The organism is Winogradskyella epiphytica (genome assembly GCF_003217215.1).
GTDB classification, from domain to species: domain Bacteria; phylum Bacteroidota; class Bacteroidia; order Flavobacteriales; family Flavobacteriaceae; genus Winogradskyella; species Winogradskyella epiphytica.
The window spans coordinates 115,344-230,686 of record NZ_QJTD01000003.1 but is presented as its reverse complement, the minus strand read 5'-3'; the positions used below and the strand labels follow the sequence as shown (position 1 = coordinate 230,686).

Sequence of the window (115,343 nt, the reverse complement as noted above, 5' to 3'; positions counted from 1 at the left end):
CGACAATATTATTCCTGGACGAGATATCAATGATTTTGTTTGGAAAGGCATGAATGCCGTTTATCTCTACAAATCTGAAATTCCTAATTTAGATGATGGTCGATTTTCTTCTAATGAAGAGTACGTGAATTATTTAAATGACTATAGTACTCCTGAGGAACTGTTTGAATCTTTGAAATATTCACCTTCTACAGTAGATAGATTTAGTAGGATTTACAGTAATTATTTTGATTTACAAAACCAACAAGCAGGAACCACATTAACAGATGGACTTGAGTATAATCTGTATTTGGTACCTGGTAGTTCTACTGAGGTTTTCGGTGCTATTACTTTAGTCTTAGAAAATAGTACGGCTGACAATTTAGGTTTGCAACGTGGTGAAATATTTAGAGCGGTTGACGGCATAGAGCTTACAGTAGATAACAGAATTGAACTTCTCAATCAAAACTCGTATACTTTGAATTTTGCGGATTATAACGATAATGATACAACTACTCCAATAGATGATACCATCACTTTAAATGGAAATAGTGCTTCGATATCTAAAGTGGCTTATACAGAAAATCCAATTCATATTGCCGAAGTTATAAATGTAGATAATCTAAATATTGGCTACTTAATGTATAATGGCTTTAATGCCAACTTCGATACTTCATTAAATGATGCCTTTGCTCAGTTTAATGCGGCTGGCGTATCAGAATTAGTGTTAGATTTACGCTATAATGGTGGTGGTTCTGTACAAACTGCAGCTTATTTAGGAAGTATGGTTACCGGACAGTATACAGGAGAGGTGTTTTCTAAACTGTTTTTTAATGACAATTTAAGCAGTAATAATAACACCTATACATTTACAAATTCTATACCGAATGGAGGAGCTATTAACAGTTTGAATCTAAATAAAGTATATGTTTTAACTTCAAATAAAAGAACCGCTTCTGCGAGTGAATTAATTATTAATAGTTTGAAGCCTTATATAGAAGTGATTGTTGTGGGCGAAAATACTGTTGGAAAAACTCAAGCCTCACGTGTCATTTATGACTCACCTGACTTATCAAATAATAATGTCAATCCATCACATACATACGCCATGCAACCTTTAATTGCAAACTCTACGAATGTTAATGATGAACTCGTGCCTTCAACGGGAATGATTCCAGATATTGAAATTTCAGAAAGACCTCATACCTTAGGTACACTTGGAGACCTTAACGAACCTTTATTAGAAGCTGCATTGGCTCATATGACAGGCTCTGGTCGTCCTGCGGATTCAGAATTTGAAACCTATAAGTATATTGATATAAACATGCCAATTCCTGCTATAGAGCAAGATATGTATGTTGAATAATTTTTAGTCCTAAAGCCTATAGTTTTAGATGTTCAATTCAAAAAGCCGCTTTTACAGATAATTGTAAAAGCGGCTTTTTCGTTTTAGGTATATTGAGCAACACTCGGATTCGAGTTATGACTTCTATTTAATTGAAGTAAATCTTAGAAGCTCCTAAACCAACACTAAAACTATTAATTAGAGTTCCTGACGTTAAATCATACACCAATAGTGTACTGCTTTCCGTGAAGCTTGCATCAGTTACAAAAAGTTGATTGCCTTTAACTGACATACCGTAAGTGTAGCTTGTCTCAATACTAAACATAGGAGAGTTCGGTAAGGTTGTTGCTGAATCTGTTAATTCAAACACTTGATTGTCTAAAATATAATAAGCTCGACCATTGTCGTAAGCCATTAACCCAGGATGTTGACCAAACGGAAATTCCATGTTCGAAATAATCGAATTATCACTTATGTCAATTCTTGTAATTGAAGCCTCAGTTTCAACAGGTGGGTTTAACCACGATTGATTAGCTCCAGCATTTAAAACTAATAAATGACCATTAGCGTCAATAAACATTTCATCAGGAACATCGTTCACCGTAATGGTCTCAAGTGAATTATCTGATGTATTAATTACAGAAACTTCATTATTCACATTATAACCTCCTTTGTGAGATACATAAACTTTACTTGAATTCACTAAAACTTGCTCAGGCCCTTCCGAAACAGGAATTGAAGAAATTACCGCATTAGAAGTTAAGTCAATAACGGCTATAAAATCGTCTGTAGTGTCATAAGGATCTGCCCAATCCGATACGTATGCTGTATTACCGTCAAAAGCGATAAATCTAGGTGTTGTTAAACCTGTTGAAATCGTACCTAATTTTTCAAAAGTATAACGGTTTACAATTGTAATTGTTCCATTATCCACAACAATGTAAGCTTTATCATCATTAAAACCTACGGATTGTAAATACACGCCTAATTCTTCATTATTTACATTGTAATAAACTTGGTTTTGAGTTGTAGAAAAATCATCAGAAATAAAAGAAATTGAAGATGGTCCTCCTTCCGCACTTACTAGAATTCCATGTTCATAAGCACCTAACGGCGCCGTTGGTATAACATCATCATTATCGTCAGAACACGAAACAATAAATAATGACATTGCAAAAATTGATAAGATTACTTTTTTCATTGTACTTGTTTTAAAAATTATATTGTATTTGAAAGTTAAAATTACGATCTGGCATTGGTCTGAATGCCACGTTCTCGTATGCTGTATTAAATAAGTTGAATACTTTTAGACTCATATCTATGTGTTGTGAATGCGTTTTAAAAAGTTGATAATTAATTCCGAAGTTATTCACGTGATAAGCCTCAACGCTATAAAACCTGCCTGACAGATTCTCTTTAGTCGTATAAACTTCACCATTAAATAAATGCTGAAAAAATACCGACAAACGTTTATAATTATAAGCTAAATTGGCATTCGCCTTATGATAGGGTACATAAATCAGCTGCTTTTTTGTTTCTAAATCTTCTGAAACCGTATAGGCATAGTTCAGCTGTAAGGAAAAATTATGATCCTTAGTTGTTTTAGTTATATCTAAACCTACTTCTGCGCCATAATTTTGAGTCTTCGCTACATTTTCAGGACTCCAAAACCCGGAGTTACCTGGAACCCATTGGATAAGATCATTAGTTTTAATGTAGTATGTGTTTAACTTTAAGCTCGACTTATTAAGTCTTAGTTCTTGTCCGAAGTCAACTTGATACGATGTTTCTGGTGATAGATTTAGGTTGCCTCCTGGCTGCCAATAGAGGTCATTAAATGTTGGAACTCTGTGATTTTTAGAGCCATTAAGTTTTAAGGTATAATGTGGCGAAACCTCAAAAACCATGTCAAAAGCCATTAACATAGGACTTTTAAAGCTAGAGGTTATATCTTGCCTCAGGTTTAAACCATATTGCCAGGAGTTATTGGGTTTGTATTGAAGCAATGCCGTCGTTGAAAGTTCTGTTCTATTCGGATTTGCAAAACTACTTCCAGAACCTTCATAATAATTATATGCTATGATGGGTTTCAACTTTAGAAATGGGTTCAAATCAATATCGGACGTGTAATTTATTAGATAAGTATTCACTTTTCCAAATGTAAAATTCTTCGTGTTTTTATTCCCGAAGTATTTAAAATGCTCTTGTAAATGCGCTACTTTAAATTTAGAATCCACCTTTTCTCCATGTCGCTCCCATTCTATCATGGTTCTAAAATTTTGATCTTTATATTTGGCTAATGACGGCGAATTTATAGTTCCCGAAAATTCACGATCTCCAATAAAAGATTGGTGATACAATTTTAATACATCTGTATCAGACAACACATAACCTAAAGTCACATTAACACTAGCGTTATTATATGCACCGTTTGTATTGCGTTTTGCTGAGTTTAAATATTTATAGTCGTTCTCTGAATCTATATACTGTAATCCCAAATTGATGGAGAACTTTCCATTCGCATATGACGATAAATAACTCGCCTTTTTAGAATCATAGCTACCATAAGACAATGTCGCCGTATTTTCAAAATGCGCATTGAATTTCAGTGAATTATTTAAATGAATACTACCGCCAATAGCACCACTACCATATTGTACAGACCCTCCACCAGAACGAATCACTACACTACTAAAATTTGTAACATTAACTGTGTTAAAATCAGTTTGCCCTGTAAGTTGAGAGTTTATTGAAATACCATTCCATATGACAGCTGTTTGTGAAGCATTGGTACCACGAAATGATGGTGAGGAAACCATTCCATAACCATTTTCTTTAAAGTAAATAATTGAATTAAATCGTAATAAATCCGTAAAAGAACCTCCATTTCTCTGAAGTACAGAATCGTTAAGAACGCTCACTTTATATCCCTTAGAATGGCGTTTTAACTTAACATCGCTCAAAACCACCTCATCAAGCCTCTGAATAGAGTCAGTGGCTATTTGTGCCTCGGCAACGCTATAAAAAAATAGCAATAATAAGAGTATTACATCTTTCATTTAACGATCACTTTTATCCCGAAAGTTTGACTACTATGTTGAAATTGGCAGGTCTCCTGACTTACGTCTCGCTATTTGCCTTCCCATTCTTTTGTGAACAGTGACTTGAAGTGTAATAGCAAGCATCACTTTTGTGACTAAGCTTACAGTTGCGGGAACAGTTCTGGAATTGATTTAAAAATCTCACCAGATTCCCTTTTAATCGATTTATATGATTAAATCGAACCTAATTTCGCGTGCAAAAATACTACTTTAAAGTAACCTTAGTTATACAAATCGTTACTTTTTATAATTCATTTTATAGTTGTGATAAATGCATGCCATTAAAAAATAGCTAATAATAATTCTATCAACAATATATAATGTTAAATTTGAATCGCCTCATAAGGTGTCGTTTTTATAGTCTAATTTACGCCTTTAACATTAAAGAAAAAGCTACAGATATAACTTATGAAATTCTTTAAAATTCTTATTCTATCGCTTCTTGTATGCGCTTGTAAAAATGAGCCAAAACAAGAGACCATCCCCTCTCAAAAAACTGAACAACTTGAGCTAAAATATGCTAAAGGATTTAAAGTAGATTACCATGAAAACTTCACGGTATTAAGTATTACAAACCCATGGCCAAAATCTGAAAAAACTTTTCGATATGTGCTTATTTCGCAAGAAAACATGGCTAAAACCGCCTTTGCTAAAGATGCGTATGATGGTATTATTGTCAACCCTATTGAACGTATTGTGGTCACTTCAACCACGCATATACCTGCTTTAGAATTATTAAATGTTGAAGAAGCTTTAATCGGATTTCCTGAAACTAATTATATTTCCTCTGAAAAAACCCGAATACGGATCGACAATGGAGCGGTAAGAGAATTAGGGAAAAATGAAGGCCTAAATACTGAGGTTTTATTAGATATTAATCCAAATGTGGTGATTGGTCATGGTTTAGACGGTACCAACAAAACCTTTGAAACGATTAAAAAAGTAGGTATTCCTGTAATTTACAATGGAGATTGGGTTGAAGGTTCTGCCTTAGCTAAAGCCGAATGGATTAAATTTTTTGCTGTCTTATTCCAAAAAGAAAAAGAAGCTGATTCTATATTTAATCAGATTGAAACGGATTATTTAAAAGCAAAAGCTATGGCTCAAAATGCAAAAAACAGACCTACCGTTTTAAGTGGTGCTATGCATAAAGATGTTTGGTATTTACCCAATGGTTCAAGTCCTGAAGCGCAATTCTTAAAAGATGCTAACCTCGATTATCTATGGAGTGAAACGACAGGAAACGGAAGTCTAGCTTTGAGTTTTGAAACCGTTTTAACCAAAGCTAAAGCAGCCGATGTATGGATTAGTCCCTCTTATTATACAAGTTTTGAGAAGTTAGAAAAAGCCAACACACTTTATACAAACTTTGATGCCTTTAAAAATAAAAACATCTATACATTTGCCAATACAACAGGTGAAACAGGAGGTGTATTGTATTATGAGTTAGGCACAGCACGTCCCGACTTGGTCTTAAAAGATTTAATAAAAATTGCACATCCAGAACTATTGGAAGGTTATGAACCTTATTTTTTTGAAAAACTAAATTAGACGAATTGTATGCCTAGCACAATGACGAATCTCTTTAAAATGAATTCATTTAAGTAATCGGAGACTCTTCATTCCTAGGTATGACAAAATAAAACATTGAAAACTAATCATACATATTCATTTATAAGTCTTACAGTCATCTTACTGTTCTGCTTTGTGCTTAATATCAGTTTAGGTTCAGTAAGTATTCCATTAGGAGCAATTATCGAAAGTCTTTTTGGAACGGCAGAAAACACTACTTGGCAAGTCATTATAACAGATTTTAGATTACCAAAAGCCATCACCGCGATATTAGTTGGTTCCGGTTTAGGTATATCGGGATTATTGATGCAAACCCTATTTCGAAATCCACTTGCAGGACCGTTCGTTTTAGGTATCAGTTCAGGCGCAAGTTTGGGTGTTGCCTTGGTCATCCTTGGCTCAGGCTTATTTGGAGGTTTATTTGCGACGACTCTCATTTCAAAATGGAGCATTGTAATTGCAGCCAGCTTAGGGAGTTTCTTAGTGCTTTTAGCTGTATTAGCTGTATCAAGCAAGGTTAGAGACACTATGGCCATACTAATTATAGGATTAATGTTTGGAAGCATTACAGCTGCTGTAGTCAGCGTTCTCTCCTACTTCAGCTCCGCCGAACAATTACAACAATATATTTTTTGGGGCTTTGGAAGTTTGAGTAATTTATCTTGGGAAGAATTATTGATTTTCTTTGGAATATATGGCATTGGCATTCTCCTGAGTATCGCTTCTATCAAAGGATTAAACAGTCTGTTACTTGGAGATAATTACGCTAAAAGTTTAGGCTTAAATTTGAAACAAAGCAGATATATTATCATAATTGCCACCAGTTTAATCGCGGGTACTATTACAGCATTTGCTGGACCAATTGCATTTATAGGATTGGCAATACCGCATTTAACCCGTCAAATTTTTAAAACCTCAAACCATAAAATACTATTGCCAGCCGTTTTTCTTTTTGGTGCCATTGTCATGTTAATTTGCGATAGTATAGCACAAGTTCCTTCAAGTGATTATGTCTTACCAATTAATGCCATTACTGCTTTAGTAGGAGCGCCAGTGGTCATTTGGTTGTTGGTTAGACAACGTAAAATGATGTTTTAATGAATATGACAGCAGAACGCCAACATATCATCCTTAAAGCCGATCAGCTTTCTATTGGTTACAAAACCAAAAAGAAGGAAACTGTTGTGGCTTCAGATATCAATTTTGAATTACAAAAGGGACATTTAATAGGGTTGGTTGGTGCAAACGGTATTGGAAAATCTACCTTATTACGAACCTTAATTAAGGTGCAACCTGCTTTGTCTGGCAATATTTCCCTTAATGGGAAAAATATACAAACCACTACCAACTTAGAATTGGCAAAACATCTAAGCATTGTTTTAACCGAACCCTTAACTTCAAAAAATCTTACTGTTTTTGAATTAGTCGCTTTAGGAAGACATCCTTATACCAATTGGATTGGTAATTTAACCGAAGCTGATGACTCTATTATAAGTAACTCTTTAGAGTTAGTCAATATCACAGAATTAAAAGACAAAAGATGTTACGAGCTTAGTGACGGTCAATTACAAAAAGTGATGATAGCTCGTGCCTTAGCACAAGATACAGCCATTATTGTTTTAGATGAACCCACTACACATCTCGATATGTATCATAAGGCATACATTTTAAAACTGCTTCAAACATTAACTAAAGAAACAGGAAAAACGATTCTTTTTTCATCTCACGAAATTGATTTAGCCATTCAATTATGCGACACGATGATTGTTATGCAAAAGGATAAGATGGTTTTCGATCAACCTTGTAAATTAATATCTGAAGGTGTTTTTAATTCACTTTTCCCTAAAGATTTAATTGTTTTTGACGAGAAAATTGGAAGTTTTAGAGTAAATAAATAAGACTTTTTTATTCTTAAAATACGACGCCAACGCAATTTTACAGCGCTGATATTCAATATCTAAATTCATTTTTCACTATCTTTAACATAGTTTCCTATTAAAATATGGAGTTATAAGTTTCCTATTTTATACCTCCTCCTAAAGAACACAACTAATTATATCAGAGTCCTATAGAGCCATTGTCTGCTCTATAGTTGTGGTTGAACCTATATACATTAGTTACTATGACCAATTTAAGTACCGTTTTTAGATTAAGTTGTTTCGTTCTCATTTTTATATGTAGTAGTTGTAAGCAGAAAGCTTCTTCGCCGAATGCAGCATTAGCTTCTATCGACTTAAAACGCGAAGAACTGTTATTATGCAGCACAGAGCAGTTTGGGGATGTGAGTTTTGCTTTAGATTGCAATTATGAAGTTCGAGAAGTATTTGACTTAGCCCTATCATTGTTGCATTCCTTTGAATATGCTGAAGCAGAAAAAACCTTTGTAAAAGTTATTGATGCCGACCCGGAATGCGCTATGGCCTATTGGGGAGTTGCCATGAGTATTTACCATTCCTTATGGGCACCACCCAATGCTGATGATTTAAGAAAAGGGTCTAAATTAATTGACATCGCACAATCTTTAGATAAATCAGAAAAAGCAAAGCAATATATTGAAGCAATTGGAGCTTATTATAAAGATTGGGAACAGGTAGATCATCAAACAAGAGAAGTTCGGTACGCCAATAAGATGGAAGACATTTACTTAAGCGATAAGGACGATGCTGAGGCAACCGTGTTTTATGCTTTAGCCTTAACCTCATCTGCTGCCCCTAATGACAAAACCTTTTACAATCAGAGAAAAGCAGGCGCGCTTTTAGAAAAATTATTTGAAGAACGTCCAAATCATCCAGGCATTGCTCATTATATTATTCACTCTTACGATTATCCTGAATTGGCATCATTAGGATTAAACTCCGCTAGACGATATGCCGAAATTGCTCCAGGTTCCGCACACGCCCAACACATGCCTTCTCATATTTTCACGCGTTTAGGACTATGGCAGGAATCTATTGACACAAACATAAATTCGGCTTCTTCTGCTCAGTGTTATGCGCAAAGTGTAAATCCGAATGCCACATGGACCCAAGAAATACACGCAGTTGATTATTTAGTTTATGCCTATTTGCAACTTGGTGATAATGAAAAGGCTTTAGAATATATCAAGGAGATGAGAGGTGTAGATACCGTATTTCCAGCTAATGATTTAGCCTCTGCATATGCCTTAACCGCTATACCTATTAGAATGGCCTTAGAGAACAAAAATTGGGAAGACGCTGCCAATTTAGAGCTACCAAAAACCGAATTTGACTGGGAAAAATCACCTTGGCAAGAAGCCCTATTGCATTTTGGAAAAGCTTTAGGTTATGCGCATTTAGGTAAGATCAGTGCCGCTGAAAATGAATTAAAGACCTTGAAAGAATTACATCAACAGCTCGAAAACAGAGATAGCTATAAAGCAACTCAAGTTAAGATTCAGATACACGCTGCAGACGCATGGATTCAATTAGCCAAAGGTCATAATTCCGAAGCACTTTCACTTATGGAGTTAGCAGCGAAAATGGAAGCTAAAACCTCTAAACATCCTGTAACGCCAGGAGAAGTTTTACCTGCCGATGAACTTTTAGGCGATTTACTTTTAAAATTAAATAAGCCCACAGAAGCGTTGAAGGTCTACGAAGTTAATTTAGAAAGTCGTCCTAATAGATTTAATGGTCTTTATGGAGCTGCTGTTGCCGCAAAACAATCTGGAAATAATGATAAAGCCACCTTGTATTTTAATAAACTATTGGAATTAACCAAAAGTTCCAATGGCGAAAGACCTGAAATAACAGAAGCAAATCAATTTATTTCGAAACATCAAATCATATAAACCATGCGTTTGAATACCATTCTAGCATTTCTGTTTTTGGTTATCACTACCTCTTGTGCTAACGAAAAGAGGAAACCTCTACCCATTTATAATCCATCTAATTTTAATCCCAAATTAGTGGACAAAAGTCTTCATAATTCAAGTACACATCATACCGTTTTAGATTTTAAACTTATTAATCAGAACGGAGACACCATCACTCAGGACCATTACAAGGACAAGATTTATGTTACTGACTTCTTTTTTACACGCTGTGGAACTATATGTCCCATTATGTCTGATAATATGGCTAAAATTCAAAACGAATTTCTAAATGATGATGAGATTATGTTATTATCGCTTTCGGTCACTCCATATATAGATAGTGTTTCAGTATTACGTGAGTACGCTAATAGAAAAGGCGCCATCGATTCAAAATGGCATTTAACAACTGGACATAAAAAACACATTTATGACTTAGCACGAAAAAGTTACTTTGCTGTTGTAGAACAAGGTGATGGTGGATTACAAGATTTTATTCATACGCCTAATTTTATTTTAGTCGATAAAAAAAAGCAAATTCGAGGGATTTATGATGGTACTCAAGATGAAGACATTGAACAGTTAATAACCGATATAAGAACGCTAAAACATTAATTTTGGATTTCAATTTACTTTAATACGATATCGGTAATCTCTTTCATCTCCCATTTCCACATTATCGATTATATTTGATAAATTTCAATTTTTATCATGGATAACACTATTATTCTAATCATTGCCATTTTTGTTACAGCAGGAATTGGTGTCGTTATTAGGCAGAAGTTTGCACAGTTAAAAAGTAAAAGTGAGAAGAGCACATTAGAAGAACGAAATGCCAATCTTCAACAGCAATTCAATGAATTTAAACACTATGCCGAATCTGAAAATCAAAAGCAAAACCAATATTTTAATCAGCAATTATCTGATTTAAAAGAGACTATTTCTAAGGTTGAAATAGATCGTGAAGCGATTAGAAGAGAGAAAGATTTTTTAAATGCGGAGTTATCTAGACGTAATTCTGAATATGAAAGTCTTGAAAGAGAAAATAAAAACCGTGATGAAGAATTAGTGAAGCAGCAAGAGCAGTTACGTAAGGATTTTGAATTAATGGCTTCTAAAATTTTAGATGAAAAATCGGAAAAATTCACACTTCAAAACAGGGAGAATATTAAAAGTATATTAAACCCACTTGAAGAGAAAATTAAAACCTTCGAGAAAAAAGTTGAGGATACCCAAAAGGAAAGCATCAGCATGCATTCAGCATTAAAAGAGCAGCTTTTAGGTTTAAAGGACTTAAACCAAATTATGGCAAAAGAGGCGACCAATTTAACGAGAGCTTTAAAAGGTGATAGTAAAACTCAAGGTAATTGGGGCGAATTAGTCTTAGAACGTGTCTTAGAAAAATCAGGATTAGAGAAGAATCGTGAGTATTTTGTTCAGCAAAACTTCCAACGCGAAGATGGTAGTCGCGTTATGCCAGATGTTGTATTACATCTTCCGGATTCGAAGAAAATGATTATTGATTCTAAGGTTTCCTTAACCGATTATGAACGCTTAGTGAATGCAGATGACGACGAAAGACCAATGTATTTGAAAGCTCATGTCAACTCTATAAAACGCCATGTAGATCAACTCTCTGCAAAGAATTATCAAGACTTATATGATATAGAATCTCCTGATTTTGTATTGATGTTTATTCCTATTGAACCTGCTTTTGCTGTAGCCATTAATGAAGATAATTCACTTTATAATAAAGCCTTTGAACAAAATATTGTTATCGTTACCCCTTCCACCCTGTTAGCTACCCTTCGTACTATTGATAGTATGTGGAATAATGAAAAACAGCAGCAGAATGCGATGGAAATTGCCAAGCAAGCAGGTGCACTTTATGATAAGTTTGAAGGTTTAGTTACAGATTTAACAGGCGTTGGTAAAAAGATTGATTCGGCTAAAAGTGATTATTCTGCGGCCATGAATAAATTAGTGGATGGCAAAGGAAACCTAATTTCACGTGTTGAAAAACTCAAAAAGATGGGCGCCAAAGCAAAAAAATCACTTCCTGAAAATATCGTAAAACGGGCTACAGAGGACGAATACGACCAGTAGTGCCTGATCTCAGAGCCTTTTCTCTTCGCCTAGCCGTAAATTATCACCACAAAACAATATATTCTTGTTTATCACTTAAAAATGTGATATATTTGAATATCACCTATAATTGTGATATATGAAAACAAGTGTAATTACCGGCGACATCATTAAATCTAGAACTCAAGAAGACACAGAGATCTGGTTATCAACCTTAAAGAAGGCCTTATCTTACTTATGTTCGAATGAAGCTCATTGGGATATTTATCGAGGCGATAGTTTTCAGATAGAATTAAAAGATGTATTTTCAAGTTTTAGTGCGGCCGTTTACATCAAGGCCTGCATTAAAGTTATTCATGGTTTGGACGTAAGGTTGGCTATTGGAATAGGTCAAAAATCCTATAAAGGTAAAAGCGTAAGTGAATCAGGAGGTGATGCTTTTATCTATTCTGGAGAGACTTTAGAAAAATTAAAAAAAGAGAAAGTCAACCTACGCATAAAGTCTAATAACTCTCAAGTTGATAAAGAACTCAATCTCTATTTTAAACTTGCGCTCATTGCGATGGATAGATGGACCGTCAATTCAGCTGAAGTTGTAAAATTAAGTATTGAACACCCTAAAGCCTTGCAAGCTGAATTAGGACAGATTATTGGAATCAATCAGAATGCTATAAGTACAAGACAAAAACGTGCTTATTTAGATGAGATTTTAGAATTAGACAATCTGTATAGAGATAAAATTAAAAGCGCCGTATGATACTTATTTTAAAACTTTTATTAGCCCATCTTATTGGTGACTTCTTTTTGCAACCTCAAAAATGGGTGAAGCACAAGGAGAAACATAAGTTAAAATCGGTTTGGCTGTACGTTCATGTCGCAGTACATTTAGCCCTCATGTTTCTATTCATATGGGACTTGTCTTATACTCCCTTAATTTTAGGTATTGGTTTATTACACTTAATCATAGATAGTTTCAAACTCATATTACAACAAAAGAACAACAAGCGAATTTTCTTCTTTATAGATCAAATTCTTCATATTGCCACCATAATAGGTTTACCAGCTCTTTTCTATTCCAAGACTTATAATTTTGAATTTATACCTAACGATCAACTCCTGCTTTTAATCATCTGCATCGCGTTTTTAACAACACCTGCGTCCATCATCATGAAAATTATTTTTTCAAAATGGAACATTGCTAAGCTCACAAAAGATAACGAATCCTTAAAAGACGCCGGAAAATATATTGGTATTTTAGAACGCTTATTAGTTTTCACTTTTATTGTGGTTGGTCAATGGGAAGCTGTCGGTTTTTTAATTACCGCTAAATCTGTATTTAGATTTGGAGACCTTACGGCATCAAAAGAACGAAAATTAACAGAATACATTTTAATAGGTACTTTAATCAGTTTTGGTATTGCCATTGTGATTAGTTTACTTTACTTAAATTTTAGACTATATGTATAAAACTATTGAAGAATCAAGAATCTTAATTTCAGAACTCATGTTACCCTCTAACACTAATTTTGGTGGTAAAATTCATGGAGGATATATTTTAGGTTTAATGGATCAAGTGGCTTTTGCTTGCGCCTCTAAACACTGCGGAAGTTATTGCGTTACCGCCTCAGTGGATAAGGTAAATTTTATGCAATCTATTGAAGTTGGTGAGCTTGTAACCATGAAAGCTTCTATAAACTATGTAGGGAAATCTTCTATGGTAGTTGGTATACGAGTTGAAGCAGAAAACATTCGAACGGGTGCTAAAAAACATTGTAACTCTTCATATTTCACCATGGTGGCCTTAGATGATAACGGAAAAACCGCAACCGTCCCTGGTTTAAAGCTAACTACAAAGATGGATGCTAAACGTTTTATAAAAGCGATTAAGCGTCGTGAAATGGAGATTAGAAAAGATGATGAATTAAATCAAGTGTATAAAAACGTAGACAACTACCTTGAACAACTGAAGGATTATCGTGTTCAAATTGACTTTAAATAAAAAAAGCTGCTTCATTGTTGAAGCAGCTTTTTTCTTTGTATTATAATCTTTTATTGTTTGATAAATCGCTTAGTCTGTGATTCTATATCGTTAGAGACCTTTACAAGATATACGCCAGTTTTCCAACGAGATACATCGATAGTAGAATCTAAATTCGTAATCACACTTCTATGAACGCGCTTCCCTAAAACATCAAATACTTCAACCGTCATATTATCAAACGATTTTGGTAATTTAATATTCAATCTATTTTTTGATGGATTCGGTGAAATCTTAAACAGACCATCTTGAAACAAATTAAAATTCACTTCAAAACTTGTTCTGACTGGTAACTCATTCTCTTGGTGAGCATAGAAAAAATCAGAACTTAAATGGCCATAAAGCCCTTCCTCTTGTTGCCATGAGTTATCAGCACTCATAGAAGCAAAAGTGAAAATTGAAATAAGTCCGAGTAATATTTTTCTCATTAGTTATGTGCTCTACTAAAGCTAAGTTAGTAATTATTAACGAATAACGATATACCTTTTATCGAAAACTATGCCATTATTTACTCAAATACATTTTTCTTCTTGCGTAAAGATCGTAAAACTGATCGTCCTTTAAGCTATCTATAAATAAGATACTTTCCCCTGTACTTTTCATTTCAGGTCCTAGTTGCTTATTTACATTCGGGAACTTATTAAATGAGAACACAGGTTGCTTAATCGCGAAGCCTTCTAGTTGCGGATTGAAGTTGAAATCAGTTACTTTCTTCTCACCTAACATAACCTTCGTCGCATAGTTCACATAGGGTTCTTTATATGCTTTTGCTATGAACGGAACTGTACGGGAAGCTCTTGGATTCGCTTCAATAATATAAACGATGTCATCCTTGATAGCAAACTGTACGTTGATTAGACCTACTGTATTAAGCGCTAAGGCAATAGTTTTAGTATGATCTCTTATTTGTTGAATTACAAATTCACCTAAATTAAATGGTGGCAGTGTGGCGTTACTATCACCAGAGTGCACTCCACATGGCTCTATATGCTCCATGATTCCAATGATATACACATTCTCACCATCACAAATTGCATCTGCTTCAGCTTCGATTGCACCATCTAAATAATGGTCTAATAACAGTTTATTTCCTGGTATTGACTTTAATAGGTCAATCACATGATGTTCAAGCTCTTTCTTGTTAATCACAATTTTCATTCCCTGTCCACCAAGTACATAAGACGGTCTTACCAAAATTGGAAAGTTTAGTACATCTGCAATTGCCAAAGCTTCCTCTGCTGTTTCAGCAACATCGAATTCTGGATAAGGAATATTGTGCTCCTTTAAGATGTTAGAGAAACTACCTCTGTCTTCAGCTAAATCTAAAGCTTGGTAACTTGTTCCCATAATCTTAATACCATATCGCTCTAATTTCTCGGCTAATTTTAAAGCGGTTTGTCCTCCTAATTGAACAATAACACCTTCTGGTTTTTCATGTTGAATGATGTCGTAAATATGTTCCCAAAATACAGGTTCAAAATATAACTTATCTGCAATATCGAAATCTGTAGAAACCGTTTCAGGATTACAGTTTATCATTATGGTTTCATAACCACATTCCGCAGCTGCTAAAACACCATGAACACAACAGTAGTCAAACTCAATACCTTGACCAATTCGGTTAGGACCAGATCCTAAAACAATAATTTTCTTTTTATCCGTTACAACACTCTCGTTATGAACATATGTCGTTCCATCCGGACGTTCAACTTCACTCTCAAAAGTTGAATAATAATAAGGGGTTTGCGCTTTAAATTCGGCAGCACAAGTATCCACTAATTTAAATACACGATTGACATTAAGCTCTTTACGTTTGTTATACACCTGACTCTCTAAACAATTTAGCATATGCGCTATTTGTCTATCTCCATAACCTTTTTGTTTGGCCTCGAGTAATAGGTCACGCTCAATTGTTTCTATTTTAAAAGTAGAAATCTCTTTTTCAAGTTGAAATAACTCTTCGTATTGTTTTAGGAACCACATATCTATTTTAGTGATTTCATGAATTCGGCTTAATGGGATTCCCATAGCAACCGCATCGTAAATAACAAATACGCGATCCCAACTTGCGTTAGTTAATTTTTCAATGATTGTATCATAATCTCTATAACTCTTCCCGTCTGCTCCTAAACCATTTCTCGAAATTTCTAAAGACTGCGTCGCCTTATGTAGCGCTTCTTGGAACGAACGTCCTATAGACATTACTTCTCCTACTGATTTCATTTGTAAGCCTAAAGTTCTATCAGAGCCTTCGAATTTATCAAAATTCCAACGTGGAATCTTTACAACTACATAATCTAAAGTTGGCTCAAATAAAGCTGAGGTCGATTTTGTAATTTGATTATCTAATTCATCTAAAGTGTAACCAATAGCCAATTTCGATGCGATTTTAGCAATAGGATAACCAGTCGCTTTACTCGCTAAGGCTGATGAACGTGATACACGAGGGTTGATTTCGATAGCAATGATTTCCTCTTCATCATCTGGACTCACCGCAAACTGTACATTACATCCTCCTGCGAAATCACCAATACTACGCATCATATGAATGGCCATATCACGCATTTTTTGATAGGTTTTATCAGAAAGCGTCATTGCTGGTGCCAATGTGATGGAATCACCTGTATGGATTCCCATTGGATCCATATTTTCAATGGTACAAATAATAACAACGTTATCATTCTTGTCACGCAAAAGCTCTAATTCATATTCTTTCCAGCCTATTAATGCCTTATCAATCATAACTTCGTGAATTGGAGAAATTTCCAAACCACGTTTTAATAATTCATCAAAATCTTCTTCTTTATATACAAATGAGGCTCCTGCTCCACCTAAAGTATAAGATGCTCTAATCACTAAAGGAAAACCAAATTCTTGAGCAATTTCTTTACCTTCTAAATAAGAAGTGGCAGTGGCTTGAGGCGCCATACCAACTCCTATTTTCAACATTAATTCTCTAAACTGCTCTCTATCTTCAGTAATATTAATAGCATCGATATCCACACCGATAATATCAACATTAAAGTCTTCCCAAATTCCCTTTTCATCCGCTTCAATACATAAATTTAATGCGGTTTGTCCTCCCATTGTTGGAAGAACAGCATCAATTTGTGGATGCTCTTTTAAAATTTGAATTAAAGATTTTGTAGTTAATGGTAAAAGGTACACATGGTCTGCCATTGTAGGATCTGTCATGATCGTGGCAGGGTTAGAATTTATTAAAATCGTTTCTATTCCATCCTCCCTTAGCGAACGCAAGGCTTGAGAACCAGAATAGTCAAATTCACAGGCTTGCCCTATGACAATAGGACCTGAACCGATAAGTAAAATAGACTTTATGTTGTTGTTTTTTGGCATGTGAGTGTATATTTATTACTGTGGAAAATATTTTTCTTTCTTTGGTTTTGCAAAAATACGCATCAATAGGATACAAAAAAAGGCGTTACACCTAAGTAACGCCCTAATATATTAACAATTGTTAATCATTATTTCTTATGTCTTGTATCAGAAGACACAGACAATCTTTTTCTACCTTTAGCTCTTCTACGTGCTAAAACTTTTCTTCCGTTAACAGAAGCCATTCTTTCTCTGAAACCGTGCTTGTTTCTTCTCTTTCTTTTTGACGGTTGAAACGTTCTTTTTGGCATTGTCTTATATTTTTAAAAACTAATATTCCTTTAAATGAGTTTGAGTCCTCTCTCAAAACTGCGTGCAAATATACAACAAGTTTTTACTTTAGCAAGAAGCAAAAGAAAAATTTTCAGAGATTTTTTCAACTCCATTTGTTGCGTCCACAAAACTACTATTTTACGCTTAATTTTCTGTCCTTATTTCTAGTTTATTTTTTATTTAATCAAAGTTTAAAAGGGTGTCAATCTGCTTTTTTTTAGTTCAATATTAAAAATGAAATTAAATTCTTTGTTTTTATTACCTTTGCGCTCTGTAAAAAAAACACATAGAACTATGTTCAATAAAAATATAAAATTAGTACTAGCCGCTTTAATCATTGGTTACGGTATATATGAGTTCACTCAAGGCGAAATTGGTAATGGTATAATGTACCTTTTATTGTCAACCATCTTTATTTTCTTATACTTTAAGAATGAAATGATTTTGTTAGCCTTTTTAAAATTAAGGAAGCAAGATTTTGAAGGTGCTAAAAAGTGGTTAGATAAAATTAAGAATCCTGAAGGCGCTTTAGTAAAAAAGCAACAAGGTTATTTAAATTACCTTAATGGTATCATGGTTTCTCAAACCAATATGAATGAAGCTGAAGCTTACTTTAAAAAAGCTGTGAACTTAGGGTTATCTATGGATCATGATATGGCTATGGCTAAATTAAACTTAGCTGGAATTGCGTTTTCTAAACGTAGAAAAGCAGAAGCTCAAAAACTTTTAGCTGAAGCAGAGAAATTAGATAAAAGAGATATGCTTGCTGAACAAATAAAAATGATGAAGCAACAAATGAAAAAGGCTATGATACCGAAACAACAATACGGTCAGCCAACCTCGCCAAGACAAAACAGAAGAAGTAGAAGGTAATAATTTATAAGAGTGGAGCCATTAAACGCGCAACAGCTTCGATAAGTTTTGTGCGTTTAGATCGCTTCTGCCATGATTCTAATTCTAGTTTTTCACAATCTTTTAAGTCGTCATTGAAGAATTCTGTTAACTGTCGACTTATGTCTTTATTATAAACTAAGGCATTAATTTCGAAATTTATATTGAAGCTTCTATAATCCATATTGGTTGTTCCTACGGTGCTAAATACCCCATCAACCACCATGGTTTTAGCGTGAATAAAGCCTTTTGTATAGCGGTAAACCTCTACTCCTGCTTCTAAGAGCAACTCCAAATACGAATTAGTAGCATATTCCGCAATCCATGAATCTGATTCTTTTGGAACAATTATTTTAACCTCTTTATTACTTCTAGCTATCACTTGAAGTGCCGTAACAATTTCAGGATTTGGAATAAAATATGGTGTGGTGATATACACATGATCCTCAGCATTGGTGATTCCTATAAATATGGCCTCCATAATATTAGACCAGTCTGTATCAGGACCACTAGCCGCTATTTGTATTGGCACATTTGCCTTACAGTCGTGTTCAGGAAAATAAGCTTTTGATATTTCTGATTGTCCTTCGCTTACAAAATCCCAAGTGGTAAAAAATAAAATTTGCAAGGGCTTAACCGCTTCACCAACTACTCGAAGATGCGTATCTCTCCAATACCTTTCATTATTGGCGTTCACATAACTATCAGAAATATTTACACCACCAATATATCCTATTTTTCCATCGATTACAATAATCTTTCGATGATCACGATAATTCATTTGGCCCGTAAACTTTGAAAATAATACCGGCATAAATGGGTACATTTCAATTCCGCTATCCTTGATTTTTCGCTTCATTTTTGAAGAAATAGAGCTACCTACGTCATCTATAGCGATTCTAATCTTTACCCCTTCTTCAGACTTTTTACATAATATATTAAGAAGTTCCGTTCCTATTTTATCATCTTTTATGATAAAATATTCAAGGTGAATATGGTGTTTTGCAGACGCTAGATCTTCAAACAATAATTCAAACTTATCATCTCCATTTTTAATAAGAGTAACTTCATTATTGATTGTCAACTTAGACTTTTCATTATTATAAAGTAACGGGATGAGTTTTGCTTTTTCATCCAATAAGTCATCTACCACATCAATTTCCTTAGTATCGAGTTCTAATTCTTGTTGAATCTTTTTTACAACCGTTTGATTTAAAACATTCTTTCTACTAAAAATTTTAGACTTTCGATATTCTTGCCCAAAGAGGTAATACACAATAATACCTAAAAATGGAAGCGCCAATAAACCAATAATATAGCTTAATGCTTTAGTAGGGTTCACCTTTTTAAGCAAAATAGTAGCTACTGCAGATAATGCAATTGTATAATTGAGAACAATTAGTATTTGCCAGATATGGTTTTTTACAAATTCCAAAAATTATAATTGGGTATTATAATAGCCTTTTTCAGGTATCTCGATAAGATATTTTTTTCTCGATTTATTGTTTAAGTGCGGTTCACGTAACCATGGGTTATGTAGTTTCAATATTTTATAGTTGATATCAAAACCTTTAGCAAATTGAGCAAAATCAGTTACAGCCGTATCTACTTCTACTTTGTAAGTAGGCACCTTTTTATATAGGTGTGTTTTATCAAAGTTGAAGCCATATTTCTTTGGATGAGAAAGGATTTCCTTTAAAGCCACAATTCTAAAAACATAGCGCCCCGTTTCTTCTCCTAGTAATAAATCATAATAGTCACTCACATCTTGCTCTTTTAGACGTCTTGATACGCCTGCATTACCTGCATTATAAGCCGCTGCAGCTTTAGTCCATGAGCCTAGGTTGGCCTTAGCCTTTTTCAAATAATCACAAGCCACTTCGGTTGCTTTTTCTAAGTTATAGCGTTCATCGACATTAGAGTTTACTTCTAGTCCATTTTCACGACCTGTAGCGGGCATAATTTGCCAAATCCCACTTGCACCTGCAGGTGATTTCGCCGTTTGAACCAAGCCACTTTCAATCACTGCCAAATATTTGAAATCATCAGGAACACCATTCTTTTTCAAAATCGGTTCTATAATTGGAAAATATTTTTGTGCACGTTTAAACATAAGGAGTCCATTAGATTGCCAATACGTATTCACTAACAATTCTCTATCCATGCGCTCATAAATATCAGGATCATTTACAGGAACCTTTTCACCTGCAAAATTTAAATCCTCAGGCATATCTATAGCATACACATTGTAGCTGTTTTCTTTTGAATCTTCTAGTTCTATAGAATAATCTGATGGGGACTTCTCATCAGGTGATTTTTGCATAGAGAAAATGAACAAGCCTGACACACAGACAACTCCAATTAACGCTAAACCATTCTTAATAATTTTCATAATTTTTCTTTTTTATAAATGTAAACAATCTTAGGACAGAATTCAAGTTCAGTCCTCTATAAGTTTTGGTAAATTTTCGTTAAACCATTTATATTTATTGATGATCATAATATGTGTACCTCCCTTGACCACAATACAATTTCCTCCGCAAGAATAAGGGAAGATAGCATCTTTATCTCCATGTATATAAATAGCTTCAGCATGAGCTTCTTCTTGTTCCCAACATACCATTTGCTTAATTGCCCAATCCAAATAAGTCTTATCGTTCACGGAGAGGTATTTTTTATATAAATCTACCCGCTTTTTAACGGTTTCTCCAAATGCGTATTTTGCTAATAAATCGATATTACCCACCAATTGTGTTGGTAGAATCTTATAAGCCTTAGTTATTTTAAGCAATTTTAGTCGTTTTGGCAACTCATAATGAGTTTTAACACTAGACACTACAAACAACTTTTTCACCTTGAGATACTTACTCATTTCCTGCACGAGAACACCACCAAATGAGACGCCTAATAAAACGATATTATCGTGCTTAATAAATTCGCACATGCGTTTGGCATAGTCCTCGAGTGTTTCGGTTTTATTGGGAATTTGCCATTCCAACCAATGAATTGCAAACTTATCTTCTGGCAATTTAATGTATTCAAAAATTGATGGATTTGCAGCCATTCCTGGCATTAAATAAACATGTGTCAAATCGGAATTCATAGGCTTTTTAATTCTTAAATAGGGCGAACTTCAAGTGTTACAAATTAAGGTTTCACATTGATTAAGTGAAACATACGTTGATTTTTTGTACCTTTGCACTGCAAAACTATATAAATTTATAGTTTCTACTCGCCAACCTCCGAATTTAATAAAAAGTAATTATGATGGAAACTGCTGAATTAATTGACAATGATTTTCTGCGTCAATTTGAATTAAATGTTGAAAACGAAATGGCAATTATCGAATACTCTTTACAAGAGCGAAAAATCTTCTTAACAAAAATGATTATTCCTGATGCTATTAGAACTGAACAGCTTGAACTAGATTTTATCGATTTAGTCTTTTCAAACATTAAAGAGCGCAATATAAGCGTGGTACCTACAAGTCCGGACATTGCAAAATTTGTAAGGCGAAACAGAAAATACCAACGAATGCTGCCAGTGGGAATCAGAATATAATTCTTATCCTTATTGAGAATAAAAAAATCCGAAATTGAAAAAGTTTCGGATTTTTTATATTTATTAAGCCGTCAAAGCTTCAACAACATCAAATCTAACTAAACCGTCTTCATCAATCTTTGTTAACCTGATTTTTTGAAGTGTATTTACTAATTCCGGATTCCAAGGCGCTTTTACTTTGACATAATTTTCAGTAAATCCGTGTATATAGCCTTCTTTATTTTCACCTTCAAACAAAACAGTACGTTCTGTATTTATTTGCTGCTCATAAAAGGCTCTACGTTTTTTTGCCGATAAGCCTCTTAGCATTTTACTGCGTTTTGCTCTTACTTTATTTGGAACGACATTACCCATTTCAGCGGCTTCCGTATTATCTCTCTCAGAATACGTAAAGACATGTAAATAGGATATATCTAGCTCATTTAAAAAGTTATAGGTCTCTAAAAATAATTCATCCGTCTCTCCTGGAAAACCTACAATTACATCGACACCAATACAAGCATGCGGCATCACTTCCTTTATTTTTGTCACGCGATCTACATAAAGTTCTTTCATGTAGCGACGTTTCATCTTCTTTAAAATGTCGTTGCTTCCACTTTGCAAAGGCACATGAAAATGAGGAACAAATGCTCTTGACTTAGAAACTAAATCTATGGTTTCGTTCTTTAATAGGTTAGGCTCAATCGAAGAAATCCTTAAACGCTCAATACCTTCTACCTTATCCAATTCCTTAACTAAGTCTAAAAAAGTATGTTCGTGTTTTTTGTTGCCGAATTCACCTTTCCCATAATCACCAATATTAACCCCAGTTAATACAATTTCTTTAATACCTTGTTCTGAAATTTCTTTAGCATTTTTTAGAACGTTTTCCATCGTATCGCTACGAGAAATACCTCTTGCTAACGGAATGGTACAGTAGGTACACTTATAATCACAACCATCTTGAACTTTTAGAAATGCTCTTGTTCTATCTCCAATGGAATAACTTCCAACGTAAAAATCGGCTTCTTCAATTTCACAAGAATGCACTTCACCAAAATCGTTTTTAGTCAGATCATTTAAGTAATCCGTGATCTTAAATTTCTCAGTCGCACCTAGCACTAAATCTACACCATTAACATCAGCCAATTCCTCAGGTTTTAGTTGTGCATAACAACCAATTGCGGCAACAAATGCATTAGGATTAGTTTTCTGCGCCTGCTTTACAATCGTTTTAAATCGCTTGTCTGCGTTTTCAGTTACAGAGCAGGTATTTATCACGTAGATATCTGCAGGTTCTTTAAAATCCACACGATCAAAACCTTCGTCTGAAAAGCTTCTCGCTATAGTAGATGTTTCAGAAAAATTAAGTTTACAACCAAGTGTGTAAAATGCGACTTTTTTTGTTGGATTCATTCTTGTACTTTTACCAAGTTGGCAAATTTACAACATATAAATTATATGCTAAAACTCACACCACTCTTATTCAGTCGAATACTTTGTTGTTCGTTGGTATTAACGATACTCTCTTGTACTTCAACAGAAAAAAACAACAAAGATCATCTCGTATTTAAGTATAATGAGCATAAAAACATTGGGTCTTTAGATCCGGCATTCTCAAAAGATTTAGCAGACATTTGGGCTACGCATCAGCTATTTAATGGCTTAGTTCAGATGGACGATGAGTTAAATGTGATTCCCGCTATTGCCAAGGAGTGGGCTGTTTCAGATAGTGCTACCCGCTACACCTTTCAACTGAGAAAAGATGTTCTCTTTCATAAACATCATTTATTTGGAGCTGATTCAACTCGCCCTGTGACGGCATCAGATTTTGAATATAGCTTCAATCGATTAATAGATAAAAATATTGCATCGCCTGGAAGTTGGGTTTTAAGTAAGGTCGAATCATTTTCAGCCCTTAACGATTCTACCTTTCAAATTAAATTAAAACAACCTTTCCCGGCGTTCTTAGGTTTGTTAACGATGAAATACTGTTCTGTAGTACCAAAAGAAATTGTTGAACATTATGGAACTGAATTTAGATCTCATCCTATTGGCACTGGACCGTTTAAATTTCAACGTTGGGAAGAAAACTTAAAATTAGTTTTTAGACGAAATAACCATTATTTTGAAACCGATTCAACAGGTAAATCTTTACCACACCTTGAAGCAGTCGCCATTACATTTTTACCAGATAAACAAAGTGAATTCCTCCAATTTGCTCAAGGAAAAATTGATTTTGTTTCGGGATTAGATGCCTCCTATAAGGATGAAATCTTAACCGCAGACGGACAGTTAAGAGCTATTTATAAAGAAGATGATGTGAAAATGATACGAGGCCCTTATCTCAACACAGAATATCTCGCTTTTTTCATGGAATCTGAGGTAAACACTATTCAATCCTTAAAATTAAGAAAGGCTATTAATCTAGGTTTCGACCGTAGTAAAATGATGACCTACTTACGAAATGGCATTGGAATTCCAGCACATGGTGGATTTATTCCCAAAGGACTTCCTGGATTTAACGAGTCTATCGGATATTCATACCAACCTGAATTAGCCAAACAACTAGTTGCAGAATATAAAGCTGAAACAGGAATAAGCACGCCTAAGATTACATTGACAACAACGAGTAATTATTTGAGCTTTTGCGAATTTATTCAACGTGAATTACAGAAAACAGGCTTAGAAGTTACGGTTGATGTGATTCCTCCTTCGAGTTTACAAGATGCAAAAGCCAACGGACAAATCGATTTCTTTAGAGCTAGTTGGATTGCCGATTATCCTGATGCTGAAAACTATCTTTCCCTATATTACAGTAAGAATTTTGCGCCAAACGGTCCAAATTATACCCATTATAATCATGTAGAATTCGACCAGATGTATGAGGCCGCTTATTTAGAAACAGACCCTGAATTGCGCGCACAACTCTATACTAAAATGGATTCATTGATTATGTCAAGTGCTCCAATTGTCCCTATGTTTTATGATGAAGTTGTTAGATTTACGCGCAAAAATGTGGAAGGCTTAGGTATTAATCCTACTAATTTATTAGAACTTAAATCAGTCCGTAAGATCCAATGATTTAAACCCTGTAAAGTAATATAAGTCATCACGTCCATTACCACGTAATCGTCTTGAAGACACGTAGCCACTATCTAAATCATCATTTAAATAAAATGAAAAGTCATCACCAATATTATTAATCGGTTCTGGCAACGAAATTGCGACTTGATCTTTATCGTCGGACTCTAAATCATATACGTAAATATCTATTCCACCTTTACCACCACGTCGATCTGATGCGAAATAAAGCTTATTATCTATACTCACAAATGGATAAGTTTCTGTTCGTGGCGAGTTAATACTATCATTTAACCTTTCCAATTCTCCATAACTTCTATGGTCAGTAACAGAAACTTTATATAAATCGGATTTCCCTTTAGTCCCTTCCACATCTGCTATAAAGTACAATGTTGAACCATCTGGACTTAAAGCTGGATGCGCAAAATTGAAATCTGGGTCGCAAAATGGCAAGGTTGTAAAATTAGTCCACCCCCTTCCTTCTACATATTCAGCTCTTTGGATTACAAGATTGAAGGTGTCGTAATCGGCAAGATTATTATAGCCTTTCACCGTATTGTTGGACGTATAATACATGTATTTCCCGTCATTAGAGAAAGCCGTCACCGACATATTAAACTTACTTGTATCGGTCCTATTTATAAGTTTAGCATCATAGATTTCGCCATGTTCATCAACTTTTGCTTCATAAACACCATAAAGTTCTTGTTGAAATCGGTCCCTAATAGGGTTTCCTCTCCGAGTTAATAAATTAGTACTAAAAAACACTATATCACCTACCTTCCTTACAGCAAAATGATCATATTTATCATTTATTTTTAGATTTCTGATTTCAAATTCTTGGCAGAATGAAAAAGCAGATAATAGTAAAAATGGTAGCACTAATTTCATTGGCTAAGATTTATTCTCTTCTATACTGTTTAGTTTCTTCAAAGACATGTTCCAAAATAGCCTTGTCCATATCTGTAAATTCTTCGTTACGTCTTCCCATGACAACTTCCGCTACTTCAAATGCTTTGTTGGTTTTATAAGTTACAAAACCACTACTTCCACCCCAAGAAAAACTAGGAACAAAATTTCGTGGAAAGCCGCTTCCAAAGATATTAGCACTTACGCCAACAACCGTACCTGTATTAAACATGGTATTAATTCCACATTTACTATGATCTCCCATCATCAAGCCACAAAATTGTAATCCTGTTTTGGCAAATCCTCCTGTTTCATAATCCCATAGTCTTACTTCAGCATAATTGTTTTTTAGATTACTATTATTAGTATCCGCACCCAAATTACACCATTCTCCCAAAACTGAATTTCCTAAAAACCCATCATGCCCTTTATTAGAGTAACCAAATATTACAGAATTATTAACCTCTCCTCCTACTTTACTATGCGGCCCTATTGTAGTTGGTCCATAGATTTTAGCACCTAATTTTAATGTTGAATGATCACAAAGTGCAAATGGACCTCTTACTAATGAGCCTTCCATAACTTCCGAATCTCTACCAATATAAATAGGCCCAGAACTCGCATTGAGTGTAGCAAAATTTAAGGTTGCCCCTTTTTCTATAAAGATATTTTCAGGATTCACTGTATTAACACTCGCTGGAATAGGTTCTGATGTTCTATCCTTTGTAATTAGATTAAAATCTTCGATAAGTGCTTCTCCATTTTTTGAGAATATATCCCAAGTATGTTCAATTTTTAGAACTTCACCCTCATACTCAATGGCTTCAAAATCCGAAAAATCCTCATGCTCCTCACCTTCTTTGGAAAAGAAAGCAATAACATCTTCCCCCTTAAAAAGTGCCTGATTTTGTTTTAAATTTTTAACATTCTCAACGACTTCCAAATTTGGTAAAAAAGAAGCATTGATCATGATATTCTCTTCCATTTCAACCATTGGAAATTTCTCAGACAGATAATCCTCCGTAATTGTGGTAGTGGTATAATCCAAATAAGACTCCCATTTTTGACGAATAGTTAAAATGCCCACTCTAATTTCTGCCACAGGACGTGTGTATGTAAAAGGTAAAAGATTATTATGGTAAGGACCATCAAAAAGTATATAGTTCATGTTGAAATTTAGAATTAGATATTGATTATTAGAAGGTTGCCTACAAACAACCTCATTTACTATGAGTATCAAAAGTAGTTTATTTGCTTAAAACAAAAAAGCCTTTCTGATAACAGAAAGGCTTTTTAATATGTTTACGTAAGCAAAGTTTATTTTTTAAACTTAGCGTATTTGTTTTTGAACTTGTCAATACGACCTGCTGTATCTACTAATTTAGATTTACCAGTGTAGTAAGGATGTGATGTTCTAGAAATCTCCAATTTAACTAATGGATATTCAACACCGTCAACTTCAATAGTTTCGTTTGTATCTGCTGTAGACTTAGTTAAGAAAACGTCTTCGTTAGACATATCTTTAAACGCTACAATTCTATAATTTTCTGGATGTATTCCTGCTTTCATCACTAAATGCTTTAAAATAATTCGATTTTTCGAGGTGCAAATTTAATCAATTTTTATAAATCTACAATCTTTTTGATAACTTTTATTTTACTAAAGTATGTAACATTTGCGTAACTTTGACTACTAACTATAAAATTAACATAAAAACCAACTCAATTATGGAAGACAAAGAACCTTCAATTAAACCTATAGCTTACACTTACGGCCTATATTCAGCCCTTATTAGTATTGGGATTTTAGTCATCATGTATGTGACTAATATGGATAAAAGCTGGACGGTATCAATCGTTAGCATTGTTTTAAGTATCGCTATCTATTTTTATGGCATAAAAGCGTTTAAAGAAGCCAATGGAAATTTATTATCAATTGGACAAGCCATAAAAGTTGGTTTAGCCATTGCCGTAATTGGAGGTCTTATTTCAGCAGTGTATTCTTATTTTCATTATGAATTTATTTATCCAGAATTCATAGATATGCAAAGAGAAACAGCGTATAAGCAAATGGTTGAAGCCAATCCTAATATGACGGCAGAACAAATTGAACAATCTTTAGGAATTACAAATATTTTTATGAATTCCACCTTCTTTAGTTTATCTTCAGTTATAGGTTCATTAATATTCGGATTGATTATTTCTGTGATCTTAGGATTATTTATGCGAAAAGACCGCTAAAAGGCTTAAATAAATTCTCTATTTTTGAAAATTAGAAATTTGATTACAACTCTATGGATATATCGGTAGTTATACCATTACTTAACGAAGAAGAATCTTTAAAAGAATTACACGATTGGATTGTATCTGTGATGCAGTCCAATTCGTTTTCTTATGAAATTCTATTTATTGACGATGGCAGTACTGATACTTCTTGGAACGTTATTTCTAATCTCTCAAAAAACAACCCTAATGTCAAAGGCATTCGTTTTCTAAAAAACTTTGGCAAATCTCAAGCGTTGCATGCTGGTTTTGCGCAAGCTGAAGGAGATGTTGTCATTACAATGGATGCGGATTTACAGGATAATCCTGAAGAAATCCCAGATCTATTTAAAATGATTAAAGAAGAAGGTCTTGATCTCGTATCTGGCTGGAAAAAGAAACGTTACGATTCTTATTTTTCTAAAAACTTACCGTCTAAACTTTTTAATTGGGCTGCACGACGAACTTCTGGAGTGAAGCTGAATGATTTTAACTGCGGTTTAAAAGCCTACAGTAATTCTGTTGTTAAGCATATTGATGTTTACGGCGAAATGCATCGCTACATTCCTGTGCTAGCAAAAAATGCAGGTTTTACTAAAATTGACGAAAAGATAGTACAGCATCAAGCTCGTAAATACGGGAAAACGAAATTTGGAATGAATCGCTTTATTAATGGTTTTTTAGATTTAATCACCATTTGGTTTGTTTCACGTTTTGGAAAAAGGCCTATGCACTTATTTGGTGCTTTAGGTGTACTTATGTTTATTATCGGATTTGGATTTGCCATTTATTTGGGCATCGACAAATTATTTATACATCCTACAGGTCGACTCATCACAGATCGTCCACAATTTTACATCTCTTTATCTACAATGATAATTGGATCACAATTCTTCATTGCAGGCTTTTTAGGGGAACTTATTTTACGTTCGAAAAAACAGCAACAACGTTATTTTATTAAAGATCAAATTAATATTAGTTCGTAATTGAATTTGAGTTGAAATAACGCACTTTCAAATTACCATACGAATTGTTTATTTTTGTGATTAAAATTTTCACTCATGATATACATTAAACCAGAAATATTAGAACGCGTTAATACGTGGTTAACCCCAACATTTGACGAAGAATCTCAAAAGCAAATCAAAGAAATGATTGCCTCTAATCCGAAAGAATTAGAAGAGAGTTTCTATAAAGATCTTGAATTTGGAACTGGTGGAATGCGTGGTATTATGGGCTTAGGAACTAATCGCATTAATAAATACACCTTAGGTAAAAATACTCAAGGCTTAAGTAATTATTTGCAGCAAACCTTTCCTAATGAAGATTTAAAAGTTGCCATCGCCTACGACTGTAGACATAATAGTAAAACCTTCGGAAAATTAGTTGCTGATGTATTTTCCGCTAATGGCATCAAGGTTTATCTTTTTGAAGATTTAAGACCAACGCCAGAATTGTCGTTCACTTTAAAGCATTTAAACTGCCATTGCGGAATTGTTTTAACGGCATCTCATAATCCACCAGAATACAATGGCTATAAAGTATATTGGCAAGATGGCGGACAATTAGTTCCACCACAAGATGCTGAAATAATTGCTGAAATAAATAGATTAAAATATTCTGAAATTAAGTTCGAAGCGAATGAGAGCTTAATTCAATACATAGGCAAAGATATCGATGATGTCTTTATCAACGCTTCCGTAAACAATGGAAGTTTTGACACCACTAAAGAAGCAAAAGAAAATTTAAATATTGTTTTCACTTCTTTACATGGAACGTCTATCATTGCAATTCCTGAAACCTTAAAGCGAGCAGGTTATACGAATGTAAATATAGTTGAAGAACAACGCGAGCCAGACGGTGATTTCCCAACCGTAGTATCTCCGAATCCTGAAGAACCAGAAGCTTTAAAAATGGCGATGGCATTGGCAGAAAAAGTCAATGGTGACATTGTTATAGGAACAGATCCTGATTGCGACCGGTTAGGTGTTGTAGTAAGAAATTTGGATAATGAATTGGTAATTCTTAACGGCAATCAAACTATGCTTTTAATGACCAATTTCTTATTGAAGCAATGGAAAAACGAAGGCAAAATAAAGGGTAATGAATTTATTGCTTCAACAATTGTTTCTACACCAATGATGTCGGTAATAGCTGATGCCTACGATGTGGAATGCAAAATTGGATTGACTGGTTTTAAATGGATTGCCAAAATGATTAAAGACTTCCCTAACCTTGATTTTATTGGTGGTGGAGAAGAAAGTTTTGGTTTTATGGTGGGGGATTTTGTACGGGATAAAGATGCGGTAACCTCTACCCTCTTGGCTTGCGAAATTGCAGCACAAGCGAAAGCTAAAGGCAAAACCATGTTTGAAGAATTAATCGACATTTATATAAAACACGGCTTTTATAAGGAACGCTTAGTGTCTTTAACTAAAAAAGGGATTGAAGGCGCTGAAGAAATCAAGCAAATGATGATTGATGCACGAAACAATCCATTAAAAGAAATCAATGGTGAGAAAGTGGTTTTAATAGAAGATTATCAAACCTCTATCGCCAAAAACCTTCAGTCACAAGAAGAAAGCACCTTAGATATTCCAAAATCTAATGTTCTTATCTATTATACCGAAAACGGCTCAAAAATCGCATTAAGGCCAAGTGGTACTGAGCCTAAAATAAAATTCTACATCAGCGTTAATACAGAGTTGGACAATTCGTCAGACTTTAAGAAAACGGAGCAATTGTTGGACGATAGAATTGATGCTATCCTAAAGGATATGAATTTATAATTAATGGATTATATAAAGAAGCTTTCCCGTTTTATTGTTCCTTACAAGCGTTATGCTATACTGAACATCATCTCTAATATTTTTTACGCCTTATTCAGTACATTGGCCATGGTATCATTGATGCCTATGATTAATGTATTATTTGGTGAAAGTAAAAAAATATACACCAAGCCTATTTACAATGGCTTAAGCGGAATCAAAGACTATACCTCTAATTATCTGAATTATATCGTTACAACCACTTCAGAAACTGATGGTCCTCAGAGAGCCTTGCTATATATGATTATTTTAATCATAAGTCTTTTCCTTCTTAAGAATTTGTTCAATTATTTAGCCCTGTTTTTTATCACTTTTCTAAGAAATGGTGTGCTTCGAGATTTAAGGGATGAGATTTATAATAAAGTGATTACTCTTCCCATTTCTTATTATTCAGAAAAAAAGAAAGGTGATATAATTGCGAGAATTTCTGGCGATGTCAATGAAGTTAAAAACTCAATGCTATCCGTTTTAGAACTGATTGTTAAAGAACCTTTAACCATTGCATTTGCTATTATTGCCATGTTTATGATTTCAGTTAAACTGACCATATTCGTGTTCATTTTTATTCCTGTTTCTGGCTTTATAATATCAAGAATTGGAAAAAGTTTAAAACGAAAATCAGACAAAGTACAAAGAGAGCAAGGTTTATTTCTTTCAACTTTAGAGGAAACTTTAGGTGGCCTTAAAGTGATAAAAGGTTTCAACGCTGAAAAACGATTCAATACAAAGTTTCAAGATTCTACAAATAGATTCTATCATTTTTCGAACACTTTAATGAATCGCCAAAATTTAGCATCACCTACAAGTGAATTCTTAGGAATCGCCACCATTGCTGCTTTACTTTGGTATGGTGGAAATATGGTGATGGTTGAACAAACAATTTCTGGAGGTTCGTTTATTGCCTATATGGCCCTGGCTTATCAAATTTTAACACCTGCAAAAGCCATTAGTAAAGCTAGCTATCAGGTAAAAGCTGGAAATGCAGCAGCTGAACGTGTATTAGAAATTTTAGACACGAAAAGCAGTTTAGAAGATCTTCCTAATGCCACTACAAAAACAAGTTTCGATAGTTCTATTGACATAAATAATATTTCCTTTAAATATGAAGATGACTTAGTTCTCAAAAACTTTTCACTCCATGTTCCTAAAGGAAAAAGCGTCGCTTTAGTTGGCCAATCCGGAAGTGGTAAATCAACCATAGCGAATCTAGTAACACGTTTTTATGATGTAAATGATGGTGATATTTCCATTGATGGCGAAAACATTAAAAACATCACTAAGCATTCATTAAGAAGTTTGATGGGATTAGTAACTCAAGACTCCATTTTGTTTAATGATACTATAAAAAGCAATATATTAATTGGTAAAGAAGACGCTACAGATGAAGAAATTATCGAAGCTTTAAAAATTGCCAACGCATGGGAGTTTGTAAAAGACTTGCCTAAGGGAATTGAAACCAATATTGGCGATTCTGGAAATAAATTATCTGGCGGTCAAAAACAACGTTTGAGTATTGCCAGAGCTGTTTTAAAGAACCCTCCAATTATGATTCTCGATGAAGCAACTTCCGCTTTAGATACAGAAAGCGAACGATTGGTGCAGGATGCTCTTGAAAAAATGATGAAAAACAGAACATCGATTGTTATTGCCCATAGACTTTCAACCATACAAAGTGCCGACCAAATTGTAGTAATGCAAAAAGGAGAAATCGCAGAACAAGGCTCACATGCCGAACTTATGACTAGAGATGGCGTTTACAGAAAGTTAGTAGAAATGCAAAGTTTTGAATAAACATACCTAAGCGATTTAAATCAACAAAAAAAGGATGTATCTGATTATACATCCTTTTTCATACAAGCTATCGGCTTTGGGGTAACCGACGAACTTTAATAGGTTAAGCTGGGACAAACTTAGATTAAAATTTTCTACCTTACAAGAAATATATACGCTTTACCGATATTTTTAGCTTTTTAACGAGTGTTTTCCTATGAAATTGTGATAATGGAATTGAATAACACCGATTTATTTTAATTTCAAGTGAATTAAACCTTTATTAATCCAACGAGTCTAAATACAAAAGTTAGTTATTTGAATAAGGAGTTAGAATTCATATTGCGATTACAAGATTCAAAGTCAAAAGATGAGGCCTTTAAAGAATTATTGCAACTCTATAAAGAACGTCTGTATTGGCATATTCGTAAAATAGTTATCAATCATGACGATGCTGACGATGTACTTCAAAATACATTTATCAAGGTTTATCGTGGAATAGATAAATTTAAAGGAGAAAGTAAACTCTTTTCTTGGCTATATAGAATTGCAACCAACGAATCGTATACACACCTAAGAAAAAATGCAAATCGGCTACAAATAACCGATGAAGAACATCAAAACAAAGCTATTAATAATTTAACTGCCGATGTTTATTTTGAAGGTGACGCTATTCAATTAAAATTGCAAAAGGCCATCGCCACATTACCCCAAAAGCAACAATTGGTATTTAACATGCGTTATTTTGATGATTTAAAATATAAAGACATGGCCGAAATTTTAGAAACAAGTGAAGGCGCCTTAAAAGCATCCTATCATATTGCAGCTAAAAAAATTGAAGCATTTTTAACTTCAGATTAAACCTATTAATGAATTTGAAGTCTAATTAATAAAGAACAAACTTGTTTCCAATTTATAGTAAAATGAATTTAGAAAAATTCCTTTCTTAAAAGATATAGATACTGAATCAAGTTCAGCATAAAATGAAAAAAGAAAACTTAAATAATATTACGTCACCTGGATTTAAAACACCAGACCAGTACTTTGAATCTTTTGAAGACAAGCTCTTTGCACGGTTATATAAAAAAGTATCGATGCACGGTGTAGAATCTTCAGGTTATACAGTACCTAAAGACTACTTTAATTCCGTTGAAGAAGCTGTTTTTAATAAAACAAAAACTGAAGATCGTCCTGTTATTCAATTAAAACAAAAAAAAATATTATACTATGTAGCTGGAATTGCAGCGAGTTTGGTACTATTTTTTAGTTTATTTTTTAATCAATCTAATGAATTCTCGATGGCATCTTTAGACTCTATCGACACCTCGAGTATAGAAAGCTACTTATATCAAGAAGAGTATTCTACTGATGAATTGGCAACTTTATTTAAATCAGGTGATATGTCTGTTTCCGATTTTATTGATGTCACGATTACAGAAGAAACGATTAATAACTATTTAGATAATTTAGATACTGAAGACCTTATTTTAGATTAAACTTTTATGTATTATCCACCTAAAAACGAAAAACTTCATATGAAAACCATAAACTCTGTGAGTAAAAAATTATACGTACTACTGTTGGTAGTATTTATCTCCGCAAATGTGTTCGCTCAACATCCGGATAGAGAAAAAATTAAAGCACTTAAAGTTGCTCATATTACGGAGCAGCTAGATTTAACGGAAGCTGAAGCACAAAAGTTTTGGCCTATTTATAATGCTAATAAGGAAGCTGAACATCAATTAAGAGAAGAATCCTCTAAGAGACGTAAAGAACAATCTCTTGACAAGCTTACCGAAAATGAGGCCAAAGCATTGCTTTTAGATATGGAAAAGACAGAAAAACAAAAAGTAGAATTACATTCTAAAATGCTGAATGATTTGTTAACTGTTCTTCCTGCAAAAAAGATAATTAAGCTCTATCAAGCAGAACGCTCGTTCCGTAAAAAAATGCTTGATGAATATCGTAAAAGACATGCCAACAAAAAAGGTGAACGTAAATAAAACATAAAGGAAGCCAAATAAGCTTCCTTTTTTTATTCCCTAAAAATCAATTTACTAATCCGACCCTTTCCTGCTGCATAAGCCACAGAATCGTTCAAAAACCGGATCGTATAAAACCCCTCGTCACTTACGTGCTTCCAGGAATCACCGCCATCATGGCTATAGTCAATGCCTTTAAAGCCCACCGCTACTAATTCTTTACCATCTGAATTCGGTATGTATTGCACACAACTTCTATAACCAGGTCCCATGCCATTAGCGACAACTTGCCAGGTTTTACCACCATCCTTAGTCCTGATTTTATTATTTAAAGTATCATTTGGCTTAGTATAATCACCTCCAATAGCAAAACCAGACTTTTCATCGTAAAAGTCAATAGAATAGATTCCGGTAGTTTGTGTCCCTTGTATTATTGGTGTTTCAAAAATCTCCCAGCTTTTTCCTTTGTCTGAAGAATATAGTATTCTACTCGCTTTTCCTCCAGTAGCTATCCAAGTATGATTACCTACAATAGAAATATTAGTATTACTAGCCGCAAAGGCCGCTTCACCTTCAGTAACATTTGGTAAATCTTCACAAGAAATTTTCGTCCAGGTGTTTCCCCCATCTCTAGTAATAATGATACTTATACAATTATCTGTTGGATCTCCCATGGCAATACCTTCTTGTTCATTCCAGAATTTCATAGAGTCATAGAATGCCTTTTCATGGGTTTCTTTATAAACTAAACTGTGATTTAGGTAGACTTTATTATTTACATGATAGTCTAATTTATAGATTAAAGCAGGTGATTCAATACTCAAATAAAATATGTTTTTACCATTAAAAGCTGATGCTCTAAATGAAGGCAGAATACTATCATATTTATACAAGTCAGTAACTCTGCTCCCATCATTTAAAAGAACTCCCGCTTTTCCTTCATGTGCTGCGTAATATATATTACCATCAATTTCTTCAAAGGTTCTAATACTCAAAGTAGAATCTTTCAGAATATCCTTTACCCAAATTCTCGATAATTCTCTTGAGCTAAGTATTTCTTCCTTCTTTTGTTGTTCGCAACTCAAAAAAGAGAGAATTATAAGTACCACAAACAAGTTTTTCATAACTAATATTTTTTCTAAAAATAGAAAAGCTTTATAAATTAACACTAAAGCAACACAACAAATAAACATTTGCTTACCTTTGTACGTTCTTTTTTGCAGAAAAATTAAACTGTATTGAAAGGACATATAACAGAATACCTAATATGAGATTACACAGAAATTTATGCTTTGCCGTTATCGACGGATTACACCTAATTTTTAACGAAGGCGAATATGCAGATAAAGTCATACAACAATTACTAAAACGTGATAAACGTTGGGGCGCACGCGATAGAGGATTCGTAGCCGAAACCGTATATACAATTGTACGCTACCAAAGACTTTATGCTGAAATCGCAGACGTTAAAGCCCCATATGATAGAGATAACCTTTGGCGTATTTTTGCGGTTTGGGCAACTTTAAAAGGCATAAAATTACCAGATTGGAAATACTTCACCGATACACCAACACGTAAAATTAAAGGTCGTTTTGACGAATTGTCAAAAATTAGAAAATACCGTGAGTCCATTCCAGATTGGATGGATGAATTAGGCGTTAAAGAATTAGGTGAAGCGGAATGGACCAAGGAAATTGCGATGCAAAATGAGCAAGCCGAAGTTATCCTTAGAGTAAATACCTTAAAAACTAACAAAGAAGATTTACAACTTAAATTGCAATCTGAAGATATAGAAACGGAATTTTTACCAGGTCATCCTTCAGCTTTAAAATTGAAAGAACGCGCCAACGTTTTTGTTACTGAAGCTTTTAAAGACGGTTGGTTCGAGGTTCAAGACGCTTCCTCTCAATTAGTTGCTGACTTTTTAGATGTACAACCTGGAATGAAAGTTGTAGATGTTTGCGCAGGAGCTGGTGGAAAAACCCTGCATCTAGCTTCATTAATGGAAAACAAAGGTCAGCTAATAGCTATGGATATTTACGAAAGTAAATTGAAAAAATTAAAGGTTAGGGCACGAAGAAATGGGGTTCATAATATTGAAATGAAAGTCATAGATTCTACGAAGCCTATAAAAAAGTTACATGGCAAAGCAGATCGTTTACTAATTGATGCACCCTGTTCTGGATTAGGAGTTTTAAGAAGAAACCCTGACGCTAAATGGAAATTGGAGCCTGAGTTTATTGAAAACATTAAAAAAACGCAAGCCGAATGTTTAGAACAATACTCTAAAATGGTAAAACCAGGTGGAAAAATGGTTTATGCCACATGTTCTGTTTTACCATCAGAAAATCAGAAGCAAGTTGAAAAATTTTTAACTTCAGAAGCTGGAAAAGATTTTAATATAATAAAAGATAAAAAAATATTAGCCTACAAATCTGGATTTGATGGATTTTACATGGCTTTATTAGAAAAGAAATAACCATATTCCCTATTACGAATGAAGTACTTTTACATTTTACTACTATGTATCTCGAGCATTGGATTTGCTCAAATTCCTGCTAACTACTATGATAGCGCAGAAGGCCTAACAGGCTACGCTTTGAAAACCGAATTAATGAATATTATTGCTAATGGTCATAATGACCAAGGTTATAATGCATTATACTATGGATACGAAACAACACATTCTGATAATATGAATGTTCCAGGTTATGAAAATGACAACACTGTATTATCCTATTATAATGAAAATCCTAATGGTCCAGATCCTTATAGTTATAATCACCACACCAATAAATGTGGAAATTACAACTCTGAAAACGATTGTTACAACCGAGAACATTTAGTTCCTCAATCGTCTTTTAACAGCGCTTCACCTATGAAGAACGATATTCATCATGTTGTACCAAGTGATGGTTATGTCAATGGTCAAAGAGGGAGTTTTCCTTTTGGAACTGTTGGTAATGCTACATGGACATCTTTAAATGGATCAAAAAAAGGCAGCAGTAATGTACCTGGTTACTCAGGAACCGTATTTGAACCTATAGATGAATTTAAAGGAGATATTGCTAGAGCCATTTTATATTTCGTTACACGCTACCAAAACAATGTCGATAACTATACTAGTTTTCAAATGTTTAATGGGACTAACGACCAAGCTCTAGAATCTTGGGCTGTAGATATGTTATTAGATTGGCATTATAATGTAGATCCAGTAGATGCTAGAGAAATAGCTAGAAACCATGCAGCGTATAATTTTCAAGGAAATGCAAATCCATTTGTAGATCATCCAGAATATGCTAATATGATTTGGAATCCAACTCCAGATACTGAAGCGCCATCTAATCCTACAAATTTAATAGCTTCTAACCCAACAGACAATAGCATCACTTTAAGTTGGACACCGTCTAATGATAACGTAGCTGTGGCGTCTTACGATGTTTTTAGAGATGGCGTATTTGCTTTTAGCACAAGTGAAAACTCAACCACTGCATACGGATTATCTGCAGAAACAGAGTATTGCTTTACGGTAAGAGCTAAAGATACATCTGGAAACACATCAGGGTTTAGTAATGAAGCCTGCGAAACTACTACTAACAATGGAAGTGTTGGTGGAGGAACTGAATGTATATCAGAATCCTTTGAAAATATACCTGACAATGCTAGTGGTTATAGTATCAGAACATGGACAGGTGACGACGGAGGAACCTGGACAGCAACAGATGCCAGAACAGATCAAACTTTAAGCAACAGAGCTATAACTATACGAGAAGGAGCATTAACGATGCCAACAACCACTGGAGGTATAGGTTCTTTAACCGTAACGACTTTACGCGTGTTTAGTGGCGGTAGTGGAACTTTCAATGTAAACGTTAATGGTGTATTAGTTGGAACTATTCCATTTAGTGGAAGCGAACAAACTACCACAATTTCAAATATTAATATAGAAAACAATGTTTCTGTTGTCATTGACGGTAACAGTAATGGAGACAGAGTAATATTTGACGATCTGTCGTATACATGCTACGCACCTATGAATGTTGAAGAATTTAATATTGAAACTGTAAAACTTCACCCAAATCCAACTAAAGGAAGTTTAACGATAGGTTTAAAATCTAGCAAGGATACTAATATTGAGATTTACGATATTCTTGGAAAGCCTGTGTTTAGAACCTTAATTTCTAAAACAAGCACCATCGACTTACAAAATTTAAAGTCAGGTATTTATATCGTTAAAATCACACAAAACAATTCAACTATAACGAAGAAACTTGTGAAACAATAATCGTCACAACTTAAATATTTTAAAAAGCAGCTTTCAAAAGGCTGCTTTTTTGTTTAAAACATGTTGAATACTTCACAATTTGCAATTTAATTATGACTAAGATTAGCGTAAAATGAATTAACTTTGCAGCATATTTTTCATCTCAAATAAACATATAAATGATTCATTTCTTCGGAAACCAAAACAGTAAAGTATTTGCTGTTCAAGCAACAAAAGAATTATCAACAGAAACCATTTCTAAATTGACATGGTTATTTGCCGACCAACCTAAATTAGAACAAGCATCTCTCGATGCTTTTTTTGTTGGGCCAAGAGCAGCAATGATAACACCTTGGAGTACAAACGCAGTTGAAATCACCCAAAACATGGGTATTGAAGGCATTCTTCGTATTGAAGAGTTCGAAGCAGTTTCAGAGAACTATAAGGATTTTGACCCAATGATTTCTGAAAAGTATCAAGGTTTAAATCAAGAGATTTTTACGATTGATATTCAACCAGAAGATATTATCAATATCGAAGATATCGCGGCTTACAATCAACAAGAAGGCTTATCCTTAAGCGACGAAGAAGTTGAATATTTAGAAGGCGTTTCAAAAAAAATAGGAAGACCATTAACAGATTCTGAAGTTTTTGGTTTCTCTCAAGTGAATTCAGAACACTGTCGTCATAAAATATTTAACGGAACATTTATTATTGATGGTGAAGAAAAAGACAGCTCTTTATTTCAAATGATTAAGGCAACGTCGAAACAAAACCCAAATACAATTGTTTCGGCCTACAAAGATAATGTGGCATTTATTGAAGGACCTGTAGTAGAGCAATTTGCTCCGAAGCGTGCAGATGTTCCTGATTATTATGCGACTAAAGATTTTGATTCGGTAATTTCATTAAAAGCCGAAACACATAACTTCCCAACAACCGTAGAACCTTTCAATGGTGCAGCTACAGGTTCTGGTGGAGAGATTAGAGATAGACTTGCAGGCGGAAAAGGATCTTTACCTTTAGCCGGAACTGCTGTTTATATGACTTCTTATTCAAGATTAAACGATGAACGTCCATGGGAAAAAGCATTCCCAGAACGTAAATGGTTGTACCAGACTCCAATGGATATCTTAATCAAAGCGAGTAATGGCGCTTCAGATTTTGGAAACAAATTTGGTCAACCTTTAATCTGTGGTTCAGTTTTAACCTTTGAACACGACGAAAATAATGATACTGCTTTCACTTCACTTGAAGGATCAAAACCTCGTAAATTAGGCTACGACAAAGTGATTATGCAAGCTGGTGGTATTGGATATGGTAAATTAGATCAAGCCATTAAAGAAGTACCGAAAGCTGGAGATAAAATTGTGGTTTTAGGTGGTGATAACTATAGAATTGGTATGGGAGGCGCTGCAGTTTCTTCTGCCGATACTGGGGAATTTGCTTCGGGTATTGAATTAAACGCCGTGCAACGTTCCAATCCTGAAATGCAAAAACGTGCCGCAAATGTTGTTCGTGGCATGGTAGAAAGTGATTCTAACGATATTATTTCTATTCACGATCATGGTGCTGGAGGTCATTTAAATTGTCTTTCAGAATTAATTGAAGATACTGGTGGTTGCATCGATTTAGACCAACTTCCTGTTGGAGATCCAACGCTTTCTGGAAAAGAAATTATTGGTAATGAATCTCAAGAACGAATGGGATTATTAATTGCCGAAAAGAACTTAGATCATATAAGCAAAATAGCAGAACGTGAGCGTTCGCCACTATATACCGTTGGTGAAGTTACCGATGACCAAAACTTCTGTTTCAAATCTAAAACCACAGGTGCTAAACCTATGGATTTAGCTTTAGAAGACATGTTTGGTAGTTCTCCAAAAACCGTAATGACTGATACTACCGTGGAAAAAGTTTACGGTGGCATTTCGTACGACACAAATAACTTTTATGACTATTTAGATCAACTTTTACAACTCGAAGCTGTAGCTTGTAAAGATTGGCTGACCAATAAAGTCGATCGTTGTGTTGGTGGTAGAGTAGCTAAACAACAATGTGTTGGTCCTTTACAAATTCCTTTAAACAACGTTGGTGTTATGGCACTCGACTTTAGAGGCAAAGAAGGTATTGCTACAAGTATTGGCCACTCTCCTATTTCGGGTTTAATTAACCCTGAAGCAGGAAGTAGAAACTCTATTACAGAAGCATTAACCAATATTATTTGGGCGCCTTTAAAAGATGGTTTACAAAGTGTCTCTTTATCCGCTAACTGGATGTGGCCTTGTAAAAATGAAGGTGAAGACGCAAGACTATACGAAGCGGTGAAGGCCGTTTCAGAATTTGCCATAGATCTTGGTATAAATGTCCCAACAGGAAAAGATTCCTTATCCATGAAACAGAAATATCCTGATGGAGATGTCATTTCTCCAGGAACAGTGATTATTTCTGCCGCTGCAAACTGTAACGATATCACTAAAGTTGTAGAGCCTGTTTTACAAAAAGGAAAAGGTTCTATCTACTATATCAACCTTTCACAAGATTCTTATGAATTAGGAGGAAGTTCTTTTGCGCAAATCAATAACAAAATAGGAAACACTACACCTAATATTAAAAGTGCTGCTTACGTTAAAAACGTATTCAATACAATTCAAGACTTAATAAAAGACAACCAAATTGTTGCTGGACATGATGTGGCTTCAGGTGGATTAATTACCACGCTTTTAGAAATGTGTTTTGCAGATAATAATTTAGGTGCTGAATTAGATATCACTTCTATTAACGAAAAAGACACATTCAAAGTTCTTTTTGCTGAAAATGCAGGACTTGTTTTTCAGTCTGTAGATGATTCTATTGAAGCTGGATTAACTAAAGCAAATATTGAATTCCACAAACTTGGTAAAGTAGTTGAAGAAGATGTTTTAGGCATTATCAACGACAACCAAGTCTATACAATGACAGTTTCTAGGTTAAGAGATATGTGGTATAAAACGTCTTTCTTACTAGATCAAAAACAAACAGCAAACGGATTAGCGCAAGATCGTTTTGATAATTATAAGAAGCAACCTTTAGAATTTAAATTCCCAAATCAGTTTACAGGGAAGCTAAATGATGTTTTAAGAAAAGATAATACTACTGTTCGCCCTAAAGCAGCTATTCTACGTGAAAAAGGATCGAATTCCGAGCGCGAAATGGCAAATGCTATGTATCTCGCAGGATTTGATGTTAAAGACGTTCATATGACAGATTTAATTTCTGGCAGAGAAACTCTTGAAGACATTCAGTTTTTAGGAGCTGTTGGTGGATTTAGTAATTCAGATGTGTTAGGTTCAGCAAAAGGATGGGCTGGCGCTATTAAATACAACGAAAAGGCCAATAAGGTGATTAAAGATTTCTTCCAACGTGAAGACACACTTTCAATTGGTATTTGTAATGGGGCTCAACTGATGATGGAACTAGATTTAGTTAATCCAGATCATGAAACTCATGGAAAACTGACTTATAACAATTCTAAAAAGCACGAAAGCGGATTTACTTCTGTTGAAATTCAAGAAAATAATTCAGTCATGCTTTCAAGTTTAGCTGGAACTAAATTAGGTGTTTGGATTTCTCATGGCGAAGGAAAATTCAAATTACCATATTCAGAAGATAGATATCATATTGTAGCTAAGTATGGTTATGCTGAATATCCTGCGAACCCTAATGGTTCTGACTTTAACACCGCAATGATGTGTGATAAATCAGGAAGACACCTAGCAACAATGCCTCATATTGAGCGTTCAATTTTCCAATGGAACTGGGCCAACTATCCAACAGATAGAAAAGACGAAGTTTCACCTTGGTTAGAAGCCTTTGTTAATGCTAGAAAGTGGTTAACCAAATAGGCCATTTAAATAACAACTCATTAAAAAAGCTTTCACATTTTGTGAGAGCTTTTTTATTTATAAGAACGACCCATGATTTGAGTTAAGTTACTTTTCTCAAAAAATGCTTACTATTTCATAGGTTTAATACAGGCAACATTGATTTTTTTTCGACCTACTTGACTAATTTAATTTTTTATAACTTTAAATTTTATATTTTCGTAACATCACTTACCAAATAAGCATTTAAAGATATGACTGAAGTTACAAGGCTTTTTGATTTTCCTTACTATCAATTAAAGCACAAACCTAACGCTAAAGCACTGGTTACTAAATACAATGGGAAATGGGAAGCTATTTCCACGCAAGAATATGTAGATAAATCAAATGCGATTAGTAGGGCTTTATTGCGTTTAGGGATTCAGAAGGATGATAAAATTGCTGTCATTTCAACGACGAATAGGACGGAATGGAACATTATGGATATCGGAATTCTTCAGCTTGGAGCACAAAACATTCCAATTTATCCAACTATAAGTGCTGAAGACTACGAATATGTTTTAAACCATAGTGAATCTATTTATTGTTTCGTTTCAGATTCAGATGTTTTAGAAAAAGTAAGAGCTGTACAAGCTAATACGAAGATTAAGGAAGTGTACTCTTTTGACCATATAGATGGCTGTAAACATTATTCGGAGTTATTTGAGCTTGGTAAAGATGAAAGCAATCAGCAAGAAGTTGAAGCGCGAAAAGATGCTGTAAAACCTCATGACTTAGCCACCATTATTTATACTTCAGGTACTACAGGAAAACCTAAAGGGGTTATGTTATCTCATTGGAATATTGCAAGTAATGCTTTAGATAGTAATAAGCGTGTTCCTTTAGTAGAGGGAGAAAACCGTATATTAAGTTTCTTACCTATTTGTCATATTTTTGAGCGTCTATTAATCTATGTCTATCAATATTCAGGTGCCTCTATTTATTATGCTGAAGCCATTGACAAAATCGGAGATAACGCTAAAGAAATAAACCCTCATTTAATGAGTGTAGTGCCACGTTTACTTGAGAAAGTATTCGATAAAATAATGCTTAAAGGTGAAGAATTATCAGGTATTAAAAAAGGACTATTCTTTTGGGCTGTTAGTTTAGGAGAAAAATGGGAGCCATATGGTGTAAATGGCGCATGGTATGAATTCCAACTTAAAATTGCACGTAAACTTATTTTCTCTAAATGGCGTGAAGCACTTGGAGGAGAATTACAAACTATGGTATCAGGTAGTGCTGCACTACAACCTCGATTAGCTCGTATGTTTGGCGCCGCGGGTATGCCAGTCATGGAAGGTTACGGATTAACAGAAACTTCTCCTGTAATATCTGTAGGCATTATGGAAGGTAACGGTTATAAAGTAGGCACTGTTGGTAAACCTATAGACAATGTAGAAGTAAAAATAGCAGATGATGGTGAAGTATTAGTAAAAGGTCCAAATGTTATGCTTGGCTACTACAAAGACCCACAAAAAACATCTGAAGTCATGTCTGGTGATTATTTCCATACTGGAGATAAAGGAGAACTTGATCATGAAGGTTTCTTAAAAATCACAGGGCGTAAAAAAGAAATGTTTAAAACATCAGGTGGAAAATATGTAATTCCTACCCTATTAGAAAACGACCTAAAACAATCTCTATTTATAGAGCAAGTTATGGTTGTGGGTGAAGGCGAAAAAATGCCTGCTGCTTTAATACAGCCAAATTTCGATTTTATACGCGATTGGATTGACCTTAAGAAACATAATGTTGGAAAGTCTAATGAAGAAATAGCCAGTTCAAAAATTGTCATTGACAGAATTCAGGAAGAAGTTGACAAATACAATAAACACTTCGGTAAGTGGGAACAGATTAAACGTTTTGAATTGACATCAGATGTTTGGTCTATTGAAGGTAAACACCTCACACCTACTTTAAAAATGAAACGTGCTATAATTAAAGGGCTTTATCAAGATCTTTATGATAAGATATATAGGTCATAAATTAATGAGTCCAGAATTTTTGAATTATTGTAAGGCGGACATCTAGGAAAGATATTATAGTTTTAAAAGTTTAACTTATATCTAAACGCTTCATCGTTATTAAGTACTTTATTAAAAAACATAAACTACATTAGTTAATAGTATTTAACTAACACTATATAATGAATATTAAAAGGTTTATAGTAGCAGGTGCCATTGGAGGTCTTATTCACTTTTTTCTAAGTTGGTTTTGTTATGGAATACTCCTAATAGATTATTTTCCACCTAAGAACGAAACCACGCGTACCATTATCCTAGTTTTTCTAGCCTTCTTTTCCGTAGGATTTTTTATATCATACTTTTTTAATCGTTGGGCACATATCACAACAGCATCAATGGGCTTAAGAGCTGGCATATTTTTCGGATTGTTTTTAGGTCTATTATCTGGCTTTTTTTACCTAGCTATTCAATATTTAGAATCTATAGAAGTATTCTTTCTACATCTTGCTGCATCTATAGTTACCGCTGCTTGCACAGGTGCCGTTGTTGGAGGCTTAAGCGGAAGAATTTCTTAGACAATCCCCAATTTTAAGTCTCAGTTGATAGCTGTTAGAACTCTTTTTCTAATAATTTAAGGACAAAACATTTTTTCACAATTTATTATGCACGCATAGTATTTTTTACTATATTTGGGTTTGAAACATTTTTAATGAAAGACAAAACCATTGACTACGTACTCAGAACCACTTGGTTAGCAGTCAACAAAATGTATAATGAAGAAGCCTCTCAATTTGGAACCACAATGGCCACCGGATTTGCTTTGCTTAGTATTGATCCTGAAAAAGGCACGCCTTCAACCTCTTTAGGACCAAAAATGGGTATGGAAGCGACAAGCCTTTCTAGAACTTTAAAAACCATGGAGGCGAATGGATTGATTGAACGCAAACCTAACCCTGAAGATGGACGAGGCGTATTAATTTACTTAACGGAGTTCGGTAGAGAGAAACGTAATTATTCTAAAGAAAAAGTATTAACGTTTAATGAGACTATTAAAAAGAATGTCTCGCCAGAAGAATTATCAAATTTTTACAAGGTTGCAGAAGTCATTAATAATATGATTTCCAACAAACAGATATATAATAAAAAAGACCACATTTTAAAGTAAGATGAGTAAACGAAGAATTAAAAAAATCGCGATTATTGGATCCGGAATTATGGGAAGCGGTATTGCTTGCCATTTCGCCAATATTGGTGTCGATGTGCTATTATTAGACATTGTACCAAGAGAATTAACTGACAAAGAGAAAGCTAAAGGTTTAACCTTAGAAGACAAGGTTGTTCGTAACCGTTTGGTGAACGACGCTTTAGCTGCTTCGATAAAATCGAAGCCTGCGCCTCTTTACCATCCATCATTTGCTAACCGAATCACTACTGGAAATTTGGAAGATGATATCGCTAAAGTAAAAGATGTTGATTGGATTATGGAAGTTGTTGTAGAACGTTTAGACATTAAACAACAAGTTTTTGAAAAGTTAGAAAAGTACAGAACTCCTGGAACTTTAATTACTTCAAACACGTCTGGTATTCCTATTAAGTTTATGAGTGAAGGTCGCAGTGAAGATTTCCAGAAACATTTCTGTGGAACACACTTCTTCAACCCTGCTCGTTACTTAAAATTATTCGAAATTATTCCTGGACCAAAAACGGATCAAGCTGTTTTAGATTTCTTAAATGAATATGGTGAGAAATTCTTAGGAAAAACTTCGGTGGTTGCTAAAGATACACCTGCGTTTATTGGAAACAGAATCGGAATTTTCAGTATTCAAAGTTTATTCCACGCTGTTAAGGATTTAGATTTAACTATTGAAGAAGTAGATAAATTATCTGGTCCAGTAATTGGTCGTCCAAAATCGGCAACCTTCCGTACGGTTGATGTTGTAGGTTTAGATACCTTAGTTCACGTGGCAAACGGAATTAGAGAAAACTGTCCTAAAGATGAACGTTTAGAATTGTTTGAGTTGCCTGACTTCATCAAAACTATGGTGGACAATAAATGGTTAGGTAGTAAAACAGGACAAGGCTTTTACAAGAAAGTAAGAAAAGATGATGGATCTTCAGAGATTCTTTCTCTCGATTTAAATACTTTAGAATACCGTTCAGCTAAGAAAGCAAAATTCGCGACTTTAGAATTAACTAAAACAGTAGATAAGGTTATCGATCGTTTTAAAATTCTTGTAAAAGGAAAAGATAAAGCAGGTCAATTCTACCGAAAGAGTTTCGCTGCATTATTTGCATACGTTTCAAATCGTATTCCTGAAATTACGGACGACCTATACAAAATCGATGATGCTATGAAAGCTGGATTTGGTTGGGAACATGGTCCTTTCCAAATTTGGGATGCTATTGGTGTTGAAAAAGGAATTGAAATGATGAAAGCTGAAGGTTTAGAACCTAATGCTTGGGTAAACGACATGTTAGCATCTGGAAATACTTCTTTCTACACTGTTAAAGATGGAGCGACTTACGCTTATGATATTCCTAAAAAATCTCAAGAGAAGATTCCTGGACAAGATAGTTTCATCATATTAGATAATATTAGAAAAACTTCTGAAGTCTTTAAAAATTCAGGTGTCGTTGTTGAAGATTTAGGTGACGGCATTTTAAATGTTGAATTCCAATCTAAAATGAACACTATTGGTGGAGACGTTCTAGCAGGTTTAAATAAAGCGATTGATATAGCTGAAAAGGATTTCGCAGGATTGGTTGTTGGTAACCAAGCCGCAAACTTCTCTGTTGGAGCTAACATTGGAATGATTTTCATGATGGCTGCAGAACAAGAGTATGACGAGTTAAACATGGCTATCAAATACTTCCAAGATACAATGATGCGTATGCGCTACTCTGCTATTCCAACTATTGCCGCGCCTCACGGTATGTCTCTTGGTGGTGGATGTGAATTATCTATGCACGCCGATAAAGTAGTTGCAGCAGCAGAAACTTATATCGGATTGGTTGAGTTTGGTGTTGGTGTGATTCCTGGTGGTGGAGGTTCTAAAGAAATGGCTTTAAGAGCATCAGATACTTTCAGAAAAGGAGATGTACAATTAAATACACTTCAAGAATATTTCTTAACAATTGGAATGGCAAAAGTAGCAACCTCAGCTTATGAAGCTTTCGACTTAGGTATTCTTCAAAAAGGAAAAGACGTTGTCGTTGTCAATAAAGACCGTCAAATAGCAGTTGCAAAACAACACGCTATGTTAATGGCTGATATGGGTTATACACAACCTGTTAAACGCACAGATGTTAAAGTTCTTGGTAAACAAGCCTTAGGTATGTTCTTAGTAGGAACAGACTCTATGGAAGATTCTAACTACATCAGCGAACACGATAAGAAAATCGCTAACAAACTAGCTTATGTAATGGCTGGTGGTGATTTATCAGAGCCTAATTTAGTTAGCGAGCAATACTTATTAGACCTAGAGCGTGAAGCGTTCCTATCTCTATGTACTGAGCGTAAGACTTTGGAAAGAATTCAACACATGTTAACTAAAGGGAAACCACTTCGCAACTAGTTGCGAAAAGTAATAAGAAATTAGGGATTTGAAAATCACTAAATACTAATTACGAACAACTAAATACTAAATACAAATGAAACAAGCATATATAGTAAAAGCATACAGAACCGCAGTTGGTAAAGCACCAAAAGGCGTGTTCCGTTTTAAGAGAACCGACGAATTAGCTGCTGAAACCATTCAGTATATGATGAAGGAGCTCCCAAATTTAGACAAAAAGCGCATTGACGATGTTATTGTTGGTAACGCAATGCCAGAAGGTGCACAAGGCTTAAACATGGCACGTTTTATTTCCTTAATTGGATTAGACAGTGTTGATGTTCCTGGTGTAACTGTGAACCGTTTTTGTGCTTCAGGTATTGAAACTATCGGAATTGCCACTGCAAAAATTCAAGCAGGAATGGCCGATTGTATCATTGCTGGTGGTGCAGAAAGCATGAGTGCTGTACCAATGACAGGTTTTAAACCAGAATTAAATTACGAAACCGTAAAAGCTGGTCACGAAGATTATTATTGGGGAATGGGTAATACCGCTGAAGCTGTGGCTAAGCAATTCAACGTATCACGAGAAGATCAAGATGAATTCGCTTATAACTCACATGTAAAAGCATTGAGAGCACAAGCTGAAAATCGTTTTCAAGATCAGATTGTTCCTATTGAAGTTGAGCAAACTTATATTGATGAGAACGGTAAAAAAGCCACTAAAAAATATACCGTAACTAAAGACGAAGGTCCTCGTGCAGGAACAAGTGTAGAGGTTTTAGGAAAACTACGTCCTGTATTCGCTGCCAATGGTAGTGTTACAGCTGGTAACTCATCACAAATGAGTGATGGTGCTGCATTCGTAATGATTATGAGTGAAGAGATGGTAAAAGAATTAAATCTTGAACCAATCGCTCGTTTAGTTAATTATGCTGCTGCAGGTGTTGAGCCTCGTATTATGGGAATTGGACCAGTAAAAGCTATTCCAAAGGCATTAAAACAAGCTGGTTTAAAACAATCTGACTTAGAGTTAATTGAATTGAACGAAGCATTCGCTTCTCAATCTTTAGCGGTAATTAGAGAATTAGATCTAAATCCAGACATCATTAACGTTAACGGTGGAGCTATTGCACTTGGACACCCATTAGGATGTACAGGTGCTAAATTGTCAGTACAACTATTTGATGAAATGCGTAAGCGCAATATGCAAGGCAAGTATGGAGCGGTAACTATGTGTGTTGGTACTGGCCAAGGTGCATGTGGAATATTTGAATTTCTTTCTTAAAAAAGAATAGAGAGCATAGAATAAAGAAAAAAGACTAATGTGTGCTAAACAGAGACATAATTATAAGAATTTGAAAATTTGGAAACTCAGTTTAGAGATTACGAATGATATTTCTGATTTATTATTGACTTTCCCAAAGCACGAAAGATACGATTTAAGCTCACAAATTAGTAGATGTTCAATTTCAATGCCTAGTAATATAGCTGAAGGATCAGCGAGGACAGATAAATCCTTTAGTCATTTTTTAGATATCTCATTAGGCTCGTCTTTCGAATTAGGAACACAACTATTAGTAGCAAAGCATAGAAATTATATAAACGAAAACAAATTAAAAATACTTGAAGAAAAAATAGAAGAATTCCAAAGGATGACAATGGGATTTCAAAATAGTCTCATTTAAGGTCTATTCTCTATTCTCTATCTTCTTTAATCTTAAAAATAATGGAAACAAAAGAAAAAGACTTATTAAGAGGCGGACAATTCCTAGTAAAGGAAACAGATTGCCAAGACGTATTTACTCCTGAAGATTTTTCAGAAGAGCAAACCATGATGAAAGAGTCGGTAAAGGAATTTAACGATCGTGAAATCATTCCTCATAAAGCACGTTTTGAAGCGAAAGAATATGCATTAACAGAAGAAGTAATGCGTAAAGCTGGTGATATGGGCTTCTTAAGTGTTGCTGTACCTGAAGCTTATGGCGGAATGGGAATGGGATTTGTCTCTACAGTACTAACTTGTGATTATATTTCATCTGGAACAGGTTCTTTTAGTACGGCTTTTGGTGCACATACAGGAATTGGAACTATGCCAATCACCCTTTATGGGACAGAAGAACAAAAACAAAAATACGTACCTAAGTTAGCTTCAGGTGAATGGTTTGGTGCTTACTGTTTAACAGAACCAGGCGCTGGATCTGATGCCAACTCTGGTAAAACGACTGCTACTCTATCAGCAGATGGAAAAAGCTATAAAATTAACGGACAAAAAATGTGGATCTCAAATGCAGGTTTCTGTAGCTTGATGATCGTATTTGCTCGTATTGAAGACGATAAAAACATTACTGGATTTATTGTTGAATATGATAAAGACAATCCTAACGGAATTACATTAGGTGAAGAAGAACATAAATTAGGTATTCGTGCAAGTTCTACACGTCAAGTCTTCTTTAACGACACGGTTGTTCCTGTAGAAAATATGTTAGCTGGTCGTGGCGAAGGATTCAAAATCGCTATGAATGCTCTTAATGTGGGTCGTATCAAATTAGCAGCAGCTTGTTTAGATTCTCAAAGAAGAATTTTAACTACAGCTGTACAATATGCTAACGAGCGTAAGCAATTTAATACACCGATTGCAGATTTCGGAGCAATTAAAATAAAGCTCGCTGAAATGGCAACTAGTGCCTATGTTGGTGAATCAGCGACTTACAGAGCTTCAAAAAATATTGAAGACAGAATCGCTATGCGTGAAGCCGCTGGAAATTCACATCAAGAAGCTGAATTAAAAGGTGTTGAAGAATACGCGATTGAGTGTTCTATCTTAAAAGTTGCCGTTTCTGAAGATGTTCAGAATGCTGCAGATGAAGGCATCCAAATCTTTGGTGGAATGGGATTCTCAGAAGAAACGCCTATGGAAGCCGCTTGGAGAGATGCAAGAATTGCTCGTATTTATGAAGGTACTAACGAAATTAACAGAATGTTATGTGTTGGTATGTTAGTGAAGAAAGCCATGAAAGGTCATGTTGACTTATTAGGTCCTGCACAAAAAGTTCAAGAAGAATTAATGGGAATTCCTTCTTTTGATACCCCAGATTATTCTGAATTATTTTCTGAAGAAAAAGAAATGATTAAGAAGTTAAAAAAGACCTTCTTAATGGTTGCTGGTGGAGCAGTTCAAAAATTCGGACCAGATTTAGAACAGCACCAACAATTATTAACTGCAGCTGCAGATATCTTAATTGAAATCTATATGGCGGAGTCTGCTATCTTAAGAACAGAAAAGAATGCTAAACGTTTTGGTGAAGATTCACAATCGGTACAAATCGCTATGTCAAAATTATATTTATACCAAGCTGTAGATATCATTGAGAAAAAAGGAAAAGAAAGTATTATTTCTTTTGCTGAAGGAGATGAGCAACGTATGATGTTAATGGGACTTAAGCGTTTTACTAAGTATCAAAACTATCCGGATATCGTAGACTTACGTAACGAAATCGCAGAAAAAGTAAAAGCTGAAAACAAATACGCTTTCTAAACTTTAGAAAACTATATGTTTTAAAAGCCAATTCTCTCAATATTTTTATTGGGTTGAATTGGCTTTTTTAATTCCGTATATTTAGATAATTTAAATTAGTTAAAATGAAAACCTTAAAATTCCTTTTTTGCTTATTTACTCTTTCTATCTATTCACAATCTAATATCGAAATCTTTCTATTTGATTTAGAAACGGATCAGTCTACAATAACATTGAAAAATGCTAAAATTCTATCAAATAATGAAGGCTATGATAATCAACCTTCATTCATAGATGATCGCTATATTGTATTTGCATCTACACGAAATGGACAAACTGATATTTCCAAATATGACACTCGTGATAACTCAAAAGCGTGGATTAACTCCACTGAAGGCGGCGAATATTCACCATTAAAAATCCCCAATAAACAAGAGGTCTCTGCCGTACGATTAGATAAAGACGGAAAACAACGACTATACTCGTATAATTTAAAAAACGGACAATCTAAAGAACTGATAAAAGACTTAGTTGTTGCCTATTATACTTGGTACAATGATAATACCATTGTTTCTGCAGTCATTGAAGGTGATCAGCTAAACCTATATGTTTCTAATTTAAGCGATGGCACTAACACAAAATATGCTTCTAATGTTGGACGTTCTTTTCATAAGATTCCAAACTCTAATTTGGTTAGTTTTATTTCAAAAGAAAATAACGATCAATGGCAAGTAAAGTCTTTAAATCCTGTAAATGGTGACATAATATTCATCACAAATAGTATAGAAAATGTTGAAGATATATGTTGGTTAAATCATGACACATTACTTTCAGGAAAAGCAAATAATTTATATAAATTAGCTTTAAAAGAAGATTCTGACTGGCAATTCATTGCCGACTTATCAAAATATGGAATCAAAGACATATCACGACTTTCAACAAATTCAACGGCTTCAAAATTAGTAATAGCAGGCGATATTGAAACAAAAAAGAAATAAGCGATAGCTTATGCCCTACTCCTTTTTAACTTTAATATGAAGTTAAATGCTTTAAAGCCAATTCAACCCAAAATACCCATTTTGGCGAATTGGCTTTTTTATTTTTCTATCTTTATCTCATTCAATAAAACTACAAATTTCTATATACCAATATGAAGTCATTCTTATTCCTATTCTCTGTCCTGTTTGTTATCACTAGCTGTAAAAGTCAAGGTTTACTTACCGACAAGAATCAATTTACAAGACAAGACACGTTAAGAGGAAGTATTACACCTGAACGCGAGTGGTGGGATTTAACCTATTATCATTTAGATATTGAGGTGAAGCCTGAAGAAAAATTTATTTCAGGAAAAAATACAATACAATATAAAGTATTGAAACCTCATCAAGTGATGCAAATAGACCTGCAACCGCCTTTACAAATCACTAAAGTTCTTCAAAATGGAAAAGAACTTAAAGTTGAACATGATGGAAACGCCCACTTCATCACCTTAAAAAAAAATCAACTTATTGATGAACTAAATTCCATCGACGTTTATTATGAAGGTCAACCAAAAGTCGCTAAACGTGCGCCTTGGGATGGTGGTTTTTCATGGAAAAGGGACGACAACGGAAAACACTTTATTGCAACGTCCTGCCAAGGATTAGGCGCTAGTGTTTGGTGGCCAAATAAAGACCATATGTACGACGAAGTAGATAGCATGTTAATTAGCGTGACCAATCCTAAAGGTTTAATGAATGTCTCTAACGGTCGCTTACGTGACTTAGTAGAAAATGAAAAAACCGTAACCTCCCATTGGTTTGTAAGCAATCCAATTAACAATTATGGCGTGAATGTCAATATTGGCGATTATGTCAATTTTTCAGAAGTTTATCAAGGAGAGAAAGGCGAATTAGATATGGATTATTGGGTTCTTAGAGACCATATAGAATTAGCCAAAGATCATTTTAAAGATGCACCAAAAATGATGGAAGCATTTGAGCACTGGTTTGGCCCTTATCCATTTTACGAAGATAGTTTTAAATTGGTCGAGGTTCCGTATTTAGGAATGGAGCACCAAAGTTCAGTAACCTATGGTAATAAATATAAAAAAGGCTATTTAGGTCGAGATGTTTCCGGTACAGGTTGGGGATTAAAATTCGATTTTATCATTATTCATGAGGCTGGACACGAATGGTTTGCTAATAATATTACCAACAAGGATATCGCAGATATGTGGATCCATGAAAGCTTTACGGCTTACTCCGAGAATTTGTTTTTGGATTATCATTACGGCAAAGAAGCATCGGCAGATTATGTAATTGGCACACGATTAAATATTCAAAATGATAAACCTATCATAGGAAATTACGAGGTAAATAATGAAGGCTCAAGCGATATGTATTATAAAGGAGCGAATATTCTTCACACCTTGCGTCAACTCATCGAAGATGATGAAAAATGGAGACAAATTCTAAGAGGATTAAATTCTGAATTTTACCATCAAACCGTGACAACAAAACAGATTGAAAATTATATTAGTCAACAATCCGGGATTGACTTGACAGATTTTTTTAATCAATATCTAAGAACTACAAAAATTCCGACTTTAGAATATGAAATTAAAAATGGACAATTAAAGTATCGTTGGACGAGTATTGTTGAAGGTTTTGATATGCCAATAAAAATCGAAATAGATGACCATATTGAATGGTTATTTCCAAAAGCGGACTGGCAAACAAAATCTATTGCTGCCAGCGAGATTCGTATAGATCGAAACTTTTTAATTTATACTAGACAGATTAAGTAGAATTAAAAAGACCTGCTAAATTTCGAAATTTTAGCAGGTCTTTCTTTATCACTTATAAACCGTTTATAAAACTACCATAAGGGTCTTGAAATTGTGTCCCTTCAGAATAACGATGTTTACTTAACTTATTAAATTGCACCAAGCCCCAAAGGATAAATTCCTTTTCAAAATAAACATCTTTAGGATCAATATCCGGCTGATATTCGGCAATCAAAGCATCTAAAGGACTAATCTCATCCAACTTTGATTTGTAGGTTTCGTCATTAAAATCGTCCATCAATTCAAATCCACTTCCTTGAAAAAACCAAGATAGTACATCGTCATAGGGAGTTTCTTCACCTTGCTTTTCTAATTTTTCAATCTTAGGAAAATAGTCTGGGAATAGTGTTTTAATCGCACTATTCAGTAATTCATTGGCGACGAAATCAGCGCCTTCTTGTTCACCTTCATATACTAATTCTACTTTTCCGGTTATTGCAGGAATCACACCAACAAAATCAGATAATCGTACTGAGGTATTTTCATCTCCTGCTAATAAAGCACGACGTTCTGCGGTACTCAGCAAATTTTCAAAAGCAGTGATACTCATTCTTGCACTTACACCACTTTTTATGTCTACATATTCACTCTCTCTAGCTTCAAAACTAATTTGTTCCAATAAATCTTTGGCTAAATCTGGAACATAAACCGATTCAACTTGTCGCGCATCTAATTTCGCTTCTTGAACCGTTATACTTCTTGCTGTTTCTACAGACCCAGGGTAATGTGTTAAAATTTGTGATCCAATTCTATCTTTTAAAGGCGTGACAATACTCCCTCTATTGGTATAGTCTTCAGGATTTGCAGTAAACACGAATTGCATATCTAATGGCAACCTCAATTTAAATCCTCTAATTTGAATATCTCCTTCCTGTAAAATATTGAATAGTGCAACTTGGATTCGAGCTTGTAAATCGGGTAATTCGTTAATTACAAATATGCAACGGTTGGCTCTTGGAATCATTCCATAATGAATCACACGATCATCGGCATAACTCAATTTTAAATTTGCTGCTTTAATAGGATCCACATCTCCAATTATATCCGCTACAGTCACATCTGGAGTGGCTAGTTTTTCAGCAAAACGATCATTTTTACGTAACCATAGAATAGGCGTTTCATCACCTTTTTCGGCAATTAGTTCTTTCGCATATCTTGAAATAGGGTTTAAAGGATCATCATTTATTTCAGAACCTTCAACTACAGGTATATAATCATCCAATAAATTTACCATCATACGCGCTAAACGTGTTTTGGCTTGACCTCGTAATCCTAACAAATTAATATTATGGCGTGAAAGAATCGCTCGTTCTAATTCTGGAATGACCGTGTTTTCATAACCATGGATGCCTTCAAAACTGTTCTTTTTATTTTTAATGTTTTCAATTAAATTATCTCGCAGCTCATCCTTAATAGATTTGGATTGATAAACTGATTGTTTTAATTCACCTAGTGTTTTAATGTTATTCATAGTATAGCTTTTGGCTGTTCGTTTCATGCGATTCGCAAATTCTTCAATTTTAAAAAAGTTAAGCGCAAACACTGAAAGGTTAACAGCTTATTATTTATCCCTTAATTCTTTTCTTTCTATTATTTTCGTAATCTTCAAAAATCATTTCGCCCAATCCCTTTAATCCTGTATAAAAGGCCTTGCCTCTATTAGCTTGTGTAAATTCTCTAATAAACTGCATGAGGTATGGATCTTCGGCAATCATAAATGTGGTAATTGGTATATGTAATCGTCTAGCTTGTTGAGCCATGGCGTAACACTTGTTTGTGATATACGGGTCTAAACCATTACTATTTTTATAATATTGGCCGTCAGGTAAGCGAATACAACTCGGTTTACCGTCTGTAATCATAAATATTTGTTTATTGGTGTTTCGCTTTCTTCTTAGCATATCCATGGCTAATTGCAGTCCAGCAACCGTATTCGTATGGTAGGGTCCAACTTTTAGGTAAGGCAGGTCTTTAATTTTTATAGGCCAAGCATCATTCCCAAACACCAAGATTTCTAAAGAATCCTTTGGGTAACGGGTTGTTATCAATTCAGCTAAGGCCATTGCTACTTTTTTAGCCGGAGTAATTCGGTCTTCGCCATATAAGATCATACTGTGACTTATATCTATCATCAGTATCGTACTCATCTGACTTTTATGCAAAGTTTCTTCAACAACTAAATCATCTTCAGTAATGCTAAAATCGCCAATCCCATTGTTTATTTGTGCGTTTCTTATACTTTCGGTCATGGACACCTTATCTAAAGCATCACCAAATTGATAAGCTCTAAAGTCGCCTGTATGTTCATCACCTAAACCAACACCTTTACTTTTATGATTACCAGAGCCACTTCGTTTTATTTTTCCAAAAATATGATCCAAAGCTTGTTGTCGTATGGCACGTTCTGTCTTTGCTGTTATTGTTATTCCGCTTCCGCCACTAGCATCTGGATCTATTTCCTCTCTGATATAACCTTTCTTTTTTAAATCTTCAACAAAATCATCTATAGTATAGTCTGGCGTTGTTAACTTATATTCTTTATCAAGCTGCTTCATCCAATCTATAGCCTCGTCAAAATCACCTGAAGTATAAGTAATTAGCTCCTTAAAAATCTCAAACAACTTTTCAAAAGGAGACTGGTTAGGTGCCTCATAAGACGTAAATATAAAACCAGATTTATTTGTTTTTTTTCTCATAACATTATAAAAATACCACATTTTTAGTGGCTAATAGAAGCATTAACATCTCTTTTGTAAATCAAGCTCATCTTTTATTTTAAAAGTAAAAAGACTTTGTAAATTTGAAGTTTATCCTAACACATCTTTGAAACTTCAACTCACATGAAAACAACTCCAGAACACAATGAACGCATCACAAAAATGACTTTCGCATCAGTTTATCCTCACTATATAACAAAAGTTGAAAAGAAAGGCCGAACAAAAGAAGAACTTCACCATGTCATTGAATGGTTAACAGGTTTCAACGAAGGTAAATTGCAAGCGCTTATTGATGAAAAAGCGACCTTTGAAACTTTCAATTTAAATCCGAATGCGAATCTTATTAAAGGTGTAATCTGTGGTTATCGTATTGAGGAATTAAAAAACCCCATTACAAAACAAGTGAGATATTTAGATAAGTTAGTAGACGAATTAGCTAAAGGGCGAAAAATGGAGAAAATATTACGTACGAACTAAACTTATACATCGTAGAATTAGGGATAGTTATATTTATCCAATACGTTTTAACCCTTCTAAATTTTCTATCTTAATTTGTTTTCCTGTTGTAGAAATTAATCCATCTTTTTTGAATTGCGATAAAATTCTAATGGCAGATTCTGTGGCTGTACCAACAATACTTGCATACTCTTCGCGCGAAAGCACCAAGCTCAAATATCCTTCAGAATCATGACCAAACGTATTTTGAACATAGATTAATACTTCAGTCAAACGCTGTTTCACCGACTTCTGTGCCATGTTAATTAAATCGTCCTCAGCTCCTCTTAAATCCGTAGCTAAATTTCTCAAGATATCAAGTGAAAAAGCATTGTTGCCTTGTATATGTGTCAATAATTGATCTTTGGGCACATAACATAACTCAATATCATTTATAGCTACTGCACTGAGGTTGGTGCGTTCGTCACTAATAACAGAACGCTGACCTAATAGTTCTCCTTTTCCTAATAGTTTTACAGTGTGGTCTTTACCGTTAGCACTCAATTTAGTGAGTTTAGCAACACCTGAACGTACACAAAAGATGCCGTTCAACGATTCTCCTTCATCAAATATAACATCTCCCTTTTTGTAAAAGCGTGTCGATTTACAAGCAGACACCTGTCTTAACTCCTCTGTAGTTAAGGTTTTCATTGAATTCAACTGCCGCGAAATACACTGCTCACATTTACTCATAATACCTTATATTTGATAGGTTTCAAAGTTAATCAAAACATGACAAATATCATAGTTTCTATTCTCATGTTTAGAGACCTTTGTCGCAGGTATAATTGAGCAAGTTTAAGTATGGAAAGCAATTCTTGTTTTCACTGTGGTGACGATTGCGGTAAGCATCCAATAAAGTATCAGGACAAGACATTCTGTTGTAATGGCTGTAAGACTGTTTTTGAGATTTTCAATGAAAACGACTTAACCTGTTATTACGATTTACAAAACTCTCCGGGAGCTATTCCCAAGGAAATTGAGGGAAAATATGATTTCCTAACACAAGAGAATATTATTGAAAAACTAACGGAGTTTCGAAGTGATTCTATTGAAATTGCCACTTTATACATTCCTCATATTCATTGCAGCTCTTGTATTTGGATACTTGAAAATTTAAACAAGCTCAACCCTAATATTTCTGACTCTCAAGTTAACTTTGGTAAGAAGACGGTTAGAGTAACTTATAACTCCGATAAAACTAGCTTGAAAGAGGTGGTGATGTTGCTTAGTTCTATTGGCTATGAACCTTATATTAGTTTAGACGATTTTAAATCGGGTAAGAAACATATCAATCGTACATTAATCTATAAACTCGGTGTCGCTGGATTTGGATTTGGAAACATTATGTTCCTTTCATTTCCTGAGTATTTCGAGATTAATGAATTTTGGTTAGAACAGTATAAACCATTTTTCCGATGGTTAATGTTTGCCATGTCTGTACCCATTGTTTTTTATTCTGCACAAGATTATTTTATTTCAGCATATAAAGGACTCAAAGCTAAAGTGCTAAATATTGACGTTCCTATTGCTTTAGGAGTTGCAGTTTTGTTTATTAGAAGCACCGTTGAAATAATGTTCGACTTAGGTTCAGGCTTTTTTGATAGTTTGGCCGGACTGGTATTTTTCCTACTTACTGGACGATTCTTTCAACAGAAAACCTATGACTTCTTATCTTTTGAGCGCGATTATAAATCCTATTTCCCTATCGCCATCACAAAAATAAATAGAGATGGTGAAGAGCAATCTATTCAAGTTTATGATATAGAAAAAGGTGATCGTATTTTAATCCGAAATGAAGAATTAATACCTGTGGATGGGATTCTAATAAATGGTAGAGCTAAAATTGACTATAGTTTTGTTACTGGAGAATCACAAACGGTATCAAAAGAATCCGGAGATAAAATATTTGCAGGTGGAAAACAAACCAATGGGGTTATTGAAATGGAGGCTTTAAAATCTGTTGAACAAAGTTATCTCACACAATTATGGAGTAATGATGTCTTCAGCAAAAATAAAGAAGATGGTTTTACAAACATTACGAATGCCATCAGTAAGCATTTTACGATTGCTGTATTGAGTATTGCCTTTATTTCTACTTCCATTTGGTTATTTCTCGATCCTAGTAAAGCCATGAATGTATTTACTGCCGTGTTAATTATCGCTTGTCCTTGTGCGATTGCACTATCGGCTCCTTATACATTTGGAAACCTATTACGGATTTTTGGGAAGTTAAAATTCTATGTAAAAAATGCCACAGTTATTGAACAACTTGCTCAGATAAATACAGTCATTTTTGATAAGACAGGAACCATTACCTCCAATAAAGATAGCAATGCTGAATATGATGGTGATTTACTCAGTGATTCTGAAAATACAGTTCTTAAAAACTCATTAAGAGGCTCTAATCATCCTTTAAGTAGAACCTTATACAATATACTAGAAGCGAATAACATTATCACCCTTGATAGGTTTGAAGAACACGTTGGAAAAGGAATTGAAGCAAAACACGATAATATTGCTCTTAAAATTGGATCGGCGAGTTTTGTGGGTAATCCCGAGAATAATGCAGCATTAAATACAACGGTCCACGTAAGTAGTAATAATGTGTACAAAGGAAAATTCACCTTTTATAATAGTTATAGAAAAGGTGTCTCTAAATTATTCAATCAGCTAAAAAAGGAATTTGATTTGGTCATTTTATCTGGTGATAATGAAGGTGAATTAGAGAATTTAAAGAAATTACTTCCAACGAAAACGAAATTAATATTCAATCAAAAACCTGAAGACAAGTTAGAGTTTATAAAGTATCATCAATCTGAAGGTGCTAAGGTACTTATGATTGGTGATGGTCTAAATGATGCAGGTGCTTTGGCACAAAGTAATGTGGGTATCGCTATTTCGGAAGACGTCAATGTCTTTTCACCAGCTTGTGATGCTATTTTAGATGCGTCAAAATTTAAGCAATTATATAGCTATATTCAAACGTCTAAATCAGCCATAAAAATTATTAAGTGGAGTTTTGTATTGTCATTTTTTTATAATATAATAGGGTTATATTTTGCAACAACCGGACAATTAGAACCTGTTGTTGCAGCAATATTAATGCCTTTAAGCTCTATTAGTATTGTGGTATTTACAACCGTTGCCACAAATTTATTAGGGAAACGAATAGAATGAATAAAAATAAGTAAACATGATTTTTATCATATTTTTAAAACAGTCTCAATAGTACTTTTGAGCCATAACTTCAGTAGGTATGAGTGTTATTTATATTTTGTTATCAGTTAGCGTGGTTATTGGTGTGGCTTTTTTTGTCATTTTCATTATGGCAGTGAAGTCCGGACAATATGACGATGACTATACTCCATCCGTTCGAATGCTTTTTGAAGACGAACTTGTAAAGAAACAAACCAATACAACGAAACAAACTAAAACTGACTAATTATATTAAATATGGAAATGCAACAATTCTATTACGATAATAAAATCGTTAAAAAATTCCTTTATGCTACCATTTTTTGGGGAGTTGTTGGGATGCTTGTAGGGCTCATTTTGGCCTTTATGTTTTTATTCCCAAACATGACCGATGGTGTCTCTTGGTTGAGTTTTGGTCGATTACGACCTTTACACACCAATGCGGTGATTTTTGCATTTGTGGGTAATGCCATCTTTGCAGGTGTCTACTACTCTACGCAACGCCTCCTAAAAGCAAGAATGTTTAGCGACTTTTTAAGTAATTTAAATTTCTGGGGATGGCAACTTATTATTGTTGCAGCAGCAATTACATTGCCTTTAGGTTATTCTACGTCTAAAGAGTATGCCGAGCTAGAGTGGCCAATAGATATTGCTATTGCCTTAATCTGGGTGGCTTTTGGTATTAATCTTATCGGTACGATGTTAAAACGTCGCCAACGACACTTGTACGTGGCCTTATGGTTCTACTTAGCAACGTTTGTTACGGTTGCTGTACTTCACATTTTTAATAGTTTAGCGCTTCCTGTAAGTTTCACAGGTATGAAAAGTTATTCGGTATATGCTGGTGTACAAGATGCCTTAGTACAATGGTGGTATGGACATAATGCAGTTGCATTTTTCTTAACCACTCCTTTTTTGGGTCTCATGTATTATTTTGTGCCTAAAGCGGCGAACAGACCTGTGTACTCTTATCGCTTATCTATCGTTCACTTCTGGTCATTAATCTTTATTTATATTTGGGCAGGTCCGCACCACTTATTATATACAGCCTTACCAGAATGGGCACAACATTTAGGTGTAGCCTTCTCAGTAATGCTATTAATGCCATCTTGGGGTGGTATGATTAACGGGCTTTTAACCTTGCGAGGTGCTTGGGATAAGGTGCGTACAGATCCTGTTTTAAAGTTTATGGTTGTAGCCATTACAGGTTACGGTATGGCAACCTTTGAAGGTCCGATGTTATCGCTTAAAAACGTTAATGCTATTGCACACTTTACGGATTGGATTATTGCACACGTGCACGTTGGTGCATTAGCTTGGAATGGTTTCTTAGCCTTTGGTATGATTTATTACCTTATTCCAAAATTATTTAAAACTAAATTATACTCTATCGGTTTAGCCAATTTACACTTTTGGATTGGAACATTAGGTATAATGTTGTATGCACTACCTCTCTATGTTGCAGGTTTTGCACAAGCGAGTATGTGGAAACAATTTAACCCAGATGGTACTTTAGTTTATGGTAACTTCCTAGAAACCGTAACCGAAATTATGCCAATGTACTGGATGCGTGCTATTGGTGGCACCTTATACATCACTGGGATGATTATTTTAGTTGTCAATGTTATCCTAACCGTTGTAAGCTCTAAGCAAGGTGTTACAGATGAATTAGCTGAAGCTCCTGCTTTAAAACGTGTTTCAAAAGGTCGTGTTGCAGGTGAAGGATGGCACACATGGTTAGAGCGTAAGCCTGTACTCTTAACAATATATGCTACAATCGCTATTTTAATTGGTGGTATCGTACAGATTATACCAACCATCGTTGTAAAATCTAATATTCCAACAATTAGTACTGTAAAACCTTATACACCTTTAGAACTTGAAGGAAGGGATATTTATATTAGAGAAGGTTGTGTGGGTTGTCACTCACAAATGGTACGTCCGTTTAGATCGGAAGTAGAGCGTTACGGAGAATACTCTAAGGCTGGAGAATTTGTATACGATCATCCATTCCTTTGGGGAAGTAAACGTACTGGACCAGATTTACATCGTGTTGGAGGAAAATACTCAGACAACTGGCACTTTAATCATATGTACGATCCACAAAGTACATCAACCGGTTCCATAATGCCAGCATACCAATGGTTAATTAGAGATGAATTGGATAAATCTGATACTGAGATGAAAATGAAAACTATGGTATCCTTAGGTGTACCATATTCAGCTGAAGATATAGCCAACGCACAGGCTGATATGTTAGAGCAAGGTACACAAATTGAAAAAAGCCTCTATAATGATCCAGATTTTGTAGCCTCGTATGAAGCTGATAAAGCAGCCTCAGGAGATGATTTCGTAGAAATGCGAAACAGAGAAATCGTAGCCTTAATAGCTTATTTACAGCGACTAGGTACCGATATTAAAGTTAAAGATATTTTAGACGAAACCGCTCAAAACTAATTTATTATGTTCAAATTTATAAAAGGTCATTTAGAAAGTATTACAGGGATTGAGATATACCCATTGATATCGCTTCTTATTTTCTTTATATTCTTTGTTGTGTTATTCTATTGGGTAATCACAGCTAAGAAAGATTATATCACCACAGTTAGTAATATTCCATTAGACAATCAAAACGATACCACAATATGAGACATTTAATCCCATCATACATTAGAGTACCTGTAGTGTTTTTTGCCATTGCTGGACTCGTAGAGTACTTTGTAGATTCAGGAGATAAGCCTGCTTTTATTGAGCAGCCAATTATTTTACTATTTTTATTTTTAATATTACTAGTGCTTATTGCCATTGAAGGTATTGTCAACTCCTTAGATAATATTCTTTATCAAAGCTTAGATGAGGAAGGAAAAAAACGCTACGAAGCGTCACGATCTAAAACACCTCAATTCACAAAATTAAAAGCATTGTATTCTAAATTAGTTGGTAAACAGAAACCAATTGAAGAAGAAGGTGAAATTATATTAGACCATAATTACGATGGTATTAAAGAATTAGATAATAATTTACCACCTTGGTGGGTGTACTCCTTCTATATCTCTATAGTTTTTGCTGTGATATATATGGTTCGTTATCATGTTTTGGATGCAGATGACCAATTTGTAGAATATGAAATTGAATACGCAGAAGCTAATGCTGCCATTGAAGCATATAAAAAGACAGCTAAAGGTTTAGTGGATATTAACACTGTAGAAGTATTAACTGAAACCGCGGATTTAAATGCTGGTAAAAAGATTTTTGAAACCAACTGCGTGGCCTGCCACATGGCTGATGGTGGTGGTGGAATTGGTCCAAATCTAACCGATAAACATTGGATTTTAGGTGGAGGCATCAAAAACGTATTTAAAACGATATCTGAAGGTGGACGTTCTGGTAAAGGTATGGTGGCTTGGAAACAAAGTTTAAAACCTCTAGAAATGGCACAGGTGGCTAGTTACGTCTTACAGTTTCAGGGCACCACTCCTGCCAATCCAAAGGCAGCGGAAGGTGATATTTGGGTACCAGAAGACACTGATGAGTAAATATAACACTGGAATTAGAAGATTTTTTCTAAATAATAGTTAATTTAATAAAGTAATGGAAACGCCAGGAAATGAAGTTTTTAGAGATTCAATTGGTACAATTGACGAAGAAGGTAAACGCAAGTGGGTTTTTCCTAAAAAACCCTCTGGACCATTATATGAAAAGCGTAAGCTCGTAAGCTATGTATTATTAGCCTTTTTATTTGCCGCACCCTTCATCAAAATTAATGGTAATCAGTTTCTATTATTTAATATCCTAGAAAGACGATTCAATATTTTTGGATTTCCATTCTGGCCTCAAGATTTTTATCTCTTTGTCATCTCTATGTTGATTGGAGTTATTTTTATAACCCTATTCACCGTAGGCTTTGGTCGTGTATTTTGCGGATGGATCTGTCCACAGACCATTTTTATGGAAATGGTTTTTAGACGGATTGAATATTGGATTGATGGTGACCGAAACAAACAAATGCGCTTAGATCGACAAAAATGGAATGCAGAAAAAATTCGTAAACGCGCATTAAAATGGTTTATCTTTTTGGTCATTTCGTTTTTAATAGCCAATGTTTTTCTAGCGTATTTAATAGGTAGTGATAAACTTATAAAGTATATTACTGAAGGGCCTTTTGAACATGCTGGCACATTGATACCATTACTCATCTTTACAGCCGTTTTCTATTTTGTATTTGCCTGGTTTAGAGAACAAGTGTGCATTATTGCATGTCCTTATGGCCGTTTACAAGGAGTACTTTTAGATAATAAATCTATTGTTGTCGCCTACGACCACAAACGTGGTGAAGGAGAGAATGGTAGAAAAAAGTTTAGAAAAAAGGAAGACAGAGCAGCTCTAGGCCATGGAGATTGTATAGATTGTTCTCAATGTGTTAATGTATGTCCTACAGGAATCGATATTAGAAACGGTACCCAATTAGAATGTGTGAATTGCACCGCATGTATCGATGAATGCGACCATATTATGGAAAGTATTAATCTTCCAAAAGGCTTAATCCGTTTTGCCAGTGAAGATGAAATTGAAAAGAAAGAGCCCTTTAAATTAACCGCTCGTATGAAAGGGTACATGGCCGTACTCACCATATTAATTGGAATTTTAGCTGGTATGTTATTATTGAGAAGCGATGTTGAAGCAAGAATATTACGATTACCAGGTCAGTTGTATGAACATAAAGACAACGGTATTATTAGTAATGTTTACACCTTTAAGCTGGTTAATAAAACCACTCAAGAATTTGATGATATCACCTTTAAGCTGAGAGGTTGGGATGGTACTATAAATGTAGTGTCTACTTCAGAAACATTTAACGTAGATGCCCAAGGTATTGCAGAAGGCACTCTATTTATAGAATTGAAACAAAGTGATTTGTCTGGTGATAAAAATGAGGTGATGATAGATCTTTATAGTAATGATGAGATTATTGAAACCACCTCGGTAACATTCTTAGGACCTAGAAGTTTCAATTAAAAAAGAGCACAAGCTTTAAACATTTTCAGCTCAAAAGTTGTCGAGAATATGATAAAGCCCTGAATGTTATTCAGGAATAAAATAAAAGAATTATGAAAATAAATTGGGGAACCGCAATCGTAATTGCATTTGTATGTTTTATATCCTTTATCATGTACTTTGTAATTAGCATGAGTACAGATCGTAAATATGATCACGATTTAGTAGTGGAAGATTATTACGGTCAGGAGCTTCAGTTTCAAGCCGACTTGGATCATGAAGAAAATGCAAAACATTTAAAAAGTAATATTACTCTAAAAACAACCAAAGAAGGTATTGTAATCACTTTTCCAGAGAACTTAAACATTAAAAATATTGAAGGTAAAGTGTTCCTATATAGACCATCTAACAAACAATTAGATTTTGAAACTGAGATTTCACTATCTAACCATAATTTGCTCATACCTGACAAGCGTTTGTTGGATGGTCGTTGGAACATTAAAGTAGATTGGAAATATAACACTAATTCTTATCTCTTTAAAAAAGAAATCACATATTAAATGCTTATATCTGCGCTCATATTAGGTTTATTAGGAAGTCTGCACTGCGTTGGCATGTGTGGTCCTATTGCTTTTATGTTGCCTGTAGATAGATCCAATTCATTTAGAAAAGTAAGTCAAATCGGTATTTACCATTTTGGTAGGCTATTGGCTTATAGTATCATTGGTTTAGTTTTTGGACTGGTCGGGAAGAGTTTTTCTCTATTTGGCATTCAGCAACAACTCTCTATTATTATTGGTGTTTTAATGATTGTCATTGTCATATTACCTCATAAAACAATTGGCAAATACAACCTCTCACAACCACTTTATAAGCTTATTTCAAAAGTAAAGACGTCTTTGGGTAAAGCCTTAAAAAAGAAAACAGCAGATACCTTTTTAACCATAGGTTTTCTTAATGGTTTTCTACCTTGCGGATTAGTTTATATGGCTGTTTTCGGATCTATTGCCACTGGTAGCTTGGTAGAAGGAAGTTTTTATATGATTCTGTTTGGAATTGGTACCATTCCATTAATGACCACAGCTATTTATTTAGGTAAATTTTTAAATACTACGATTAAGCAACGTATTCAAAAAGCTATTCCGGTTTTTGTTGTTATTATTGGTGTTTTGTTTATTCTTCGTGGATTAGGCTTAGGTATTCCTTACATCTCTCCTGCTCCAATTGTGGAAACAGCAACAAGCACTATCGAATGTCATTAAATATTATATTTTAATTAAGACAAAACTATCCTATATAAAAATAATACATTATATTTGTATTATAATTATTGGTTTGTGTTTTCAAAAGCCTGTGAATATGGTATAAAAGCAACGATTTTCATAGCGATCAATTCTTATGATGGTCGACGTGTTAGTCCGAAAGAAATTTCTAAGGAAATTGATTCACCAACTGCCTTTACAGCTAAGATACTTCAAGATTTAGTAAGACATCATATTATAAAATCTGTGAAAGGCGCCTATGGCGGGTTTGAAATTGATAAGGACACCATTTCAAAAATAAAATTAGCACAGATCGTTAATGCGATTGATGGCGATCAAATTTATAAAGGCTGTGGATTGGGATTACAAAGTTGCAATGAAGCCCATCCTTGTCCAGTACATGATAAATTCAAATTAGTTAGAGACGATTTAAAGTTCATGTTAGAGCATACATCTTTAGAAGAATTGGCACTAAATATTACATCTGGCGCATCATTTTTGAAAATATAAAAAAAAATTTAAACATAAATAGGATATATATATCCGAAATACTTAATATTATGGAAACACTTCAAATGAACTCTCAAAAAGAAATTGGGCAATATGTTGCTGATGATTTCAGAACAGCCGCTATCTTTTCAAAGTATAAAATCGATTTTTGTTGCAATGGAAATAGAACTGTTGAAGAAGCTTGCAAAAAGAAAGGCATAGACAGTTCACAGGTTCTAGAAGAACTGCATCAGGTTATAAATTCTAAAACCGGAGAATCAATTGATTATAAATCGTGGCCAATAGATTTATTGGCAGAATATATTGAAAAGAAACACCACAGATATGTCGAGGAGAAAACTCCAGTTTTACGTCAATTTTTAGATAAATTATGTAAAGTCCATGGAGAAAGACATCCTGAATTATTCAAAATAAAAGACTTATTCTATGCATCTACCGGTGAATTAGCATCCCACATGAAGAAAGAAGAACTGATTCTCTTCCCTTTTGTAAAAAGGATGGTAAAAGCCAAATTAGCCAATTCGCCAGTTCAATCTCCACAATTTGGCACAGTTGAGAACCCAATAGCTATGATGATGGAAGAGCATGATAATGAAGGGCAGCGTTTCAGAGAAATTGCTGAATTAACGGATAACTATACGCCGCCTTCAGATGCATGTAACACCTATAAAGTGACTTACGCCATGTTAGATGAGTTTGAGAAAGATTTACATCTACATATACATTTAGAAAATAATATTCTATTTCCTGAAGCCATAAAACTTGAGAAACAAATCAGCTATTAATCAAGTTTTACCAGAAAATCCTGAGGTGTGATTAAAACCATATCTTGGGATTTTTTTTATTTATTTCACTACATTTCGAATCGTAAATTTCAACGATGCAAGCTAAGTTAGTTCTAATATGTTTGAGTAATTTTTTAGTCGCAGCCCTTATGGGATTAGCGCTGCGTTATTCCTTTTTAGAACCAATTGGTATTAATTATAGATTCCTGACGCATGCCCATTCTCACGTGGCTATGTTAGGCTGGGTCTATTTGATGATTTTTACCTTATACGTTCATTACTTTATACCAAATAAAACCAAGCCTTATAACCGTTTGTTTTGGATTACCGAAATTGCCGTACTAGGAATGATGATTAGCTTTCCTATTCAAGGCTACGAAGCGATTTCAATTAGTTTTTCGACCTTACATATTTTTTGTAGTTACTACTTTGCCTATCTTATCTGGAAACATCACGAAACAGAATCCAAAGCTACAAGTTTGCTCATAAAAGCGTCACTGGCTTTCATGGTTTTATCCACCTTTGGAGTATGGTGCTTAGGTCCTGCTGTAGTAACTTTAGGATCTACCTCAGCTTTTTATCAAACTGCGATCCAATTCTTTTTACATTTTCAATTTAATGGTTGGTTTTTAATTGCGGTTATAGCTGTTCTTTTTCATTTACTTAAAATTGAATATTCGTCGGTATTTAAAAACTTTTTCTATGTTTTAATAGGGTCAACCATTCTAACGATGGCTTTACCAATTCATTGGTTTAGCCCTCATGATGCCTTAATATGGATTAATACAATTGGCGTTTTATTGCAAATAGCAATGCTTATACTATTCTTAAAAATCGTATCGCCTAAGCAGAATATCGTTACAAACAAGCATTCTAAACTACTCTATCTCATGTATGTTTTCACCGTAGTTTGCTTTATATTGAAAGTTCTCTTTCAAATCGTTACCATTCTACCAGAATTTGCACAAACAGTTTTCTACCAACGAAATTTTGTAATTGGATTTATACATTTATTGATGCTTGGCGTCATCTCAGGTTTCCTATTTTCTTTTATTCTTAATTCAAGCGTGGTTGGTCATTCTAAAACCTTATATTTAGGTATTTATAGCTTTCTCATAGGCTTTATTCTAACGGAATTACTTCTATTAGTTCAAGGCGGAATGTTTTATATAGGAAGCGGACTAATTACACATTATCACCTATTATTATTCATTTTTAGTCTCTTATTACCCTTAGGCATCGGCTTAATTTTAGTTCACATTTTTAAACACAAAAAACAATGCAACCTAAACCTCAAAAACGACATAAAGCTTTACAACCCTTAAGTAGAGAACATCATCATGGTTTATTATTATCTTGGAAAATCCGATCAGGCTTTAGTAAAGATATAGAGCCAGAACGCATTAGAGTATATGCAAATTGGTTTTATGAAAACCATTTAATTCCGCATTTCGAAATTGAAGAAGCCCACATCTTCCCTATTCTAGATGCTGAAAACGATTTAATTAAACGTGCTTTAGCTGATCACAGACGCTTAAAACGTTTATTTGAAGAAACGGGTGATGATGTAAAGACACTAAATAGAATTGAAGAAAAGTTAGATCAACATATTCGATTTGAAGAACGAGTACTCTTCCCAGAGATTCAAAAAATAGCAACGGAAGAAGAACTGCTTCAAATAGAGAAAATTCATCAACCAGAAGCCTTTGAAGACAACTTGACTGATGAATTTTGGAAGTAATACACTAAGATTAATACAATCTTAAATTGTTGCTTTAGATTTAGTTTGTAAGCTGAAGAATAGTTTCAATAGTTTCTTTATTATCTACACCTAAGCCTTCTTGTTGATGCATTAGCTCACCTTCGGCATTAAATACACTTATAATATTTGAGTGTGAAAAATCTATTGGTGAAATCTCTTTGTATTTTACAGAAAGTACATTAGCAAATTCTCTTACCCCACTTTCTGTACCTTGTAGGAATGTCCAATGTTCATCGTCCATAACATTTTCTATGGCAAAATCTTTTAAACGTTCTGGTGTATCTACAGTTGGATCTATACTTACCAATACAAATTGAAGATTTTTTAAGTTCTCTTTAGGAATTTTAGCTTCAATATTTCTCATATCCGCGACCAATCTTGGACAAGCTGCTTTACAAGATGTATATATCATCACCATAACCAAAGTTTTACCTTTTAAATCTTCAAGCTGAATTTCTTCACCCTCCTCAGTATGCCATTGACTTGTAAGGTTGAATATGGACTCATCCGAAATTTCAGTATCAGACGTCACTTTTGGTGATTGTTCTTCAACCAATTCCAAATCCATTTTACAAATAGGACAGCTTATGTTTTCAGAGTAGGTCTTATCACCTTCACATTGCATAGGACATTGATAAACCGCAATTTCCTGTTGAGAATTTTTCGATTTGTTCGAATCACAAGATGTTACTACGATAAGCAACATCATTACTGTCATTATGGTTTTAATATATTTCATTTCTTTTAGTCTTTAATATCTTGAACGCAACGAAACCCTAAGTTTTTCATTGAATTTTTTGCCTTTAAACTTCCTCTAATGGCGTAACGCATAAAAGCTGCATAATTCATTAAATCAGTTGCATTTATTGAAGCAGATCCACAAAATAAGTTACTATCTTTATCACTATCCTTTCTAGATTCTCCAGTGATTAATACCGAATTAAAATCTAGAGTCCACTCCCAAACCAAACCATGTAAGTCGTAAACACCCCAAACATTTTTTTCAGTTTCCCCGATAATGAGTTCTTTTCGAGGTTGCTCGTACCAGGCTAGGATTCTCGCATTATATTCAGGTTTAACCCGTGCATCTTTTGTGATTTCATCTGCCATCGCCACATATTCCCATTCATCTACTGTAGGTAAACGTTTATCTTGACACTCGCAATACGCTTTTGCCGCAAACCACGATACATTAGTAATGGGACTATTTGGATTTACAGAATCTTTCATTTTAAAATCAGATTCCCAATGCGCCAAATAACTTTTGTCTGCAAACAATCCTTTTACCTTAGACTTTCGCCATTTCGGATTTTCTTTTAAAAAAGTTATATATTCCTCAACACTCACGGGATAAATATCCATTTTAAAGTCCTTAACCTCAACGACTGTAGAATCTCTACCATATAATGGTAGATAACGACTTCCTTCTATAAGAACCATGTCTTTAGCTTGTCCAAACATTAAAGATGGAAAGGCTAAACACACTAATAACAAGCTAAAGACTCTGGTTTTCATATTTTATATTATTTATTTTTTACTTTTTCAACCATTTCCTTGGTGACAACAGTACCATTATTGCCCCAACTATTATAAACATATGTCAATACATTCGCAACCTCTTCAGAAGAAATCATTTGTCTCGTCATTACGCTATTGTATTTATTACCGTTTACAGTGATCTCACCGCTAAGTCCGTGTACAACCGCACTTATTGCACGATCTACATCAGCGTTTAGGTAATCTGATTTAGCTAATGGAGGGAATGCATTTGCAATTCCTTGACCTTCTCCTTGGTGACAAGCAAAACAGGTTTGCATATATACTTGTTTACCAAATTTCATTTGTTCTTCCATTGATTTCGCAGGTACTTCAGATTCAACAATTTCATCTGTGGTAGGCATACTTTGGATTCCAGGTCCTTCTGGTAAATAAATACCTTCACGAAGTTCGCCAGAATAGATTTTCTTATTTTCTTCACCCTCCACATTAAGAATTCCTAAAGCACCTTTATTAAATGCTCTAAATATAGAGTGATCAACTAGAACAAGAGACCCAGGAACATCTACCCTAAATTCAACAATAGCAGCCCCACCTGCAGGAATAAGTGTTGTTTGAATATTTTCGTTAATTAGGTCTCCACCTTCAACATAAACTTTGTCAAATATTTCTCCAATAACATGAAAAGATGATACTAAATTTGGACCACCATTACCAACATATAGTCTTACAGTTTCACCAACCTTAGCTGTAATAGCATTGTCTCCAGTTAAACCATCAACACTACCATTAAAAACTACGTAATCGGCATTTTCATCAACTGCCTTCTGCATATCGAAAGGTTGTAATCCCCTTTCTCCATTTTTTCCTTTTGTATAAAAATCACCTTGCATGATGTAGTATTCCTTATCTACTGGTGGTAAACCTCCTTCTGGTTCCACTAAAATTAAACCATACATTCCATTAGCAATATGCATCCCAACTGGCGCTGTAGCACAGTGGTAAACAAAAAGTCCTGGATTTAAGGTTTTAAATGAAAAGGTTTTTTCAAATCCTGGCGCAACAAAAGAAGACTCTGCACCTCCTCCTGGGCCTGTTACCGCATGTAGGTCGATGTTATGAGGCAATTTGTTGTCTGGGTGATTTGATAAAGTAAATTCTACTTCATCGCCTACTCTAGTCCTAATAAAACTTCCTGGAACAGACCCTCCAAATGTCCAATAATTATATCTCACCCCATCGGTTAATTCACCTTCTTGTTCAAGGATTTCCATATTTACTTTAAGCTTCTTGGCTTTACGTCTTCCAATTGGCGTTGGTACATGAGGAGGAGCAGTTAGCTCTGCTACCATTTCTCTCGACACAGATATGTCTGAGTTGTTGGTTGGTTCGTTATTCTCGTTCCCCTTACAAGAGGTAAGAAAAAGGGCTCCTGCTATTGCAGTGCCTAATAATAATTTGATGTTTTTCATCTTTAGTTTCGGTTTTGGTTGTTCTTATTTAGTGTTCATTTTTAAATTAGGAGTTTTTCATCCTAATAAGACAAAAATAAACTAGTGGCTGTTATGAAAATATGATTTTTATCATCTAAAGAATATTTTCACCGTAAATACAACAATCAAGATAGTAAAATGTAGTTAAAATCTTCATTTTTTAGTTACAAAAACAAAACATAACAACATAATTATAAGCCACATAACTCAACAACAAGAATTACAACAATGAATTATAGGTCTTTATTCAATAACAGAAAGTGTCAGAATAATAAAACAGAATGTAAAATAAACTTAGTCCAAAATGTTATAATTCACCGTTTCTATTTTCAATTTAAAGGCATAAAAAAACACCAAGAAATCACTTGGTGTTTATGAATTGTTACCCCCTAAACTAACAACTAAACAAACAATTCGATTAAATTTTAAAAGTCATTACAGGTAAGGTAGAGTGATTTGCGATATCTTCAGAGATACTTCCTTCAAAAAAATGTGACAATCCTTTTCTTCCATGTGTTGCCACTGCAATCAAATCCGCCCCAGTGACATTAGCGCAGTTTAAAATGCCTTTTTCTATAGTGTAATCCGAGACCACACGGACTTTATTTAAATTTTTTAGATCGCCATCTCCTTTCTTTAAAAACTCAGCAACACGTTTATCTATTTCAGAGGAACTCCTAAAGTTACCATCAGGCGTGTTCACATATACCAAATGCATATTTGTCCCCATGCTATCAAATGTTTGTTTTGCTTTTAGATAAGGTTCAATGGCTGCTTCAGAAAAATCACTAGCAAATACCCCATTCTCAAATTCTAATAAGATGGGATTATGTTTGATTACCAATACGGGAATATCTGAATGCCGAACTACTTTTTCAGTATTTGAGCCTACTAATACACCTTTTAATCCACTTGTGCCTTGAGATCCCATCACAATAAAACTCGCCTCATGTTCTTTAGCAATTTCATTTAATTCACTCCAAACTTTAAAATGTTTTACCACAGGTGTAATTTTCAAGCCTTCTAAATAAGGTTTGTCTAAAAACTTTTCGAATTTTTGTTCAGCAAGCTTTAAATAAAATACAGCTTCATCTCTAAGTGTACGTCCTCCCGACGACAAAACAGCATTTGATAATTCTAACATGTGAACTACAATAAGTTCAGCACCAAACTTCCGACCTAAATTAGCGGCAGCTTCAAGAGCATATTCTGAATACTCCGAAAAATCTACAGGAATAATTATTTTTTTCATGGTCTATTATTTTAACTAAGGCTTATTAAAAGGAATTTTTTAAACACCTTATTATAAATTCTTATTTATTAAATGGTCATAGAAAACAACTGAGTGTTTGGCTTATTTCGTTGCAATAACACATCAAAGGCCATACATATATTTCTTATAAAAGGTTTACCTTCTTCTTTTACCAAAACATGCTTAGTACCAAATTCGAGCAAGCCGTCAGATTCAAATTCTTTTAATTTTATAAGCACTTCAGGTAAATCGTCAAATACTAAAGAGGTATCCTCCCATGAGGTTTCAAAATTGCACATTAGGTTAAGTATATGCTTTCTTATTACTAAATCTTCTGTGTTTAAAATATGTCCTTTAAATACCGGAATAATATCTTGATCTAATAATTTATAATACTCTTCATTAGATTTAACATTTTGCGCAAAACCATACCAGCTATCGCTAATAGATGACACGCCCAAACCAATCATCGCTTGAGTTTTACTTGCTGTATACCCCATAAAATTTCGATGCAGGGTTTTATTTTTCATCGCTTTATAAAGTGAATCTGTTTTTAGAGCGAAATGATCCATCCCGATTTCCACATATCCTGCCTCTTCAAAGCGTTTTTTCCCTGTTTCGTACTGCTGACGCTTAGATTCTGGTGTAGGCAAATCGTCTTCACTAAAACCTCTTTGTCCATTTCCTTTGATCCACGGTACATGAGCATAACTATAAAAGGCGATTCGGTCTGGCATTAAAGCCTTCGTTTTATTAATAGTTTCAATGACATCCGCTTCCGTTTGAAATGGTAAGCCAAAAATAATATCATGCCCTACAGAGGTGTAACCAATTTTACGCGCCAAGTCTGTAGCACGCTTTACATTTTCAAAAGGTTGAATACGATTGATAGCTTTTTGAATACTTAGGTTATAATCTTGAACCCCATAACTCACTCGTCTAAACCCTAAATCGAATAAGGTTTGAAGATGTTCTTCCGTTGTATTATTAGGATGCCCTTCGAAACTGAACTCATAATCTTCAGCTAATTCAGCATCTTTTAAAAGTTCAGAGATTAAATAATGTAGATTCTCTGGAGAAAAAAAGGTTGGTGTTCCTCCACCGAGATGCATCTCTTTGATTTTTGGTGTAGCCCCTAATAATTCACGATACAGGCGCCATTCTTTTAAAACTGCATTTATATATGGCGATTCTACTTCGTGACGTTTAGTAATTCGCTTATGACACCCACAAAAAGTACACAAACTCTCGCAAAATGGTAAATGAAGATATAAACTTAAACCTTCTGAATTATTACTTTCGTTAAATGCCCGTTTTAAAGAATCCTTCCATAGTTCTAGTGAAAACGAATCTAAATCCCAATAAGGAACAGTTGGATAGCTTGTATAACGTGGACCTGCAACGTTGTATTTATTAATTAATGACTGACTCATGCCTAAAAATTAGACTTCAAAATTAGACTTATCTTTTTTTTTAAAATATGACAATTATCATAAGCCTCGGAATAATTTCATAGCAATTCACTCATACTAAGGCTTTCGGAAGTACTCTAGCACAAACAATTTTTAACTTGATTGAAATTTTAAGTAGCACATATACCCTAGTTTCTTGGATAACTGCACATATCTAACTACTTTTATCTAAACGAAAAATAAATTATCAAATGAAAACTTTAAAATTATTTGTATTGACTTTTGCTGTAGTATTTGCCACGGCTTGTAAAGACAACAAAAAAGAAGAAGAAGAAGAAGAAGTAAATACTGAAGTTGAAGAGACTGTTACACAAGCAGAAGAAATGGTTGAAGCGGTGAAAGAAAAAAAGCTCAGCATCACCTTATCTCCTAAAAGCGACAGTAAGGTAGAAGGAACCATTAATTTTACTGAGAAAGATGGTATGGTAACTATGGTTGGAACGGTAACAGGTTTAGAAGAAGGCGAACACGCGATTCATATTCATGAAAAAGCAGATTGCTCTGCCGCTGATGGAACCTCTTCAGGAGGACATTGGAACCCAACGGGTCAACCACATGGCGAATGGGGCGCTGAAACTGGATATCATAAAGGTGATATTGGTAACTTAACAGCCAATGCTAATGGTCGTGCGACCATAACTAAAACTACGGATGAGTGGTGTATAGGATGTGGCGATGAAACTAAAGACATTTTGGGTAAAGCTATTATTGTACACCTTGATGTAGATGATTTCACAACGCAGCCTACAGGTAACGCTGGTGCTCGTGTTGGTTGTGCTGGTATTATTGAATAAATAATAAAATCCAACAAAATATAATGAACCACCTTGCTTATGCTTGGTGGTTTTTTTATGAAAGTTTCTGCCAAGATGTGCCCATACTTAATCATTATTATATATGCCTCGAATTGAAATTAAAACACAGGTAAATGCTGATATAAAAATTGTATTTGACCTTTCAAGATCTATTGATTTACACAAAATTTCTACCGCTCAAACCTATGAAGAAGCAATTGCTGGAAAAACAACGGGGTTGATTAGATTGAATGAAAGTGTGACTTGGCGAGCAAGGCATTTTGGAGTATATCAGAATTTAACATCTAAAGTCACAGCGTTTAATTCACCTTTTTACTTCGTAGACGAAATGACCAAAGGTGCATTTAAAGGGTTTAGACATGAACATCATTTTATTAAAACAAACGAAGGCACATTAATGACAGATATATTCGTTTATGAATCTCCATTTGGTCTTTTAGGACAGCTTTTCGACAAAATAATTTTAAAAAAGTATATGACTCAGCTACTGACTAAAAGAAATCAAGTAGTTAAAGAGTTTGCAGAAACTGGTCGATGGAAAGAGGTATTAAGTTCTTAAAACATTTCTAAGTCTTTAATCCATGGCAAAAAAAAAGCGACCTGAATTTCAGGTCGCTTTTTAACTATATAAACTTGCTATTATTTACGCTTTGAAACAATAGTTAACTCATCTACAATATGCTTTGCATTAGAGTACTTATCAATTAGCCAAAGTACATATCTAATATCAACATTGATGGTACGTTGTAAGTTAGAATCGAAAATTACATCTCCTGCCATAGCTTCAATGTTTCCATCAAAAGCTAAACCAATAACCTCACCATTTCCGTTAATTACTGGCGATCCTGAGTTTCCTCCAGTAATATCGTTATCTGTTAAGAAGTTGATGGATAGTTCGCCTAATTCGTTAGCATAACGCCCATAATCTTTTGCTTCGTAAGCATCTAACATCTTTTGCTCTAAATCAAACTCAGCATCATTTGGCTTGTATTTTTTAATCATACCTTTAAACGTTGTATAATTATTTACCTTAGCATCGTTTCTCTTATCTGCAGGTAAAGCTCTCACTTTTCCGTAAGATAAACGCAAAGTAGAGTTCGCATCAGGATATTGAATATTACTTAATCCAGACTCACGTAAACCTTGTACTAACAATCTAAAAGACGCTTGAAAATCGTTTTCCGCTTGCTCTAAACTTTCCGGTTGTTCTCTGTATTTATCTAATAATTGGGTAGATAACTTCAATAATGGATCATTTTCTAAAATAGCCATATCAGGATATTCTAAAAATGCTTCTACACCTTCTTTAGACGTAAACATACTTAAGTCAAAAATCGCTTTTGTATAAGCTGTAAAATCGTTGTTGTACTTCTCTCCTATTTCTGAAACTATTTCTGGTAAAGAATAGTTAGATTTTGAAGCCAATAAACCTAATTGCTTAGCCAATACTTCTTCTTCTAAAGGTAAATGGAAACCTTTGTAAGACCCTTCAATTAAAGACTGTAATCTTGGTAAAAGATTTTTACGTTCAGCCTCATCAGCGCCTGCATAATGTTTTAAAGCAGATCCTAATCTGTAAGGTAAAACAGCAAACTTACTTGAACGTAACATTCCTAATAGGTAATTAGATTGTTTTGCTTTTTCGTTAGTTAAGCTGTAGTAATTATTGATGTTTTCGATAACCTTTCCGTATTTGTCTCTGTTTGCTTTTTTCTTAGCCCACTTCGCAAATTTATTTTCAGTTTTCGTCTTTTTTTCTACTGTTTTATGTTCGGTTAAGGCTTCAATCATTCCGCCTCTGTTTTTCCAGTAGTTTGCAATACTTGCATAAGACGACGCATACATTAAGTTGATAGCTTCGTCTTCTTCCATGTATTTTTTCATCACATCCATGCTTAATTTTGAGCCTTCAACCCAAGCAGGATATGCGTATTTTACGTTTTGCTCTACACCTTGAGCAGGCATCCAACGGTTTGTTCTACCAGGATAGCCTAAAATCATAGCGAAGTCATTTTCCTTTACACCATCGATATTAACAGGTAAGTGATACTTTGCTTTTAATGGCACATTATCCGTTGAATATTCAGCAGGATTTCCATCTTCATCAGCATAAACTCTGAATAATGAAAAATCTCCTGTATGTCTTGGCCATTCCCAGTTATCAGTGTCACCACCGTATTTACCAACACTTTCTGGAGGAGTTCCTACTAAACGAACATCTTTATAATCTTCGTATACAAAGTAGTAATACTCGTTTCCTTGAAAGAAAGAACGAACTGAAACGGTGTATTTTCCACCCTCATTATTTTCTTGCTCAATTTTAGCAATCTCTCTATTAATAGTTGCTTCACGTTCTTTTTCGCTCATGTTATCATTAACAAGAGATAAAATACGTTTAGAAACATCGTCCATTCTTACGAAAAAGCGAACATATAAGCTTTCTGGCTTCATTTCTTCAGCTAAAGAACCAGCCCAGAAACCATTCTTTAAGTGATTTTGTTCTGCAGTAGATAATTCTGCAATAGCACTATAACCACAGTGGTGATTAGTTAAAACCAATCCGCTATCTGAAACGATACTTGCCGTACAACCACCATTAAACTGCACTATTGCATCTTTTAAACTATGATTGTTAATGCTGTAAATTTCTTCAGCAGTTAATTGTAAACCCATTTTTTGCATATCTCGATGATTCAATCGATCGATATGCATTAAAAACCACATGCCTTCATTTGCCATCGCCGACGAAAAGGAGATAATAAAGGCAATAATTGTTAGAGATAATTTCTTCATATTTTGTTGTTTTGTATAAGGTGATAAAAATACAGAATTTAAAAGTCGATTTGAAACTGTTAGAACGTTAAAATGGTGTTATTTTTAGGAAGGTATATAAGTTCAAACCTTTACGAGAGTTAGAAAATTTATTCAGTGTTATCTTTTTTTGAATAATTTCGAAATGATTTAAATTATTAAAGATAAAAAGTATCTTTATACTATAATTATAAGGCTATGAATCCTTCTGCTAGTGGCTGGATAAAAAAATTACTTAAACAGGTTTCTGAAACCAAATATTCTGAAACAGAGACTACTGTGTTTTATGATAAATTAAAACAAACTGGTTTTATTTATGGTAGTAACATAAAAGTGGTTTTAGACCTTGTTAAACCTTTTGCTCTTACTGAGGAAGAACGTTGTAAAACCAACCTACTCCTCACCTTTTATTATATCTATAATCAGGAAAATCCTAAAGAAGAATTTATAAATAGTTTAATTCGCTATTATAAATCTATAGATGATCACAAACGTTCATTCTTTTTAGAACTTTTTGGAAATAATAAACCCGATAGTCTCCTAGAGCAGATTATACATAAGCGTATTCATATTGAAGATAACTTTATTTCGAAGAGCTTTAGTTATTTTTTAATTAATGCATTGTTATTCGTTGATGTTTTAGGCTATCACCGATTTTTGAAAGATGAAAGCCATATTAGAGACTACGTCAATACTCTTGAATCGGCATTAGAGACTATAGTTTTCTTTGTTATTGATAATAAGTCTGTAAAAACAGAGTACGACGATAATCTTATCAAACTATTTGAAGGTTCTATCCGACATAAAAACTCCGAACTGCCTACTTATAATAAAGCGGTTTCCTTTATCAATACACCATTAGAAAAACTATATGTTATTGATTTGGTATGTATGGCGTCTTGGACGGATAAGATTATTGACACCGAAGAGCGACAGTTCTTAATTCAATTAAAAAAGGATTTAGATTTAGATGGCGAAGTGATTGCAGAATCCGTAAACGATATCAATTTGTTTTATGACGAACATAAGCAAGATGTTGCGTTTTTAAGTTCGAAAAACTTAGCACAAAGTTTCTATGACAACAGTAGTAAAGTGGTCACCAGACTTATTACTAGAAATAGTAAGCGCTTAATTCAAGAGTTGTCTGAAAGTAAAGAAGCCTTATACTTATTAACGCAATCTACACAACGAAATCTCACAGACGAAGAGCAAAAGAAAATCCAAGCGCAATTAATGGATATTTTTAAGTCCATGCCAAGTTTAGCAATTTTCATGCTACCTGGTGGAATGCTCCTATTACCTTTATTCGTGAAGTTTATTCCTAAGTTATTACCATCAGCTTTTGACGATAACCGAATAGATGATGAAGATTAAAAAATATTAGCAAACCAAATGATTATCAAGACTTTAAATCCTACAAGATTTTAATTACTATGAGGAATGCACTTTTCTTTTTTATTATTACCCTCATACCTATAGGAATTATTCTAAGGACATTTGATTTTTTCATGAGTAATATACTTATAAGCCTTGGTTTTCTTGGAGTTTTGATTTTTCAGATTAGACAAGTGGTTAAAAGCCTACAAAATAAATATTCGGTAAAAATTATCGTTTTGAATATTCTGATAATATTAATGACTCTTTCTTTATTTTCAAAGTACTTATTTCATTCTATTGGAGATTATCCTGCCCTGGTTATAGTCCCTGTTTTTATAATTACTTCTATTATTTACTTACTGACGGAGAAAGCAAAGCAGATAAAACAAAGCATAGTTACTGTACTATATCTCATTCTAACACTTCCTTTATTTGCTTTTGAATTTAATGAGGCACCACGGCATTATATTCCACAATCGTGGCACAATAGATATGGTGAAACTTTAAGTTACTATAAAACTATACCATTCTCATTTGAGTTAGAAGAAACAAAGCTACTAAGCAAAAAAGGTAATGCATATTTAAAACAAAACAACTATCCAGCGGCTATAGACATGTTTGAGCAAGGCAAAAAGCTTGAACCTAAAAATCTATATTTACTCTTTAACCTCTCTGAAGCTTACGCGCGGATTAACCAACTAGAAAGGGCTGTAGCTTTACTCGATACTGCAATAACTATTGATCCAAATTATCCTGAATTTTATAACAATCGTGGCTTACTACATTACAAACTAAGTCATGACTCAGAAGCAATTAGCGATTTAAAAGAGGGCATTAAATTAGATTCTACTTTACCTTCATTATATGCCAACTTAGCTATGGTGTACTATTATCAAGATTCATTTGATATTGCTTGTGAGAATATAAAAACAGCAGAGTCTTACGGATTAGAAATTGAGAACACTAAACACCTTCAGAAAATTAAAGCTAAGCATTGCGAATAAATATATCACAGTGTAAATCTTCCGCACTACACCTCCTGGTTGTCTTAACGTTTTTCTATAAGATTTTGTAAAAACCATTAAAACTCTAGTAGGAGGTTTACTTATGTATAGTATATATCAAAAAAAGACCATCTGTTTAGATGGTCTTTTTATATAATAAGCATGTCTTTTATTAAAACATATCTCTTCCAGCGAAATGGAAAGCACCTTCAATAGCTGCGTTTTCATCACTATCACTTCCGTGAACAGCGTTTTCACCTATAGAAGCTGCGTATAATTTACGGATAGTACCTTCTGCAGCATCAGCAGGATTAGTAGCACCGATTAAAGTTCTAAAATCTTCAACTGCGTTTTCTTTTTCTAAAATTGCCGCTACAATAGGACCACGAGTCATATATTCTACTAACTCACCAAAGAACGGACGTTCACTGTGTATTGCGTAAAATTCCTCAGCATCTGCCTTAGTCATTTGTGTTAATTTCATTGCTACGATTCTAAATCCTGAAGCTGAAATCTTTTCTAATATTGCGCCAATGTGTCCTTTTTCAACAGCATCTGGCTTTAACATTGTAAATGTTCTGTTAGTTGCCATAAATCTTTTTTTTAATGAGGTGCAAAAGTAATCTATTTTAAAGAAATAACAATACTATAACTACAGCTTTATTTTCCTAATATTCCATTCATGCTTTTCTCTTTAAAAATGAAACTTGGCACTGATAATCATCCAATTCAAAACACAAAATCCATCTTTCTAATCCTGTTAAAAACAGTATAAAATTGAAATAGCTTTTCAATCATTACTCTAATAAATTGTATATTCGCCATCTATGACAAAATCTATTCTTTAGACAAATTTAGGTCATATCAACCCAATAAATCAATTCTGAATATATCATATTTGGAAAAGCAAGAAGCATGATCAAAACTCAAATTCCTGAAATAAAAGCTTTATTAAACACTCCCAAAAATATTGTTATTGTTCCTCATAGAAATCCAGATGGCGATGCTATGGGTTCTACCTTAGGCTTATATCATTATTTAAAATTATATCATCATAATGCCGTAGTAATTGCGCCAAATGATTATCCTGATTTTTTAAAATGGTTACCAGGAGATGATACGGTTTTGAAGTTCGAATCTCAAGTTGAAGAAAGTACAGCGCTTATTGAAAAAGCTGATTTAATTTTCACCTTAGACTTTAATGCATTTCATCGAGTAGGAAATGATATGGCAGAAGTTTTAGAGTCCTCTTCAGCTATAAAAGTAATGATAGATCATCACCAACAACCAGATGATTATGCTCAATTCACCTATTCTGATGTCACCATGTCTTCAACTTGCGAAATGGTTTATAACTTCATTGAAATGCTCGGTGATGAAAACAAAATAGATGAAACTATCGCAACCTGTTTATACGTTGGAATAATGACAGATACAGGTTCTTTCCGTTTCCCTGCAACAACAAGACGCACACATCAAATTATTGGTAACCTTATTGATAAAGGCGCCAATAATTCGCAAATTCACAATAATATATACGACAACAATAGTTTTAGTCGTTTACAACTATTAGGAAGAGCCATGCAAAACCTAAAAGTTATTCCAGAATTAAGAACGGCTTATATCACTTTAACGCAAGATGAATTAGATGAATTCAACTTTAAAAAAGGAGATACAGAAGGTTTTGTTAATTATGCGTTATCCTTAGAAGGCATCATATTTGGAGCCATTTTTATTGAAAGTAAACAAGACGATATAATAAAGATATCTCTCCGAAGTAAAGGCGACTTTTCTGTGAACGAATTGTCACGAGCTCATTTTAATGGTGGTGGACATACCAATGCTGCTGGAGGACGTAGTGATGACGATATGACAACTACAATAAATAAATTTATTAGTATATTACCACAGTATAAAGAAGATCTGTCCCCAACCCAAAGCAGATCATAAAACACAATATATGAAAAACCTACTCATACTCTCTGCCATAGCTATGTTGTGCTTCAGCTGTAAATCGCCCGAGGCAAGGCTTCCTGAATCCGTACAATCAGGATCATTTTTAAAAGCTTCTGCCGCACGGAATAAAAAACTCAACGAACTTGAGAAAACACAAATTGAGGAGATTATAAAAAACAATCCAAATAGAGAGTATATCGCTTCAAAAAGCGGATTTTGGTATTCTTACGTACATAAAGTCGAAGGTGACAGTATCCAACCACAATTTGGCGACGTAGTGGATTTCACTTATGATGTCTCTACAATTGAAGGTGAAGAAATCTATGACGATATAGATAAAACCTACGTTATGGATAAAGAAGAATTATTCACAGGTCTGCGCGAAGGTTTAAAACTACTAAAACCCTCAGAAACAGTAACTTTTATTTTTCCTTCCCAAAAAGCATTTGGATATTATGGAGATGACCATAAAATTGGAACTAATATTCCTTTAATTTGCAAAGTAACTTTAAACACAATAAAACAAAACAATGATTAAACAAGCGCTATCATCATTAGCATTACTACTAGTATTGGCTAGTACTTCATGCCAAGAACGTTATCCGGATTTAAAAGATGGAATTTATGCAGAATTCATTACCACAAAAGATACCATGGTGGCAGAACTCTTTTATGATAAAGTTCCTGTAACGGTGGCCAATTTTGTGGCCTTAGCTGAAGGAACTCATCCATTAGTTAAGGAAGAATACAAAGACAAACCTTTGTATGATGGTGTTACTTTTCACCGTGTGATTAATAATTTTATGATTCAAACTGGTGATCCAACTGGTACTGGAAGTGGTGATGTTGGTTATAAGTTTGAAGATGAATTAAGAGCAGACTTAAAACACGATAAGCCAGGAATTTTATCTATGGCAAATTCAGGTCCAATGGGAACCAACAGTTCTCAGTTTTTTATCACGGAAAAACCAACACCTTGGTTAGATGGTTATGATGAAAACGGTAATATGAAAGATTGTAACAATCCTAGAGTTGGTTGTCATACGGTTTTTGGTCAATTAGTGAAAGGAATCGAAGTTCAAAACGCCATTTCTGATGTGACTGTTGGACAAGGAAGTAAACCAGTTGAAGATGTGGTTATTTTAAAAGTGAATATCATTAGAAAAGGAACTGAAGCTAAGAAATTTGATGCTCCAAAAGTATTTACTGAAGAACTTCCAAAAATTAAAGAACGAATAGCTGAAGCACAAGCCGAAGCTGAAAGAAAAGCTGAAGAAGCAAGAGCAGCTGCTAAAGCAAAAGCTGAAGTCTCTAAAGCTGAATTCTTAAAAAAGAATGAAGAATTAAAAGGTCGTAAGATTGAATCACCTACAGGTATGGCAATGGTATTTACACATGAAGCTAATGGTGAAAAGCCAAATGCTTCTCAACGCGTAAATATTGATTGTGCTGGATATTTAGAAAATGGTGACTTATTCTGGACTACATGGAAAGACGTTGCGAAAAAGAATGGTAAATACGACGAAAGACAAGATAAAGCTGGACGTTATGCCCCTTTTGATATGCCTTATAATGAAACGGCAGGCTTAATTGCAGGTTTCAGAGAAGCTATGCTTAATATGAAGATTGGAGATAAAGCGAGAGTATTTATTCCTTACTACTTGGGCTATGGAGAAAACGGTAATCCACCAGTAATCCCTGGTGGTTCAAACCTTATTTTCGATATTGAATTAGTAAGTATCAAGAAATAAGCAACATTATTTTAAATAAAAAAAGCAGCTAAATTAGCTGCTTTTTTTTGTGATATATTATCTTTCAAATATTGATTACTTGAAAGAACCATGGTTTCTAACGCTTTACATTAAGCTTTAGGAATATTCTTTAAAATTTCTAAAACAAATTCCCAATACTTCTGAGCCGAAGAAATCTGAGCACGCTCATCTGGAGAATGCGCTCCTTTAATATTCGGTCCAAAACTAATCATATCCATTTCAGGATAGTTAGTTCCTAAAATACCACATTCTAGCCCAGCGTGACAAGCGGCTACATTTGGCTTCTCACCATTGTTTAAACGCTCATAAATAGGTACCATTACTTTTAAAATGTCAGAATCCATATTTGGAGCCCAACCTGGATAATCACCAGAAAGTTCAACCTCACAACCTGTTAATTCAAAAACAGCACGCAAGGTATTTGCTAAATCTTGTTTCGTACTTTCAACAGAGCTACGTGTTAAACATCCAATTTTAATAGCGCCATCTTTAACAATAACTCTTGCTATATTATTTGAAGTTTCAACTAAACCTTCAATATCAGGACTCATACGGTAGACACCATTATGCGCTGCATATAATGCTCTTGTTAATCCTTCTTGAACGCCTAAATCCATAATTTTTTCTGGAGTTTCCGTTTTAGAAACAATAATTTCTAAATCCGGTTCCATCGTTTTAAATTCCGTTTTAAGAACATCAACATGTGCTTTCATTTCAGCTTCAAAAGCTTCTTCATGAATAGAATCTATAGCAACAACAGCATTACTTTCTCTCGGAATGGCGTTACGTAAACTTCCACCGTCTATTTCAGCAATACGAAGTCCATAATTTTCAAAACCATCAAATAACAAACGGTTCATTAATTTATTGGCATTTCCTAAGCCTTCGTGAATTTGCATTCCTGAATGACCTCCTTGTAAACCTTTTACAGTAATAGTATAACCAATTTTAAACTCCGGAGTTTCTTCTTCTTTATAGTCTCTTGTCGCCGTAACATCTACGCCACCTGCACAACCTACACCGATTTCGTCATCCTCTTCAGTATCTAAGTTTAAAAGAATTTCTCCTTTAAGTAAGCCTCCTTTTAAACCTTTAGCACCAGTCATTCCCGTTTCTTCATCAATAGTGAATAAAGCTTCTAAGGCAGGATGTGCAATTGAATCACTTTCTAAAATTGCCATAATTGTAGCAACACCTAAACCGTTATCAGCACCAAGAGTAGTTCCTTTGGCTTTAACCCAGTCACCTTCAACAAACATTTCTATACCTTGCTTATCGAAATCGAAAACAGTATCGTTGTTTTTTTGATGCACCATATCTAAATGCGACTGCATCACGATTGGCTTTCTATCTTCCATGTCTTTAGATGCAGGCTTGCGGATAATAACGTTACCTACCTCATCTTCTATGGTCTCTAAACCTAAACTATTTCCGAAATCCTTCATGAATTGAATCACACGTTCTTCCTTTTTTGAAGGTCGTGGCACAGCGTTTAAGTCTGCAAATTTATTCCATAATGCTTTTGGCTCTAAGGCTCTTATTTCTGAACTCATATGTCTATTTTATTTAATTTTCAAAGGTACAAAAAGCATTACACTTTTTTAAACAATACCTCTAGACCCTTTACATGAAATATCATATTTCAATCCAATCTTTTTCCTATTTTTGAATCATGCGCAAAAACAAAAAACTAGCTTTAGTTATTTTCTTCGGAATTCAAATTATTTTGATTTCCATCTTAAAGCATTATCCCGAATTTGTTGAACAATTCTACAGTAACGGACTTTATGTTTTTCTTTCAAAACTGATGCGCTACGCCTTTGGTTGGATTCCTTTTTCGATGGGTGATATTCTTTACACTTTAGCTGGTATTTATATCATAAGGTGGCTACTTATTAATAGAAAACGCATTCTTAAAGACACTTTAAATTGGCTATTAGATATTGGAGCCACTTTATCCATTGCCTATTTCGCTTTTCACATACTTTGGGCTTTTAATTATTATAGACTACCACTTAATCAGTCTTTAAATATTGATGCCGATTATACTTCTGAACAATTAGTTTCATTTACTAAAAAATTAATTCAAAAATCGAATAGCCTTCATAAGGAATTAGCTAAAAATGACACATTGAAAGTCGATATGCCATATTCAAAAGCTGAGATTATTGATAAAGTCAAAGATGGTTATGAAGCACTATCAGAAACGTATCCACATTTAAAATATAAACCTAGTAGTATCAAAAAATCGATTTATTCTATACCACTTACTTATATGGGCTTTTCGGGTTACTTAAACCCCTTTACAAATGAAGCTCAGGTTGATGGGATGATTCCCACCTACAAATTTCCAACCACAGCTTCTCACGAAGCGGCGCATCAGTTAGGTTATGCCGCAGAAAATGAAGCCAATTTCATAGGAAGTTTGGCTGCAATTCACAATAAAGATATCTACTTCAAATATTCCGGTTATACTTTCGCTCTACAACATTGTCTAGCTGAAATTTTCAGAAGAGACCCTAATGTATATAATGCTATAGTTCTTACCGTGAATAAAGGTATTTTGAAAAACTACCAAGAGGTACGCGATTTTTGGGTCTCTTACGAAAACCCAATAGAACCACTTTTTGCATCAACCTTTGACAATTTTCTAAAAGCTAATAATCAATCGGCTGGAATGAGAAGCTATAGTTACGTTGTAGCTTTATTGGTCAATTATTACGACAACCAACCTTTGTAAGACTAATTTTCTCAAGATTAGGCTAGTCATAAATGTTAAAATACCCGTATAAATTTTCCTATAAACTTAAATTCTTATCTTTAAAACTCTAACCTAACTAATAAATTTTATGATTAAAGTACATCTACGGCTGCTCATGCTCATGTGCAGTTTTTCTTTATTTGCACAAGATTACTTCCCGAGTAATTCTGGAGTTATAGCAAATAATTCAAATTTCACAGCATTCACAAATGCAACGATTCATGTATCACCAACCGAAGTTATTAATAACGGAACACTCCTCATTAAAGATGGAAAAGTGGTCAGTGTTGGCAAGTCAGTAAAAATCCCAAAGAACACTACCCAAGTCGATCTTTCTGGAAAAACAATCTACCCTTCATTTATAGATTTATACACTTCTTTCGGTGTTGAAAAACCAAAACGTGGTGGCGATGGTCCTCAGTACGGTCCAAGCAGAAGTGGTTACTATTGGAATGATCACGTCATGCCAGAACAAGATGTGATGAATGCCTTTAAATACGATGCGAAAACCGCTTCGGAAATGCACAAACTTGGTTTTGGCGTTGTTAATACACATATGCCAGATGGAATTGTTCGTGGTACAGGAGCTTTAATAGCATTGAATAATAATGCTGATAATGCGATGCGTATTGTTGATGGTAGAACTTCTCAACATTTATCATTTAGAAAAAGTGTAACATCCAGACAATCTTATCCGTCTTCAATTATGGGAAGTATGGCATTATTGCGCCAAATGTACCATGATGCTGAGTGGTATGCTGCAGGAAATGTTGACACTAAAGATTTATCACTTGAAGCTTTAAATAGAAACAAGAACTTACTTCAAATTTTTGAAGCTGGAAGCAGAGCGAATTTGATGAGAGCTGATAAAGTTGGAGATGCTTTTAATATTCAATATACTATTGTTGGAGGTGGTGATGAATATGAGCGTATTAACGAAATTAAAGCAACGAATGCCACGGTAATTTTACCATTGAATTTTCAATTGGCCTATGATGTGGAAAACCCATTCTTAGCAAGCACACTTTCTTTAAGTGATATGCGAGCTTGGAATCAGGAACCTCACAACCCAAGATTATTAGCAGAAAACGGTGTGAAATTCGCCTTGACGACTCACGGTTTAAAGTCGACAAAAACATTTTCATCTAATTTAATGAAAGCTATTGAAAGTGGACTTTCAAAACAAAAAGCTTTAGAAGCTTTAACCACAGTGCCGGCTTCCTTATTAGGAAAATCTGATGTATTAGGAACGTTAAAAGCAGGAAGCTATGCTAACTTCTTAATTACAGACGGAGACATTTTCGAAAAGAAAACAAAACTTTATGAAAACTGGGTTCAAGGAACACCTCATGTAATTGAAGATTTAAACACCAAAGATATTGATGGTGACTACGAATTTAAATTAGCTGGTGACGATTATAAATTAAGCATTACAGGAAGCACAAGCAAGCCTAAGGCAAAATTAGAAAGCAATGACAAGTCTTTAGGTTCAAAAATCAACTATTCAGAAGATTGGTTAAACCTGACATTTAAAACTGCCGATAGCACTAAAAAAGAATTCATAAGAGTTGTTGCTAATACCACTAAAAATAATGCTTTAAGTGGAAAAGCAATTTTACCAAATGGGAACGAGGTGACTTTCCATGCTAATAAAACCACCAAAGAAGACTCAGATAAAAAAGGTTCTAAAAAGAAAGATAACGAGGAGTCAGAAACTCCTTTTATGAGTCCTATCACCTATCCTAACTTAGCTTATGGATTTACTGAAAAGCCAAAAGCTGAAACTATTTTATTCAAAAACGCAACGGTTTGGACTAATGAAGAAGATGGTGTTTTAGAAAATACAGATGTCTTAATTAAAGATGGAAAGATTTCAAAAATAGGTAAAGATCTTTCAAGCAGAAATGCTAAAGTTATCGATGCTACAGGAAAACATATTACCGCAGGTATCATAGACGAGCATTCTCATATAGCGGCGTCTTCAGTTAATGAAGGTGGTCATAATTCTTCAGCAGAAGTAACCATTGAAGACGTATTAAACGATGAAGCCATAGACATTTACCGCAACCTTGCAGGAGGTGTTACTTCTATTCAGATTTTACATGGATCTGCCAACCCAATTGGCGGTCGTTCTGCGATTATTAAGTTAAAATGGGGAGAGTCAGCCGATAATTTAATTTATGATAATTCGCCTAAGTTTATCAAGTTCGCTTTAGGTGAAAACGTAAAGCAATCACGTAGCAGAAGTAATTCGCGCTTCCCACAATCGCGAATGGGTGTTGAGCAAGTTTTTATCGATTACTTCAGTAGAGCAAAAGCTTATGACGAATTGAAGAAAAGCGGAAAACCCTATAGAAAAGACATCGAAATGGAAACGCTTGCAGAGATTCTTAATAAAGAACGTTTCATTTCTTGTCATTCATACGTGCAAAGTGAAATTAATATGTTGATGAAAGTTGCAGATCAATTCGACTTTAATATTAATACATTCACTCATATTCTTGAAGGTTACAAAGTAGCTGACAAAATGAAAGAACATGGTGTTGGTGGCTCAACTTTTAGTGATTGGTGGGCTTACAAATACGAGGTTAATGATGCTATTCCTTATAATGCTGCGATTATGCATAATGCTGGAATTGTAACAGCTATTAATAGTGATGATGCAGAAATGTCGCGACGTCTAAATCAAGAAGCGGCAAAATCTGTTAAATACGGTGGCGTTAGTGAAGAAGATGCTTGGAAATTTGTGACTTTAAATCCTGCTAAACTTTTACATCTTGATGATAGAGTTGGAAGTTTAAAAGTTGGAAAAGATGCCGATGTTGTACTATGGTCAGATCACCCATTATCAGTTTATGCTAAAGCTGAAAAGACTTTAATTGAAGGTGTAACTTACTTCGATTTAGAACGCGATCAGCAAATGCGCGAAGCGATTAGAAAGGAAAAAAGTGAACTTATCAACTTAATGCTTCAGGAGAAAAACAAAGGCATGAAGACGCAACCGATAAAGAAAAAAGAAGACAAAGTATTGCATTGCGACTCTATGGATGCTCACAACTAAAAACATTAAAAAATGAAAAACTTAAATAAATTTAATACCCTTTTGTTTTTGCTGTGTATCACTTTAGGATTCGCACAACAAACACCAGGCGCTAAGCAAAGAAAGGATTTTGCGATTGTTGGAGCAACCGCTCACATTGGAAATGGAACTGTTATTGAAAATAGTATAATTGTAGTAAGTAATGGGAAAATCACAACGATTGGACCAGAAGCTTCTACTCCTCAGACTCGTCAAACCATGGATATAATTGACGCTAAAGGCAAACATGTGTATCCAGGATTTATAGTCGCTAACGGAACTTTAGGTTTGGTTGAAGTAGATGCTGTAAAAGCCTCTGATGACTTATCTGAACTTGGTACTTTCAATCCGCATATTAGAAGTATTATCGCTTATAATACGGAATCGAAAGTCATTGAATCGATGCGACCAAATGGCGTACTACTGGGACAGGTAGTTCCTAGAGGCGGACGAATTTCAGGAACTTCTTCTGTAGTACAATATGATGCTTGGAATTGGGAAGATGCTGCTATTAAAATGGATAACGGAATTCATATCAATTGGCCGAGTAGTTTTAGTCGTGGTCGTTGGTGGTTAGGTGAAGATCCAGGATTAAAACCAAATAAAGATTACGCTAAACAAGTCAAAGAACTTTCAGATTATTTCACAGAAGCTAAAAGCTACAATAATGGAGATAAAAAAGAAGGTCACTTACCTTTTGATGCCATGTCTGGTTTATTTGATGGCTCAAAACATTTATACATTAATGTAGATGACGAAAAAGGAATTACTGATGCTGTAAATTTTGCAAAGTCTCAAGGGGTTTCAAAACTAACTATCGTTGGAGCTTATCAAGCAGGAAATCTTACTGGCTTTTTAAAGCAAAATGAGGTATCTGTATTTTTAAGACGCGTACATTCTCGACCAGAATTGGAAGATGATGATTACGACTACACATTCAAGCAAGCTAAAAAATTAGTTGATGCTGGAATTTTAGTGGCTTTAGAGCCAAGCGGACAAATGGAAAGAATGAACTCTCGTAACCTGCCATTCTACGCAGGGACAACAGCGGCTTATGGTTTAACCAAAGAACAGGCGTTACAACTTATCACACAGAATCCGGCGAAAATTATGGGAATTGATGATATGTATGGAACTCTTGAAGTTGGTAAAAGTGCGACATTGTTTATTAGTGAAGGTGATGCTTTAGATATGCGAACCAATCAACTATTAGAAGCTTTTATTGATGGCAGACAATTAAGTTTAGAAACGCACCAAACGACACTTTGGAAACGTTATTCTAAAAAGTATAATAGCCAAAATTAATAATATAAGAGGTCGTCCAAATTATATTTAGACGACCTCTTACTTATTTGGCTTATTTATAAATTAAAATACAAGTCCTAATAAAAGGTCTGTATAGGCATTAGAATTATTTATAACGCCTGGATTTGGACTATTTTGTATTTCTAGCTCCCAAATTCTTGAATTTTCTTGAGTATTATTGATATACGTACCATTACTCAAAACAAGTAAACGATCTCCGCAATTATTATAAGCTAGGTTTACAGATTCAGGGTTAAACTCTATACTTGGTATAATTGTACTTTCCACTATAGCTCCACTACTAAAGTCCCAGTGCACAATAGAACGCGCTCCATTCTCCATTTTTGGCAAAAACAACCCACCTGTTTCAGGATCTATTTCAATGTCGCTATACATGGCATAACCAGCAGTGGTATTTACAGGAATAGCACTTAATAATGACCCTGTGGATGTAACTTCATAAAGTACTTGACCTACTAAGAACAATAAACTTCCCGAAATACTCGCTACACCATAAGCCTTATTACCAACGGTATCTTGATAGTATTCATTCGTACCAATAGCGCCACCTATTCGCACCGCAACTCCTGAGGCGGAAATGGTGCATAAAAAAATTCCTGATGTATCAAATTCTAAGGCATATAGTTGATTACCCAAATAGATTGGTGCGCTATAACTAGCTGCAGGACTTAATATAATTTCATCTAAAGTGCCTGGCGCTGCAACATACATTTTTTGACCACCATTAAATTCGTCTATAAAATAAAGTGTTTCATTAGTCCTGTCGAATGCAGGGCGATTACTATATAAATTACCTGTAATAATTAGACTCGATAATACTTGTAGTGAAGGATTAGCCAAATTAGCTGCTGTGTTTTTAATAAAATCCAACTGCCCTGTAGGATTGCCGAAATTTCCTTCTATTTGTAATCCATAAAAGTTGAAATCTAAACAAGGCTGTGGTGTAACGCCGCTATCATCAGAACAGTTATAAATAAACAATGTTAAGGTGATAAGAAAAACAGTTCTTTTTAAATTATTAAATGTGTTTGTTTTCATGATGTTAAAGTTTTGGTTTATACTAGTATATCAACTCAACTTTAAAATTGTTACCCTTTAATTTGAAAATAACTTTTGGAGCTATGAAATTATCAAGACAATAAAGAGAATGCATCGTTATTCTTTCATATTAGGTTAAATTTGCACAACTCAAAATACCCTTAATAAAAATGACATGATGGGAAAACTTATATCTAGCCCACAGAACCCGTTAATAAAACAACTTGTTTTACTCAAAGAAAAGTCGAGATCACGTAAAAAATCTGGACAATTTTTAGTTGAAGGTAAGCGCGAGTTGGCACTCGCTATTGAAGGTGGCTATAAAGTTGAAACCTTATTGTTTTTGCCTGAATTGTTTTCAGAATATGAAGCTGAAACCATTAGCCAAAACGGCATTGAAATTATTGAAATTTCAAAAGAGGTGTTTCAAAAATTAGCACATAGAGACACTACAGAAGGCGTAATTGCAGTAGTACAATCTAAGCATCATAGGCTTAATGATTTAAAATTTAAATCAAAAACCCCATTAATCCTAGTAGCCGAAGCTCCTGAAAAACCGGGCAATATTGGCGCATTACTTCGTACCGCAGATGCTGCAAATGTAGATGCTGTGATAATTGCTAATCCAAAATCAGATTTATATAATCCGAACATTATTCGTTCAAGTGTTGGTTGCGTGTTTACTACCGAAATTGCCATGGCAAGTAGTGATGAAGCGATAGCGTTTTTAAAAAACAACGACATCAATATTTTCTCTGCGATATTACAAGAATCAAAACCTTATCATACTCATGATTACACTTTAGCAACGGCTATTGTCGTTGGCACAGAAGCTACAGGATTAACTCAAGAATGGCGAGTTGCAGCAACACAAAACATAAGCATCCCAATGCAAGGAGTTATCGATTCTATGAATGTCTCTGTTGCAGCCGGAATTCTTATTTTTGAAGCGAAACGTCAACGAGATTTTAAATAAGAAATAAAAAACTCAAAAACCAATTTCCTATCGATACTTATTGGCTTTAGGAAGTTCAATTATTTATAATTTACATGACTGCACAAACCCTTTTTTATATCATCATAGCTATAATCATCATTAACTTTATAATTGATAAAGTTCTCGATGCTATAAACGCCAAACATTATAACGATCCAGTTCCTGAGGAATTAAAAGACGTGTACGATGATGCGGAATACAAAAAATCACAAGCTTATAAAGCCACCAATTATAAATTCGGGATTTGGACTTCCTTATTTTCAGTAGTCTTAACCCTTAGCTTTTTGTTCTTAGATGGTTTTGAATATGTCGATAATATAGCGCGAAGCTATTCGGATAACCCAATTATTATCGCATTGATTTTCTTTGGAATCATTATGATTGCCAGTGATATTATTACAACGCCATTCGGTTATTACAAAACCTTTGTGATTGAAGAACGCTTCGGGTTTAATAAAACAACTAAGAGGACTTTCATTTTAGATAAATTTAAAGGTCTACTTATGATGGTTATTCTAGGAGGTGGAATCATTGCTCTTATCGTTTGGTTTTATCAAGTTACAGGTAATCAATTCTGGTTATATGCTTGGGGAATTGTCACGGTCTTTACGGTGTTTATGAATATGTTTTATTCTAAACTTATCGTGCCACTATTCAACAAACAGACACCTTTAGAAGATGGTGAATTGCGTAACAAAATTTCAGCCTATGCTGAGTCGGTAGGTTTTAATCTTGAAAAAATATTCATTATTGATGGTTCAAAACGAAGCACAAAAGCCAACGCCTATTTTTCAGGATTTGGAAGTGAAAAGCGAGTGACACTTTATGACACCTTAGTTAATGATTTAGATGATGAAGAAATCGTTGCTGTGTTAGCACATGAAGTCGGCCATTATAAAAAGAAACATATCATTTTTAACCTGGTTACTTCCATCCTACTCACAGGATTGACGCTTTATATTTTATCCATATTTATTTCAAACCCATTATTATCGAATGCTATTGGAGTTGAAATCCCAAGTTTCCATGTCGGACTAATCGCCTTTGGAATGCTCTACGCTCCTATTTCAGAAATCACAGGATTAATAATGAATTATGTCTCTCGTGTTTTTGAATATCAAGCAGACGATTATGCTAAAAACACTTATAAAGCAGAACCTTTAATTTCATCATTAAAAAAATTATCTAAAAATAGCTTAAGCAATTTAACACCTCATAAAGCCTATGTGTTTATGCATTATTCACATCCTACTCTTTTGGAACGTGTCAGGAATTTAAAAAGATAAACCCGATAGGTTAATCGAGTAAACATTTCAATTATATACTCTTAATAAGAAGAAACATACATATTATGACAGATTTAAAAAATAGAAAAGCAATTATTACAGGAGGCGGAAGAGGCCTTGGAAAAGCAACTGCCATAGCTTTTGCAAAAGAAGGCATTGATGTTGCTATCACAGGTAGAAATGAAGAAGTTTTAAAAGAAACAGTTTTAGAATTAAAGGCGTTAGGTGTTAATGCTATTTATTCTGTTTTCGATGTAAGTAACTATGAAGAAGTTCAAAAAAGCATCAAAACAATTGTTGAAAATTTAGGATCTGTAGACATTTTAGTAAACAATGCAGGCATCGCAGCATTTGGAACGTTTAATGATATGGCAGTGAGTCAGTGGACTCAAATAATTCAAACTAATGTTATGGGAATGTATCACGTAACTAAAGAGGTTTTACCATATTTAATAGATCAAAACGAAGGTGATATTATAAACGTATCTTCCACTGCAGGATTAAATGGTAATGCTACTACTTCTGCATATTCTGCTTCTAAATTCGCCGTTATTGGAATGTCTGAATCATTAATGAAGGAAGTTCGTAAAAACAACATTAGAGTTTGTACGTTAACACCAAGTACTATAGCTTCGGATATGTCCGTAGAATTAGGTATTGCGACAAAAGATTCTGAAGATAGTGTTTTACAACCTGAGGATTTTGCAGAACTGATTGTTGCAGGCTTAAAATTACCTCGAAGAGCAATGCTGAAAAACGCATCATTATGGTCTACAAATCCATAATTTTTTAATCTTATTTTAATATAACAAAACCTGCATTATATGTGGGTTTTGTTGTCTAATAAATGGCTAGTTTTATAATAGCTTAATACATTTTAAAAATTTAAATTGCTAATTTTATAGAATCACTCAATACATTCACTTAGTTTCCGATGGAATTCATATTACATAATTTTAATTAGATTCAACATCTGCGTTCCAAAAAGTGAAACGTATTATAAATAAACCCGAATAGCTTTGAATAATATTTCTACAAATAACGATAGTTCTCAAACTGATAGTATTGAAGCTAAAGAGTCTGACTATTTATACATTCAATCGTCACAAATCAAAAATGCAGGTTTGGGATTATTTACAGCAATCGATATTTATAAAAACGAAATAATTTCTATATTTAAAGGAGAAATCATATCTAATCAAGAAGCTGAGCGAAGAGCGCTGCAAAACAATGATAAGTATTTTATTAATTTGTTAGATGGCAGTATTATGGACTCCATGCATACAGATTGCTTTGCAAAATACGCTAATGATGCTGAAGGCTTATCGCAAAGCGATTTCAAAAACAATGCAGAAATCACCTTAGACGAAAACGATCATGTTTGTATCAAAGCTTCAAGACCTATTAAAATTGGTGAAGAGATATTTTGTAGTTACGGAAAACGCTATTGGAAAAAACACAGTTGATTCTACAAGTTAAGACTTAAATAAAACTAAGTTCATATGCCTACAGATCATCCTTTATTAATTATACCGTTTTCGGTTGGCTTAATTTTTATTGTAGTTGGATTCATAATGTATAAGTTTCCGCCAAAGGAAATAAATGGGCTTTATGGCTACAGAACTTCAGCTTCCATGAAAAATCAAGAACGTTGGGATTTCGCTCAAGTGTATTCTTCGAAAGAAATGATGAAAATGGGCGGCTTACAATGTTTAGTAGGATTAATAGCTTTTGTTTACCAACCCTCTGAGAAAACAGGAACACTTATTGGGCTAGGTATAATGATATTGGTAACTATACTTTTATTTATAAAAGTTGAAAAGAAAATCAAATCAAAATTTTCTAAAAAGGATTAAACTACCACATTTTTTCACTACCTTTTTATTCTAAGTTCATCTATAAGTTTCGAACTTAATCATTATTATTGTTTTTAATATAGCTAATAAAAATCATTGTTCATTAACCACCTTTTTACTACATTAGTTCTATGACAGAAGCGGATATAGAGAAAGAAAATGCAGCGATTGCAAAAGCTTACAAAGAATTACTAAAAGTAAGCTACCAAACATTAAGTAAGGACGATAAGAAATTAATACGTCATGCTTTCGATGTGGCTGTTGATGCGCATAAAGATCAACGTCGAAAATCAGGCGAAGCCTATATCTTTCACCCTATTGCAGTGGCTCGAATTGTAGCACAAGAAATAGGAATGGATGCCACGTCTATTGCTGCTGCTTTACTACACGACGTGGTAGAAGACAATCCTGATTATACCATTGATGATATTGAACAGTTATTCGGAAAAACCGTTGCAAGAATCGTTGATGGACTAACTAAAATAGCATCGCTTAAAAAAGACATGGATGTGTCTTTACAAGCTGAGAATTTTAGAAAGATGCTTCTCACCTTAAACGATGATGTTAGAGTTATCATTATAAAAATTGCCGACCGTTTGCACAATATGCAGACCATGGACTCTATGCGTGATGATAAGCAGGTAAAAATTGCTTCGGAAACACTATACATTTACGCTCCTCTTGCCCATAGGATTGGACTTTACAATATAAAATCAGAACTCGAAGATTTAGGCTTAAAATATACCGAACCAGAAGTCTATAATGACATTCTGGAAAAAATGCAAGACAGTAAGGAAGACCAAGACCTGTATATCAAGGCATTTACGAAAGTTATTGAAGACTCCTTAATTAAAGAGGGACTTAACTACGAAATTAAAGGAAGGCCTAAGTCTATCTTCAGTATTAGGAGAAAAATGGTTAAGCAAGGGGTTTCTTTTGATGAAGTCTATGATAAATTTGCGGTTAGAATCATTTATAAGTCCGATTTAGCCAATGAGAAATTCTTGGCTTGGAAAATATATTCAATCGTTACCGATCACTTTACACCTAACCCTATCCGATTAAGAGATTGGATTTCCTCTCCTAAATCAACAGGATACGAAGCACTACACATTACCGTTGTTGGTCCAAAAAGCCGCTGGGTTGAAGTTCAGATAAGAAGTGAACGCATGAACGAAATTGCGGAAAAAGGTTATGCAGCACACTACAAATACAAAAATGCAGACGATAAGGATGATAGTTTAGACTTATGGATTAACCGACTGCAGGAAGCCTTAGAAAATCATGAAGCTGATGCTGTAGATTTCGTAGAACAATTTAAACTCAATTTATACTCCAAGGAAATATTTGTTTTCTCTCCAAAGGGAGATTTAAAATCACTGCCTAAAGGGGCTACACCACTAGATTTTGCATTCAGCATTCATACAGAAATTGGTTTAAAAACACGGGGAGCTAAAGTAAATGGAAAGTTAGTTCCACTGAGTCATGAGTTACAAAGTGGCGATCGTGTTGAAATTATAACTTCGGAAAATGCGAAACCAAATCCTAACTGGCTGGACTACGCGACCACAGCTCGAGCACGAAGTAAAATTAAATCGGCATTAAATGCTCATACCAAAGAAATAGCAGAAGAAGGAAAGGAAATTTTAAGAAGAAAGCTAAAACAGCTTAAAATCACCTTAAACGAGGCTTCAATTAATGAAATGGTGAGCTATTTCAAACTAAATACCTCCTTAGATTTATTTTATCGTGTCGGTATAGGAACTATAGATAATACCAAGTTGAAGTCTTTCGCGTCCTCTAGAAGTAATGCTTTTGTTAGTTATTTTAAAAACAAACTCTATAGGCCTACTACACCAAAGGACATAAATAAAGAAGAAATTACCACAAAATACGACATGTTGGTGTTTGGTAAGGAAGAGGAAAAACTCGACTATACCCTCGCAAACTGTTGTAATCCTATTCCAGGTGATAAGGTCTTCGGTTTTATCACGATTAATGACGGCATAAAAATTCACAAAAAGAATTGTCCTAATGCGGTTAGTCTTCAATCAAACTATGCCTATAGAATTTTACAAGCCAAATGGATAGATTCATCACAGCAAGTATTTACATCTCAGATCACCTTATCTGGTATAGATAATATGGGACTGGTAAACGACATTACTAGAATGATTTCCGATAGCATGCACGTAAATATGAAAAGCATCAGCTTTTCCAGTGATGATGGTATCTTCTCTGGAAAAATAACGGTTGAAGTTAAGAATCAAACCATGCTTAAAAAGCTAATGGATAGACTTAAACAAATTAGTGGCATTGAGAAGGTAACAAGAGTATAGCCTATACCCCATCGAATCCTTCGGGAACCAAAAGTATCTAATTCCTATAATTTATCCTTTATTATAGCAAAACTTCAGCCTATAATTTAAGCTTAATAAGCTTTAGGTTTAACGTAAAATTGGTCAATAATTTTTAGCATAATTTTATCATTCAATTGGTAATAATTTTGTGTAAATTTGTCGCTTAATTATGAATGCAACTACAGAAGAAAGTAACCAGGAAATAGTAAAGCGCGTCTTTACTCAATTCCTCGAAGATAAAGGTCATAGAAAAACACCTGAACGCTACGCTATACTTCAGGAAATTTATGATAGTCAAGAGCATTTTGATATTGAATCTTTATATATCAAAATGAAAAACAAGAACTATCGTGTAAGTAGAGCTACGCTTTATAATACTATTGAATTATTATTGGAATGTGCTTTAGTACGTAAGCACCAATTTGGGCAAAGTCAAGCGCATTATGAAAAATCATATTTCGATAAAAATCATGACCATGTCATTCTTACCGATACAGGTGAGGTTATAGAGTTCTGCGATCCTCGCATTCAATCGATTAAAAAAACCATCGAAGAGGTTTTTGATATTCAAATAACTAATCATTCACTATATTTTTACGGTAACCGTAAAAAAGACGACTAACTCAATATTAAAATGGCAGTAGATTTACTACTTGGATTACAATGGGGAGATGAAGGCAAAGGAAAAATTGTCGATGTATTCACCTCTAAATACGACATCATTGCACGCTTTCAAGGTGGACCAAATGCAGGACACACTTTAGTGTTTAATGGCAAAAAACATGTATTACATACGATACCATCTGGAATTTTTCATGAAGACAAGGTGAACCTTGTTGGTAACGGTGTGGTTATAGATCCTGTTATTTTCAAAAAAGAACTTGATAAGTTAGAGGAGCAAAATGTAGATTATAGAAAATCTTTATGTATTTCTCGTAAAGCTCATATCATTCTACCTACGCATCGCTTATTAGATGCGGCTAGTGAAGCTTCAAAAGGAAAAGCAAAAATTGGTTCTACTTTAAAAGGTATTGGTCCAACTTATATGGATAAAACGGGTAGAAACGGTATCCGTGTTGGTGATATTGAATTAGCCGATTGGAAAGACAAATACAGAGCTTTAGCAGATAAGCACGAATCTATGATTGAATTCTACAATGTAGACATTCAGTACAATTTAGATGAACTTGAAGCAGAGTTTTTCGAAGCTATCGATACTTTAAAAACATTAAAATTCATAGATTCTGAAGAATACATTTACCAAGCACAACAATCAGGTAAAACTATTTTAGCTGAAGGCGCTCAAGGTTCTTTGTTAGATATTGATTTTGGTACATATCCATTTGTTACGTCTTCTAACACAACGGCGGCAGGAGCTTGTACAGGTTTAGGAGTTGCACCAAATCAAATTGGTGAAGTATTCGGAATATTTAAAGCATATACCACTCGTGTAGGTTCAGGTCCATTCCCAACAGAATTATTTGATGAAGATGGTGAAACAATGGGACGTGTTGGTAACGAATTCGGAGCAACGACTGGTCGTTCAAGACGTTGTGGCTGGTTAGATTTAGTTGCTTTACGTTATGCTTGTCAAGTTAATGGTGTGACGCAATTAATTATGATGAAAGGCGATGTGCTTTCTGGTTTCAAAACCTTAAAAGTATGTACTGCTTATAAATATAAAGGTGAAACAATTACTCATTTACCTTATAATATTGAAGAGGAAAACGTAACACCTGTTTATACTGAACTTAAAGGTTGGGCTGCAGATTTAACTGGAATGACTGAAGCTTCAGAATTACCAGAAAATCTTAACGCATATATCGAATATTTAGAAAAAGAACTTAACCTACCTATTACAATTGTATCTGTAGGTCCTGATCGTAAACAAACTATTATTCGCAAGACGGTTTAGTTATATAAACTATAAGATTCTGTTAAAAATAGTAATAACGCAGACTAAAGCAATTGGATAAATGTTATTTTGTACAAAACATATTGCTTTGAAATCTATTAAGAATCTTATTTTTATTCTGTGCTTTACGGCATTTTATATAAGTTTTGCTCAGGAAAAACAAAAAATCACCATCGAATATGCAGGGATTGGCTATACCGATTCTGAAATTGAAGATGGTGCTAAAGTTTTTCTAAGAGATAAATCAAAACAGGTCCACTTTATCCATAAAGGGATTAATATGTGGTGTGATAAAGCCGTGTATTATGAAGATCAAGATTTTATAGAAGCCTATAGCAACGTAGTGATGAAGCAAGGCGACTCTATAAACATGGTTGCCAAGTACGTGGAATACAGTGGTAAAACACAGTTGGCCTTCGCAAGTGGCAATGTCGTCCTAACCGAACCACAATCAACATTAACAACCGATACACTTCATTTTGATAGAACAAAACAACAAGCTTACTATAATACTGGAGGTACTGTTGTAAGAGACTCATCGGGTACCATTACAAGTCAAATTGGTCGGTATTATATGAATGTGAGCAAATACCAATTTGTAAAAAATGTGGTTCTCGTTAATCCTCAATACACCTTAAAAACAGAGCGCTTAGATTTCTTCACTGAAAATGGCCACGCTTATCTTTTTGGTCCGTCAACAATTACCGGAGAAACGAGTAATGTGTATTGTGAAAGAGGTTTTTACGACACCAATAACAATACGGGGCATTTTCAACGAAATGCTAAAATCGATTATGACAATCGAACGGTTGAAGGTGATAGTTTATATTTTGACCGAAATAAAAGTTTTGCTTCGGCTACCAATAATATTACGGTTACAGATACCATTAATCAAAGTATCGTCAAAGGTCATTATGCCGAAGTTTGGCGAGCGAAAGATTCAGTCTTTATTACAAAACGCGCTTTAGCGATAACTGTACAAGAACGTGATTCTGTTTATGTACACGCAGACACATTAATGGTTACTGGCAAGCCTGAAAATCGTATTACAAGAGCTTATTACAATGCCAAATTATACAAAAGTGACTTGGCCGGAAAATCAGATTCTATTCACGTTGATCATAAAAATGGATTAACTCAACTGATTAATCTGAGTAGGTTTGATTCTACTGATGCTTTTGCCATTAAACGAAAACCTATACTTTGGAATATGGGCAACCAAATGACTGGTGATACCATTCATTTAATTTCTAATGTTAAAACGGAAAAACTCGACTCATTAAAAGTTTTCGATAATGCTTTTTTAGTCAGTAAAGACACGCTGAGTAACGATGGTTTTAATCAAATCAAAGGTCAGCGCTTAATAGGGCTATTCAGGGACAACGAACTCTATAATGTGGATATCATCAAGAATGCCGAAGTTATTTATTACTCGAGAAACGGAGAAAATGAATTAGTTGGCATTAACAAATCAAAATCTGGTAGCATCAATATTAAGATTGAAGAAAAAGCGATTGAGGAAATCAGACTTATTAATCAAATTGATGGAGAGTTATCGCCTGAGTCTAAATTCCCAAACAGCGCCAAACGCTTAAGAGGATTTGATTGGCGTGGCGATGAACGCCCTATGTCTGTTGAAGATTTATTTAAGGATGATGCTCCAATTACATTGCCCAAAATTAAAGGTTTAGACGATTATGTTCCACCCGAGGAATTTATTGATAAAAGTGTCACGGAACGAATAGAAGATGCCGGGAAAGCGACACCAAACAAACCTAATAAAGCGGCTCGAAATCTGCCTAAGCAAAATAATGTAGCGCCTTTAAATACCTCGACAAATACGATTAGTACTAAAAAAGAAGCGCCTAAAAAGAAAGATCAATAATTGAAAAACGATTTTTTTAAATACCAAGCACAAACAAGTCCACACCCCTTAGCCATGGAAGTTAGTCATGCCAAAGGCTCATATATTTATGATACCACAGGCAAAGCCTATCTTGATTTTGTAGCAGGTGTGTCGGCATGTAGTTTAGGACACTCTCATCCAAAAGTGGTTCAAGCTATAAAAAATCAAGTTGATCAATACCTACATGTGATGGTTTATGGCGAGTATATTCAACAACCGGCTATAGACTTAACAAAACTATTAGCTGAACATTTACCAACTCCTTTAGAGTCTACCTACTTGGTTAACTCTGGTACCGAAGCCATTGAAGGAAGTCTTAAGTTGGCGAGACGCTATACAGGTCGTTCAGAAATTATTGCAGCTAAAAGTGCTTATCATGGCAATACCATGGGTTCTTTGAGTCTTATGGATTACGATGAGAGGAAGACGCCTTTTCTCCCCTTAATTCCAGATGTAAAGCATATTGAATTTAATTCTGAACTTGATTTACTTCAAATTACCGACAATACAGCAGCAGTCATTTTAGAAACTATTCAAGGTGGCGCCGGTTTTATCGAGCCAACGAATGACTATTTACATAAAGTTCAATTGCGTTGTAATGAAGTTGGTGCTGTTTTTATTTTAGATGAAATCCAACCAGGAATTGGGAGAACTGGAAAACTATTCGGTTTTGAAAATTACAATTGTCAGCCCGATGTCGTCGTTACAGGAAAAGGTCTAGGAGGTGGTTTACCAATTGGAGCTTTTACAGCCTCAAAAGAAATGATGTCATCCTTAAGTGACAACCCTAAAATGGGACATATTACAACGTTTGGAGGAAATCCTGTTATAGCCGCCGCTGCTTTAGCAACGCTAAAAGAAGTTACTGAATCTAATTTAATGGCTGAAGCCTTAGAGAAGGAGCAATTATTCCGTAAACACCTTCAACATAAACATATTAAAGAGATACGAGGTAAAGGCTTAATGTTAGCCGCATTCACTGATAGTGCTGAGATGACCAATAAAGTGATTTTAGAAGCGCAGAATCAGGGCTTAATTCTATTTTGGCTCTTATTTGAGCAGAAAGCCATCCGAATAACGCCTCCTTTAACAATTTCTAACGAAGAGATTATTGAAGGTTGTCGTATAATCACCACTATTCTAGATACTATTTAATTTTAAGACTTCCCAAATAAAACACTCAGGGTCAGCAATTCACCTGATTTACATGAAGTTAAATTTCAATGTTAATTATTTTGTTAAAAACATTAAGTTAAAAAGCGATGTAGTGCAAAGTATAACTGTAATTTTATTTCGTGAACTATTAACTTATTTATGCAATACAGGCACGAAGACAAAAATTTATCACTAACTCGATTTGAATCCATGTTAAAGACCAATGATATATTGTTCTTTGATTCAAACGAATTCGAAAACATTATACACCACTACCTTGAAAATGGGAAAGTGGCCTTGTCTAAACGTGCGATTAAGTTAGGGTTAGAACAACACCCATCTTCTATTAATCTCAGATTATTTCAAGTTGAAATATTTGTAATAGAAAATAAGTTCGCCGAAGCCAATGAGCTTTTAGACGATCTTCATAATCTAGAGCCTAATAACGAAGAAATCTTTATACAGAAGGCCAATGTATTGTCTAAACAAGATGAACATCAAAAAGCAATTGACACCTTACTTATAGCCATAGACATATCTAATTCGCCCGAGGATGATGCCGACTTGTATGCTTTAGTAGGAATGGAGTATTTGTTTTTAGATCAGTTTGAAAACGCGATTAAATACTTCAAGAAGTGTTTAGAAAGCGACAATTCCGACTATTCTGCACTTCATAATATTGTGTATTGTTTTGATTACTTAAATCAAACCTCTGAGGCCATAGAGTATTTAAATAAATACTTAGACACTAATCCGTATTGCGAAATTGCTTGGCATCAACTAGGAAGGCAGTATTTTACACTAAAAGAATACGCGAAAGCTAATGCAGCCTTTGAGTTTGCTATCATCTCAGATGATACCTTTATTGGAGCCTATATTGAAAAAGGTAAGGTTTTAGAAAAGCTGAAGCAGTACGATGAAGCTATAGAAAACTATAAAATTACATTAGCTTTAGACGATCCCACGTCATTTGCGTTATTGCGATTAGGTCATTGTTATGCTAAAACAAATCAAGAAGAGTTAGCTATTCAATCTTTTAAAAAATGTATAGATGAAGACCCACTTCTCGATAAAGGCTGGATTGCGATCATTAAATTTTACATGAAGCGTCTTAATTATCAGAAAGCTTTATACTATGTAAATAAAGCCGTAGCTATAGACAGCGATAATGTGATATACTGGAAACTCTACGCCACAATCAATAAACGTTTAAATTTCCTTGAAGAGGCTGAACGCGGTTTTAAACGCGCATTAGAACTAGGGAATTACGAATTGGACACTTGGTTACAGCGAAGCGATATCCTAATTTCTTTAGGCGAATATGATGCCTCCATTTTCAATCTCCTTCAAGCGACCGAATTTTATCCGGAAAATGCAGAAGTTGAGTACCGATTAGCTGGACTTTATTTTACGATGCATCAATATGAAGAAGGACGTTTTCATCTTAAAAATGCGACGTATTTAAATATAGATTACAACTTCATAATAGCCGAATTGTTTCCTCAATTAGCTAATAAACCTTTGATTAAGGCGATAATTTCAGAGGCTAAAAAGACTTCCAAATAAAAAAAACCATACCTTAGCATCTCTTATTTTTTAAAGAATGCAAAGACGATTTTTAGATTATTTAGTCATCACCCTTAAAGGTGCTGCAATGGGTGCTGCTGATGCAGTTCCAGGTGTTTCAGGAGGTACAATTGCTTTTATATCGGGTATTTACGAAGAACTTATTACAACCATAAGTAATGTAAATCTATCTACTTTAAAGGTTCTAAAAAAAGAAGGATTTCCGGCTTTTTGGAAAAAAGTAAACGGTAACTTTATCCTTGCTTTACTCATTGGTATTATCATAAGCTTTGCCTCATTTATGAAGCTAGCTAAATACTTAATAGAACAACATCCCATATTAATTTGGTCCTTCTTTTTCGGACTCATTATAGCTAGCATCTATTTTGTTGCAAAGCAAATCACCAAATGGAATGCTGGAAGTATGGTAGCCTTAGTCGTGGGCAGCGTTCTTGCCTATTTTATCACCTCTTTACCATCAATGGCAAGTAATGATAATCCGTATTTTTTATTTTTCGCTGGAGCCATTGCTATTTGCGCAATGATATTGCCGGGAATTTCAGGCTCTTTTATTTTAGTAATTCTTGGAGCGTACAAAACGCTAAGTGATGCTATTGATAGTCTAGACCTTAAAAAAATTATCATTTTTGCTCTTGGAGCCGTTGTTGGACTTTTAAGCTTTTCTCGTGTTTTAAAATGGCTATTTAAAAACTATCACAATACAACATTAGCCGTGCTTACAGGATTTATTTTTGGATCATTAAACAAAATATGGCCTTGGAAAAAAACGGTTTCTGTTATGAGTGATTCCTCTGGAGAAATAATCCCATTTTCTAAATTAAGTGAATTGGGTACGCTTTCGGTTTATCAAAAAGAAATTCAAAATTTTGATAGCTATAAAACGGTTATCGAAAAAAGCATCTTACCCAACCACTTTTCAGAAATAAATGGACAATTAGATGCACAAATATTATTCGCAGTTGCGTTAATGATCGCTGGGTTTTCAATTATATTTATTTTAGAAAAAATAGGAAACAAAGCATAAATGCAAAGCACCAGAACATTTTCAGATAAGGTATTTTTGGTTCTAAAAGGACTAGGAATGGGAGCTGCTAATAAAGTTCCTGGTGTATCTGGTGGTGTTGTTGCCTTTGTTGCTGGTTTTTACGAAGAATTTATTTATTCATTACAACGGGTAAATAAAACCGCATTTAAACTTTTATTTAACGGTCGGTTTAAGAGTTTCTATCGCTATATCAATGGCAAATTTCTAAGCTTGCTATTCTTAGGAATGATAGTCAGTTATTTTAGTGTTTCTAAAATTTTGGACTACCTCATTGTCCATTACGAACTTTATGTTTGGAGTACTTTCTTTGGGATGATTTTGGGCTCCATTTATTATATCAGTAAGGATTTTGATGAATGGAATAAAACTACCGTTCTATCCTTAACTCTAGGTGCTTTAGTTGGTATTAGCATTAGTTTTTTAGACCCAGCAACGGAAAATGACAATTTGTGGTTTGTGTTCTTCTGTGGCATAATCAGTGTTTCAGGTATGACACTTCCTGGGTTTTCAGGCTCATTTATACTGATCCTCTTAGGAAATTACGTGTTACTTTTAGTAGATTCTGTCAACGCACTTTATGACTCTTTGGTTGATATAGTTAGTGGTGATTTTGAATTCATACATAATTCTGTGCGCATTCGAATGCTAAAGGTATTAGCCATATTTACTTTAGGATCGGTAACAGGTTTGGTCACCTTCTCGCATATTTTAAATTATATTTTAAAGCGCTATAAATTCATTACTCTTGCCACTATAATGGGATTTATTATTGGTTCTCTGGGCGTGGTTTGGCCATGGAAAGAAACAGTTTATAAAACAAATTCTGAAGGTTCACTTTTATTAGATTCAACCGGAAAACACATCATTGCCAATTACCAACGCTATTTGCCTGAATTCAATACTCAAACTTATATCGCAATTGCTTATATTGCTCTAGGAATTCTCATAGTTTTAGGATTAGAATGGTATGGAAAACACACAAGAAGAATCAAAGCTTAATTTTGGACTCGTAGGTAGGAATATCTCCTACTCTTTTTCAAGACGCTATTTTACGAATAAATTCCAAAATGAAAGTTTACCTTACGCTTACGTAAATTTCGATATACAATCCATAAATGATTTAAAAGAAATCGTTAATAGTACGCCTAATTTAAAAGGACTAAACGTTACAATTCCCTATAAAGAAGAGGTTATACCTTTGCTTAATAAATTGAATAAAAAAGCAAAAAAGATCGGTGCAGTGAACACTATTAAAATCACTAAGAACAAGAAGCTAAAAGGTTATAATACGGATTATTTTGGCTTTAAAAATTCATTAAAACCTTATTTAAAGTCTCACCATACACGTGCTTTAATTCTCGGAACTGGAGGAGCTTCAAAAGCTATTGCTTACGGGCTTCAAAGGTTGGGTATAGGCTTTGACTTCGTCTCTCGATCCAATAAAAAAGACATTAAATTTCTATACTCAGAATTAACAGAGGCCATCATATCAGAATATACCATTATTATAAATTGCACACCGATTGGTACATTTCCTAATGTTGATGCTTGCCCTGATTTACCATACAACGCGATAACTAAAGACCATATTCTCTTTGACCTAATTTACAATCCTGAACAAACCAAATTCTTAAAAAATGGTCATCAAAAAGGTGCAATCACTATTAATGGCGAAGAAATGCTAAGATTACAAGCCGAAAAAGCATGGAAAATTTGGAATAACGTATAAAACCCAAGCTCTGCGTTCATTTCCTTTGTAGTTATAGTACTAGTTAGTATCTTTAAATCCTAATAAAAACAATTGACACATGTCTGAGAATGATAACCTGCAAAATGCAGATGGAAAAAAAGAAGTAGAATCTACCGAAACTACTCCAACACAAGAGACTGCGCAACAAGCTGATACGCCTAAAGCAGAATCAACGCAAAGTGATGTTGAAACTGAAGCACCAACTGAGACTCCTGCAGAACACACAAATACGCAAGAGAACAATGAAGAACCGCCTACAGCACAGCAAAAGACGGATGACCACGTTGAAGAGATAGATGCTTCTAACGCAGAGGATGCTGAAGACGAGTCTAATTCTGAGCGTCATGAGCTAGAGGATAAAGATTACCATGCCATGAGTATGGATGAATTAACGGCTGAGTTCAGTAAACTCTTAAAGCATCACAAGATTCAGACGATCTCAAAGCACGTAAATGAAATTAAAGGTGAATTTAACGCCAAGTTTAACGAGCTTCTTGAAGAGAAAAAAGAAGAGTTTATAGACGATGGCGGAAATGAAATTGATTTCTATTTTACAAACGACACTAAAAAGCTATTTAACTCACTTTATAAAGAATACAAGCAAGCCATTAGTGCCTATTATAAGGAGCGTGAACAAAACCTTAAGCAAAACCTTGAAAACAGGTTAGAAATAATTGAAGAAATTAAAGGTTTACTCAATGTTGAAGAGAACATGGGTACCACCTATAAAACCTTCAAAGAATTACAAGAGAGGTGGCGTAATGCTGGCCCTATTCCACGAGATAAATATAATAATGCGTGGAATACCTATCATCATCATGTTGAGCGTTTTTATGACTTCCTACACCTCAACAACGATTTGAGAGACATGGATTTCAAGCACAACTACGAACAAAAATTAAAAATCATAGAACGTGCAGAAGAATTAGCCCAAGATGAAAACACCAATCGCTCTTTTAGAGAGTTACAAGTTTTACATAAGTTGTGGAAAGAAGAACTTGGTCCTGTAGGCAAAGAACATAGAGAGGAAATTTGGGAACGTTTTAGTAATGCAACCAAAGCCATTCACGATAAGCGTCAGGCGTACTTCGCTGATATGGAAAAGGCTCATGAAAAAAATCTTGAAAGAAAAGAAGAGATTATAACACAAATTGAAGCTATCGCTGCAGACAAAGCTAATTCACATAATGCTTGGCAAAAAAAGATAAAAGAAATTGAAGCCTTAAGAGAAGCTTTCTTCAAAGCTGGAAAGGTGCCATTAAAAGTTAACGAAAGCACTTGGGCTAAATTTAAAAATGCCGTAAGGACGTTTAATCGTGGTAAGAATAGTTTTTATAAGGAATTAAAGAAAGATCAATACGATAATCTTAAAAAGAAAAAAGAATTAATTCAAATTGCCGAGGATAATAAGGACAGTGACGATTTTGCTACTGTAACGCCTTTGATGAAGAAAATTCAGAATGACTGGAAAAAGATTGGTCATGTACCACGACGTGACAGTGATAAAATTTGGAAGCAATTTAAAGCAGCTTGTAATCATTACTTTGATCGCATGCATGAAGAGCGTAAAGCTGAAAACCAACATTTGTACGATGCTTTTGACAAAAAAGTAAAACTTCTTGAAGCATTAAAAGACTTAAAGCTAACAGAGGATAATAAAGCGGACATTGAAACTTTAAAATCTAAGATTGCTGAATGGAAAGAGGTTGGTCACGTTCCACAAAACAAACGCTATATTGATGGTAAATTCTATAAAGCAATTGATGATGCCTTTGATAAATTAAAAATGGATAAGTCTAAATTGGAAATGGTAAAGTTTGAAAGCAAACTTGAAAATTTAGCCGATCCTGAGGATACACGTCTATTGGATAACGAATATAATTTTATTAAAAAGAGAATTGATGAAATTAAATCTGATATTAATCAATTAGAAAATAATTTACAGTTTTTCTCTAATGTGAAATCAGACAATCCACTAGTTAAGGAAGTTCATAAAAACATCGCTAACCACAAAAAAGAATTAGACACTTGGAAATCTAAGTTGACTAAAGTTCGTGGTATGTATAGCGAATAGTTTAAGATATAAATATTATATAAATCAAAAGCCACTTGTCCTCACAAGTGGCTTTTGCCCTAACTAAACTAAATTAACCTTAATTATAACCGCTTAATTGATAATTAAGATATCCTACTAAGATTATAAAAACGTGATTGTTTTTATATACAGTATTTACGTACAGAAATTTAATTTGGATGTTTAATTGCTAATTATTTTTGAATTTCAACTCAAAAAAAGGAAAATAGATCGTGGAATGCTAAATCCCATGGGAAATTTTTATTCATACATTCTACCGTAACTAAAATAACATGCTGAAGTAAGCACCACTTTTAGGATTAAAGCGAAGATTAAAAATCCGTGATTAAAATTTAATAATGACATTAGTGGTAATCAGGTTTTTCTCCCGATACTACAACAACAGTTAATAATATAATAATGGTAGGCTGCTAAAGAGATTTAGCCTCTTCCCAGAGTACGTCCATCTCGGAAAGCGTCATATCTTTCAAAGATTTGTTCATCTCCTTTGCTTTTCTTTCTAGATATTGAAAGCGTGTGATGAACTTTTTATTAGTTCGTTCTAAAGCGTTTTCAGGATTTACTTTAAGGAATCTGGCGTAATTGATCATAGAAAACATAACATCGCCAAACTCACTTTCAATAGCATCTTGATCTCCTTTTGCTATTTCATCTTTTAACTCAGCTAACTCCTCTTCTACTTTCTCAAAAACTTGTTTAGGTTCTTCCCAATCAAAGCCTACTCCAGCGACTTTATCTTGAATTCGACTCGCTTTTACCATAGCTGGTAAACTTTTCGGAACCCCTTCCAAAACACTAGAGTTTCCCTCTTTAAGTTTTAACTGCTCCCAGTTGCGTTTAACCTCTTCTTCATCAGCGACCTTCACATCGCCATAAATGTGTGGATGACGGTCTATAAGCTTATCGCAGATGCTATTACAAACATCTGCGATATCAAAGCTATTAGTTTCACTTCCTATTTTAGAATAGAAAACGATATGTAATAATACATCACCCAACTCCTTTTTAACCTCATCTAAATCATTATCTAAAATAGCATCACCAAGTTCGTAAACTTCTTCAATGGTAAGGTGACGTAAGGATTCCATCGTCTGTTTTTTATCCCACGGACATTGCTCTCGCAACTCGTCCATAATAATTAACAAACGTTCAAAGGCTTTTAATTGGGCTTCTTTATTTGACATACTTATTCTTCTTCAGAAGCATCTGCAGCCACTTGTTTCGGCTCTTCTAATGCATCTAGTAAATCATTTTTCTGAAGTAAGTTATACCATTGAACAACCTTCTTGATGTCTGAAGGGTATACACGATCTTCATCATACTCAGGTAATACTTCAAAGAAAAACTCTTCTAACTTATCTTTACCATCTTTATGACTTATAGACGTTGGATTTCCTCCTTCTTTTTCCTTTATTTTTTTAAATACTTCTCTTAATGGTACTTCTTCTGTTAAGGTATATATAGCGATTTCGCTAAGAATACTAAGATTGCTATGCGCACCTACAGTAATGCGTTTTTTATCAATTAAAGATTCTACAACCGCACCTGTTCTCGTTTGTGTAACAATTTTGTATAAACCTGGTTTTCCTGAAATGGATAAAATTTTGTCTAAGCTCATATTATGTTTTTCATTTTAGAAACTATAATATCTAAGAATTATTAAACTGAAATTTCAAATACTTCAATTTAACGCAACTATATATTACTAATTTCTGAAGTTAATATATTGTTCTAACGCTTCTTGCTCATTGCTGGAAAGCGCATTTTATAATCTATCTTGATTTTTCCTTTAGAAATATTGGTAAGTTTACCTTTGATGAGGCGCTTCTTAAATGACGATAATTTATCAGTAAATAAAACACCTTCGATATGATCGTATTCATGTTGAATTACTCTTGCTACTAAACCATCATATTCCTCTACATGAGTATCAAAATTCTCATCTTGATACTGAATTTTAATTTTCGGTTGTCTAAACACATCTTCTCTTACATCTGGAATACTCAAACAGCCTTCATTAAAAGCCCATTCATCACCTTCTTCTTCTAAGATTTCAGCATTAATAAATGTTTTTTTGAAGTTTTTCATTTGCTCTCTTTCTTCTTCAGAAAGATCTTCGTCATCTGCAAAAGGACTTGCATCTACTATAAAGAGACGAATTGCCAAACCAATCTGTGGTGCAGCCAAACCAACTCCATAAGCACCATACATGGTTTCGTACATGTTTTCAATAAGTGCGTCTAACTTCGGATAATCTTTATCTATAGCCTTTGCTTTTTTCTTTAAAACAGCATCGCCATATGCAACGATTGGTAAAATCATAATTCGTTAATTTTCGAGTGCAAAAGTATCAAATTTCAAAAACTAAATTCCATATTCCAAGCACAAAATTCTAAAGTATTTAATCTTCTGAGAAATGATTATGAAAACTGAATGTAAATCGTCTTGCTTTTTTACTAATTTAAAAACTAGCCAAATAACTCTGTAGAATTAATGTAGCGCTAATCTCATCTACCAATGCTTTGTTTTTACGTTGCTTTTTCTTCAAACCACTATCAATCATCGTTTGAAATGCCATTTTAGAAGTAAAGCGTTCATCTACTCGTTCAACTGGAATTTGGGGAAGTGCTTTTTCTAATTGTTTTAAAAACTTCTGAATATACACTTCGCTTTCTGAGGCTGTATTATCCATCTGTTTCGGTAAACCAACTACAAACTTATCCACCTTTTCTTTTGATACATAATCGGCAAGAAACTCCAGAAGTTGTTTTGTATCTACAGTGGTTAGTCCAGAAGCAATGATTTGCATTTCATCAGTAACGGCCAAACCGGTGCGTTTTGTCCCGTAATCTATAGCTAAAATTCGTCCCATAGAGGCAAAGATAGTATAATAAAAAACGCTTCCTTAAAAAAGAAGCGTTTTAAACAATCAACCATCAACATTATGAAAATACCTTAGTAATTCCCATTAATTAAAGTATTACCATTCATATGACCCCAATACTTAGATAAAGTCACATGGAATTATTTAGAAAATAAGAAAACCCCTTAAATTAAGGGGAAGGGGTTTTCAAAATCAGCTATTAATCAAAATATT

The 115,343-nt window shown here is 34.3% G+C and carries 99 protein-coding genes and 1 riboswitch (1 of these 100 only partly in view); of the genes, 70 read left to right on the top strand and 29 right to left on the bottom strand.

Annotated features, from left to right (window positions below; genetic code table 11):
• Positions 1-1,345, top strand: partial view of a S41 family peptidase gene (locus tag DFQ11_RS09930; protein WP_229791277.1) — the 3' portion only. It extends 74 nt beyond the left edge of the window; only the last 1,345 of its 1,419 coding nucleotides appear in the window; its start codon lies off the left edge, out of view; it ends in the stop codon at positions 1,343-1,345.
• Between the two features lie 127 nt (positions 1,346-1,472).
• On the opposite strand, the gene DFQ11_RS09925 is transcribed toward DFQ11_RS09930, so the two are convergent.
• Both DFQ11_RS09925 and DFQ11_RS09920 read right to left on the bottom strand, forming a co-directional pair.
• Complete coding sequence (locus DFQ11_RS09925) at positions 1,473-2,525, bottom strand: YncE family protein (RefSeq protein WP_110475729.1); 1,053 nt, start codon at positions 2,523-2,525, stop codon at positions 1,473-1,475.
• A gap of 10 nt (positions 2,526-2,535) precedes the next feature.
• On the bottom strand, positions 2,536-4,383 hold the full coding sequence (locus tag DFQ11_RS09920) for a TonB-dependent receptor plug domain-containing protein (protein WP_110475728.1): 1,848 nt from the start codon (positions 4,381-4,383) through the stop codon (positions 2,536-2,538).
• A gap of 29 nt (positions 4,384-4,412) precedes the next feature.
• Positions 4,413-4,628, bottom strand: a riboswitch (cobalamin riboswitch).
• A 205-nt stretch (positions 4,629-4,833) separates the two neighbouring features.
• On the opposite strand from DFQ11_RS09920, the gene DFQ11_RS09915 reads away from it, so the two are divergent.
• The 9 genes from DFQ11_RS09915 to DFQ11_RS09875 all read left to right on the top strand — a co-directional run bounded on the left by DFQ11_RS09915 (position 4,834) and on the right by DFQ11_RS09875 (position 13,913).
• Positions 4,834-5,976 carry an ABC transporter substrate-binding protein gene (locus DFQ11_RS09915; RefSeq protein ID WP_110475727.1) on the top strand — a complete coding sequence of 381 codons (1,143 nt, stop codon included), beginning with the start codon at positions 4,834-4,836 and terminating at the stop codon, positions 5,974-5,976.
• A gap of 96 nt (positions 5,977-6,072) precedes the next feature.
• Positions 6,073-7,095, top strand: a complete 1,023-nt coding sequence (locus DFQ11_RS09910; RefSeq protein ID WP_110475726.1) for a FecCD family ABC transporter permease — start codon at positions 6,073-6,075, stop codon at positions 7,093-7,095.
• Between the two features lie 5 nt (positions 7,096-7,100).
• Positions 7,101-7,895 carry an ABC transporter ATP-binding protein gene (locus tag DFQ11_RS09905; protein ID WP_110475774.1) on the top strand — a complete coding sequence of 265 codons (795 nt, stop codon included), beginning with the start codon at positions 7,101-7,103 and terminating at the stop codon, positions 7,893-7,895.
• Between the two features lie 224 nt (positions 7,896-8,119).
• Positions 8,120-9,808, top strand: a complete 1,689-nt coding sequence (locus DFQ11_RS09900; protein ID WP_110475725.1) for a tetratricopeptide repeat protein — start codon at positions 8,120-8,122, stop codon at positions 9,806-9,808.
• A 3-nt stretch (positions 9,809-9,811) separates the two neighbouring features.
• Positions 9,812-10,444 (top strand): SCO family protein, encoded by a 633-nt coding sequence (locus DFQ11_RS09895; RefSeq protein ID WP_110475724.1) that lies wholly within the window; start codon positions 9,812-9,814, stop codon positions 10,442-10,444.
• A gap of 96 nt (positions 10,445-10,540) precedes the next feature.
• Positions 10,541-11,935 (top strand): DNA recombination protein RmuC, encoded by a 1,395-nt coding sequence (gene rmuC, locus DFQ11_RS09890; protein WP_110475723.1) that lies wholly within the window; start codon positions 10,541-10,543, stop codon positions 11,933-11,935.
• A 118-nt stretch (positions 11,936-12,053) separates the two neighbouring features.
• Entirely contained in the window at positions 12,054-12,671 is a 618-nt protein-coding gene (locus DFQ11_RS09885) for a transcriptional regulator (protein ID WP_110475722.1), read from the top strand.
• Entirely contained in the window at positions 12,668-13,381 is a 714-nt protein-coding gene (locus DFQ11_RS09880) for a DUF3307 domain-containing protein (RefSeq protein WP_110475721.1), read from the top strand. The genes DFQ11_RS09885 and DFQ11_RS09880 overlap by 4 nt, the downstream gene beginning before the upstream one ends.
• The gene (locus DFQ11_RS09875) at positions 13,374-13,913 is read left to right on the top strand and encodes an acyl-CoA thioesterase (RefSeq protein WP_110475720.1); all 540 of its coding nucleotides are present in this window, start codon (positions 13,374-13,376) and stop codon (positions 13,911-13,913) included. Before DFQ11_RS09880 ends, DFQ11_RS09875 begins: the two co-directional genes overlap by 8 nt.
• A 50-nt stretch (positions 13,914-13,963) precedes the next feature.
• On the opposite strand, the gene DFQ11_RS09870 is transcribed toward DFQ11_RS09875, so the two are convergent.
• The 3 genes from DFQ11_RS09870 to rpmH all read right to left on the bottom strand — a co-directional run bounded on the left by DFQ11_RS09870 (position 13,964) and on the right by rpmH (position 17,599).
• Positions 13,964-14,380, bottom strand: coding sequence for a T9SS type A sorting domain-containing protein (locus DFQ11_RS09870; protein WP_110475719.1), 417 nt, complete (start codon positions 14,378-14,380; stop codon positions 13,964-13,966).
• Positions 14,381-14,456: 76 nt separating this feature from the next.
• Positions 14,457-17,309, bottom strand: a complete 2,853-nt coding sequence (gene carB, locus DFQ11_RS09865; protein WP_110475718.1) for a carbamoyl-phosphate synthase large subunit — start codon at positions 17,307-17,309, stop codon at positions 14,457-14,459.
• Between the two features lie 128 nt (positions 17,310-17,437).
• Positions 17,438-17,599: a 50S ribosomal protein L34 gene (gene rpmH, locus DFQ11_RS09860; RefSeq protein ID WP_110475717.1), complete on the bottom strand. Its 162-nt coding sequence runs from the start codon at positions 17,597-17,599 to the stop codon at positions 17,438-17,440.
• A 316-nt stretch (positions 17,600-17,915) separates the two neighbouring features.
• Between rpmH and DFQ11_RS09855 the strand changes: the two genes are divergently transcribed.
• Positions 17,916-18,494, top strand: coding sequence for a tetratricopeptide repeat protein (locus DFQ11_RS09855; RefSeq protein WP_110475773.1), 579 nt, complete (start codon positions 17,916-17,918; stop codon positions 18,492-18,494).
• Between the two features lie 4 nt (positions 18,495-18,498).
• On the opposite strand, the gene cls is transcribed toward DFQ11_RS09855, so the two are convergent.
• From cls to DFQ11_RS09840, 3 genes are read right to left on the bottom strand one after another with little or no spacing between them, the layout of a single operon-like run.
• On the bottom strand, positions 18,499-19,947 hold the full coding sequence (gene cls / locus DFQ11_RS09850) for a cardiolipin synthase (protein WP_110475716.1): 1,449 nt from the start codon (positions 19,945-19,947) through the stop codon (positions 18,499-18,501).
• A 3-nt stretch (positions 19,948-19,950) separates the two neighbouring features.
• Positions 19,951-20,904 (bottom strand): lytic transglycosylase domain-containing protein, encoded by a 954-nt coding sequence (locus DFQ11_RS09845; RefSeq protein WP_110475715.1) that lies wholly within the window; start codon positions 20,902-20,904, stop codon positions 19,951-19,953.
• Between the two features lie 48 nt (positions 20,905-20,952).
• Positions 20,953-21,615 carry an alpha/beta hydrolase gene (locus DFQ11_RS09840; RefSeq protein WP_110475714.1) on the bottom strand — a complete coding sequence of 221 codons (663 nt, stop codon included), beginning with the start codon at positions 21,613-21,615 and terminating at the stop codon, positions 20,953-20,955.
• 161 nt (positions 21,616-21,776) lie between these two features.
• Between DFQ11_RS09840 and DFQ11_RS09835 the strand changes: the two genes are divergently transcribed.
• Positions 21,777-22,073 carry an N-acetyltransferase gene (locus DFQ11_RS09835; protein WP_110475713.1) on the top strand — a complete coding sequence of 99 codons (297 nt, stop codon included), beginning with the start codon at positions 21,777-21,779 and terminating at the stop codon, positions 22,071-22,073.
• 63 nt (positions 22,074-22,136) lie between these two features.
• Here the strand turns inward: DFQ11_RS09835 and mtaB are convergent, their stop codons facing one another.
• Positions 22,137-23,468, bottom strand: a complete 1,332-nt coding sequence (gene mtaB / locus DFQ11_RS09830) for a tRNA (N(6)-L-threonylcarbamoyladenosine(37)-C(2))-methylthiotransferase MtaB (protein ID WP_110475712.1) — start codon at positions 23,466-23,468, stop codon at positions 22,137-22,139.
• A 45-nt stretch (positions 23,469-23,513) separates the two neighbouring features.
• Here mtaB and DFQ11_RS09825 point away from each other — a divergent pair, with 45 nt between their 5' ends.
• Positions 23,514-25,136, top strand: a complete 1,623-nt coding sequence (locus tag DFQ11_RS09825; protein WP_110475711.1) for an ABC transporter substrate-binding protein — start codon at positions 23,514-23,516, stop codon at positions 25,134-25,136.
• Here DFQ11_RS09825 and DFQ11_RS09820 read toward each other — a convergent pair.
• The 3 genes from DFQ11_RS09820 to DFQ11_RS09810 all read right to left on the bottom strand — a co-directional run bounded on the left by DFQ11_RS09820 (position 25,116) and on the right by DFQ11_RS09810 (position 27,614).
• On the bottom strand, positions 25,116-26,027 hold the full coding sequence (locus DFQ11_RS09820; protein ID WP_110475710.1) for a TolB family protein: 912 nt from the start codon (positions 26,025-26,027) through the stop codon (positions 25,116-25,118). The two genes, DFQ11_RS09825 and DFQ11_RS09820, sit on opposite strands and share 21 nt — an antisense overlap.
• 10 nt (positions 26,028-26,037) lie before the next feature.
• Entirely contained in the window at positions 26,038-27,213 is a 1,176-nt protein-coding gene (locus DFQ11_RS09815; RefSeq protein WP_110475709.1) for a GlmU family protein, read from the bottom strand.
• A 149-nt stretch (positions 27,214-27,362) separates the two neighbouring features.
• Positions 27,363-27,614, bottom strand: a complete 252-nt coding sequence (locus tag DFQ11_RS09810) for a type B 50S ribosomal protein L31 (protein WP_110475708.1) — start codon at positions 27,612-27,614, stop codon at positions 27,363-27,365.
• A gap of 158 nt (positions 27,615-27,772) precedes the next feature.
• Between DFQ11_RS09810 and DFQ11_RS09805 the strand changes: the two genes are divergently transcribed.
• The 7 genes from DFQ11_RS09805 (at position 27,773) to DFQ11_RS09775 (ending at position 34,907) form a co-directional block, all read left to right on the top strand.
• Complete coding sequence (locus tag DFQ11_RS09805) at positions 27,773-28,285, top strand: DUF4199 domain-containing protein (RefSeq protein ID WP_146221522.1); 513 nt, start codon at positions 27,773-27,775, stop codon at positions 28,283-28,285.
• Between the two features lie 53 nt (positions 28,286-28,338).
• Positions 28,339-29,292, top strand: a complete 954-nt coding sequence (locus DFQ11_RS09800; RefSeq protein WP_110475706.1) for a glycosyltransferase family 2 protein — start codon at positions 28,339-28,341, stop codon at positions 29,290-29,292.
• A 75-nt stretch (positions 29,293-29,367) separates the two neighbouring features.
• Positions 29,368-31,095 (top strand): phospho-sugar mutase, encoded by a 1,728-nt coding sequence (locus tag DFQ11_RS09795; RefSeq protein ID WP_189343012.1) that lies wholly within the window; start codon positions 29,368-29,370, stop codon positions 31,093-31,095.
• Between the two features lie 3 nt (positions 31,096-31,098).
• On the top strand, positions 31,099-32,925 hold the full coding sequence (locus DFQ11_RS09790; RefSeq protein ID WP_110475705.1) for an ABC transporter ATP-binding protein: 1,827 nt from the start codon (positions 31,099-31,101) through the stop codon (positions 32,923-32,925).
• A 297-nt stretch (positions 32,926-33,222) separates the two neighbouring features.
• Entirely contained in the window at positions 33,223-33,765 is a 543-nt protein-coding gene (locus DFQ11_RS09785; RefSeq protein WP_110475704.1) for an RNA polymerase sigma factor, read from the top strand.
• Between the two features lie 122 nt (positions 33,766-33,887).
• Positions 33,888-34,400 (top strand): hypothetical protein, encoded by a 513-nt coding sequence (locus DFQ11_RS09780; protein WP_110475703.1) that lies wholly within the window; start codon positions 33,888-33,890, stop codon positions 34,398-34,400.
• 39 nt (positions 34,401-34,439) lie between these two features.
• The gene (locus tag DFQ11_RS09775; RefSeq protein ID WP_146221521.1) at positions 34,440-34,907 is read left to right on the top strand and encodes a Spy/CpxP family protein refolding chaperone; all 468 of its coding nucleotides are present in this window, start codon (positions 34,440-34,442) and stop codon (positions 34,905-34,907) included.
• Between the two features lie 32 nt (positions 34,908-34,939).
• Here the strand turns inward: DFQ11_RS09775 and DFQ11_RS09770 are convergent, their stop codons facing one another.
• On the bottom strand, positions 34,940-36,010 hold the full coding sequence (locus tag DFQ11_RS09770) for a beta propeller repeat protein (RefSeq protein ID WP_110475771.1): 1,071 nt from the start codon (positions 36,008-36,010) through the stop codon (positions 34,940-34,942).
• Between the two features lie 143 nt (positions 36,011-36,153).
• On the opposite strand from DFQ11_RS09770, the gene DFQ11_RS09765 reads away from it, so the two are divergent.
• The 12 genes from DFQ11_RS09765 (at position 36,154) to DFQ11_RS09710 (ending at position 54,878) form a co-directional block, all read left to right on the top strand.
• Entirely contained in the window at positions 36,154-37,365 is a 1,212-nt protein-coding gene (locus DFQ11_RS09765) for an RsmB/NOP family class I SAM-dependent RNA methyltransferase (protein WP_110475701.1), read from the top strand.
• Positions 37,366-37,383: 18 nt separating this feature from the next.
• On the top strand, positions 37,384-39,171 hold the full coding sequence (locus DFQ11_RS09760; RefSeq protein WP_110475700.1) for an endonuclease: 1,788 nt from the start codon (positions 37,384-37,386) through the stop codon (positions 39,169-39,171).
• A gap of 158 nt (positions 39,172-39,329) precedes the next feature.
• Entirely contained in the window at positions 39,330-43,034 is a 3,705-nt protein-coding gene (purL, locus tag DFQ11_RS09755) for a phosphoribosylformylglycinamidine synthase (protein WP_110475699.1), read from the top strand.
• A 233-nt stretch (positions 43,035-43,267) separates the two neighbouring features.
• Entirely contained in the window at positions 43,268-45,040 is a 1,773-nt protein-coding gene (locus DFQ11_RS09750; RefSeq protein ID WP_110475698.1) for an AMP-dependent synthetase/ligase, read from the top strand.
• A gap of 161 nt (positions 45,041-45,201) precedes the next feature.
• On the top strand, positions 45,202-45,594 hold the full coding sequence (locus DFQ11_RS09745) for a hypothetical protein (protein WP_110475697.1): 393 nt from the start codon (positions 45,202-45,204) through the stop codon (positions 45,592-45,594).
• 134 nt (positions 45,595-45,728) lie between these two features.
• Complete coding sequence (locus tag DFQ11_RS09740) at positions 45,729-46,184, top strand: MarR family winged helix-turn-helix transcriptional regulator (RefSeq protein WP_110475696.1); 456 nt, start codon at positions 45,729-45,731, stop codon at positions 46,182-46,184.
• 1 nt (position 46,185) lies between these two features.
• Positions 46,186-48,594 carry a 3-hydroxyacyl-CoA dehydrogenase/enoyl-CoA hydratase family protein gene (locus tag DFQ11_RS09735; protein ID WP_110475695.1) on the top strand — a complete coding sequence of 803 codons (2,409 nt, stop codon included), beginning with the start codon at positions 46,186-46,188 and terminating at the stop codon, positions 48,592-48,594.
• A 76-nt stretch (positions 48,595-48,670) separates the two neighbouring features.
• Positions 48,671-49,861 (top strand): acetyl-CoA C-acyltransferase, encoded by a 1,191-nt coding sequence (locus DFQ11_RS09730; protein WP_110475694.1) that lies wholly within the window; start codon positions 48,671-48,673, stop codon positions 49,859-49,861.
• A 37-nt stretch (positions 49,862-49,898) separates the two neighbouring features.
• On the top strand, positions 49,899-50,261 hold the full coding sequence (locus tag DFQ11_RS09725) for a four helix bundle protein (RefSeq protein ID WP_110475693.1): 363 nt from the start codon (positions 49,899-49,901) through the stop codon (positions 50,259-50,261).
• Between the two features lie 41 nt (positions 50,262-50,302).
• The gene (locus DFQ11_RS09720) at positions 50,303-52,111 is read left to right on the top strand and encodes an acyl-CoA dehydrogenase family protein (RefSeq protein WP_110475692.1); all 1,809 of its coding nucleotides are present in this window, start codon (positions 50,303-50,305) and stop codon (positions 52,109-52,111) included.
• Between the two features lie 104 nt (positions 52,112-52,215).
• Positions 52,216-53,088, top strand: a complete 873-nt coding sequence (locus DFQ11_RS09715; protein ID WP_110475691.1) for a PD40 domain-containing protein — start codon at positions 52,216-52,218, stop codon at positions 53,086-53,088.
• Positions 53,089-53,240: 152 nt separating this feature from the next.
• Positions 53,241-54,878 carry a M1 family metallopeptidase gene (locus tag DFQ11_RS09710; RefSeq protein ID WP_110475690.1) on the top strand — a complete coding sequence of 546 codons (1,638 nt, stop codon included), beginning with the start codon at positions 53,241-53,243 and terminating at the stop codon, positions 54,876-54,878.
• A gap of 52 nt (positions 54,879-54,930) precedes the next feature.
• On the opposite strand, the gene DFQ11_RS09705 is transcribed toward DFQ11_RS09710, so the two are convergent.
• The gene (locus DFQ11_RS09705) at positions 54,931-56,388 is read right to left on the bottom strand and encodes a MoxR family ATPase (protein ID WP_110475770.1); all 1,458 of its coding nucleotides are present in this window, start codon (positions 56,386-56,388) and stop codon (positions 54,931-54,933) included.
• 94 nt (positions 56,389-56,482) lie between these two features.
• Positions 56,483-57,613: a vWA domain-containing protein gene (locus tag DFQ11_RS09700; RefSeq protein WP_110475769.1), complete on the bottom strand. Its 1,131-nt coding sequence runs from the start codon at positions 57,611-57,613 to the stop codon at positions 56,483-56,485.
• A gap of 144 nt (positions 57,614-57,757) precedes the next feature.
• On the opposite strand from DFQ11_RS09700, the gene DFQ11_RS09695 reads away from it, so the two are divergent.
• Positions 57,758-58,111, top strand: coding sequence for a DUF2200 domain-containing protein (locus DFQ11_RS09695; protein WP_110475689.1), 354 nt, complete (start codon positions 57,758-57,760; stop codon positions 58,109-58,111).
• A 33-nt stretch (positions 58,112-58,144) separates the two neighbouring features.
• Here the strand turns inward: DFQ11_RS09695 and DFQ11_RS09690 are convergent, their stop codons facing one another.
• Entirely contained in the window at positions 58,145-58,780 is a 636-nt protein-coding gene (locus DFQ11_RS09690; RefSeq protein ID WP_229791276.1) for a Crp/Fnr family transcriptional regulator, read from the bottom strand.
• A gap of 153 nt (positions 58,781-58,933) precedes the next feature.
• Between DFQ11_RS09690 and DFQ11_RS09685 the strand changes: the two genes are divergently transcribed.
• The 12 genes from DFQ11_RS09685 (at position 58,934) to DFQ11_RS09630 (ending at position 70,620) form a co-directional block, all read left to right on the top strand.
• Complete coding sequence (locus DFQ11_RS09685; protein ID WP_110475687.1) at positions 58,934-61,309, top strand: heavy metal translocating P-type ATPase; 2,376 nt, start codon at positions 58,934-58,936, stop codon at positions 61,307-61,309.
• Positions 61,310-61,388: 79 nt separating this feature from the next.
• Positions 61,389-61,574 carry a cbb3-type cytochrome oxidase assembly protein CcoS gene (ccoS, locus tag DFQ11_RS09680; protein WP_092444039.1) on the top strand — a complete coding sequence of 62 codons (186 nt, stop codon included), beginning with the start codon at positions 61,389-61,391 and terminating at the stop codon, positions 61,572-61,574.
• A gap of 11 nt (positions 61,575-61,585) precedes the next feature.
• Positions 61,586-63,784 carry a cytochrome-c oxidase, cbb3-type subunit I gene (gene ccoN, locus DFQ11_RS09675; RefSeq protein WP_110475686.1) on the top strand — a complete coding sequence of 733 codons (2,199 nt, stop codon included), beginning with the start codon at positions 61,586-61,588 and terminating at the stop codon, positions 63,782-63,784.
• Between the two features lie 6 nt (positions 63,785-63,790).
• Positions 63,791-63,976: a CcoQ/FixQ family Cbb3-type cytochrome c oxidase assembly chaperone gene (locus DFQ11_RS09670; protein WP_092444043.1), complete on the top strand. Its 186-nt coding sequence runs from the start codon at positions 63,791-63,793 to the stop codon at positions 63,974-63,976.
• Entirely contained in the window at positions 63,973-64,863 is an 891-nt protein-coding gene (locus DFQ11_RS09665; protein WP_110475685.1) for a cbb3-type cytochrome c oxidase N-terminal domain-containing protein, read from the top strand. Before DFQ11_RS09670 ends, DFQ11_RS09665 begins: the two co-directional genes overlap by 4 nt.
• Positions 64,864-64,918: 55 nt before the next feature.
• Complete coding sequence (gene ccoG / locus DFQ11_RS09660; RefSeq protein WP_110475684.1) at positions 64,919-66,343, top strand: cytochrome c oxidase accessory protein CcoG; 1,425 nt, start codon at positions 64,919-64,921, stop codon at positions 66,341-66,343.
• A 92-nt stretch (positions 66,344-66,435) separates the two neighbouring features.
• Positions 66,436-66,882, top strand: a complete 447-nt coding sequence (locus DFQ11_RS09655; protein WP_110475683.1) for a FixH family protein — start codon at positions 66,436-66,438, stop codon at positions 66,880-66,882.
• On the top strand, positions 66,883-67,584 hold the full coding sequence (locus DFQ11_RS09650; RefSeq protein WP_110475682.1) for a sulfite exporter TauE/SafE family protein: 702 nt from the start codon (positions 66,883-66,885) through the stop codon (positions 67,582-67,584).
• Between the two features lie 75 nt (positions 67,585-67,659).
• Positions 67,660-68,094, top strand: a complete 435-nt coding sequence (locus tag DFQ11_RS09645; protein WP_110475681.1) for an RrF2 family transcriptional regulator — start codon at positions 67,660-67,662, stop codon at positions 68,092-68,094.
• A 50-nt stretch (positions 68,095-68,144) separates the two neighbouring features.
• The gene (ric, locus tag DFQ11_RS09640) at positions 68,145-68,879 is read left to right on the top strand and encodes an iron-sulfur cluster repair di-iron protein (RefSeq protein WP_110475680.1); all 735 of its coding nucleotides are present in this window, start codon (positions 68,145-68,147) and stop codon (positions 68,877-68,879) included.
• 122 nt (positions 68,880-69,001) lie between these two features.
• Complete coding sequence (locus DFQ11_RS09635) at positions 69,002-70,204, top strand: hypothetical protein (RefSeq protein ID WP_229791275.1); 1,203 nt, start codon at positions 69,002-69,004, stop codon at positions 70,202-70,204.
• A complete protein-coding gene (locus DFQ11_RS09630) occupies positions 70,159-70,620 on the top strand; it encodes a hemerythrin domain-containing protein (RefSeq protein WP_110475678.1) in 462 nt (153 codons plus the stop codon). The genes DFQ11_RS09635 and DFQ11_RS09630 overlap by 46 nt, the downstream gene beginning before the upstream one ends.
• Positions 70,621-70,660: 40 nt before the next feature.
• Here the strand turns inward: DFQ11_RS09630 and DFQ11_RS09625 are convergent, their stop codons facing one another.
• The 5 genes from DFQ11_RS09625 to hemN form a co-directional block, all read right to left on the bottom strand.
• Entirely contained in the window at positions 70,661-71,380 is a 720-nt protein-coding gene (locus DFQ11_RS09625) for an SCO family protein (protein ID WP_110475677.1), read from the bottom strand.
• A 5-nt stretch (positions 71,381-71,385) separates the two neighbouring features.
• Positions 71,386-72,156 carry a formylglycine-generating enzyme family protein gene (locus tag DFQ11_RS09620; RefSeq protein WP_110475676.1) on the bottom strand — a complete coding sequence of 257 codons (771 nt, stop codon included), beginning with the start codon at positions 72,154-72,156 and terminating at the stop codon, positions 71,386-71,388.
• An 8-nt stretch (positions 72,157-72,164) separates the two neighbouring features.
• Positions 72,165-73,610, bottom strand: coding sequence for a copper-containing nitrite reductase (nirK, locus tag DFQ11_RS09615; protein ID WP_110475675.1), 1,446 nt, complete (start codon positions 73,608-73,610; stop codon positions 72,165-72,167).
• 439 nt (positions 73,611-74,049) lie between these two features.
• Complete coding sequence (locus tag DFQ11_RS09610; protein ID WP_110475674.1) at positions 74,050-74,883, bottom strand: universal stress protein; 834 nt, start codon at positions 74,881-74,883, stop codon at positions 74,050-74,052.
• Between the two features lie 68 nt (positions 74,884-74,951).
• Complete coding sequence (gene hemN, locus DFQ11_RS09605; RefSeq protein WP_110475673.1) at positions 74,952-76,316, bottom strand: oxygen-independent coproporphyrinogen III oxidase; 1,365 nt, start codon at positions 76,314-76,316, stop codon at positions 74,952-74,954.
• Between the two features lie 230 nt (positions 76,317-76,546).
• On the opposite strand from hemN, the gene DFQ11_RS09600 reads away from it, so the two are divergent.
• Together DFQ11_RS09600 and DFQ11_RS09595 are read left to right on the top strand one after the other, a co-directional pair.
• Positions 76,547-77,149: a superoxide dismutase family protein gene (locus DFQ11_RS09600; RefSeq protein WP_110475672.1), complete on the top strand. Its 603-nt coding sequence runs from the start codon at positions 76,547-76,549 to the stop codon at positions 77,147-77,149.
• A gap of 103 nt (positions 77,150-77,252) precedes the next feature.
• On the top strand, positions 77,253-77,729 hold the full coding sequence (locus DFQ11_RS09595; RefSeq protein WP_110475671.1) for an SRPBCC family protein: 477 nt from the start codon (positions 77,253-77,255) through the stop codon (positions 77,727-77,729).
• 80 nt (positions 77,730-77,809) lie between these two features.
• On the opposite strand, the gene DFQ11_RS09590 is transcribed toward DFQ11_RS09595, so the two are convergent.
• Entirely contained in the window at positions 77,810-79,963 is a 2,154-nt protein-coding gene (locus DFQ11_RS09590) for a S46 family peptidase (protein ID WP_110475670.1), read from the bottom strand.
• A 216-nt stretch (positions 79,964-80,179) separates the two neighbouring features.
• Between DFQ11_RS09590 and DFQ11_RS09585 the strand changes: the two genes are divergently transcribed.
• Both DFQ11_RS09585 and DFQ11_RS09580 read left to right on the top strand, forming a co-directional pair.
• Positions 80,180-81,355, top strand: coding sequence for an LETM1-related biofilm-associated protein (locus tag DFQ11_RS09585; protein WP_110475669.1), 1,176 nt, complete (start codon positions 80,180-80,182; stop codon positions 81,353-81,355).
• A gap of 59 nt (positions 81,356-81,414) precedes the next feature.
• A complete protein-coding gene (locus DFQ11_RS09580; RefSeq protein ID WP_110475668.1) occupies positions 81,415-82,362 on the top strand; it encodes a tetratricopeptide repeat protein in 948 nt (315 codons plus the stop codon).
• Between the two features lie 172 nt (positions 82,363-82,534).
• Here the strand turns inward: DFQ11_RS09580 and DFQ11_RS09575 are convergent, their stop codons facing one another.
• Positions 82,535-82,954 (bottom strand): nucleoside-diphosphate kinase, encoded by a 420-nt coding sequence (locus DFQ11_RS09575; protein ID WP_110475667.1) that lies wholly within the window; start codon positions 82,952-82,954, stop codon positions 82,535-82,537.
• A gap of 323 nt (positions 82,955-83,277) precedes the next feature.
• On the opposite strand from DFQ11_RS09575, the gene DFQ11_RS09570 reads away from it, so the two are divergent.
• The 3 genes from DFQ11_RS09570 to DFQ11_RS09560 are packed head-to-tail and all read left to right on the top strand — an operon-like array spanning position 83,278 to position 86,069.
• Positions 83,278-84,312, top strand: coding sequence for a DHH family phosphoesterase (locus DFQ11_RS09570; protein WP_110475666.1), 1,035 nt, complete (start codon positions 83,278-83,280; stop codon positions 84,310-84,312).
• 10 nt (positions 84,313-84,322) lie between these two features.
• A complete protein-coding gene (gldI, locus tag DFQ11_RS09565) occupies positions 84,323-84,856 on the top strand; it encodes a gliding motility-associated peptidyl-prolyl isomerase GldI (RefSeq protein ID WP_110475665.1) in 534 nt (177 codons plus the stop codon).
• Positions 84,849-86,069, top strand: a complete 1,221-nt coding sequence (locus DFQ11_RS09560; RefSeq protein WP_110475664.1) for a peptidylprolyl isomerase — start codon at positions 84,849-84,851, stop codon at positions 86,067-86,069. Before gldI ends, DFQ11_RS09560 begins: the two co-directional genes overlap by 8 nt.
• A 110-nt stretch (positions 86,070-86,179) precedes the next feature.
• Here DFQ11_RS09560 and DFQ11_RS09555 read toward each other — a convergent pair whose 3' ends face one another.
• Positions 86,180-87,643: an aminoacyl-histidine dipeptidase gene (locus tag DFQ11_RS09555; protein WP_110475663.1), complete on the bottom strand. Its 1,464-nt coding sequence runs from the start codon at positions 87,641-87,643 to the stop codon at positions 86,180-86,182.
• Positions 87,644-87,762: 119 nt separating this feature from the next.
• Between DFQ11_RS09555 and DFQ11_RS09550 the strand changes: the two genes are divergently transcribed.
• The 3 genes from DFQ11_RS09550 (at position 87,763) to DFQ11_RS09540 (ending at position 93,235) form a co-directional block, all read left to right on the top strand.
• Entirely contained in the window at positions 87,763-88,830 is a 1,068-nt protein-coding gene (locus tag DFQ11_RS09550) for a DUF3810 domain-containing protein (RefSeq protein WP_110475662.1), read from the top strand.
• A gap of 109 nt (positions 88,831-88,939) precedes the next feature.
• A complete protein-coding gene (locus tag DFQ11_RS09545) occupies positions 88,940-91,912 on the top strand; it encodes an amidohydrolase family protein (protein ID WP_229791274.1) in 2,973 nt (990 codons plus the stop codon).
• Between the two features lie 12 nt (positions 91,913-91,924).
• Complete coding sequence (locus tag DFQ11_RS09540) at positions 91,925-93,235, top strand: amidohydrolase family protein (RefSeq protein WP_110475660.1); 1,311 nt, start codon at positions 91,925-91,927, stop codon at positions 93,233-93,235.
• 63 nt (positions 93,236-93,298) lie between these two features.
• Here DFQ11_RS09540 and DFQ11_RS09535 read toward each other — a convergent pair whose 3' ends face one another.
• Positions 93,299-94,294: a hypothetical protein gene (locus tag DFQ11_RS09535; protein WP_110475659.1), complete on the bottom strand. Its 996-nt coding sequence runs from the start codon at positions 94,292-94,294 to the stop codon at positions 93,299-93,301.
• Positions 94,295-94,472: 178 nt separating this feature from the next.
• Here DFQ11_RS09535 and DFQ11_RS09530 point away from each other — a divergent pair, with 178 nt between their 5' ends.
• The 15 genes from DFQ11_RS09530 to DFQ11_RS09460 all read left to right on the top strand — a co-directional run bounded on the left by DFQ11_RS09530 (position 94,473) and on the right by DFQ11_RS09460 (position 112,225).
• Positions 94,473-95,270, top strand: coding sequence for a TrmH family RNA methyltransferase (locus tag DFQ11_RS09530; protein WP_110475658.1), 798 nt, complete (start codon positions 94,473-94,475; stop codon positions 95,268-95,270).
• 74 nt (positions 95,271-95,344) lie between these two features.
• Entirely contained in the window at positions 95,345-96,577 is a 1,233-nt protein-coding gene (locus DFQ11_RS09525) for a M48 family metallopeptidase (RefSeq protein WP_110475657.1), read from the top strand.
• A gap of 65 nt (positions 96,578-96,642) precedes the next feature.
• Positions 96,643-97,362, top strand: coding sequence for a 3-ketoacyl-ACP reductase (locus DFQ11_RS09520; protein ID WP_110475656.1), 720 nt, complete (start codon positions 96,643-96,645; stop codon positions 97,360-97,362).
• A gap of 234 nt (positions 97,363-97,596) precedes the next feature.
• Positions 97,597-98,043, top strand: a complete 447-nt coding sequence (locus DFQ11_RS09515) for an SET domain-containing protein (RefSeq protein ID WP_229791273.1) — start codon at positions 97,597-97,599, stop codon at positions 98,041-98,043.
• A gap of 36 nt (positions 98,044-98,079) precedes the next feature.
• Positions 98,080-98,433: an SdpI family protein gene (locus DFQ11_RS09510; RefSeq protein ID WP_110475655.1), complete on the top strand. Its 354-nt coding sequence runs from the start codon at positions 98,080-98,082 to the stop codon at positions 98,431-98,433.
• Positions 98,434-98,564: 131 nt separating this feature from the next.
• Complete coding sequence (locus tag DFQ11_RS09505) at positions 98,565-100,772, top strand: RelA/SpoT family protein (RefSeq protein ID WP_110475654.1); 2,208 nt, start codon at positions 98,565-98,567, stop codon at positions 100,770-100,772.
• A gap of 190 nt (positions 100,773-100,962) precedes the next feature.
• A complete protein-coding gene (locus DFQ11_RS09500) occupies positions 100,963-101,415 on the top strand; it encodes a Fur family transcriptional regulator (RefSeq protein WP_110475653.1) in 453 nt (150 codons plus the stop codon).
• Between the two features lie 12 nt (positions 101,416-101,427).
• Positions 101,428-102,708, top strand: coding sequence for an adenylosuccinate synthase (locus DFQ11_RS09495; protein WP_110475652.1), 1,281 nt, complete (start codon positions 101,428-101,430; stop codon positions 102,706-102,708).
• Positions 102,709-102,796: 88 nt separating this feature from the next.
• Positions 102,797-104,593 (top strand): OstA-like protein, encoded by a 1,797-nt coding sequence (locus DFQ11_RS09490; RefSeq protein ID WP_308425347.1) that lies wholly within the window; start codon positions 102,797-102,799, stop codon positions 104,591-104,593.
• Positions 104,594-105,769, top strand: a complete 1,176-nt coding sequence (locus DFQ11_RS09485; RefSeq protein ID WP_110475650.1) for an aspartate aminotransferase family protein — start codon at positions 104,594-104,596, stop codon at positions 105,767-105,769.
• Between the two features lie 159 nt (positions 105,770-105,928).
• Positions 105,929-107,335: a tetratricopeptide repeat protein gene (locus DFQ11_RS09480; protein ID WP_110475649.1), complete on the top strand. Its 1,407-nt coding sequence runs from the start codon at positions 105,929-105,931 to the stop codon at positions 107,333-107,335.
• Between the two features lie 37 nt (positions 107,336-107,372).
• Positions 107,373-108,380, top strand: a complete 1,008-nt coding sequence (locus DFQ11_RS09475; RefSeq protein ID WP_110475648.1) for a DUF368 domain-containing protein — start codon at positions 107,373-107,375, stop codon at positions 108,378-108,380.
• The gene (locus DFQ11_RS09470; protein ID WP_110475647.1) at positions 108,381-109,400 is read left to right on the top strand and encodes a DUF368 domain-containing protein; all 1,020 of its coding nucleotides are present in this window, start codon (positions 108,381-108,383) and stop codon (positions 109,398-109,400) included.
• Positions 109,369-110,130 (top strand): shikimate dehydrogenase family protein, encoded by a 762-nt coding sequence (locus DFQ11_RS09465; protein WP_110475646.1) that lies wholly within the window; start codon positions 109,369-109,371, stop codon positions 110,128-110,130. Before DFQ11_RS09470 ends, DFQ11_RS09465 begins: the two co-directional genes overlap by 32 nt.
• A gap of 79 nt (positions 110,131-110,209) precedes the next feature.
• A complete protein-coding gene (locus DFQ11_RS09460) occupies positions 110,210-112,225 on the top strand; it encodes a DUF349 domain-containing protein (RefSeq protein WP_110475645.1) in 2,016 nt (671 codons plus the stop codon).
• 431 nt (positions 112,226-112,656) lie between these two features.
• Here DFQ11_RS09460 and mazG read toward each other — a convergent pair whose 3' ends face one another.
• The 4 genes from mazG to ruvX form a co-directional block, all read right to left on the bottom strand.
• Positions 112,657-113,430 (bottom strand): nucleoside triphosphate pyrophosphohydrolase, encoded by a 774-nt coding sequence (mazG, locus tag DFQ11_RS09455; protein ID WP_110475644.1) that lies wholly within the window; start codon positions 113,428-113,430, stop codon positions 112,657-112,659.
• A gap of 2 nt (positions 113,431-113,432) precedes the next feature.
• Positions 113,433-113,864 (bottom strand): DUF5606 family protein, encoded by a 432-nt coding sequence (locus DFQ11_RS09450; protein WP_110475643.1) that lies wholly within the window; start codon positions 113,862-113,864, stop codon positions 113,433-113,435.
• A gap of 113 nt (positions 113,865-113,977) precedes the next feature.
• Complete coding sequence (gene def / locus DFQ11_RS09445) at positions 113,978-114,568, bottom strand: peptide deformylase (RefSeq protein WP_110475642.1); 591 nt, start codon at positions 114,566-114,568, stop codon at positions 113,978-113,980.
• Positions 114,569-114,707: 139 nt separating this feature from the next.
• Positions 114,708-115,118 carry a Holliday junction resolvase RuvX gene (gene ruvX, locus DFQ11_RS09440; RefSeq protein WP_110475641.1) on the bottom strand — a complete coding sequence of 137 codons (411 nt, stop codon included), beginning with the start codon at positions 115,116-115,118 and terminating at the stop codon, positions 114,708-114,710.
• Between the last annotated feature and the right edge of the window lie 225 nt (positions 115,119-115,343).

Excerpts from the sequence above, each read along its gene's own strand:
- hemN (WP_110475673.1), bottom strand. The coding sequence starts at position 76,316 with ATGAGTCAGTCATTAATTAATAAATACAACGTTGCAGGTCCACGTTAT.
- rpmH (WP_110475717.1), bottom strand. The coding sequence starts at position 17,599 with ATGCCAAAAAGAACGTTTCAACCGTCAAAAAGAAAGAGAAGAAACAAG.
- DFQ11_RS09505 (WP_110475654.1), top strand. The coding sequence starts at position 98,565 with ATGACAGAAGCGGATATAGAGAAAGAAAATGCAGCGATTGCAAAAGCT.
- DFQ11_RS09700 (WP_110475769.1), bottom strand. The coding sequence starts at position 57,613 with ATGAGAAAAAAAACAAATAAATCTGGTTTTATATTTACGTCTTATGAG.
- DFQ11_RS09695 (WP_110475689.1), top strand. The coding sequence starts at position 57,758 with ATGAAAACAACTCCAGAACACAATGAACGCATCACAAAAATGACTTTC.
- DFQ11_RS09880 (WP_110475721.1), top strand. The coding sequence starts at position 12,668 with ATGATACTTATTTTAAAACTTTTATTAGCCCATCTTATTGGTGACTTC.
- DFQ11_RS09620 (WP_110475676.1), bottom strand. The coding sequence starts at position 72,156 with ATGAAAACCAGAGTCTTTAGCTTGTTATTAGTGTGTTTAGCCTTTCCA.
- DFQ11_RS09735 (WP_110475695.1), top strand. The coding sequence starts at position 46,186 with ATGAGTAAACGAAGAATTAAAAAAATCGCGATTATTGGATCCGGAATT.
- DFQ11_RS09730 (WP_110475694.1), top strand. The coding sequence starts at position 48,671 with ATGAAACAAGCATATATAGTAAAAGCATACAGAACCGCAGTTGGTAAA.
- DFQ11_RS09745 (WP_110475697.1), top strand. The coding sequence starts at position 45,202 with ATGAATATTAAAAGGTTTATAGTAGCAGGTGCCATTGGAGGTCTTATT.
- gldI (WP_110475665.1), top strand. The coding sequence starts at position 84,323 with ATGAAAAACCTACTCATACTCTCTGCCATAGCTATGTTGTGCTTCAGC.
- DFQ11_RS09450 (WP_110475643.1), bottom strand. The coding sequence starts at position 113,864 with ATGAGCTTAGACAAAATTTTATCCATTTCAGGAAAACCAGGTTTATAC.
- ccoS (WP_092444039.1), top strand. The coding sequence starts at position 61,389 with ATGAGTGTTATTTATATTTTGTTATCAGTTAGCGTGGTTATTGGTGTG.
- DFQ11_RS09895 (WP_110475724.1), top strand. The coding sequence starts at position 9,812 with ATGCGTTTGAATACCATTCTAGCATTTCTGTTTTTGGTTATCACTACC.
- DFQ11_RS09600 (WP_110475672.1), top strand. The coding sequence starts at position 76,547 with ATGAAAACTTTAAAATTATTTGTATTGACTTTTGCTGTAGTATTTGCC.
- DFQ11_RS09835 (WP_110475713.1), top strand. The coding sequence starts at position 21,777 with ATGATGGAAACTGCTGAATTAATTGACAATGATTTTCTGCGTCAATTT.
- DFQ11_RS09670 (WP_092444043.1), top strand. The coding sequence starts at position 63,791 with ATGTTCAAATTTATAAAAGGTCATTTAGAAAGTATTACAGGGATTGAG.
- DFQ11_RS09630 (WP_110475678.1), top strand. The coding sequence starts at position 70,159 with ATGCAACCTAAACCTCAAAAACGACATAAAGCTTTACAACCCTTAAGT.
- DFQ11_RS09475 (WP_110475648.1), top strand. The coding sequence starts at position 107,373 with ATGCAAAGACGATTTTTAGATTATTTAGTCATCACCCTTAAAGGTGCT.
- DFQ11_RS09875 (WP_110475720.1), top strand. The coding sequence starts at position 13,374 with ATGTATAAAACTATTGAAGAATCAAGAATCTTAATTTCAGAACTCATG.
- DFQ11_RS09715 (WP_110475691.1), top strand. The coding sequence starts at position 52,216 with ATGAAAACCTTAAAATTCCTTTTTTGCTTATTTACTCTTTCTATCTAT.
- DFQ11_RS09780 (WP_110475703.1), top strand. The coding sequence starts at position 33,888 with ATGAAAAAAGAAAACTTAAATAATATTACGTCACCTGGATTTAAAACA.
- mtaB (WP_110475712.1), bottom strand. The coding sequence starts at position 23,468 with ATGAATCCAACAAAAAAAGTCGCATTTTACACACTTGGTTGTAAACTT.
- DFQ11_RS09610 (WP_110475674.1), bottom strand. The coding sequence starts at position 74,883 with ATGAAAAAAATAATTATTCCTGTAGATTTTTCGGAGTATTCAGAATAT.
- DFQ11_RS09480 (WP_110475649.1), top strand. The coding sequence starts at position 105,929 with ATGCAATACAGGCACGAAGACAAAAATTTATCACTAACTCGATTTGAA.
- DFQ11_RS09530 (WP_110475658.1), top strand. The coding sequence starts at position 94,473 with ATGGGAAAACTTATATCTAGCCCACAGAACCCGTTAATAAAACAACTT.
- DFQ11_RS09650 (WP_110475682.1), top strand. The coding sequence starts at position 66,883 with ATGCTTATATCTGCGCTCATATTAGGTTTATTAGGAAGTCTGCACTGC.
- DFQ11_RS09560 (WP_110475664.1), top strand. The coding sequence starts at position 84,849 with ATGATTAAACAAGCGCTATCATCATTAGCATTACTACTAGTATTGGCT.
- DFQ11_RS09915 (WP_110475727.1), top strand. The coding sequence starts at position 4,834 with ATGAAATTCTTTAAAATTCTTATTCTATCGCTTCTTGTATGCGCTTGT.
- DFQ11_RS09870 (WP_110475719.1), bottom strand. The coding sequence starts at position 14,380 with ATGAGAAAAATATTACTCGGACTTATTTCAATTTTCACTTTTGCTTCT.
- DFQ11_RS09760 (WP_110475700.1), top strand. The coding sequence starts at position 37,384 with ATGAAGTACTTTTACATTTTACTACTATGTATCTCGAGCATTGGATTT.
- DFQ11_RS09495 (WP_110475652.1), top strand. The coding sequence starts at position 101,428 with ATGGCAGTAGATTTACTACTTGGATTACAATGGGGAGATGAAGGCAAA.
- DFQ11_RS09685 (WP_110475687.1), top strand. The coding sequence starts at position 58,934 with ATGGAAAGCAATTCTTGTTTTCACTGTGGTGACGATTGCGGTAAGCAT.
- DFQ11_RS09540 (WP_110475660.1), top strand. The coding sequence starts at position 91,925 with ATGAAAAACTTAAATAAATTTAATACCCTTTTGTTTTTGCTGTGTATC.
- DFQ11_RS09550 (WP_110475662.1), top strand. The coding sequence starts at position 87,763 with ATGCGCAAAAACAAAAAACTAGCTTTAGTTATTTTCTTCGGAATTCAA.
- DFQ11_RS09920 (WP_110475728.1), bottom strand. The coding sequence starts at position 4,383 with ATGAAAGATGTAATACTCTTATTATTGCTATTTTTTTATAGCGTTGCC.
- DFQ11_RS09465 (WP_110475646.1), top strand. The coding sequence starts at position 109,369 with ATGGAAAACACACAAGAAGAATCAAAGCTTAATTTTGGACTCGTAGGT.
- DFQ11_RS09545 (WP_229791274.1), top strand. The coding sequence starts at position 88,940 with ATGATTAAAGTACATCTACGGCTGCTCATGCTCATGTGCAGTTTTTCT.
- DFQ11_RS09500 (WP_110475653.1), top strand. The coding sequence starts at position 100,963 with ATGAATGCAACTACAGAAGAAAGTAACCAGGAAATAGTAAAGCGCGTC.
- DFQ11_RS09885 (WP_110475722.1), top strand. The coding sequence starts at position 12,054 with ATGAAAACAAGTGTAATTACCGGCGACATCATTAAATCTAGAACTCAA.
- DFQ11_RS09925 (WP_110475729.1), bottom strand. The coding sequence starts at position 2,525 with ATGAAAAAAGTAATCTTATCAATTTTTGCAATGTCATTATTTATTGTT.
- DFQ11_RS09720 (WP_110475692.1), top strand. The coding sequence starts at position 50,303 with ATGGAAACAAAAGAAAAAGACTTATTAAGAGGCGGACAATTCCTAGTA.
- DFQ11_RS09840 (WP_110475714.1), bottom strand. The coding sequence starts at position 21,615 with ATGAATTCCGATTTGACACATGTTTATTTAATGCCAGGAATGGCTGCA.
- DFQ11_RS09810 (WP_110475708.1), bottom strand. The coding sequence starts at position 27,614 with ATGAAAGCAGGAATACATCCAGAAAATTATAGAATTGTAGCGTTTAAA.
- DFQ11_RS09510 (WP_110475655.1), top strand. The coding sequence starts at position 98,080 with ATGCCTACAGATCATCCTTTATTAATTATACCGTTTTCGGTTGGCTTA.
- DFQ11_RS09580 (WP_110475668.1), top strand. The coding sequence starts at position 81,415 with ATGAGGAATGCACTTTTCTTTTTTATTATTACCCTCATACCTATAGGA.
- DFQ11_RS09590 (WP_110475670.1), bottom strand. The coding sequence starts at position 79,963 with ATGAAGAAATTATCTCTAACAATTATTGCCTTTATTATCTCCTTTTCG.
- DFQ11_RS09750 (WP_110475698.1), top strand. The coding sequence starts at position 43,268 with ATGACTGAAGTTACAAGGCTTTTTGATTTTCCTTACTATCAATTAAAG.
- DFQ11_RS09725 (WP_110475693.1), top strand. The coding sequence starts at position 49,899 with ATGTGTGCTAAACAGAGACATAATTATAAGAATTTGAAAATTTGGAAA.
- ric (WP_110475680.1), top strand. The coding sequence starts at position 68,145 with ATGGAAACACTTCAAATGAACTCTCAAAAAGAAATTGGGCAATATGTT.
- DFQ11_RS09555 (WP_110475663.1), bottom strand. The coding sequence starts at position 87,643 with ATGAGTTCAGAAATAAGAGCCTTAGAGCCAAAAGCATTATGGAATAAA.
- DFQ11_RS09765 (WP_110475701.1), top strand. The coding sequence starts at position 36,154 with ATGAGATTACACAGAAATTTATGCTTTGCCGTTATCGACGGATTACAC.
- DFQ11_RS09805 (WP_146221522.1), top strand. The coding sequence starts at position 27,773 with ATGGAAGACAAAGAACCTTCAATTAAACCTATAGCTTACACTTACGGC.
- DFQ11_RS09775 (WP_146221521.1), top strand. The coding sequence starts at position 34,440 with ATGAAAACCATAAACTCTGTGAGTAAAAAATTATACGTACTACTGTTG.
- DFQ11_RS09655 (WP_110475683.1), top strand. The coding sequence starts at position 66,436 with ATGAAAATAAATTGGGGAACCGCAATCGTAATTGCATTTGTATGTTTT.
- DFQ11_RS09770 (WP_110475771.1), bottom strand. The coding sequence starts at position 36,010 with ATGAAAAACTTGTTTGTGGTACTTATAATTCTCTCTTTTTTGAGTTGC.
- DFQ11_RS09795 (WP_189343012.1), top strand. The coding sequence starts at position 29,368 with ATGATATACATTAAACCAGAAATATTAGAACGCGTTAATACGTGGTTA.
- carB (WP_110475718.1), bottom strand. The coding sequence starts at position 17,309 with ATGCCAAAAAACAACAACATAAAGTCTATTTTACTTATCGGTTCAGGT.
- DFQ11_RS09520 (WP_110475656.1), top strand. The coding sequence starts at position 96,643 with ATGACAGATTTAAAAAATAGAAAAGCAATTATTACAGGAGGCGGAAGA.
- DFQ11_RS09855 (WP_110475773.1), top strand. The coding sequence starts at position 17,916 with ATGTTCAATAAAAATATAAAATTAGTACTAGCCGCTTTAATCATTGGT.
- DFQ11_RS09460 (WP_110475645.1), top strand. The coding sequence starts at position 110,210 with ATGTCTGAGAATGATAACCTGCAAAATGCAGATGGAAAAAAAGAAGTA.
- purL (WP_110475699.1), top strand. The coding sequence starts at position 39,330 with ATGATTCATTTCTTCGGAAACCAAAACAGTAAAGTATTTGCTGTTCAA.
- DFQ11_RS09900 (WP_110475725.1), top strand. The coding sequence starts at position 8,120 with ATGACCAATTTAAGTACCGTTTTTAGATTAAGTTGTTTCGTTCTCATT.
- DFQ11_RS09690 (WP_229791276.1), bottom strand. The coding sequence starts at position 58,780 with ATGAAAACCTTAACTACAGAGGAGTTAAGACAGGTGTCTGCTTGTAAA.
- def (WP_110475642.1), bottom strand. The coding sequence starts at position 114,568 with ATGATTTTACCAATCGTTGCATATGGCGATGCTGTTTTAAAGAAAAAA.
- DFQ11_RS09740 (WP_110475696.1), top strand. The coding sequence starts at position 45,729 with ATGAAAGACAAAACCATTGACTACGTACTCAGAACCACTTGGTTAGCA.
- DFQ11_RS09790 (WP_110475705.1), top strand. The coding sequence starts at position 31,099 with ATGGATTATATAAAGAAGCTTTCCCGTTTTATTGTTCCTTACAAGCGT.
- ccoG (WP_110475684.1), top strand. The coding sequence starts at position 64,919 with ATGGAAACGCCAGGAAATGAAGTTTTTAGAGATTCAATTGGTACAATT.
- DFQ11_RS09815 (WP_110475709.1), bottom strand. The coding sequence starts at position 27,213 with ATGAACTATATACTTTTTGATGGTCCTTACCATAATAATCTTTTACCT.
- rmuC (WP_110475723.1), top strand. The coding sequence starts at position 10,541 with ATGGATAACACTATTATTCTAATCATTGCCATTTTTGTTACAGCAGGA.
- DFQ11_RS09575 (WP_110475667.1), bottom strand. The coding sequence starts at position 82,954 with ATGGCAACTAACAGAACATTTACAATGTTAAAGCCAGATGCTGTTGAA.
- DFQ11_RS09800 (WP_110475706.1), top strand. The coding sequence starts at position 28,339 with ATGGATATATCGGTAGTTATACCATTACTTAACGAAGAAGAATCTTTA.
- DFQ11_RS09820 (WP_110475710.1), bottom strand. The coding sequence starts at position 26,027 with ATGAAATTAGTGCTACCATTTTTACTATTATCTGCTTTTTCATTCTGC.
- DFQ11_RS09625 (WP_110475677.1), bottom strand. The coding sequence starts at position 71,380 with ATGAAATATATTAAAACCATAATGACAGTAATGATGTTGCTTATCGTA.
- mazG (WP_110475644.1), bottom strand. The coding sequence starts at position 113,430 with ATGTCAAATAAAGAAGCCCAATTAAAAGCCTTTGAACGTTTGTTAATT.
- DFQ11_RS09595 (WP_110475671.1), top strand. The coding sequence starts at position 77,253 with ATGCCTCGAATTGAAATTAAAACACAGGTAAATGCTGATATAAAAATT.
- DFQ11_RS09470 (WP_110475647.1), top strand. The coding sequence starts at position 108,381 with ATGCAAAGCACCAGAACATTTTCAGATAAGGTATTTTTGGTTCTAAAA.
- DFQ11_RS09705 (WP_110475770.1), bottom strand. The coding sequence starts at position 56,388 with ATGAATAACATTAAAACACTAGGTGAATTAAAACAATCAGTTTATCAA.
- DFQ11_RS09905 (WP_110475774.1), top strand. The coding sequence starts at position 7,101 with ATGACAGCAGAACGCCAACATATCATCCTTAAAGCCGATCAGCTTTCT.
- DFQ11_RS09570 (WP_110475666.1), top strand. The coding sequence starts at position 83,278 with ATGATCAAAACTCAAATTCCTGAAATAAAAGCTTTATTAAACACTCCC.
- DFQ11_RS09665 (WP_110475685.1), top strand. The coding sequence starts at position 63,973 with ATGAGACATTTAATCCCATCATACATTAGAGTACCTGTAGTGTTTTTT.
- DFQ11_RS09845 (WP_110475715.1), bottom strand. The coding sequence starts at position 20,904 with ATGAAAATTATTAAGAATGGTTTAGCGTTAATTGGAGTTGTCTGTGTG.
- nirK (WP_110475675.1), bottom strand. The coding sequence starts at position 73,610 with ATGAAAAACATCAAATTATTATTAGGCACTGCAATAGCAGGAGCCCTT.
- DFQ11_RS09585 (WP_110475669.1), top strand. The coding sequence starts at position 80,180 with ATGAATCCTTCTGCTAGTGGCTGGATAAAAAAATTACTTAAACAGGTT.
- DFQ11_RS09710 (WP_110475690.1), top strand. The coding sequence starts at position 53,241 with ATGAAGTCATTCTTATTCCTATTCTCTGTCCTGTTTGTTATCACTAGC.
- DFQ11_RS09535 (WP_110475659.1), bottom strand. The coding sequence starts at position 94,294 with ATGAAAACAAACACATTTAATAATTTAAAAAGAACTGTTTTTCTTATC.
- DFQ11_RS09525 (WP_110475657.1), top strand. The coding sequence starts at position 95,345 with ATGACTGCACAAACCCTTTTTTATATCATCATAGCTATAATCATCATT.
- ruvX (WP_110475641.1), bottom strand. The coding sequence starts at position 115,118 with ATGGGACGAATTTTAGCTATAGATTACGGGACAAAACGCACCGGTTTG.
- ccoN (WP_110475686.1), top strand. The coding sequence starts at position 61,586 with ATGGAAATGCAACAATTCTATTACGATAATAAAATCGTTAAAAAATTC.
- DFQ11_RS09825 (WP_110475711.1), top strand. The coding sequence starts at position 23,514 with ATGCTAAAACTCACACCACTCTTATTCAGTCGAATACTTTGTTGTTCG.